This is a genomic window from Kocuria sp. CPCC 205260, assembly GCF_040981045.1.
In the GTDB taxonomy this organism is placed as follows: Bacteria; Actinomycetota; Actinomycetes; order Actinomycetales; family Micrococcaceae; genus Kocuria; species Kocuria palustris.
On sequence record NZ_JAVKPT010000007.1, the window covers coordinates 1 to 115,073 of the forward strand.

At 70.9% G+C, this 115,073-nt stretch carries 102 protein-coding genes, 1 tRNA gene, 3 pseudogenes and 1 riboswitch (1 of these 107 running past the window's edge); of the genes and pseudogenes, 18 read left to right on the top strand and 88 right to left on the bottom strand.

Annotation, left to right across the window (positions count from 1 at the left end; genetic code table 11):
- Positions 1-234: 234 nt before the first annotated feature.
- From tyrS to RF645_RS10660, 6 genes are all read right to left on the bottom strand, one after another.
- Positions 235-1,557 (bottom strand): tyrosine--tRNA ligase, encoded by a 1,323-nt coding sequence (tyrS, locus tag RF645_RS10635; RefSeq protein ID WP_368819077.1) that lies wholly within the window; start codon positions 1,555-1,557, stop codon positions 235-237.
- A gap of 38 nt (positions 1,558-1,595) precedes the next feature.
- Positions 1,596-3,929 carry an AAA family ATPase gene (locus RF645_RS10640; RefSeq protein WP_368819078.1) on the bottom strand — a complete coding sequence of 778 codons (2,334 nt, stop codon included), beginning with the start codon at positions 3,927-3,929 and terminating at the stop codon, positions 1,596-1,598.
- Between the two features lie 146 nt (positions 3,930-4,075).
- Positions 4,076-4,582 carry an adenine phosphoribosyltransferase gene (locus RF645_RS10645; protein ID WP_029643733.1) on the bottom strand — a complete coding sequence of 169 codons (507 nt, stop codon included), beginning with the start codon at positions 4,580-4,582 and terminating at the stop codon, positions 4,076-4,078.
- A gap of 53 nt (positions 4,583-4,635) precedes the next feature.
- Positions 4,636-5,349, bottom strand: coding sequence for a DNA-3-methyladenine glycosylase (locus RF645_RS10650; protein ID WP_368819079.1), 714 nt, complete (start codon positions 5,347-5,349; stop codon positions 4,636-4,638).
- An 8-nt stretch (positions 5,350-5,357) separates the two neighbouring features.
- Positions 5,358-6,806: an argininosuccinate lyase gene (gene argH, locus RF645_RS10655; RefSeq protein ID WP_006214543.1), complete on the bottom strand. Its 1,449-nt coding sequence runs from the start codon at positions 6,804-6,806 to the stop codon at positions 5,358-5,360.
- Between the two features lie 436 nt (positions 6,807-7,242).
- A complete protein-coding gene (locus RF645_RS10660) occupies positions 7,243-8,454 on the bottom strand; it encodes an argininosuccinate synthase (RefSeq protein WP_006214542.1) in 1,212 nt (403 codons plus the stop codon).
- A 189-nt stretch (positions 8,455-8,643) separates the two neighbouring features.
- On the opposite strand from RF645_RS10660, the gene RF645_RS10665 reads away from it, so the two are divergent.
- On the top strand, positions 8,644-9,120 hold the full coding sequence (locus RF645_RS10665; protein ID WP_368819080.1) for an ankyrin repeat domain-containing protein: 477 nt from the start codon (positions 8,644-8,646) through the stop codon (positions 9,118-9,120).
- Between the two features lie 34 nt (positions 9,121-9,154).
- On the opposite strand, the gene RF645_RS10670 is transcribed toward RF645_RS10665, so the two are convergent.
- From RF645_RS10670 to argC, 7 genes and pseudogenes are all read right to left on the bottom strand, one after another.
- Positions 9,155-10,648, bottom strand: coding sequence for a long-chain fatty acid--CoA ligase (locus RF645_RS10670; protein WP_053447588.1), 1,494 nt, complete (start codon positions 10,646-10,648; stop codon positions 9,155-9,157).
- 115 nt (positions 10,649-10,763) lie between these two features.
- Positions 10,764-11,258, bottom strand: coding sequence for an arginine repressor (locus RF645_RS10675; protein WP_368819081.1), 495 nt, complete (start codon positions 11,256-11,258; stop codon positions 10,764-10,766).
- Positions 11,258-12,229 carry an ornithine carbamoyltransferase gene (argF, locus tag RF645_RS10680; protein WP_006214538.1) on the bottom strand — a complete coding sequence of 324 codons (972 nt, stop codon included), beginning with the start codon at positions 12,227-12,229 and terminating at the stop codon, positions 11,258-11,260. Before argF ends, RF645_RS10675 begins: the two co-directional genes overlap by 1 nt.
- A 50-nt stretch (positions 12,230-12,279) precedes the next feature.
- A complete protein-coding gene (locus RF645_RS10685) occupies positions 12,280-13,569 on the bottom strand; it encodes an acetylornithine transaminase (RefSeq protein ID WP_006214537.1) in 1,290 nt (429 codons plus the stop codon).
- Positions 13,570-13,787: 218 nt separating this feature from the next.
- Positions 13,788-14,693 (bottom strand): annotated as a pseudogene (argB, locus tag RF645_RS10690) (acetylglutamate kinase); the annotation flags it as partial.
- A gap of 36 nt (positions 14,694-14,729) precedes the next feature.
- Entirely contained in the window at positions 14,730-15,950 is a 1,221-nt protein-coding gene (gene argJ / locus RF645_RS10695; RefSeq protein WP_082677077.1) for a bifunctional glutamate N-acetyltransferase/amino-acid acetyltransferase ArgJ, read from the bottom strand.
- Entirely contained in the window at positions 15,947-16,999 is a 1,053-nt protein-coding gene (gene argC / locus RF645_RS10700; RefSeq protein WP_024290189.1) for an N-acetyl-gamma-glutamyl-phosphate reductase, read from the bottom strand. Before argC ends, argJ begins: the two co-directional genes overlap by 4 nt.
- 131 nt (positions 17,000-17,130) lie before the next feature.
- Between argC and RF645_RS10705 the strand changes: the two genes are divergently transcribed.
- From RF645_RS10705 to RF645_RS10725, 5 genes are all read left to right on the top strand, one after another.
- Entirely contained in the window at positions 17,131-18,090 is a 960-nt protein-coding gene (locus RF645_RS10705; protein WP_058872315.1) for a quinone oxidoreductase, read from the top strand.
- Between the two features lie 147 nt (positions 18,091-18,237).
- The gene (locus tag RF645_RS10710; RefSeq protein ID WP_058872314.1) at positions 18,238-18,945 is read left to right on the top strand and encodes a FadR/GntR family transcriptional regulator; all 708 of its coding nucleotides are present in this window, start codon (positions 18,238-18,240) and stop codon (positions 18,943-18,945) included.
- Positions 18,942-19,712: a creatininase family protein gene (locus tag RF645_RS10715; protein ID WP_058872313.1), complete on the top strand. Its 771-nt coding sequence runs from the start codon at positions 18,942-18,944 to the stop codon at positions 19,710-19,712. Before RF645_RS10710 ends, RF645_RS10715 begins: the two co-directional genes overlap by 4 nt.
- Positions 19,713-19,914: 202 nt before the next feature.
- Positions 19,915-20,937 (top strand): PHB depolymerase family esterase, encoded by a 1,023-nt coding sequence (locus RF645_RS10720; RefSeq protein WP_058872312.1) that lies wholly within the window; start codon positions 19,915-19,917, stop codon positions 20,935-20,937.
- A 7-nt stretch (positions 20,938-20,944) separates the two neighbouring features.
- A complete protein-coding gene (locus tag RF645_RS10725; protein ID WP_058872311.1) occupies positions 20,945-22,492 on the top strand; it encodes an AbgT family transporter in 1,548 nt (515 codons plus the stop codon).
- Between the two features lie 89 nt (positions 22,493-22,581).
- Here the strand turns inward: RF645_RS10725 and RF645_RS10730 are convergent, their stop codons facing one another.
- The 8 genes from RF645_RS10730 to infC form a co-directional block, all read right to left on the bottom strand.
- Positions 22,582-23,319, bottom strand: a complete 738-nt coding sequence (locus RF645_RS10730; RefSeq protein ID WP_058872310.1) for a hypothetical protein — start codon at positions 23,317-23,319, stop codon at positions 22,582-22,584.
- A 73-nt stretch (positions 23,320-23,392) separates the two neighbouring features.
- Positions 23,393-25,993: a phenylalanine--tRNA ligase subunit beta gene (pheT, locus tag RF645_RS10735; RefSeq protein WP_058872309.1), complete on the bottom strand. Its 2,601-nt coding sequence runs from the start codon at positions 25,991-25,993 to the stop codon at positions 23,393-23,395.
- Position 25,994: 1 nt separating this feature from the next.
- A complete protein-coding gene (pheS, locus tag RF645_RS10740) occupies positions 25,995-27,128 on the bottom strand; it encodes a phenylalanine--tRNA ligase subunit alpha (RefSeq protein ID WP_058872308.1) in 1,134 nt (377 codons plus the stop codon).
- A gap of 143 nt (positions 27,129-27,271) precedes the next feature.
- Positions 27,272-27,781, bottom strand: a complete 510-nt coding sequence (locus RF645_RS10745) for an NUDIX domain-containing protein (RefSeq protein WP_368819082.1) — start codon at positions 27,779-27,781, stop codon at positions 27,272-27,274.
- The gene (locus RF645_RS10750) at positions 27,778-28,722 is read right to left on the bottom strand and encodes an RNA methyltransferase (RefSeq protein ID WP_058872306.1); all 945 of its coding nucleotides are present in this window, start codon (positions 28,720-28,722) and stop codon (positions 27,778-27,780) included. Before RF645_RS10750 ends, RF645_RS10745 begins: the two co-directional genes overlap by 4 nt.
- Positions 28,723-28,735: 13 nt before the next feature.
- Positions 28,736-29,125, bottom strand: coding sequence for a 50S ribosomal protein L20 (gene rplT / locus RF645_RS10755; protein WP_006214523.1), 390 nt, complete (start codon positions 29,123-29,125; stop codon positions 28,736-28,738).
- A gap of 113 nt (positions 29,126-29,238) precedes the next feature.
- Positions 29,239-29,433, bottom strand: a complete 195-nt coding sequence (gene rpmI, locus RF645_RS10760) for a 50S ribosomal protein L35 (protein ID WP_006214522.1) — start codon at positions 29,431-29,433, stop codon at positions 29,239-29,241.
- Positions 29,434-29,596: 163 nt separating this feature from the next.
- Complete coding sequence (gene infC / locus RF645_RS10765; protein WP_368819092.1) at positions 29,597-30,886, bottom strand: translation initiation factor IF-3; 1,290 nt, start codon at positions 30,884-30,886, stop codon at positions 29,597-29,599.
- Between the two features lie 666 nt (positions 30,887-31,552).
- On the opposite strand from infC, the gene RF645_RS10770 reads away from it, so the two are divergent.
- Positions 31,553-32,050, top strand: coding sequence for a DUF1844 domain-containing protein (locus tag RF645_RS10770; protein WP_058872305.1), 498 nt, complete (start codon positions 31,553-31,555; stop codon positions 32,048-32,050).
- Between the two features lie 18 nt (positions 32,051-32,068).
- On the opposite strand, the gene RF645_RS10775 is transcribed toward RF645_RS10770, so the two are convergent.
- From RF645_RS10775 to RF645_RS10805, 7 genes are all read right to left on the bottom strand, one after another.
- The gene (locus RF645_RS10775; RefSeq protein WP_058872304.1) at positions 32,069-32,962 is read right to left on the bottom strand and encodes an SseB family protein; all 894 of its coding nucleotides are present in this window, start codon (positions 32,960-32,962) and stop codon (positions 32,069-32,071) included.
- Positions 32,963-32,966: 4 nt separating this feature from the next.
- Entirely contained in the window at positions 32,967-33,734 is a 768-nt protein-coding gene (gene priA, locus RF645_RS10780; protein ID WP_058872303.1) for a bifunctional 1-(5-phosphoribosyl)-5-((5-phosphoribosylamino)methylideneamino)imidazole-4-carboxamide isomerase/phosphoribosylanthranilate isomerase PriA, read from the bottom strand.
- Between the two features lie 40 nt (positions 33,735-33,774).
- Positions 33,775-33,942: a DUF945 domain-containing protein gene (locus RF645_RS10785; RefSeq protein WP_137803089.1), complete on the bottom strand. Its 168-nt coding sequence runs from the start codon at positions 33,940-33,942 to the stop codon at positions 33,775-33,777.
- Positions 33,939-34,697 (bottom strand): imidazole glycerol phosphate synthase subunit HisH, encoded by a 759-nt coding sequence (gene hisH, locus RF645_RS10790; RefSeq protein WP_171004204.1) that lies wholly within the window; start codon positions 34,695-34,697, stop codon positions 33,939-33,941. The genes RF645_RS10785 and hisH overlap by 4 nt, the downstream gene beginning before the upstream one ends.
- A gap of 41 nt (positions 34,698-34,738) precedes the next feature.
- Positions 34,739-35,371 (bottom strand): imidazoleglycerol-phosphate dehydratase HisB, encoded by a 633-nt coding sequence (gene hisB / locus RF645_RS10795; protein WP_058872302.1) that lies wholly within the window; start codon positions 35,369-35,371, stop codon positions 34,739-34,741.
- A gap of 71 nt (positions 35,372-35,442) precedes the next feature.
- Complete coding sequence (locus RF645_RS10800) at positions 35,443-36,627, bottom strand: histidinol-phosphate transaminase (RefSeq protein ID WP_058872301.1); 1,185 nt, start codon at positions 36,625-36,627, stop codon at positions 35,443-35,445.
- Between the two features lie 69 nt (positions 36,628-36,696).
- On the bottom strand, positions 36,697-37,284 hold the full coding sequence (locus RF645_RS10805) for a LysM peptidoglycan-binding domain-containing protein (protein WP_235586846.1): 588 nt from the start codon (positions 37,282-37,284) through the stop codon (positions 36,697-36,699).
- Between the two features lie 393 nt (positions 37,285-37,677).
- Between RF645_RS10805 and lexA the strand changes: the two genes are divergently transcribed.
- The gene (gene lexA, locus RF645_RS10810; RefSeq protein ID WP_235586845.1) at positions 37,678-38,454 is read left to right on the top strand and encodes a transcriptional repressor LexA; all 777 of its coding nucleotides are present in this window, start codon (positions 37,678-37,680) and stop codon (positions 38,452-38,454) included.
- A 9-nt stretch (positions 38,455-38,463) separates the two neighbouring features.
- Here lexA and RF645_RS10815 read toward each other — a convergent pair whose 3' ends face one another.
- From RF645_RS10815 to hflX, 4 genes are all read right to left on the bottom strand, one after another.
- On the bottom strand, positions 38,464-39,513 hold the full coding sequence (locus RF645_RS10815; protein ID WP_235586844.1) for an SLC13 family permease: 1,050 nt from the start codon (positions 39,511-39,513) through the stop codon (positions 38,464-38,466).
- Positions 39,514-39,583: 70 nt separating this feature from the next.
- Positions 39,584-39,868: a hypothetical protein gene (locus tag RF645_RS10820; RefSeq protein WP_058872299.1), complete on the bottom strand. Its 285-nt coding sequence runs from the start codon at positions 39,866-39,868 to the stop codon at positions 39,584-39,586.
- 102 nt (positions 39,869-39,970) lie between these two features.
- Positions 39,971-42,055: an ATP-dependent DNA helicase gene (locus RF645_RS10825; protein ID WP_280614868.1), complete on the bottom strand. Its 2,085-nt coding sequence runs from the start codon at positions 42,053-42,055 to the stop codon at positions 39,971-39,973.
- Between the two features lie 2 nt (positions 42,056-42,057).
- Positions 42,058-43,797, bottom strand: coding sequence for a GTPase HflX (gene hflX / locus RF645_RS10830; protein ID WP_368819083.1), 1,740 nt, complete (start codon positions 43,795-43,797; stop codon positions 42,058-42,060).
- Between the two features lie 179 nt (positions 43,798-43,976).
- Between hflX and RF645_RS10835 the strand changes: the two genes are divergently transcribed.
- Positions 43,977-44,612: a class I SAM-dependent methyltransferase gene (locus tag RF645_RS10835; protein WP_201023921.1), complete on the top strand. Its 636-nt coding sequence runs from the start codon at positions 43,977-43,979 to the stop codon at positions 44,610-44,612.
- 113 nt (positions 44,613-44,725) lie between these two features.
- Here RF645_RS10835 and dapF read toward each other — a convergent pair whose 3' ends face one another.
- From dapF to rpsO, 18 genes and pseudogenes are all read right to left on the bottom strand, one after another.
- The gene (dapF, locus tag RF645_RS10840; RefSeq protein ID WP_058872325.1) at positions 44,726-45,613 is read right to left on the bottom strand and encodes a diaminopimelate epimerase; all 888 of its coding nucleotides are present in this window, start codon (positions 45,611-45,613) and stop codon (positions 44,726-44,728) included.
- A gap of 117 nt (positions 45,614-45,730) precedes the next feature.
- Positions 45,731-46,624 carry a tRNA (adenosine(37)-N6)-dimethylallyltransferase MiaA gene (miaA, locus tag RF645_RS10845; RefSeq protein WP_058872297.1) on the bottom strand — a complete coding sequence of 298 codons (894 nt, stop codon included), beginning with the start codon at positions 46,622-46,624 and terminating at the stop codon, positions 45,731-45,733.
- 29 nt (positions 46,625-46,653) lie between these two features.
- Positions 46,654-48,147 (bottom strand): tRNA (N6-isopentenyl adenosine(37)-C2)-methylthiotransferase MiaB, encoded by a 1,494-nt coding sequence (gene miaB, locus RF645_RS10850; RefSeq protein ID WP_040560749.1) that lies wholly within the window; start codon positions 48,145-48,147, stop codon positions 46,654-46,656.
- A 126-nt stretch (positions 48,148-48,273) separates the two neighbouring features.
- Positions 48,274-48,993, bottom strand: coding sequence for a regulatory protein RecX (locus RF645_RS10855; protein WP_235586843.1), 720 nt, complete (start codon positions 48,991-48,993; stop codon positions 48,274-48,276).
- Between the two features lie 194 nt (positions 48,994-49,187).
- Entirely contained in the window at positions 49,188-50,315 is a 1,128-nt protein-coding gene (gene recA, locus RF645_RS10860) for a recombinase RecA (RefSeq protein WP_058872323.1), read from the bottom strand.
- A 297-nt stretch (positions 50,316-50,612) separates the two neighbouring features.
- Positions 50,613-50,834 (bottom strand): DUF3046 domain-containing protein, encoded by a 222-nt coding sequence (locus tag RF645_RS10865; RefSeq protein ID WP_006214502.1) that lies wholly within the window; start codon positions 50,832-50,834, stop codon positions 50,613-50,615.
- Between the two features lie 148 nt (positions 50,835-50,982).
- Positions 50,983-51,345 (bottom strand): helix-turn-helix domain-containing protein, encoded by a 363-nt coding sequence (locus RF645_RS10870; protein WP_058872322.1) that lies wholly within the window; start codon positions 51,343-51,345, stop codon positions 50,983-50,985.
- Positions 51,346-51,551: 206 nt separating this feature from the next.
- On the bottom strand, positions 51,552-52,136 hold the full coding sequence (locus RF645_RS10875) for a CinA family protein (protein WP_235586842.1): 585 nt from the start codon (positions 52,134-52,136) through the stop codon (positions 51,552-51,554).
- Complete coding sequence (gene pgsA, locus RF645_RS10880; RefSeq protein WP_058872296.1) at positions 52,136-52,768, bottom strand: CDP-diacylglycerol--glycerol-3-phosphate 3-phosphatidyltransferase; 633 nt, start codon at positions 52,766-52,768, stop codon at positions 52,136-52,138. Before pgsA ends, RF645_RS10875 begins: the two co-directional genes overlap by 1 nt.
- Before the next feature lie 103 nt (positions 52,769-52,871).
- Complete coding sequence (locus RF645_RS10885; protein WP_058872295.1) at positions 52,872-55,886, bottom strand: DNA translocase FtsK; 3,015 nt, start codon at positions 55,884-55,886, stop codon at positions 52,872-52,874.
- Between the two features lie 94 nt (positions 55,887-55,980).
- Positions 55,981-57,678 (bottom strand): ribonuclease J, encoded by a 1,698-nt coding sequence (locus RF645_RS10890; protein WP_006214496.1) that lies wholly within the window; start codon positions 57,676-57,678, stop codon positions 55,981-55,983.
- Positions 57,679-57,842: 164 nt separating this feature from the next.
- Complete coding sequence (gene dapA / locus RF645_RS10895) at positions 57,843-58,757, bottom strand: 4-hydroxy-tetrahydrodipicolinate synthase (RefSeq protein ID WP_058872294.1); 915 nt, start codon at positions 58,755-58,757, stop codon at positions 57,843-57,845.
- Between the two features lie 21 nt (positions 58,758-58,778).
- Positions 58,779-59,417 (bottom strand): tetratricopeptide repeat protein, encoded by a 639-nt coding sequence (locus RF645_RS10900; protein WP_058872293.1) that lies wholly within the window; start codon positions 59,415-59,417, stop codon positions 58,779-58,781.
- The gene (gene dapB, locus RF645_RS10905) at positions 59,414-60,184 is read right to left on the bottom strand and encodes a 4-hydroxy-tetrahydrodipicolinate reductase (protein WP_058872292.1); all 771 of its coding nucleotides are present in this window, start codon (positions 60,182-60,184) and stop codon (positions 59,414-59,416) included. Before dapB ends, RF645_RS10900 begins: the two co-directional genes overlap by 4 nt.
- 85 nt (positions 60,185-60,269) lie before the next feature.
- The gene (locus RF645_RS10910; protein WP_058872291.1) at positions 60,270-61,616 is read right to left on the bottom strand and encodes a pitrilysin family protein; all 1,347 of its coding nucleotides are present in this window, start codon (positions 61,614-61,616) and stop codon (positions 60,270-60,272) included.
- Positions 61,617-61,879: 263 nt separating this feature from the next.
- A pseudogene (locus tag RF645_RS10915) lies at positions 61,880-62,296 on the bottom strand (MFS transporter); the annotation flags it as partial.
- Positions 62,297-62,392: 96 nt separating this feature from the next.
- A complete protein-coding gene (locus RF645_RS10920; RefSeq protein WP_058872290.1) occupies positions 62,393-64,654 on the bottom strand; it encodes a polyribonucleotide nucleotidyltransferase in 2,262 nt (753 codons plus the stop codon).
- Positions 64,655-65,089: 435 nt separating this feature from the next.
- On the bottom strand, positions 65,090-65,359 hold the full coding sequence (gene rpsO, locus RF645_RS10925) for a 30S ribosomal protein S15 (RefSeq protein ID WP_006214488.1): 270 nt from the start codon (positions 65,357-65,359) through the stop codon (positions 65,090-65,092).
- A 269-nt stretch (positions 65,360-65,628) separates the two neighbouring features.
- Between rpsO and RF645_RS10930 the strand changes: the two genes are divergently transcribed.
- Positions 65,629-66,537 carry an aldo/keto reductase gene (locus tag RF645_RS10930; protein WP_006214487.1) on the top strand — a complete coding sequence of 303 codons (909 nt, stop codon included), beginning with the start codon at positions 65,629-65,631 and terminating at the stop codon, positions 66,535-66,537.
- 121 nt (positions 66,538-66,658) lie between these two features.
- On the opposite strand, the gene RF645_RS10935 is transcribed toward RF645_RS10930, so the two are convergent.
- From RF645_RS10935 to rimP, 10 genes are all read right to left on the bottom strand, one after another.
- The gene (locus tag RF645_RS10935; RefSeq protein WP_082677076.1) at positions 66,659-67,723 is read right to left on the bottom strand and encodes a bifunctional riboflavin kinase/FAD synthetase; all 1,065 of its coding nucleotides are present in this window, start codon (positions 67,721-67,723) and stop codon (positions 66,659-66,661) included.
- Between the two features lie 200 nt (positions 67,724-67,923).
- The gene (locus tag RF645_RS10940) at positions 67,924-68,532 is read right to left on the bottom strand and encodes a GNAT family N-acetyltransferase (RefSeq protein WP_058872288.1); all 609 of its coding nucleotides are present in this window, start codon (positions 68,530-68,532) and stop codon (positions 67,924-67,926) included.
- Positions 68,529-69,056: a hypothetical protein gene (locus RF645_RS10945; RefSeq protein WP_006214484.1), complete on the bottom strand. Its 528-nt coding sequence runs from the start codon at positions 69,054-69,056 to the stop codon at positions 68,529-68,531. The genes RF645_RS10940 and RF645_RS10945 overlap by 4 nt, the downstream gene beginning before the upstream one ends.
- 14 nt (positions 69,057-69,070) lie before the next feature.
- Positions 69,071-69,442, bottom strand: a complete 372-nt coding sequence (locus tag RF645_RS10950; RefSeq protein WP_006214471.1) for a hypothetical protein — start codon at positions 69,440-69,442, stop codon at positions 69,071-69,073.
- Positions 69,443-69,494: 52 nt separating this feature from the next.
- On the bottom strand, positions 69,495-70,412 hold the full coding sequence (gene truB, locus RF645_RS10955) for a tRNA pseudouridine(55) synthase TruB (protein ID WP_100244680.1): 918 nt from the start codon (positions 70,410-70,412) through the stop codon (positions 69,495-69,497).
- 61 nt (positions 70,413-70,473) lie between these two features.
- Positions 70,474-70,959: a 30S ribosome-binding factor RbfA gene (gene rbfA / locus RF645_RS10960; protein WP_006214468.1), complete on the bottom strand. Its 486-nt coding sequence runs from the start codon at positions 70,957-70,959 to the stop codon at positions 70,474-70,476.
- A gap of 175 nt (positions 70,960-71,134) precedes the next feature.
- Complete coding sequence (gene infB / locus RF645_RS10965; protein WP_368819084.1) at positions 71,135-74,050, bottom strand: translation initiation factor IF-2; 2,916 nt, start codon at positions 74,048-74,050, stop codon at positions 71,135-71,137.
- Between the two features lie 214 nt (positions 74,051-74,264).
- Entirely contained in the window at positions 74,265-74,675 is a 411-nt protein-coding gene (locus tag RF645_RS10970) for a YlxR family protein (protein ID WP_082330964.1), read from the bottom strand.
- Positions 74,676-74,831: 156 nt separating this feature from the next.
- Positions 74,832-75,818 (bottom strand): transcription termination factor NusA, encoded by a 987-nt coding sequence (gene nusA, locus RF645_RS10975; protein WP_024290153.1) that lies wholly within the window; start codon positions 75,816-75,818, stop codon positions 74,832-74,834.
- Between the two features lie 218 nt (positions 75,819-76,036).
- On the bottom strand, positions 76,037-76,558 hold the full coding sequence (rimP, locus tag RF645_RS10980; RefSeq protein ID WP_006214464.1) for a ribosome maturation factor RimP: 522 nt from the start codon (positions 76,556-76,558) through the stop codon (positions 76,037-76,039).
- Between the two features lie 234 nt (positions 76,559-76,792).
- Here rimP and RF645_RS10985 point away from each other — a divergent pair, with 234 nt between their 5' ends.
- Positions 76,793-77,758, top strand: coding sequence for a hypothetical protein (locus RF645_RS10985; RefSeq protein WP_006214462.1), 966 nt, complete (start codon positions 76,793-76,795; stop codon positions 77,756-77,758).
- Positions 77,759-77,830: 72 nt separating this feature from the next.
- Here RF645_RS10985 and RF645_RS10990 read toward each other — a convergent pair whose 3' ends face one another.
- The 18 genes from RF645_RS10990 to rpsB form a co-directional block, all read right to left on the bottom strand.
- Complete coding sequence (locus RF645_RS10990) at positions 77,831-79,630, bottom strand: proline--tRNA ligase (RefSeq protein ID WP_006214461.1); 1,800 nt, start codon at positions 79,628-79,630, stop codon at positions 77,831-77,833.
- A gap of 300 nt (positions 79,631-79,930) precedes the next feature.
- Complete coding sequence (locus RF645_RS10995; RefSeq protein ID WP_006214460.1) at positions 79,931-80,827, bottom strand: hypothetical protein; 897 nt, start codon at positions 80,825-80,827, stop codon at positions 79,931-79,933.
- Positions 80,828-80,970: 143 nt separating this feature from the next.
- On the bottom strand, positions 80,971-81,852 hold the full coding sequence (locus RF645_RS11000; RefSeq protein WP_006214459.1) for a DUF4081 domain-containing GNAT family N-acetyltransferase: 882 nt from the start codon (positions 81,850-81,852) through the stop codon (positions 80,971-80,973).
- Positions 81,849-83,012: a flavodoxin-dependent (E)-4-hydroxy-3-methylbut-2-enyl-diphosphate synthase gene (gene ispG, locus RF645_RS11005; RefSeq protein WP_006214458.1), complete on the bottom strand. Its 1,164-nt coding sequence runs from the start codon at positions 83,010-83,012 to the stop codon at positions 81,849-81,851. Before ispG ends, RF645_RS11000 begins: the two co-directional genes overlap by 4 nt.
- A 106-nt stretch (positions 83,013-83,118) precedes the next feature.
- A complete protein-coding gene (locus RF645_RS11010; RefSeq protein WP_006214457.1) occupies positions 83,119-84,465 on the bottom strand; it encodes an RIP metalloprotease in 1,347 nt (448 codons plus the stop codon).
- 189 nt (positions 84,466-84,654) lie between these two features.
- Complete coding sequence (locus tag RF645_RS11015; protein ID WP_006214456.1) at positions 84,655-85,314, bottom strand: methionine ABC transporter permease; 660 nt, start codon at positions 85,312-85,314, stop codon at positions 84,655-84,657.
- Entirely contained in the window at positions 85,311-86,336 is a 1,026-nt protein-coding gene (locus RF645_RS11020; protein ID WP_235044739.1) for a methionine ABC transporter ATP-binding protein, read from the bottom strand. The genes RF645_RS11015 and RF645_RS11020 overlap by 4 nt, the downstream gene beginning before the upstream one ends.
- A 92-nt stretch (positions 86,337-86,428) precedes the next feature.
- Positions 86,429-87,307: a MetQ/NlpA family ABC transporter substrate-binding protein gene (locus tag RF645_RS11025; RefSeq protein WP_006214454.1), complete on the bottom strand. Its 879-nt coding sequence runs from the start codon at positions 87,305-87,307 to the stop codon at positions 86,429-86,431.
- Between the two features lie 99 nt (positions 87,308-87,406).
- Positions 87,407-87,519, bottom strand: a riboswitch (SAM riboswitch).
- Positions 87,520-87,621: 102 nt separating this feature from the next.
- Positions 87,622-88,896: a 1-deoxy-D-xylulose-5-phosphate reductoisomerase gene (gene dxr, locus RF645_RS11030; RefSeq protein WP_368819085.1), complete on the bottom strand. Its 1,275-nt coding sequence runs from the start codon at positions 88,894-88,896 to the stop codon at positions 87,622-87,624.
- 151 nt (positions 88,897-89,047) lie between these two features.
- Positions 89,048-89,335, bottom strand: a complete 288-nt coding sequence (locus tag RF645_RS11035) for a GlsB/YeaQ/YmgE family stress response membrane protein (RefSeq protein ID WP_137802173.1) — start codon at positions 89,333-89,335, stop codon at positions 89,048-89,050.
- A 214-nt stretch (positions 89,336-89,549) separates the two neighbouring features.
- A complete protein-coding gene (locus RF645_RS11040) occupies positions 89,550-91,169 on the bottom strand; it encodes a cation acetate symporter (protein WP_137802174.1) in 1,620 nt (539 codons plus the stop codon).
- Positions 91,170-91,173: 4 nt separating this feature from the next.
- Entirely contained in the window at positions 91,174-91,503 is a 330-nt protein-coding gene (locus RF645_RS11045) for a DUF485 domain-containing protein (protein ID WP_053448291.1), read from the bottom strand.
- A 183-nt stretch (positions 91,504-91,686) separates the two neighbouring features.
- The gene (locus RF645_RS11050; RefSeq protein WP_259903487.1) at positions 91,687-92,313 is read right to left on the bottom strand and encodes a DivIVA domain-containing protein; all 627 of its coding nucleotides are present in this window, start codon (positions 92,311-92,313) and stop codon (positions 91,687-91,689) included.
- A gap of 6 nt (positions 92,314-92,319) precedes the next feature.
- Entirely contained in the window at positions 92,320-93,195 is an 876-nt protein-coding gene (locus tag RF645_RS11055) for a phosphatidate cytidylyltransferase (protein ID WP_368819087.1), read from the bottom strand.
- The gene (gene frr, locus RF645_RS11060) at positions 93,195-93,752 is read right to left on the bottom strand and encodes a ribosome recycling factor (RefSeq protein WP_006214447.1); all 558 of its coding nucleotides are present in this window, start codon (positions 93,750-93,752) and stop codon (positions 93,195-93,197) included. Before frr ends, RF645_RS11055 begins: the two co-directional genes overlap by 1 nt.
- A 125-nt stretch (positions 93,753-93,877) precedes the next feature.
- Positions 93,878-94,672: a UMP kinase gene (gene pyrH / locus RF645_RS11065; protein WP_006214446.1), complete on the bottom strand. Its 795-nt coding sequence runs from the start codon at positions 94,670-94,672 to the stop codon at positions 93,878-93,880.
- 272 nt (positions 94,673-94,944) lie between these two features.
- Positions 94,945-95,781: a translation elongation factor Ts gene (tsf, locus tag RF645_RS11070; protein WP_204782004.1), complete on the bottom strand. Its 837-nt coding sequence runs from the start codon at positions 95,779-95,781 to the stop codon at positions 94,945-94,947.
- Between the two features lie 171 nt (positions 95,782-95,952).
- On the bottom strand, positions 95,953-96,855 hold the full coding sequence (rpsB, locus tag RF645_RS11075) for a 30S ribosomal protein S2 (protein ID WP_024290135.1): 903 nt from the start codon (positions 96,853-96,855) through the stop codon (positions 95,953-95,955).
- 455 nt (positions 96,856-97,310) lie between these two features.
- Between rpsB and RF645_RS11080 the strand changes: the two genes are divergently transcribed.
- The gene (locus RF645_RS11080; protein ID WP_368819089.1) at positions 97,311-97,988 is read left to right on the top strand and encodes a M23 family metallopeptidase; all 678 of its coding nucleotides are present in this window, start codon (positions 97,311-97,313) and stop codon (positions 97,986-97,988) included.
- Between the two features lie 61 nt (positions 97,989-98,049).
- On the opposite strand, the gene RF645_RS11085 is transcribed toward RF645_RS11080, so the two are convergent.
- The 4 genes from RF645_RS11085 to RF645_RS11100 form a co-directional block, all read right to left on the bottom strand.
- A tRNA-Ile gene (locus RF645_RS11085) sits at positions 98,050-98,123 on the bottom strand.
- An 84-nt stretch (positions 98,124-98,207) separates the two neighbouring features.
- Positions 98,208-99,557 carry a glycosyltransferase gene (locus tag RF645_RS11090; RefSeq protein ID WP_327033637.1) on the bottom strand — a complete coding sequence of 450 codons (1,350 nt, stop codon included), beginning with the start codon at positions 99,555-99,557 and terminating at the stop codon, positions 98,208-98,210.
- Entirely contained in the window at positions 99,554-100,474 is a 921-nt protein-coding gene (locus RF645_RS11095; protein ID WP_006214439.1) for a DMT family transporter, read from the bottom strand. Before RF645_RS11095 ends, RF645_RS11090 begins: the two co-directional genes overlap by 4 nt.
- 348 nt (positions 100,475-100,822) lie before the next feature.
- The gene (locus RF645_RS11100) at positions 100,823-101,611 is read right to left on the bottom strand and encodes a phage holin family protein (RefSeq protein ID WP_006214438.1); all 789 of its coding nucleotides are present in this window, start codon (positions 101,609-101,611) and stop codon (positions 100,823-100,825) included.
- 478 nt (positions 101,612-102,089) lie between these two features.
- On the opposite strand from RF645_RS11100, the gene RF645_RS11105 reads away from it, so the two are divergent.
- Positions 102,090-103,586, top strand: coding sequence for a transglycosylase family protein (locus RF645_RS11105; protein WP_006214436.1), 1,497 nt, complete (start codon positions 102,090-102,092; stop codon positions 103,584-103,586).
- Positions 103,587-103,805: 219 nt separating this feature from the next.
- Positions 103,806-104,309: a hypothetical protein gene (locus RF645_RS11110; RefSeq protein WP_006214435.1), complete on the top strand. Its 504-nt coding sequence runs from the start codon at positions 103,806-103,808 to the stop codon at positions 104,307-104,309.
- A gap of 12 nt (positions 104,310-104,321) precedes the next feature.
- Here the strand turns inward: RF645_RS11110 and RF645_RS11115 are convergent, their stop codons facing one another.
- On the bottom strand, positions 104,322-105,212 hold the full coding sequence (locus RF645_RS11115) for an aminotransferase class IV (RefSeq protein ID WP_006214433.1): 891 nt from the start codon (positions 105,210-105,212) through the stop codon (positions 104,322-104,324).
- Positions 105,213-105,378: 166 nt separating this feature from the next.
- Here RF645_RS11115 and RF645_RS11120 point away from each other — a divergent pair, with 166 nt between their 5' ends.
- A complete protein-coding gene (locus RF645_RS11120; protein WP_006214432.1) occupies positions 105,379-106,743 on the top strand; it encodes an NAD(P)/FAD-dependent oxidoreductase in 1,365 nt (454 codons plus the stop codon).
- A 32-nt stretch (positions 106,744-106,775) separates the two neighbouring features.
- Here the strand turns inward: RF645_RS11120 and RF645_RS11125 are convergent, their stop codons facing one another.
- Positions 106,776-107,408: a GNAT family N-acetyltransferase gene (locus RF645_RS11125; protein ID WP_006214431.1), complete on the bottom strand. Its 633-nt coding sequence runs from the start codon at positions 107,406-107,408 to the stop codon at positions 106,776-106,778.
- A gap of 51 nt (positions 107,409-107,459) precedes the next feature.
- A complete protein-coding gene (locus RF645_RS11130) occupies positions 107,460-107,957 on the bottom strand; it encodes a hypothetical protein (RefSeq protein ID WP_006214430.1) in 498 nt (165 codons plus the stop codon).
- 55 nt (positions 107,958-108,012) lie between these two features.
- Here RF645_RS11130 and RF645_RS11135 point away from each other — a divergent pair, with 55 nt between their 5' ends.
- A complete protein-coding gene (locus RF645_RS11135) occupies positions 108,013-108,261 on the top strand; it encodes a hypothetical protein (RefSeq protein ID WP_006214428.1) in 249 nt (82 codons plus the stop codon).
- A gap of 31 nt (positions 108,262-108,292) precedes the next feature.
- On the opposite strand, the gene RF645_RS11140 is transcribed toward RF645_RS11135, so the two are convergent.
- Positions 108,293-108,673, bottom strand: coding sequence for a hypothetical protein (locus tag RF645_RS11140; RefSeq protein WP_006214427.1), 381 nt, complete (start codon positions 108,671-108,673; stop codon positions 108,293-108,295).
- 252 nt (positions 108,674-108,925) lie between these two features.
- On the opposite strand from RF645_RS11140, the gene RF645_RS11145 reads away from it, so the two are divergent.
- Positions 108,926-110,797, top strand: coding sequence for an FAD-dependent monooxygenase (locus RF645_RS11145; RefSeq protein ID WP_040560693.1), 1,872 nt, complete (start codon positions 108,926-108,928; stop codon positions 110,795-110,797).
- Positions 110,798-110,892: 95 nt separating this feature from the next.
- On the opposite strand, the gene RF645_RS11150 is transcribed toward RF645_RS11145, so the two are convergent.
- Both RF645_RS11150 and RF645_RS11155 read right to left on the bottom strand, forming a co-directional pair.
- A complete protein-coding gene (locus RF645_RS11150) occupies positions 110,893-111,528 on the bottom strand; it encodes a YdhK family protein (protein WP_006214423.1) in 636 nt (211 codons plus the stop codon).
- A 70-nt stretch (positions 111,529-111,598) separates the two neighbouring features.
- On the bottom strand, positions 111,599-113,716 hold the full coding sequence (locus RF645_RS11155; protein ID WP_051990432.1) for a heavy metal translocating P-type ATPase: 2,118 nt from the start codon (positions 113,714-113,716) through the stop codon (positions 111,599-111,601).
- A gap of 229 nt (positions 113,717-113,945) precedes the next feature.
- Here RF645_RS11155 and RF645_RS11160 point away from each other — a divergent pair.
- Positions 113,946-115,073 (top strand): annotated as a pseudogene (locus tag RF645_RS11160) (FAD-binding protein); it runs 244 nt beyond the window's last position.

Below are 115,073 nucleotides of genomic sequence, written 5' to 3' on the forward strand. Positions count from 1 at the left end.
ATCCTGCCGCTGCGCCGCACCGGTTCGAACCGGCGGGCCGCTCGCGGCGACAGAGAAGAACATTACACACCCCCTGCGCCCCCCGCAAACCATCTGGGCCGTTTGTGCTGCACCCCACAGGAAGCCCTCATCCGCCGGCCGAGGACCACGACGAGGCCCCCGAGCCCCGCGGCTGACAGCCGCGGGCCTCGGGGGCCGAGCCAGGCGCGCACCCGCATGAAGGTGCCTTTCGGGTCACTCCCCCAGCACGACTCCCGCCATGTTCTTCTTGCCGCGCTTGAGCAGGGCGTACCGGCCGTGCAGCAGCTGCTCGTCCTCTAGCTGAGCCTCGATGCCCTGCACCTTCTGGTTGTTCACGGAGACGCCGCCCTCCTGGAGGGTGCGTCGCGCCTCGGAGCGGGTGGTCGACAGCCCCGTGGCCACGAGCAGGTCGATCAGCGCTCGATCCTCAGCACCCACGGTCGCCGAGGGGAGCTCCCCGATCACCGCGGCCAGGGTCTGCTCGTCCAGAGCGCCGAGGTCCCCCTTGCCGAACACGGCCTCGGAGGCCGCGATCGCCTGCTCGGTGGCCTGGGCCCCGTGCACCAGCACGGTGACATCCCACGCGAGCTGCTTCTGCGCCTCTCGGCGGAAGGGCTCCTCGGCGACCTTGCGCTCGAACTCGGCGATCTCCTGGCTGGTGCGGAAGGTGAAGACCTTGAGGCGGTCGACCACATCGGCGTCGGCGGTGTTGAGCCAGAACTGGTAGAAGGCGTACGGCGAGGTCAGCTCGGGGTCCAGCCAGATGGCGTTGCCCTCGGACTTGCCGAACTTGGTGCCGTCCGAGTTGGTGATCAGCGGCGTGCCGATGGCCTGGACCGCGGTCCCCTCGACCTTGCGCACCAGCTCCGTGCCCGAGGTCAGGTTGCCCCACTGATCCGAGCCGCCGGTCTGCAGCATGCAGCCGTACTCGCGGTGCAGGTTCAGGAAGTCCATGCCCTGCAGGATCTGGTAGCTGAACTCGGTGTAGGAGATGCCCTCCTCCGAGTTCAGCCGCTTGGCCACGATCTCCTTCTTGATCATGGTGCCCACGCGGAAGTGCTTGCCGATGTCGCGCAGGAAGTCGATCGCCGACATCCCGCCGGTCCAGTCCATGTTGTTGACCATGCGAGCGGCGCTGTCGCCGTCGAAGGACAGGAAGCGCTCGATCTGCTGGCGCAGCTGCCCGACCCACTGCTCCACGACCTCGCGGGTGTTCAGCACCCGCTCCGAGGTCTGGCGGGGATCGCCGATCAGTCCGGTCGAGCCGCCGACGAGCCCCAGCGGACGGTGCCCAGCCAGCTGCAGCCGGCGCATGGTCAGCAGCTGCACCAGGTGCCCCAGGTGCAGCGAGGCCGCCGTGGGATCGAAGCCGCAGTAGAACGTGATCGGCTCCCCGTCGAGCAGCTCCTGCAGGGCCGCCTGGTCCGTCGACACGTGCACGAGCCCGCGCCAGTTCAGCTCCTCCCAGATGCCCGGGAAGTCGGGGTCGTTGTGCTGGGCGGCCAGATCGATCGCGGTGGTGGGTGTCGGGGTCACGTCGGGGTACCTCTCGGGTTGCGGAAGCGGAAGGTGTTTCAGGCGCGGACGCCGTCGTAGCCGGCTGGCAGCGGGCCGGCCGAGACGGTGCGCAGCCTCTGGGTGGGTCTGGTCATGGCCACATACAGGGAACCGACGCCGTCGTACTCGTCGATGATCTCCTGCGGCTGCACGAGGACCACGGAGTCGAACTCCAGGCCCTTGGCATCCCACGTGGACAGCACGACGACCTGGTGCTCGAGCCGGCGCACACCGGCGCCCACCCTGCCGGGCAGGCGCTCGGCGAGATGCCGGCCGATCTCGCGGACGCGGTCCTCGGGGGCGATGACGGCCACGAGGCCGCCCTGGACGACCTCGAGCTCCTCCTCGAGCTGGTCGTCGATCGCGCGCATGATCGCGGCGTCGTCGGCCTGAGCGGGCAGCTCAGCAATGATCGGGGGCTCCCCCTCTCGCACCGCCCGCGGAGCGGCCACGTCCTGACCGGCGGCGCGGGCGACGGCCGCGGCGACCGAGGCCACCGCCTCAGGCGTGCGGTAGTTGACCGTGAGCTCCTCCAGGCTGAAACGCTCCCCCACGAAGGGCGCCAGGGCCTCGCCCCAGGAGGCGGCGGCCGAGGCCGAGCCGGCCTGGGCGATATCGCCGACCACCGTGAACGACTTCATGGGGCATCGGCGCATGAGCACCCGCCACTGCATGGGCGTCAGCTCCTGCGCCTCATCCACCACGACGTGCCCGTAGGCCCAAGTCCGATCGGAGGTCGCGGCCTCGGCCGCGGTCATCCGGTGCTCCTGCTCCTCGTTGAACTCCGTGAGGTCGCTGGCGCTCACCACGCCGTCGACCCCGACGTCCTCGAGGGCCTGGCTCATGTTGTAGAGCGCCCGCTCGGCCATCTCGGTGGCCTTGGCGCGCTCCGCCTCACCGGTGCGGATCCGCACGCCGGCGTCCTCGAGGGTGCCCAGGCGCTCCGCGGCCTCGTCCAGCAGCGGGACGTCCGAGACGGTCAGCGCAGCGGCGGCCGGGCGCTCGAGCTGGTCCCGCTGGGCGGGGCTCAGGTGGCGGAAGGCCGAGTCGAGGTAGCGCCGCTTGGCGAAGAGCTGGCGCACCAGCGTCTCGGCTGACAGCGGCAGCCACAGCAGGTTCACGGCCCGGCGCACCTCGGGGGCCTGGCGCAGGTCCTCCACCAGGTAGGAGCGATCGATCGCGTTGCCGGAGGAGGCGTCGAGCTCCTCCCCCAGCTTCTCGGCGAGCTCGCGCAGGATGATCTTCACGAAGGTCGCGCGGGCCTCGTTGTGCGGCTTGCCCGTGCCCCTGGCCTTCTCCCGGGCCCGTCGGGCGAGCTGCCGGGTCAGCACCACGCGGTGCGAGTCCACGGTGAGCACGAGGTCGCGCTCGGGCAGCTTCTGCCGGTCCTTGACCGCCTGCTTGATGACGTCGACCATCTCCAGGCCAGCCTTGAGACCGGCGACCTCGCGGTCGCGCTCCGGCGCGCCGTGGATCCCGGGGAACAGATCGGCCAGCGACGACATCACCACGCCCGTCTCGCCCAGAGAGGGCAGCACGCGGTCGATGTACCACAGGAACGACGACGACGGCCCGACGAGCAGCACCCCTGACTTGCGCAGCCGCTCCCGGTGCTCGTAGAGCAGGAACGCCGCGCGGTGCAGGGCGACCGCGGTCTTGCCTGTGCCCGGACCGCCCTGGACCACGCGCACGCCCTGCAGAGGGGCGCGGATGATCCGGTCCTGCTCGGCCTGGATCGTGGCGACGATGTCCGTCATGCGACCCGTGCGCTTGGAGTTCAGCGCCGCCAGCAGAGCGCCTTCCCCCTGCAGGACGGACTCATCGTCGAGCAGCTCGGGGTCCAGGACGTCGTCCTCGATCCCCGAGACATGGCGTCCGTCGAGGATCAGGTGGCGACGGCGGCGCACACCCATGGGGCTGCGGCCCGTGGCCTGGTAGAACGCAGCGGCCTCGCGGGCGCGCCAGTCCACCAGGAGGCGTCGGTGGTCCTCCGTGGCCAGGCCGATGCGCCCGATGTAGCGCGTGGAGGCCTCTCCGGTCTCGGTGGTGTCCAGGCGTCCGAAGGCCAGCCGCTTGTCGACGGCCTCGAGCTGGGCGAGCCGGTCCTCGTAGTGGGTGGCGAAGGCATCGCGCTCCGAGCGGGACTGATGTCCCGTGCCCATGTCCGTGCGGCGCACGCGCGCCAGATCATCGGCCTTCTCGCGTCGCAGCTCGTCCAGGCGGTCGTAGAGCCCCGTGACGTAGCGCTGCTCGATCTCCAGCTGCTCGTCCAGTGCGCTGCTGCCGTGGCCCTGCCCGCGGTCGTCGGGCAGGCTGGTCTCAGCACCGCTGCTCCTGGCGACATCCGTCATGTGCTCGTGCTCCTTGAAACGTCCGCCTCCCCGATCAGCCGCGATCGGGGAACCAGTCATGCTAATCCCCCGGGCATGAACAGGAGGTTGCCCGCAGCGCTTCATGTCGTCCGCCCTCAGCGGATCGCGGCGGGACCTCCCGGCTCTCAGACGCGATACAGGGCCCGGGTGCGGTGCCCGCCCAGCTTGCCGCGGCCGCGCTGATCGGTCAGCTCCATCAGCAGCCCGAAGCCCGCGATGTGCAGCCCCGCGCGGTGCAGCAGCTTGGCACTCGCCTCGAGCGTGCCGCCGGTGGCCAGGATGTCGTCGACCACGAGCACGCGGGAGCCGCGGGCGACGTCGTCGGTGTGGATCTCCAGCACGGCCGAGCCGTACTCGAGCTGGTAGCTCTCCCGGTAGGTCTCCCGGGGCAGCTTGCCCTCCTTGCGGATGGGGATCACGCCGGCGCCCGTGGCGCGCGAGACCGCACCGGCCAGCAGGAAGCCGCGCGCCTCGATGCCCGCCACGTACTCGAACTGCCCCCGGAAGGCCTCACCCAGGGCGTCCACGGCGCGGGCGAAGGCGGCCCCGTCGGCGAACAGCGGCGTCAGATCCCGGAAGAGGACCCCGGGCTCGGGGTAGTCCGGGATCTTTGCGCACAGCCGGTCGATCATCTCCTCGACCGATTCGGGTCGCGGGGCGGGCACGGGAGCAGGGCTGGGCTGAGTCACCCGGCCATGTTAGTGCCACCGCCGCGGGTGCGCCGCTTCTTGGGCGTCGCACGACGGTACGGGGAGACCGTGGGGTCGCCCTGGGCGGCGAAGCGCCATGGGAACCGCTCCGTGCCGCCCTCCCCCGAGACCCCTGTGCGCGGGGTCGTCACGATCGTCTGCGGAGGGCTCCCCGGTGCGAGCACCAGGTGCCGGCCGCCGTCGTCGTGCGCGCGGCCGCGCAGGGGCGCGCCGTCGTCCTGCAGGCCGAGCCCCAGGGCCTGGGCGAGGTTGCCCGGGCCACGGGCCAGGGAGACCGCCGCGGGCTCCGAGGCCCGCCGGGCGCTGCGACGGGCCACGGCCAGGTCCTGGCCCTCGACGACCTCGCCGGAGCGCAGCAGGCAGCCGCCGGGGATGCCCTGCGGGCGGCACACCAGGTTCAGCGCATGATGCAGCCCGTAGGTGAAGTACACGTAGGCGTGACCGGCCGGGCCGAACATGGACGCATTGCGCGCGGTGCGCCCGTTGTAGGTGTGCGCTCCGGGGTCCGGCAGATCCGTGTCCGCGGGCCCGCCGTAGGCCTCGACCTCTGTGAGGCGCACGGTCACGCGGCCCTGCGGGGTGATGGTGGTGAGCAGGCACCCCAGCAGCAGCGGCGCGGCCTCCGGGGCCGGGCGCTGCAGCAGCTCGAGCAGCTGAGGGTCCAGATCAGCTGTTGCGCTCTCGTGCATCCGTCCGCTCAGGCCTGGACGACGGGTGCGCGGTTCTCGAAGGCCTCCAGAGCCGCCAGGCGCTCCTTCAGCGCCGCCAGCTGAGCGGCGACGGCGTCGGGACCGGTGCCGCCCTGCGAGGACCGCGAGCGCAGGGAGCCCTCCAGCGTCAGGACCTCGCGCACCTGCGGGGTGAGGCGCTCGTCGATGGCGGCGAAGTCCTCGTCGGTGAGGTCCCACAGCTCGATGTCGCGCTGCTCGCAGACCCGCACGGCGTCGCCGGAGATCTCGTGGGCGTCGCGGAAGGGCACGCCCTGGCGGACCAGCCACTCGGCGATGTCCGTGGCCAGCGCGAATCCGCGCGGTGCCAGCTCGGCCATGCGCTCGGTGTGGAAGCTCAACGTGGCGACCATGCCGGAGACGGCCGGCAGCAGGACCTCGAGCTGATCGATGGCGTCGAAGACCGGCTCCTTGTCCTCCTGCAGATCGCGGTTGTAGGCCAGCGGCAGGGCCTTGAGCGTGGCCAGCAGACCCGTGAGGTCGCCGATCAGGCGCCCCGCCTTGCCGCGGGCGAGCTCCGCCACGTCCGGGTTCTTCTTCTGCGGCATGATCGACGAGCCCGTGGAGAACGAGTCGTGCAGGGTCACGAAGGAGAACTCCTTGGTGGCCCAGGTGGTGATCTCCTCCGAGATGCGGGAGACGTCGACCGAGAGCATGGCGCAGATCCAGGCGAACTCGGCGTAGACGTCGCGCGAGGCGGTGCCGTCGATCGAGTTGTGGACCGCGGAGTCGAAGCCGAGCTCCTGGGCCACGGCGTTCGGGTCCAGCCCGAGCGTGGACCCGGCGAGAGCGCCGGAGCCGTACGGGGAGACGGCCGCGCGGCGGTCCCAGTCCGCGAAGCGCTCGACGTCGCGGACCATGGCCCAGGCGTGGGCCAGCAGGTGATGCGAGAGCAGGATCGGCTGGGCGTGCTGCAGGTGCGTGCGCCCCGGCATGGGTGCGAACGGGTGCGCCTCAGCCTGCTGGACCAGCGCGCGGACGACGTCCAGCAGCTCCTTGGCAATGATCGAGGCGTGGTCGCGCAGGTACATGCGGCCCTCGGTGGCGATCTGGTCATTGCGCGAGCGGCCCGCGCGCAGCTTGCCGCCCAGCTCCGGGCCGGCGCGCTCGATCAGCCCGCGCTCCAGGGAGCCGTGCACGTCCTCGTCCGACTCGGCAGGCCGATAGGCCCCGGAGCGGACGTCTGCCTCGAGCTGATCGAGCGCCTCGATCATGCCCGCGAGCTCGTCGTCGGTGAGCAGGTCCACGGCGTGCAGCACGCGGGCGTGGGCGCGGGAGCCGGCGATGTCGTACGGAGCCAGGCGCCAGTCGAACTGCGTCGACTTGGACAGCGCCGCCAGGGCCTGATCCGGTCCGCCGGCGAAGCGGCCTCCCCACAGCGCGCCCTCGTTGGTCCCGTGCTTGACGTGCTCTGCCACTGGTGCTGCTCCTCGATCGCTTCCGTCTACTGGTCCCAGCTTAGGGCTGGAGGTGTGTGGGTTCGTCGTTCACTTGGTACGGGATGGCCGGTGGGCCCCTTCCTTGACTGCTTCGCTTGATGTCTGCGGAAGGGGCCCACCGCCCATCCCCCGCGCCGACGCCTCGCAGCCTCACGTCACCGAAGCAGGCCGTCGCAGCCTCCCGAGGGGCCGCGTGTGCAGGGCATCATCCGGTGAAGGTCGGCACACGGGGCTCCTCGCGAGGTCGTCGGGAGGGAGTCGCGTCCGGGTCCGCGAACGACGGACGCCGGCCGACCACGTCGCGGACGGGAGAAGGCGCGGCCGCCCCTCCTCCCGCAGACGTCAAGCGAAGCAGTCAAGGGAGGAGGGGCCGCCGCGCCCTCCGTGACGAGCCAGGATGCTCAGAGCAGAAGCCTCACTTGCCCTCGGCAGCCAGGCGCTGGTCGCGAGCGGAGGCGACCTTCGAGGACATGCCGAACAGCTCGATGAAGCCGCGGGCCTGGGACTGGTCGAAGGAGTCGCCCTCGTCGTAGGTCGCCAGGTTGAAGTCGTACAGCGCGGTCTCCGAGCGACGGCCGGTGACGGTGGCCTTGCCGGCGTGCAGGGTCATGCGGATGTCGCCGTTGACGTAGCGCTGGGTGTCGTCGATGAAGGAGTCCAGGGACTTCTTCAGCGGGGAGAACCACTGGCCGTCGTAGACCAGCTCGGTCCAGCGCTGGCCGACGGTCTTCTTGAACCGGGCCTGCTCGCGCTCGACGGTGACGTTCTCGAGCTCCCGGTGCGCGGCGATCAGGGCCATGGCGCCGGGGGCCTCGTAGATCTCGCGGGACTTGATGCCCACCAGGCGGTCCTCGACGATGTCGATGCGGCCCACACCCTGGGCGCCGGCGCGGCGGTTCATCTCCTGGATGGCCTCGAGCGGGGTCACCGGGCGGCCGTCGATCGAGACGGGGATGCCCTGCTCGAAGCCGATGATGACCTCATCGGGCGCCGGCGGGAAGGCGGGATCGTCGGTGTAGTCGTAGACGTCCTTGGTGGGGCCGTTCCAGATGTCCTCGAGGAAGCCGGTCTCGATGGCGCGGCCCCACACGTTCTGGTCGATCGAGAAGGGGTTCTTCTTGGTCGTCACGATCGGCAGGTCATTGCGCTCGGCGTAGTCGATGGCCTTCTCGCGGGTCAGCGCCAGGTCGCGCACCGGGGCGATGCACTTGAGGTCCGGGCCCAGGGTCTGGATGCCGACCTCGAAGCGGACCTGGTCGTTGCCCTTGCCGGTGCAGCCGTGGGCGACGGTGGTGGCGCCGAACTGCTTGGCCGCATCCACCAGGTGCTTGACGATCACGGGGCGCGAGACGGCCGAGACCAGCGGGTAGGAGTCCATGTACAGGCCGTTGGCCTTCAGCGCCGGCATGCAGTACTGCTCGGCGAACTCGTCGCGGGCATCGGCGACCACGGCCTCCACGGCGCCGCAGTCCAGCGCGCGCTGGCGGATGGCCTCGAGGTCCTCGCCGCCCTGTCCGACGTCCACGGCCACGGCCACGACCTCGGCCCCGGTGGCCTCGCCGATCCAGCCGATGGCGACGGAGGTGTCCAGGCCGCCCGAGTAGGCGAGTACGACGCGCTCGGTCATGAGTGTCTCCTTGAGAGGTTCGATGCTTCAGGTCTTCTGTGCATGACTATACACAGCGTGTTGTATTTATGCATTGCCGGGGTGCGTCGGCAGGCGGGATACTGGGTGGTCGATCCCCGAGCACGACCGCGGGCGGCCTCTGACCGCCATCATCTCGCAGTCGGCGCCCCGACCCCGCCAAGGAGCACCATGTCCGAGCACAGCACGAGCCCATCCTCCCCCGACGCCGAAGGCCAGTCCCCGGCGGGAGCCTCACCTCAGACGGGGCAGGGCGCGCCGCAGCTCAGCGAGGAGGAGCTCGCCCTGCTGAACCAGATGTTCGACCTGGCCCGCGAGGGCAGCACCGATCAGCTGCGGCAGGCCCTGGAGGCGGGGGTGCCGGTGAACCTCACCAACGGCAAGGGCGACACCCTGCTGAACCTGGCCGCCTATCACGAGCACGAGGACACGGTCGCGATGCTGCTCGAGGCCGGCGCCGACACCGAGCGGGTCTCCGACATGGGCTTCACCGCCCTGATCTGCGCCGTGTTCCGCGGCAACGAGTCCATCACCCGACGCCTCCTCGAGGCAGGGGCCGGGCAGGACACCGGCTTCCAGCCGGCTCGGGCCGTGGCCCAGGAGTTCGGTCGCGAGAACGTGATCCCGCTGCTCGACGAGCACGCCTGAGCACGGCGGAACGTGCGCTTCGGCCCGCCCCTGATCAGCTCGGGTCGATCTCCCGCTTGAGGATCTTGCCGGTCGAGCCCTTGGGCAGCGCGTCGACGACCTTGTAGGCCTGCGGGCGCTTGTAGCTGGCCAGCGACTGGCGCATGGTGGCGCGCAGCTGTTCGATCACCTCGGCCTCCTGCGCCCCGTCGCGCAGCACCAGGCAGGCCACGACCTGCTGGTCGGTGGTCGCCCCGCCGCGACCGACGACCGCGGCCTCCTCGACCCCGGGGTGCTCATAGATCAGCTCCTCGATCTCGCGCGGGTACACGTTGTAGCCGTTGCGCAGGATCGTGTCCTTCTTGCGATCGACGATCCAGAGTCGGTCGTCCTCGTCCTGACGCGCCATGTCCCCGGTGCGGAAGTACTCGCCGGCGAAGGCCGCCGCGGTGAGCTCGGGCTGCTTCCAGTACCCGGCCATGACATAGCGACCGGCCACCGCCAGCTCCCCGATCTCGCCGCGCGGCAGCTCACGGCCGTCGTCGTCGAGGATCGCCACGCGGGCCTCCTCCACGGGGGTGCCGATCGAGCCGGGGACGCGCTGGTCGACGGGCTGGTTGAACGCGACGACGGGCGAGGTCTCGGAGAGCCCGTAGCCCTCGTAGAGAGTGATCCCGAACAGCTGCTCGAACCGGCGCAGGACCTCGACCGGCAGGGCCGCTCCGCCGGAGAGCGCCGAATCCAGGCTCGGCAGCTCGAGCGGCTGTCGGGCCTGGACCTGGCACAGCGCCATGTGCATGGACGGCACGCCGATCACGCGGGTCACCCCGTGCTCGCCCAGCTGCTGCAGCACAGCGCGCGGCTGGAACGACGGGACCAGGCTGATGCAGGCCCCGACCGCCACCGGGGCGTTCAGGCACACCGTCTGGCCGAAGACGTGGAAGAACGGCAGCGCCCCCAGGATCACGTCCTCGGGCACGTAGCTGAACATGCGGGTGGTCATCCACGCGTTCGAGGTGACGTTGTCGTGCGTCAGGGCGGCGCCCTTGGGCTCGCCGGTAGTCCCGGAGGTGAACAGCAGCACCGCGAGGTCGTCGGCGGCGCGCTCGACCGGCTCCCGGACCTCGAGGTCTCTCGACGGCGCGGCGAGGGTCTGCTGATCCAGCAGGAGCAGGGGGACCGACGGCTCGAGCTCGGCGCAGGCCTGCTCGGCAGGTGCGCTCACCGCGTCGTGGACGACGACCGCGCTGAGCTCGGCCGTGCGGAACAGAGCGGTCAGCTCGCGAGCGCTGAGCAGCGGGCTGAGCGGGACGACGACGGCGCCCAGGCGCAGGATGGCGTAGTACGCGACCGGCATCTGCGGCGCGTTGGGCGCCACGAGGGCGACACGATCCCCCACGCCCACACCTGCCTCGTGCAGCCGCTGGGCGAACGCCGCGGACAGCGCGTCGAGCTGCCCGTAGCTGAGGCTCAGCTCCCCCAGGCGCAGGGCCGGGGACTCGGGGGCTCGGCGGGCGGAGTCGGTGAGCAGTGTCGCGAGGTTCGTCACGTATGGGGGCCTTCTGGCTCGGTGCGTCCGTCACCGGACGCAGGAGCGGGCCCGACGGCCCGGCTCCGTGCGAAAGGAGGTGCAGGTCCGATCCGGATCCGGGCGCTCGCGCGCGTCAGTCGCCTCCCGCCAGCCGCAGGAAGAACTCCGCCAGCTCGGCGCCCCCGGAGGGGTCGCGGCTGACGACCATGATCGAATCGTCCCCGGCGATGGTACCCAGGACGAGCTGGACAGCGGCCTGATCGATGATCGAGGCGAAGTACTGCGCGGCCCCCGGCGGGGTCTTGAGCATGACGAGGTTGCCGGAGGACTCGGCGGTGACCAGCAGCTCGCGGCACACACCGGCAAGGCGGGCGTCGGGTCCGGCGGAGCCGTCCGGTCCCGCGACCTCGCCGGAGGCCGGCGGCACGGCGTAGACCAGCGAGCCCGACGAGTCCCGCACGCGCACCGCCCCGACCTCGACGAGATCGCGCGAGAGCGTGGCCTGCGTGACCTGCAGGTCGTCGCGGGCCAGCAGCTCGGCGAGCTCGGTCTGCGAGTGCACGGAGCCCGAGCTGACCAGGGCGACGATGCGCGCCTGGCGGGCGATCTTGGTGGCCGGGATGCTCATCAGCCCAGCTCCGGCAGGGTGATCTCGCCCGTCTCGAGGCTGTACTGCCCCGAGGCTGCCAGCAGCCAGACCATCAGCGCCTTCTGGGCGTGCAGCCGATTCTCGGCCTCCTGGAAGACCAGCGAGCGCGGGCCGTCGATGACCTCGGCCGAGACCTCGCTGCCGCGGTAGGCCGGCAGGCAGTGCATGAACACGGCCTCGGGGGCGGCCTGGTCCATGGCCGCGGTATCGATCGAGTACGGGCGGAAGACCTCGGCGCGCGCGTCCTTCTGGTCCTCCTGGCCCATGGAGACCCAGGTGTCGGTGCAGACCACATCGGCCTCGGCGAGCGCGTGGGCGGGATCCTCGGTCACGAGCATCGAGCCGCCCGTGAGCTCGGCGAGCTCGCGCGCCCGGGCCACGATCGACTCCTCGGGCAGGTAGCCGGCAGGGCCCGCGACGCGCACGTGCATGCCGGCGGTGGCCATCCCCAGCAGGTACGAGTTGGCCATGTTGTTCGCGGCATCGCCCAGGTACGCGAAGCTGCGCCCGGCCAGCTCGCCGAAGTGCTCGCGGATCGTGAGCAGGTCGGCCAGGATCTGGCACGGGTGGTACTCGTCCGACAGCGCGTTGATCACCGGGACGTGGGAGTGCTGCGCCATCTCCTCGAGACCGGCCTGGTCGTACGTCCGCCACACGATCAGCCCCACCATCCGGGAGATGACCCGGGCGGTGTCTGAGACCGACTCCTTGACCCCCAGCTGCGCCTCCCCCGGATTCACGACCAGGGGCGATCCCCCGAGATCCGCGATGCCCGTGGCGAACGAGTAGCGCGTGCGGGTGGAGGTCTTGTCGAAGATGACGGTCGCGGTCTGCGGCCCCGCCAGCGCGCGATGGCGCCACCGGTCGGCCTTGAGCTCGAGGGCCAGGTCCAGGACCTCCGCCTGCTCGGCGGGGCTCAGATCCGTGTCGCGAAGGAAGTGGCGTGGCATGAGGCGTCCTCTCGGAAGGAAGGTGGGGCCGACGGGCGGAGGCGGAAGGCTCAGGCGCCCGGAGCGCTGAGCACGGCCTCGCGGGCCGCGTCGAGGATGGAGGGCAGCGCCCCGAGCAGCTCGTCGGCCTGCTCTGCGCTGAGGATCAGCGGCGGGGCCAGGCGCAGCGTGAGCGGCCCCGGGGCATTGACGATGAATCCCGCGCGGCGGGCCGCCGCCACGACGGCCGGGGCCAGAGCGGCGGTCTGCGATGCCGAACGATCGATCGGCTCGAGGTCGATGCCGATCAGCAGCCCGTGGGCGCGGACCTCGGCGACGCCGTCGATCGCGCGCAGTCCGTCGGCCAGATGCTGACCCACCGAACGGACGTTCTGCAGGATCTGCTCGTCCTCGATCGTCGTGAGCGTGGCCAGACCGACCGCGGTGGCCAGCGGGTTGCCGCCGAAGGTCGTACCGTGCTGGCCAGGGCCGAGCAGACCGGAGGCGTGCTCGCCGAAGGTGATCATGGCCCCGATCGGGAAGCCTCCGCCCAGCCCCTTGGCCAGCGTCATGGCATCCGGGGCATCGGCACCCGAGAGCTCCGCCGAGCTGGCGAACCACTGCCCCGTGCGCCCGACGCCCGTCTGGACCTCGTCGACGATCAGCAGCGCCCCGTGCTCGCGGGTGAGCTGCCGAGCCCGGCGCAGCCATCCCTCGGGCAGCGGTCGCACGCCGGCCTCGCCGCGCACGGGCTCCACTATCAGGGCGCTGACGGTGTTGTCGACGGCGGCCTCCAGCGCCTCGAGCGTGGGGGCGAGGAACTCCACGCCGGTCGGCAGCGGCTCGAACGGCTCCCGGTAGGCCTTCTTGGCGGTCATGGCCAGCGAGCCGGCCGTGCGTCCGTGGAAGGAATCCTCCAGGGCCAGGATCCGCGTGCGGGGACCGTCCGGGCCGGGGACCTCGTGGCCCTGGCGGCGGGCCAGCTTGAAGGCGGCCTCATTGGCCTCCGAGCCGGAGTTCGCGAAGAAGACCCGCGAGCCCTCCGGCGCCCCGGTCAGCTCGAGCAGCTTCTTGGCCAGCTCGATCTGCTGCGGCGAGGTGAAGAAGTTGGAGATGTGGCCCAGGGCGGCCGCCTGCTCCGAGAGGGCGCGCACCCAGGCGGGGTGGGCGTGGCCCAGCGCGTTCACGGCGATCCCGCCCAGCAGATCCAGCAGGCGGTTGCCGTCGGCGTCCCACACGACAGCACCTTCACCGCGGGCGAGCACGGCCTGGGGCGGGCCGAAGACGTTCATCAGGTGCTGGGAGTACTGCTCGAGCAGGGCCTCCGCGGAGGCGTCCTGGGCAGAGTGCGTGCGGCTCATTCGGGGTCCTCCGTCGTGGTGGTCTCGGTCGGGGCGGTCTCCGCCGCGCCGACGGTCTGCGCGCTGCGTCCTGCGCCGGAGGAGCCCTGCGCGGCCTCCTCGCCGGTCGGGTGCTTCCCCGCACCGGATCCCAGGACGACGCGATCGATCTCCGCGGTGGCAACGCCGACCGGTTCCGGATGCCGGCGCAGAGGCCGCTCGGCTGCCGGCGCGGTGCCGTCGGGGCGGACCTCGGTGCCGATCCCCTCGTCCGTGAAGATCTCGAGCAGCACCGAGTGCGCCTCGCGCCCGTCGACGATCGTGGCCCGCGGGACCCCGCCCTCCACAGCGGTGAGCGCCGCCTCCATCTTGGGGATCATCCCGGACTGCAGGCTGGGCAGCAGCTCGCGCAGCTCGGAGTCGGTCAGCGACGAGATCAGCGAGCTGCGATCCGGCCAGTCCGAGTACAGGCCCTCGATATCGGTCAGCGCCACGAGCTTCTCCGCGCCCAGCGCCACGGCGACCGCGGCGGCTGCGGTGTCGGCGTTGATGTTGAGCACCTCGCCGGTGAAGCGGCCGTGGGCGTCGACCTCCGGGGAGATCGAGGAGATCACCGGGATGCGCCCGGCCTGGATCAGCTCGCGCAGCGGCTCGGGGTTCACGGAGACGATCTCGCCCACGTGCTCCAGGTCCACCTCCTGGCCGTCGACGACCGTCCCGCGGCGCACCGCGTTGAGCAGGGAGGCGTCCTCCCCCGAGATCCCCACGGCGTACGGGCCGGTGGCATTGAGCAGGGAGACGAGCTCGCGCTGGACCTGGCCGGTGAGGACCATGCGGATGGCGTCGATCGCCTCGGCCGTGGTGACGCGCAGACCCCCGCGGAACTCGGACTCGATCCCCAGCCGCTCGAGCATGCGATTGATCTGCGGCCCTCCGCCGTGCACGACGACGGGGCAGATCCCCACCTCGCGCAGGAAGACCATGTCGGCGGCGAACGCCTGGCGCAGCGGATCCGAGACCATGGCGTTGCCGCCGTACTTGAACACCATGACCGCCCCGGAGAAGCGGCTGATCCACGGCAGCGCCTCCATGAGCACGCCGGCCTTGGCGCGCGCGGCGGTGATGCGGTCGTTCGGTGCGGTCATCGGGTGTCTCCTGGGAGGGGTTCGGCTCGGGCGGCTTCAGGACGAGTACGCCGAGTTCTCCTCGACGTAGTCGTGGGTCAGGTCGTTGGTCCAGATCGTGGCCTCGTGCGCCCCGGCCTTCAGGTCGACGACGACCTCGACCTTTCGCGACGACGCCAGGTCCACGCCCTCCCGGGGGTCGCCGATCATCCCGCCGCGGCAGACCATGACGCCGTTGATGGAGACGTCGAGCTCGTCCGGATCGAACTCGGCATCGGTCGTGCCCACGGCCGAGAGGACCCGGCCCCAGTTGGGGTCGTTGCCGAAGATCGCGGTCTTGAACAGGTTCGAGCGGGCCACCGTGCGCGAGACCGTCTCGGCCTGGACCACGGAGGCGGCGCCCATGGTGGTGATCGCGATGTCGTGGGCGGCGCCCTCGGCATCGGTGATCAGCTGCTGGGCCAGGCTGTGGCACACGGCGCTCAGCGCACGGGTGAGCTCGAGCTCGTCGGGGCTGATGCCGGAGGCCCCCGAGGCCAGCAGGGTCACGGTGTCGTTGGTGGACATGCAGCCGTCGGAGTCGGCGCGGTCGAAGGTCACGGCGCAGGCCTCGCGCAGGCTGCGCTGCAGGACCTCCGGGCGGACCTCGGCGTCGGTGGTGAGCACCACGAGCATGGTGGCCAGTCCCGGGGCGAGCATGCCCGCGCCCTTGGCCATCCCGCCCACGCTCCAGCCCTCGGGGCTCGTGTGCGCGGCCTGCTTGGGCACGGTGTCGGTGGTCATGATCGCCCGGGCCGCGCGCAGCCCGGCCGCCTCATCCGCTGCGGAATCGGCCAGGACCTCGGGGATGCCGGCGCGCATCACGCCCATGGGCAGCTGCACGCCGATCAGTCCGGTGGAGCACACGACCACCTCGCCGGCGCCGACCTGAAGGCCCTCGGCGACCAGCTCGGCCGTTTCGTGCGAGGCCTGGAAGCCCTGCGGGCCCGTGCACGCATTGGCTCCGCCGGAGTTGAGGATCACCGCGCGGGCGGCGCCGTCGGCGACGACCTGGCGCGACCAGTGGACGGGGGCCGCGGCCACGCGGTTCGACGTGAACACGGCGGCGGCGGCCGCACTGGGGCCGTCGTTGATCACGACGGCCAGGTCGTCGCCGCCGGAGGCCTTGAATCCGGCGGTCACGCCGCCGGCGCGGAATCCAGCGGCTGCGGTGACGCCGCGGGAGGTGTCGACGCTCAGCCCGGCCGCCGGGTCCTGTGAGGGGTGGACGGTGCTCACGGTGCGACTCCCTGCTGGGTCAGCCCGGTCTGCTCGGGCAGGCCCAGGGCGATGTTCATGGACTGCACGGCTCCGCCGGCCGTGCCCTTGACGAGGTTGTCCAGCGCGCAGCTGACGATCACGCGCCCCACGCGGGCATCGACGGCCGCCTGGATCTGGACGTGGTTCGAGCCCAGGACGGCCTGGGTGGTGGGCCACTGCCCCTCGGGCAGCAGATGGATGAAGGGCTCGTCGCGATAGGCCTCCTCCAGCGCCTCGCGCACGGACTGCGCACCGGCGCCCTCGGCGATCCGGGCCGTGGCGGTCGTGAGGATGCCGCGGGGCATAGGCGCCAGGGTGGGGGTGAACGAGACCGCGACGTCGCTGCGGCCCGAGGCCCAGCCCAGACCCTGCTCGATCTCCGGGGTGTGCCGGTGCACGCCGCCCACGCCGTAGGGGGACATGCCGCCCATGACTTCCGCGGCCAGCAGGTGCGGCTTCAGCGATCGCCCCGCCCCCGAGGTGCCGGAGGCCGCCACGATCACGATGTCCTGCAGCTCGATCTGCCCGGCCGCGGCCAGCGGCGCCAGGGCCAGCTGGGAGCCGGTGGGATAGCACCCGGGGATCGCGATGCGGCTCGCCTTCGCCAGTCGGGTGCGCTGCCGGGTGCCGTCCGGGGCCACGATCATCTCGGGCAGGCCGTACGGCCAGGTCCCGGCGTGCGCGCTGCCGTAGAACTGCTCCCATGCCTCGGCGGATTCGAGCCGGTGATCGGCCGCGGCGTCGATCACGATGGTCGACTCGGGAAGCTGGGCCGCGATCTCGGCCGAGGCGCCGTGCGGCAGGGCGAGCACGACGATGTCGTGCCCGGCCAGCTGCTCGAGGCTCGAGTCCGTGATGATCCGATCGGCGAGCCCGTGCAGGTGCGGCTGCAGCGAGCCCAGCCGCTGACCGGCGCTGGAGTGCGCCGCGACGGCGCCGATCTCCACCTGGGGATGCTGCATCAGCAGACGAAGCACCTCTCCCCCGGCGTAGCCGCTGGCTCCTGAGACTGCTGCGGTGAAGGTCATGCGGACATCCTACGCAAGATTATGCAGGTATGTCGATATTTATGCACTCGGCGCGGCGGCGAAGACTAGGCTCGGTGGTCAGGAACGCACCGACCGGCGGCTTCCGTCCGCCCCGAAAGAAGGAGACCAGCATGCGCGCCATCACCCTCACGCAGCACGGGGGCCCGGAGGTCCTCACCGTCAGCGAGGTCGAGGATCCGGTCCCGGGACCCGGAGAGGTCCTGGTGCGCACCCGCCGCACCGGGGTCAACTTCATCGAGACCTACCAGCGCGAGGGCGTCTACGACGTCGAGCTGCCCTTCACCCCGGGCACCGAGGGAAGTGGCGAAGTCATCGCCCTGGGCGAGGGCGTCGACTCCCTGCAGGTCGGGCAGCGGATCACGACCTCGCAGGGCCGGGCCACCTACGCCGAGAAGTTCGTGGTCGATGCCGATCGCGTGGTGGTGGTGCCCGAGTCCGTCTCCGACGATGCCGCGGGCGCGCTGCCGCTGCAGGGCTTCACGGCCCACTATCTGACCCGCTCGACCTTCCCGGTCGGCCCGGAGACCACCGCCGTGATCACCGCCGCCGCCGGCGGCGTGGGCGGCGTCGCCATCCAGCTCATGAAGCGCCAGGGCGCCACCGTGATCGGGCTGACCTCGAGCCAGGAGAAGGCCGACACCGCCCGATCGCTGGGCGCCGATCATGTCCTGCCCTACGAGGGCTTCGCCGATGCCGTCGAGGAGATCACCGGCGGCCGCGGCGCCGACGTGGTCTACGACTCGGTGGGCAAGACGACCTTCGACGAGTCCCTGGCCGCCGTGCACCTGCGCGGCATGGTCGTGCTCTTCGGCGGGTCGTCCGGGCAGGTCCCCCCGTTCGACCTGCAGCGCCTCAACGCCATGGGCTCGCTGTACGTGACCCGCCCGTCGCTCAACGCCTACATGCACACCGAGGAGGAGCGGAAGTGGCGGGCCCGCGAGATGTTCGAGGCCATCGAGGACGGCCTGAAGATCCGCGTGGGCGGCACCTATTCCCTCGACGACGCCGCTCAGGCGCACCGCGACCTCGAATCCCGCAGGACCCAGGGGAAGCTGCTGCTGACCTTCTGAGTCGCCTTCGCAGACGACGGGGGGCCGTGGCGATTCCCGATCACCGCGGCCCCCGCCGCTGTCATATGCCGCTGCGACGTTCCGCTGCGGGTCGTCAATGCGAAAGGTGACTTGCCTCACCTCACGGAAAGTGATTTAGTCACTTTCATGCCGCACATCACATCCCTCTCCGAGCGCCTGGCGCAGTCGATCGTGGAGCACATCCATGCCTCGCAGTTGCAGCCCGGCGACTCCCTGGAGCCCTCCCGATCCCTCGCCGAGCGCTTCGAGGTCACCACGCCGACGATCCGGGAGGCCCTCCGGCGCCTGGAGGCCGCCCGCGTGGTCGAGATGCGCCACGGCAGCGGCGTCTACGTCGCCGATGGCCTGACCCGCTCGGTCATGAGCAACCCCCACCAGCCGCCGATCACCCTGCGCAGCATCCTCGAGCTGGACGATGCCCGACTGTCCCTCGAGCCGCCTATCGCCGCCCGCGCGGCCGAGCACCGCACCCGCGAGGGTCTGAGCCTGCTGACCCAGTCAGCCTCCAATGCTCTCGTGGATCCGCCGCGAAGGGCCCGCCCCGCCCTGCACTTCCATACCCAGCTGGCTGCCTGCACGGGCAATCCGCTGCTCGAGCAAACCATCGAAGCCCTGTTGTCGCAGCGCATGGGCGAGCAGATGGAGATCCGCCTGCGCTTCGATGACCGCGAGCGCGACTATGCCGAGCACCTCGAGATCCTCGAGGCCGTGCGCTCGCGCGACGCCGATCGCGCCGCCGAGCTGACGCGCGCTCATCTGCAGGGCATTCGCGATGCCATCGCCACCTCGGCCCCTGCGGATCCCCAGGATGCTGACGGAGGCGAGCAGCGATGAGCCCCGCAGCCACCCGCCTGGCGGAGATGACCTCCGCTGAGGCCGCAGCCAGCGCGCAGGCCGGCCGGATCGTCGTGCTGCCCGTGGGAGCCCTCGAGCAGCACGGTCCGGCCATGCCGCTCGGAACCGATACCTATCGCGCCGACGCCGTGGCCGAGCGTGTGGTCAGCAGGCTTCCGGACGACGCCGTGCTGGGCCCCACGCTGCCGATCGGCGTCTCTCCCCACCATCTCGGGTTCCCCGGCACGGTCAGCCTCACTACGCGGACCTTCACGGCGCTGGTCCGCGAGATCGCAGTGGGTCTGCACCGTCAGGGCTTCCACCGAATCCTGGTCGTGACCGGGCACGGCGGGAACAACGCCAGCCTCACGACGATCGCCCAGGACCTGCTGGCATCCGATCCCGATCTGGAGTTCGCCTGGACCCCGCTGACCTCTGTAGCCGCGGACATCGTGCGCTCCGCCGGAGTGAGCGCGGTGCACGGGCACTGCGGTGAGGCCGAGACCGCCCAGATGCTCGAGGTGGCACCCGACCTGGTGCGCCGCGATCTGCTCGAGCCTGGCCCCACGCGTCCCGAGGATCTCGACCCCCTCAGCGCCCTGGCCCGCAGCGTCTCCCATCCCACCCTGACCCGCTCCTGGGACGACTTGACGCCCAACGGCGTGCTTGGCGACCCCCGGCAGGCTACCGAGCAGCTCGGCGCCGAGCTGATCGAGACCATCACCGAGAGGATCTGCGACTTCCTGGGCCGCTGGGCTCAGCTCTGACGAGCCTCACGCTCCCTTTCCCCTGACCCACAGCAGCATCCGCAGGACCTAAGGACGGGCCGTCGTCGCGGCCCCGTCCGCGATCCTGTGCACCCTCATGCGTTCGAACAGGCCCCTCCAGAGCCTTCCGCCGACCGCGTACGCCGACCTCGCAGCCGTCTGCTTCGTCCTCTCAGCCCCATCAGCGAACAGGAGTTCCCTCATGTCCGGATCCCCCAGGATCGCCGCACGCGCCGCCACCCTCGTGCTGCTGATCGGCATGTCCATGGCTCCCAGCGTCAGCGCGACGGGCTCGATCGACGGGCTCGACCTTCAGGACCTCCGACCCCAGCAGCCCCGCGCTCAGAGCGACATACCCGGATCCTCCGCCGGATGCGCGAAGGATCGGAGGGCCCCCTCCGAGCAGGAGACTGCCGCGGGCTCCCAGCCGGGCTCTGTTCGCAGCGGAGGGCTCGAGCGCACCTACATCCAGCACCTGCCTGAGGGCTACAGCGCCCAGAAGACCTGGCCCGTGGTCCTCGTCTTCCACGGCCGAGGCAGCACTGCCGCCGAGACCCAGGAGTTCTCGGGACTGGACCACCTGCCGGCCGTCGTCGTCTACGCCGACGGCGTCCCCGGGAGCCTCGAGGATCCACGCCAGGCTTGGGAGGGAGCCCCCTATTCGGCCGAAGGAGTCGATGACCTGGCCTTCGTAGACGACCTGCTCGATCAGCTCGAGGGAGATCTGTGTCTGGACACCTCACGGGTCTACGCGACCGGGAAGTCCAACGGCGCGGGCTTCGTCGGAATCCTGGCCTGCGAGCGCTCGCAGCGGATCACGGGAATCGCTCCAGTGGCCGGGGCCTTCTACGCGACCGGCCATCGGGAGTGCTCGCCGTCTCGTCCGGTGCCCGTGGTCGAGATGCACGGCACGGCTGACGCAACCATCCCCTACGACGGCGATCCGGCCCGAGGACTCCCGTCGATCCCCGGTTGGACGGCCGCCTGGGCCGAGCGCAATGGCTGCCGCGGCGCCGTCACGACGAGCTCCCCCGCCGCGGACATCGAGATCGACAGGCACCGAGGCTGCCACCGCGGAGCAGAAGTCACGCACGTGCGGGTGCAGGGAGGCGGCCATACCTGGCCAGGAGCCGACGCCTACTCGGGCGGAGGTGCCACGACCCACAGCGTCGAAGCCACCGACCTGCTCTGGAACACCCTGAATCACTACCGACTGCCGAGGTGAATCCATCATGACCACTGCCAATCTCTCCGAGCGACAGCGCGACGGCGACAAGCTGCCCCGCGTGCTGCGCATCCTGGGCGTCATCGAGCGAATCGGCAACGCCCTGCCCCATCCGTTCTGGCTGTTCTGGATCCTGGCCGCGATCTTGGCTGTCATCAGCGCGATCATGTCCGCGTCGGGCGTCTCGGTGATCTCCCCCAGCGACGGCGAAGAGGTCGTCGTTCGCAATCTGCTGAGCGTCGAAGGCCTGTCCATGGCGCTGTCCACGGCCATCGGCAACTTCGCCGAATTCGGCCCGATGGCGACGATCGTCGTGGTCATGATGGGTGTTGCCGTGGCAGAGGGCACCGGGTTCCTGAACGGCCTGATGCGCGTCACGATATCCCGGGTCCCTGCCTTCCTGGTCGTCTTCGCAGTTGCCTTCACGGGCACGATGTCCCACGTGGCAAGCGCCGCCGCTTACGCCATCCTGGTCCCGCTGGGGGCCGTGGCATTCCGCGCTGTCGGTCGATCCCCAATCCTGGGCATCGTCGTCGCCTACACCTCGATCGCCTCCGGCTACGATGCCAGCCCCATCCCGACTCCGAATGACGTGATCTTCGCAGGGATCACGACCGAGGCAGCCCATATCATCGACCCGGAGGCCTACGTCTCCCCGCTGAGCAACTGGTTCTTCAACATCGCCTCGAGTGTGCTTCTAGCACTTGTGATCACACTCGTGACCAATCTCGTGCTGGCCCGCCGGCCAGACCTCGATCCGGATCCGGAAGCCGACGTGGACGAGACCTCGCTGCGCCTGAGCGGCAGGGAGACCAAGGCCATGATCATCGCAGTCCTGGCAGTGATCGCTGTGCTGATCGTGACGACCATTCTGCTTCTGCCTGCCAGCTCCCCGCTGCGCGGCGAGGGCGGGTCCTTGACGGACTCGCCGTTCCTGGATGGGATCGGCGTTCTGGTTGGTATGCTCTTCGCCCTGGCAGGCATGGTCTACGGCTGGCTCAGCGGCGAGATCACTGCGTGGGAAGACGTGCCGGCGATGATGACCTCGGGCGTGAAACAAATCGCCCCGGTCCTGGTCCTGTTCTTCGCGATCGCGCAGTTCTTGGCCTACTTCGAGTGGTCATACATCGGCGACGTGATCGCGGTGGAGTCCGCTGCTCTGCTCGACTCCACCGGCATCCCCATCCCTGTCGTCTTCCTGCTGGTGCTGGGGCTGCTTTCCGTGGTGAACATCCTGATCACCAGCGGCTCGGCAATGTGGTCCATCACTGCCCCGGTGCTCGTCCCGATGCTCATGCTCGTGGAAGTTCCGGCGGAGACCACGCAAGCTCTGTTCCGAATCGCGGACTCGGGCTCAACGGCCGTGACACCCATGAGTCCCTACTTCGTCCTGGCCCTGGGGTTCCTGCAGCAGTACCGGCGATCAGCCGGGATCGGGACCCTGGCCTCCTACACATTGCCACTGGCGGTGTGCATGACCCTCTCCTGGACGCTGCTGTTCCTCGCCTGGTGGATGCTCGGGCTTCCCCTGGGGCCAGGTGCGCCCGTGCGCTGAGCCGACCTGCTCGCGACTGCGGGGCCGCACCCGACGTCTGTCGTGGGTGCGGCCCCGCAGCTTCATATTCGAAAGGCGCAGACCCTGATTCAGCGCAGGCTGCGCCGCCGCAGGATGACCCCGCCGGCGATGCCCAGACCCAGCACCAGCACCGAGGCCGCAGCCAGCAGCCCGCCCCGGGTCTTCTGGGCGGACACGGTCTGATCCGTGATGCCGCCGTCGAGCGAGCCTGCCTCTGCGGTGGACAGGACCTGCAGCTCGCCGTCCTGCACGCCGAGCAGGACGTCGACCTCCCCGTCGAAGTCGTCCACGGAATCGCCCCGGCCCTCGCCGCGCACCTCCACGGCCTGCCCCGGCTCCGGCGTGAACGGATCCTGCAGCCCGCTGTCGAAGCGCTGGGCCGAGATCTCCTCGTCGTCCGGCAGCGTGATCGCGTACTTGGGGTTGAAGGACTCCGAGTGCAGATCGTGCGTCATGTCGGTGTAGGTGCCGGTCACCGCGTAGGTGGAATTGGCCCAGCCCTGCAGCTGCTCCGCGCGCTGGAACGCCGAGTAGGAGGCGATCGCCAGCACCAGCGCCAGGATGACGCCCAGCACGACTGCGATCACCGGCGGCCAGGTGGCGCCGATGACCTCCGACTCCTCGCGATCGCCCGCACCGAGATCCTCGAGCGGATCTCCTTCGGGGTCGCCGTCCGTGCCTCCGCGCAGGGAGAAGGCGTCGCGGAACGCGCTGGACGCGCCATCGCCGCGACGGCCGTTCTCCTGCAGCCGACGGCTGCCTTCGGCTCCCCCGGCGGAGGGCCCGGGGGTGTTCTCAGTGCTCATGTGCTTCTCCTCCCCCGCAGGCGGGGGCCTGGCGAAGGGTGGTCATCGGTTGCTGGATGGTCTCCCGGGCTGCTCAGCCGCGCAGGACGGCGCCGTGTCTCGACGCGGCGAGTTCGACCGCCGCCGTGCGAGCCTCGGAGGCCTCTTCGGCCGTCAGCGTGCGATCGGGCGCCCGGAACCGCATGGCCAGGGCCACCGACTTCTTCCCGGTCTCGATGTGCTCGCCCTGGTAGACGTCGAAGACGCGGACGTCCTCGACGAGCTCGCCCGCGCCCTCGCGGATCGTGACCATCAGCTCGGCAGCCGGCACAGCGGCATCCACCACGAGCGCGACGTCCTGCGTGGCCGGGGTCTGGACGCTCAACGGCTCGGCGGCGATCGCGCCGTCGCGGGCGGCCAGGATTGCCGACAGCTCCAGCTCCATGGCGCTCGTGCGCTCGGGCAGGCCCTGCTGAGCGACCAGCTGCGGGTGCAGCTCGCCGGCTGTGCCCACGAGGTCCCCGGAGGGAAGGCGCAGCACCGCCGTCCGCCCAGGGTGGAAGGCCTGATGGCGACCCTGCTCCACGCTCAGGCGCACGCCCAGGACGTCGCCGACCAGACGCGCGATCTCAAGGGCGTCCCGCCAGCCCAGCGCTCGCGGGTCGGACCCAGGGGCCGCCGGGGCATCGTCGCCGGCGAAGACGGCTGCGATATGCAGGGGCTGCTCCGGGATCCCGCCTCGCAGATCCGCCAGGACCTGCTCGGACGGGCGCTGACCGACCGGAGGGATGGATCCGGTGCCCAGCTGGGCGCCGGGGCGGAAGACGAGTCCCGACTCGAAGAGCTGCAGATCGCGGAACCCGCGCGAGCGGTTGCGATGCAGGATCTCCAGCAGGCCGGGGATCAGCGAAGCGCGCAGCACGCCGCGGGACTCGGCGATGGGATTGGCCAGGCGCACCGAGTCGACCTCGGACCCGGGCTCGGGCGAGGCCCACAGCTGGTTGTCGGCCGGCGTGGTGAACGGGTAGGCGAGCACCTCGGTCAGGCCGGCGGCGGCCAGGGCGCTCAGCACGCGCCGGCGACCGGCCTGCTCGGCGCTCAGACCCCGTCCCGGAGGCGCGACGGGAAGCCGCGACGGGATCTTGTCGTAGCCGTCCAGGCGCGCGATCTCCTCCGCCAGGTCCTCGGGCTCGCGCAGATCGGGCCGCCACGACGGGGGCGTGACCAGCCAGCCGTCCTGCCCGGCGGCGCTGGGCTCCTCCTCGACCTCGGCGGCCGGGCTCAGCGTCTCGAGCGTGCAGCCGATCTCGGTGAGCAGGGACTCCACGCGCTCGGCCGAGTAGTCCACGCCCACGCGCCGGGCGGGATAGTCCGCATCCAGGCGGATGGTGACGGGCGCCTCCGCCTCCTCGACGCGGACGTCGCCGACCTCGGGTCCGGCGGTGCCGCCGGCGAGCTCGACGAGCAGCTGGACGGCGCGCTCGGCGGCGGCGGCCTGCAGCTGCGGGTCCACGCCGCGCTCGAAGCGTCGGGAGGCCTCGGAGGACAGGCGGTGGCGGCGCGCGGTGCGCGCGATCGACACGGGATCGAAGTGCGCAGCCTCGACCAGGACGTCGGTCGTGGAATCGCCGACCTCGGCGAACTCGCCACCCATGGTCCCGGCCAGCCCGATGGGGCCGGTGGCGTCGGTGATCAGCAGGTCCTCGGGATCCAGCGCGCGCTGCTTGCCATCCAGCGTGGTCAGCTGCTCGCCCTGACGGGCGCGGCGCACGGTGATCTGCTCGGCGACCCGGGACAGGTCGTAGAAGTGCAGCGGCTGGCCGAGCTCGAGCATCACGTAGTTCGAGATGTCCACGGGCAGGCTGATCGAGCGCATGCCCGCCAGGCGCAGACGGGTCGACATCCACACCGGAGTGGGCCGGGACGGGTCGATGCCGCGCACCACGCGGGTCGCGAAGCGCGTGCAGCCCTGCTCGCCGCGGACCGGCGCCTCCTCGGCCAGCACGACGGGGAACGCGTCTTCCGTCGGCGCGGGTGCAGCCTCGGACAGGGCGAGCGCCGGGTCCTCGAACGCAGCGCCGACGGCGTGGCAGTACTCGCGGGCCACACCGCGCATGGACAGGGCGTAGCCGCGGTCCGGGGTGACGTTGATGTCGGCGGCGGACTCGTCGAGCTGCAGCACCTCGCGCACGTCCGTGCCCAGCTCGGGGTCCAGGCCGAGATCGCCGAGCACCAGGATGCCGTCGTGATCCTCGCCGATGCCCAGCTCGCGCGCCGAGGCGATCATCCCCGCCGAGGTGTGGCCGTAGGTCTTGCGCGGGCTGATCCGGAAGTCACCGGGCAGCACGGCACCGGGCAGGGTCACGACGACCTTGTCGCCGACCTCGAAGTTGTGCGCGCCGCAGACGATGCCCTGCACGCCGGAGGGCTCGATGCCCTCGCCGGTCAGGGTCTGCTGCTGGCCCTCCGGGACCACGCGCACGGAGCACCAGTTCACCGTCTTGCCGTTGGAGTGCTCCTCAGGCTCGCGGGACAGGACCTGCCCCACGACGATGGGCCCGGTGAGCTCATCGCCGGGGCGGATGACCTCCTCCTCCTCGAAGCCGACGGAGACCATGGTCTCCAGCAGCTGCTCGGCGGTGGCTTCCTCGGGCAGCGGCGCGAACTCGCGCAGCCAGGACAGCGGAACCCGCATCTCAGACCTCCATTCCGAAGTGCTGGCTGAATCGGATATCGCCCTCGACCATGTCGTGCATGTCGGGGACCCCATTGCGGAACATCAGCGTGCGCTCGATGCCCATGCCGAAGGCGAAGCCCGAGTAGACCTCGGGGTCCACGCCGGCTGCGCGCAGGACGTTGGGGTGGACCATGCCGCAGCCGCCCCACTCGATCCAGCGCGGACCGCCCTGGGCCTGCGGGTGCCACACGTCCATCTCGGCGGAGGGCTCGGTGAACGGGAAGTAGTTGGGCCGCAGCCGGATCCGGGCATCGGGGCCGAAGATCTGGCGCGCGAAGTGCTCGAGCGTGCCCTTGAGATCGGCCATGGTCAGGCCCTTGTCGACGGCGAGGCCCTCGACCTGGTGGAACACGGGCGTGTGGGTCGCATCGAGCTCGTCGGTGCGGAAGACCCGCCCCGGGGCCACAACGTAGACCGGCAGCTCACGGCTCAGCAGGGTGCGCATCTGGACCGGGGACGTGTGGGTGCGCAGGACCAGGTGGGCCTCGGGCGGGTCCACGAAGAACGTGTCCTGCAGCTCGCGGGCGGGGTGGTCCGGCTTGAAGTTCAGGGAGTCGAAGTTGAACCACTCGGACTCGACCTCGGGGCCCTCGGCGACCTCCCAGCCCATGCCCACGAAGATGTCCTGCGCGGTCTCCATCATGGCGCTGATGGGGTGGCGCCCGCCCAGCCGGCGACGGCTGCTCGCGGCGGTGACGTCCACGGACTCCTCGACCAGGATGCGCTCGGCGCGCTCGGCCTCCAGCACCCCGGTGCGCGCTGACAGCGCCTTGTTCACCCGGCCGCGGGCCTGGCCCATGAGCTTGCCCGCGGCGGCCTTCTGGGACTTCTCGAGCGAGCCGATGCGCCGGTTGGCCAGGGCCAGCGGCGAGCGATCGCCGGCGTGGGCCAGGCGCACCGCCTTGAGCTCGTCGAGATCAGCGGCGGCCTGGACAGCGTCCAGGGCCTCCTCCACGGCGCGGCCGACGGCCTGCTCATCCGTGGGATCGAACTCCGCGACGGTCGGGGTCTCGGCCTGACCGGTCGGGGTCTCGGCCTGGGCGGCGGCAGAGGGCGCCTGCTGAGGCCCGCCCTCCGGTGTGCTCTCAGACATGTGCGACAGGTGCCTTCGCTCTCGGGTTCGGTTCATCGGCCCGGCGCCAGAACGCGGGCGGTCCAAGTCTAGTCCCCGCAAGGCCCTCGTCCGGCCCCGGCACAGTGCCTGTGGGCGACTCGCATGGGTCGCCGGCCGCCTGCTCAGCCGGCCAGGTGACGTCGGATGCCGTCCAGGATTGGCAGGTCCGCGGGGATCCACGGCAGGGCCTCGGCCTCCTGGAGGCCCTCGATCGGCTCCGGGCCGATGCGCACCCAGCGCAGCTCGAGATGATCCGCGCCCTCGGCCTGACGGCCCATGCCCAGGGCGTCGGCGTCCGCTTCCTGCTCCTCCGCGGCTGCGACGACGACGGCCGTCCACACGCGCATGGCCGCCGACTCGCTGAGCGGCCATCCCTGCCGATGGGGTCCGGGGACCTCCTCGAGCAGGCGGATCCGCACACCCAGCTCCTCCCGGCACTCCCGGTGCAGCGCCTCCTGGACCGTCTCCCCCGGCTCCTGCTTGCCTCCGGGCAGCTCCCACAGCCCGCGCAGGGACTCCGGATAGGCACGCTGGGCCGCGATCAGCCGCTGGGGCCGGTGCGGGTCGTCCAGCAGCGCGGCGGCCACGACCTGGGTGCGGAACGTGCGCTCATCGTCGTGCCTCAGGCTCATACGGCGCCCTCGGCGGTGCGGCGCTGAGCGCGGGCGGAGGCGTAGAGGCACAGGGTGGCCGCCGTCCCCACGTTGAGCGACTCGGCGGCCCCGTGCAGCGGCACCGCCACGCGGTGGGAGGCCAGGGCCTTCTCCTGCTCGGACAGCCCCTGCGCCTCATTACCGAAGAGCCATGCCGTGGGGCGTGCCAGCTCGACAGCCGCCTCCCGGCCAGCTGCCGAAGCATCCTGCAGCTCATCCAGATCCAGGGCGCCGTAGCCGTCCGCGGCCAGCACCTGCAGCTCACCGCCTGCGGCATCGCTCACGGGGCGGCCGACCAGCTCGGCCGGATCCAGGCCGGTGAGCACGGGCAGATGGAACAGGGAGCCGGCGGTCGAGCGCACCACCTTGGGGTTGTGCAGATCCACCGATCCGGCGGTGAGCACCACGGCATCGGCGCCGGCGGCATCAGCGGCGCGCAGCACGGTCCCGGCATTGCCGGGGTCCTGCACGCGGCACATGACCGCCACCAGGCGGGGCCGACGCTCGGCGACCTGCGCCCAGGTCAGCTCGGGGATCCGGCACACCGCCAGCACGCCCTGCGGGTGCTCGGCATCCGACATGGCCGCAAGGACCTCGTCGGAGACCATGCGCACGAAGACCCGCGGGGAGCCCTCGGCCTGGAGCACGCGCTCGACGAGCTGATCGATGTCCCGGTGGCGCTGCAGCGCGCGCTCGGAGATGTAGAGGGCGTCGATCACCCCGTCCCGAGGTGCAGGCACCAGGGCGTCGAACTCCCCCAGGTGCGCGCGCAGGGCCTCGCGGACGCACTGCGGGCCCTCGGTGAGGAATCGACCGGCCCTGGAACGCGCAGAGCGCCTCGCCAGTCCCGCGACCGATCGCACCCGGTCGGAACCGGGATTGATCAGCGCGGAGTCGGCGAGGCGCTGCGCGATGCTCACGCTCGAAGCGGGATCAGGCCGCGTCGGAGCGCGGAGCGGAGGTGTCCGCGGGCAGGTTCTTCTTGGCGATCTCGACGAGCGCGTTGAACGCGGGGGCGTCGTTGACGGCCAGCTCGGCCAGCATGCGGCGGTCGACTTCGACCTCAGCGGCCTTCAGGCCCTGGATGAAGCGGTTGTAGGTCAGGCCCTGAGCCCGAGCGGCGGCGTTGATGCGCTGGATCCACAGCCGGCGGAAGTCGCCCTTGCGGGTGCGGCGGTGATCGTAGTTGTAGGTGTACGAGTGGAGGACCTGCTCCTTGGCCTTGCGGTACAGGCGCGAGCGCTGTCCGCGGTAGCCGGAGGCCATCTCCAGGGTCGTACGACGCTTCTTGTGGGCGTTGAGCGCCCTCTTCACACGTGCCACGTGTGTGCTCCTTCGGTGCGGGAGCGACTCGTCCCGGTCCTGGCCGGGGGTCGCTCGGTGTTCAGGGGTGCTGCGGCGAGACCGTCAGCGGATGTTCTGCGAGGTGCTTCGGCTCAGCGGCCGAGCATCTTCTTGACGACCTTGGCATCGCCCGGGGCCACGATCTTGTCGCCGGCGAGGCGGCGGGTCAGGCGCGAGGACTTGTGCTCGAGGTAGTGGCGGCGGTTGGCCTGCTGGCGCTTGACCTTGCCCGAACCCGTGATCTTGAAGCGCTTCTTGGCACCCGAGTGGGTCTTCATCTTCGGCATGGTGGGCCGTCTCCTTGCTGTCGGTCTCACCGCTGTCGCGGTGCGCCGCCTCTGGGGCGGCCTGGTCTGGGTCGTCGGCTGGGTGAGCCGACGACTCCTCGGTCACCGACCCGGTCCCGTCCTGCGGGATCCGGGTCGAAGCTTTCATGTCAGGGCAGCGGGGTCACTGCCCCGGCTTGGGTCCGCCCGGCTTGGGCGCTCCACCCGGCTTGGGTCCGCCGCCCGGCTTGGGCGCCGTTCCCGGCTTGGGTGCGGGCCTGGGCGTCGAGCCGGGGGTCGGGGCGCCCGACGGGCGCGGCGCCGAGGGTCGGCCCGGGCCGCCGGCCGGACGGGGCGAACCGCCCTGCCCGGAGCCCTGCGAGCTCGAGGCCGGACGCGGGGTCCCGGAGGTCGAGCGCGGGGGCCTGGACGAATCCGAGCCGGTGCGCGGACCCGACGAGGACGGACGACCGCCGCTGGGGCGCGAGGCGCCACCGGAGTCCGGGCGGCCCGACGAGGGCCGACCCGAGCCGCCGGAGGGACGGCCGCCGCGATCGGATCCGCGATCCGAGCCGCCGCGATCGTTCGAGCGGGGCCCGCCCTGGCGACCGCGACCGCCGCCGCGGGGCTCGCGCTTGTCCTCCTTGGGAAGCACGACGGGCGGCTGATCCTCGGAGACCTTCAGCGGCGGGGCGCCCTCGGGCACCTCGAACTTGGCCGAAGCCAGCGCGCGCAGCTCCTCGGGGATCGACTCCCCGATCGAGCTGCCGCCCACGGGCAGCGGGTTCTCGGCATCGCCGGTGGCCGGAACGCCGGACTCACGAGCATCGCGCTCGCGATCGCGACGGGAGGACTTCACCTTCGAGGGAAGACGGCTCTCCTGATCGGACTCCGCCTCCTTGGCGCGGCGGGCAGCCGACTTGGCCTCGGACTTGGTCTTCAGCGGACCGAGGACCATGACCATGTTGCGGCCGTCCTGGCGCGGGCTGGACTCGACCTGGCCGAACTCCTCCAGGTCCTCGGCCAGCTTGCCGAGCAGGCGCACGCCCATCTCCGGACGCGACTGCTCGCGGCCGCGGAACTGGATCATGGCCTTGACCTTGTCGCCCTCGGTCAGGAAGCGCTTGGCGTGCCCGACCTTGGTCTCGTAGTCGTGGTCATCGATCTTCAGGCGGAACCGAACCTCCTTGAGGCTCGTGTTCGACTGGTTCTTGCGCGACTCGCGCGCCTTCACCGCCGCCTCGTACTTGTACTTGCCGAAGTCCATCAGCTTGGCGACGGGCGGCTTGGCGGTGGGGGCGACCTCAACCAGATCCAAATCGGATTCACGGGCCAGTCGCATGGCGTCCTCGACGCGGACGATGCCGACCTGCTCGCCCGCCGGCCCGACAAGGCGGACCTCGGGGACGCGAATCTTCTCATTGATGCGTGGATCGCTGATGCTCTGCTCCTGAGATAGTCGTGCCGGTCTGATCCGGCGATCTGCGGCGACGGCGCCCGAACTGTGCTCGAGCTCCGCGCCCTGGTGCGGATGGCAACGAAAAAGCCTCCGCTGCCCAGGGCAAGCGGAGGCCGAGGCATCCGGATCGGCAACCACCGATCCCCCGACCGAACGGGGACGCCGTCAGCATCTCTGCTGGCACGGCGCGGACGCTGCTGCGTCGTCTTGACCCGGAGACCCTGTCGATCCTGAGATCGCGGTCAGCGCGGGTGGGAGTCACCTCCGCTTGCACACTGCCGAAAATCATACACGAAAGCTTCTCCCCAAAACAGGATGACGCTGCGGCGGGCAGGATCCGGCCACGCGCGAAACTGGGGATCGCCACGATGCCACTCACCGGGACGGCGCGCACTGCCAGAGCACTCGCGGCCGGGACCACAGGACTCCTCGCCGGGGCATGGAGCATCACGAGGCGGCTCGAGGGCGGCGTCGAGGATGCGGGCGTCCCGTGAGGGGCCGATTGCTCACCCCACCTCGATCCAGTGGCCGAGTCGTCACCGGTTCAGCGCGGAAACAGTGACGATCCGGCCAGTCGATGGCGGAACCGCTCGGACGGGGCTCGTGCGGGCAGGGGCAGGGGCCCGGGCCGGCGGAGCATGCGTCGCCGACGTGATCGCCCGCAGCACCTAGGCTGGGGCCATGACTTCTCAGAGCACCTTCCGCTTCGACGGCGCCTCGGACGACGACGCCCGAGCCGCAGCGCATCAGCCCGCCCAGGATTCCGCGCAGCCCGAGCATGCCGATCACGACCATGCCCAGGAGCCGCACGAGGGCAGCCCGCTGAGCCAGGAGGCCCTGGACGCCGTCACCCAGCAGGTCCGCGACATCGCCGAGGTCCCCGCGATCGAGGTCATCACGACGTCTGCGGTGCACCTCATGTCCGCCGCCGCCGTGAAGTGCGGCCTGGCCGAGGGCCCGGATGCCGAGGCGCTCAAGGACCTCGACGAGGCCCGCAAGCTGATCACGGCGCTGGCCGGCTTCGTCACCGCCGCAGCGCCGGAGATCGGCTCGCAGCACGCGGGCCCGCTGCGCGACGGCCTGCGCACGCTGCAGCTGGCCTTCCGCGAGGCGTCGACCTACCCGGACAAGCCCGGTCAGGGCCCCGGCGAGAAGTTCACGGGCCCCGTCTTCTCCTGAGCTGACCCACCGGCTTCCTCAGATCTCGAGCGCCTCCAGGGCCACCTCGAGGCTGTCGACCTTCTCGGCCACCACGGTGTGCTGGGAGAGCCTGTCCTGGAAGGCCCGGACAAGACCGTCGAGCTGCCCCTGGTCCAGTCCCGGCAGCAGCTCGAGCACGGCGGTCAGCTCCGGGCCCTCGCCCCCGCCGGGCAGCGACCCTCCCCCGCTCAGCGGGGTGTCCGCGCCGCGGCCCCGCCGCACGTGGGCCCCGGCCACACCGGGCAGTCCCAGAGCGGCATCGAGCACCGCCCTGGAGACCTCCGGCGAGTCGTAGCTCGGCGTCCACTCGATCCCCTGCGCGATCGCCCACAGCGCCGGGCGGCGCACCACGAAGGGCGCAGCCGAGCCGGGGTTCAGCACGAGCATCTGGGCGCTGTCCTGAACAGCCGCCAGAGCAGCCCGCCGCGCATCGACGGCCACCGGCCGGGCCTGGCGGTGCCACTGCGTGACCTCGACGTCGGAGCCGAAGACCGGCTGCACGCTGCGACCGCTGCGCGAGCTCAGCCGCACCAGGGCCATGTCCGCTTCCTTGTCGGCCACCAGTCCGTCGTCGGTGAGGGTGCTGGCAGAGACCTCGGCGACGACCGGGACGAAGACCCGGGCGGCTGCGAGCGCGGCGACGACCTCCGCCTCATCGGCTTCTCCCCGCGAGCGCGCCGCCAGGGCCGACTCCAGCGCGGCGTCGACTGCGCCGCTGTCGCCCGGGAAGAGGTGGCCATGACCGCGCTCCAGGTCGCGGCCCTGCCACGGCTGTCCCCCGGTGTCGGTCTGCCCGCCTGCCGAGCGCAGCTGCGCCTGGATGTGCGCGGGAAGCTCGCGCGCGGGCCCTCGCGGAGTCTGAGGGTCGTCGTTCGGCCGGGTGCCGCTCACGGGCTCAGGCCTCCGGGCGTCCCGCGACATCCAGGGCCTGCTCGAGGGTGAAGCGCCCGGCGTAGAGGGCCTTGCCCATGATCGCGCCCTCCACACCCGAGCTCACCAGGCGGCGCAGCGCGGCGATGTCCTCCAAGGAGGCGATGCCGCCAGAGGCCACCACGGGCTTGCCCGTGCGCTGCGCGACCTGCTGCAGCAGCTCGACGTTCGGGCCCTTGAGCGTGCCGTCCTTGGTGACGTCGGTGACGACGTAGCGGGAGCAGCCGTCGGCCTCGAGGCGCTCGAGCACATCCCAGAGGTCCCCGCCCTCCTGGGTCCAGCCGCGGGCGGCCAGCGTGGTGCCGCGCACATCCAGGCCCACGGCGATGACGTCTCCGTGCTCGGCGATGACCCGTCGGGTCCACTCGGGATCCTCGAGCGCGGCGGTGCCCAGATTGATCCGGGCCGGCTCGAGCGACAGTGCGCGCTCGAGGGAGGCGTCGTCGCGGATGCCTCCGGACATCTCGATCTTCAGCGACAGCGACCGGGCCACGCTCGTGAGGACGTCGATGTTGTCCCCGGTGCCGAATGCGGCATCCAGATCGACCAGGTGCAGCCACTCGGCCCCGGCGTCCTGCCAGGCCTGCGCGGCCTCCAGCGGATCGCCGTAGCCGGTCTCGGAGCCGGACTCCCCCTGGACGAGGCGCACGGCCTGGCCGTCGCGGACGTCCACCGCCGGCAGCAGCTCGAGGCGCGGGCCGGTCTGCTCGGCGTGGTTCGTGTACTCGGTCATTGCTCTCCTCGATCGAATGCGGATGTCTCGGGGGCGGCGCTCAGCCGCGGCTGCCCGTGTACCAGGCGAAGGCGCCGTAGATGATCAAAGCGGCGGCGATGACCCCCATGATCACGACGGTGTAGCGCGGGAAGCCCTGCTTGTGGAACGAGTAGGTGCCTCCGGCCATGAAGGCTCCCAGCGCCATGACGATGACGGCCCAGCTCATGCGTCGCTCTCCTCCTGACCAGCGGTCTGCGCGTCCCGCGCGGCGAGGGCGGCGTCCAGTCGGCCCGTGCGCGGCAGCGTCTCGAGCCAGTTGCGCAGCAGCTGGAGTCCCGCCTGGCCCGACTTCTCCGGGTGGAACTGCGTGGCGGACAGTGCCCCGTTCTCCACGGCGGCGATGAAGGGGCTTCCGTGGCGCGACCAGGTGACCTGCGGCGGAAGCATGTGCTCGCTGTTCTGCTCGAACTCCCACTTCAGCACGCCGAAGGAGTGCACGAAGTAGAAGCGCTCCTGCTCGATGCCGCGGAAGAGCACGCTGGACTCGGGCGGCTCGACCGTGTTCCAGCCCATGTGCGGGACGATCGGGGCGTCCAGCCGCTCGACCGTGCCGGGCCACTGGCCCAGGCCCTCGGTCTCCGTGCCGTGCTCCACGCCGCGCTCGAACAGGACCTGCAGCCCGACGCAGATGCCCAGGACCGGGCGCCCGCCCATGAGCCGGCGCTCGATCAGACGCACCGCGCCGATCTTGCGCAGGCCCTCGGCCACCGCCTCGTAGGCGCCCACTCCGGGAACGAGCAGGCCGTCGGCGCCGGAGACCAGCTCCGGGTCGCGCGTGAGCAGGACGCGGGCACCGGCCTCCTCGAGCGCGCGGACGGCCGAGCGGACGTTGCCGGCACCATAGTCGAGCACGACCACGGACGGCGCCGACGAGGCCGGCTCCTGCGGCAGCGGCTCCCCCACGGTGTGCGGCGCGGGGATCGTGCGGCCCTTGTCGTCGACCGCGTCCTCCGGGCGGCGGATCACAGCGCGCCCTTGGTCGAGGGGATGCCGGTGACGCGCGGGTCGGGCTCGACGGCGGCGCGCAGCGCACGGGCCAGGGCCTTGAACTGGGCCTCGACGATGTGATGCGGATCCCGCCCGCGCACCAGCTCCATGTGCAGGCAGATCCCGGCGTGATGAGTCAGCGACTCGAAGACGTGCTGGGTCATGGAGCCGGTGAAGTGCCCGCCGATCAAGTGGTACTGCTGGCCCTCGGGCTCGCCGATGTGCACGCAGTACGGGCGCCCGGAGACATCGACGACGGCGTGGGCCAGCGACTCGTCCAGCGGCACGGAGGCCTCGCCGAAGCGGGCGATCCCGCGCTTGTCGCCGAGGGCGGTGCGCAGGCACTCGCCGATCACGATCGCGGTGTCCTCCACGACGTGGTGGACGTCGATGTGGGTGTCGCCGGTGGCCTGGACCGTCAGGTCGATCAGCGAGTGCTTGGACAGCGCCGTGAGCATGTGGTCGTAGAACGGCACGCTGGTCGAGATCGAGTGCTGGCCGGTGCCGTCAAGGTTCAGCTCGACGCGGATGCTGGATTCCGACGTCACGCGCTCGAGCGAGGCGGTGCGTGCGCCGTCGCTCGCTGCGGTGGTGGGCTGATCGCTCATGATGGGGCCTCCTGCGGCGGGATGGGGATTCTGTGCCGGGCCGACGTTCGAGGGCGTCAGCGACGGGCGGTTCAGCGGTTCGCGGGGTCCTGCCCTGTCTCGGAGTCCTTCGCAGCGGCGGACCGGCCCTCCAGGTGCGCGCGGACGCCGTCGAGGAACGCGGTGGTCTCCTCCTCGGTGCCGGCGGTGACGCGCAGGTGCCCGGGGATGCCGACGTCGCGGATCAGGACGCCTCGATCCAGCAGGTCCTGCCACAGGGCCGGGGCGTCGATGCCGCCGCCGAAGAACACGAAGTTGGAGTCCGATTCCGCCGGGTCCAGCTCCAACCGCTTGAGGTCATCGACGATCCGGTCGCGCTGCATGCGGATGTCGGCGACGTCGGCGAGCAGAGTCGTGCGATGGCGCAGCGCCGCCAGAGCGGTCGCCTGGGTCACCGCGGAGAGGTGATACGGCAGGCGCACCAGACGCACGGCATCGGCGATCTCCGGTGCGGCGGCGAAGTAGCCGATACGCGCACCGGCCAGGGCGAAGGCCTTGGACATGGTGCGGCTGACGACCAGGCGCGGACGGCCTTCGAGCAGGCGCAGCGCGGTGCGCTCCGGGAAGCGGGAGAACTCGGCATAGGCCTCATCGACCACCACCACGGTGTTCGACTCCTCGCCGGCGCGGTAGACGGCATCGACGACGTCGTCCTCCAGCGCGGTGCCCGTGGGGTTGTTGGGCGAGCACAGCAGCACGATGCTCGGGCGGTGCTCGCGGACCTGTGCGGCGGCCGATTCGGCGCTGAGCGTGAAGTCCTCGGCGCGCGCGCCCGGGATGAACTCCGTGTTCGTGCCGGCTGAGAGCAGCGGGTACATGGAGTAGGACGGCACGAAGGCCAGCACACGACGACCGGGGCCGCCGAAGGCCTGCATGAGCTGCTGGAGGATCTCGTTGGAGCCGTTGGCGGCCCAGATGTTGTCCTGGTCCAGGCTGTGGCCCAGGTATTCGGCCAGCTCGCGGCGCAGCTGCGTGAACTCGCGGTCCGGGTAGCGGTTGAGGGTTCCCACGACCCGCGAGACCTCGGCGACGATGGCGTCCTGGACGTCCTGCGGCACCGGATGCGTGTTCTCGTTGGTGTTCAGGGCGATGGGGACGTCGATCTGCGGCGCCCCGTAGGGGGACTTGCCGCGCAGGTCGTGGCGCAGGGGAAGCGACGCGAGCCGTTCGGCTCGCGTGGCGCCCTCGGTGCTGGGTGTCGCGCTCTGAGAAGTCACCAGGACAGTCTACGAGGCGCGGACGGGGCCTCCAGCATCCGACGGCGGCCGAACCCACCGTCCTGCGGCTCAGGCCGCGGGAACCAGCACCTGCTGGCCCGGGGAGACCTGGGCGGAGTCCAGCTCGTTGAGCTCGACGATCTGCAGGACGACGTCCCGGGTGTCGCGCTGCGGCTCGGCCTGCTGAGCGACCTCCCAGAGGCTCTGGCCGGGCTGGACGGTCACGGAGTCGACCCCGGGGCCCTCGGCTGGCTCGGTTCCGGCGGTGACGTGGGAGGGTGCGATCAGCACGACCAGCAGTGCGGCCGCGGCCAGCACGCCGAGCATGGTCGGCAGGCCGATCAGCAGCAGCCGCCCGCGGCGGGTCAGGCGCATGGGCGAGGACGCGGATCGCGCCGGTGCGGAGGCCTCCGGCTCCTTCACGGCGGGCAGGGTCCGAGACTGCGGTGCAGCTGCGCGACCGCCCGGAATGACGCGCAGAGCCGGACGGCGCCCCTCCGACTCCTTGAGCCGCGCAGCGGGGCGTCGGCGCAGGGCGGGCACGGCGGAGGAGAGCTCCTGCGCGAAGGCACGGCCCCCGCTGCGCAGGGCGCTGACGAGGGGGATGCTGCCGGTGGAGGACGAGTGCGACAGGACAGCGGTGCTGATCACGGACATGGGATGCACTCCTTCTTGCCGAGGGACGGACGGTGACAGACGGTGCGGGTGGTGCGGGTGGTGGCCGCTCCCGTGTTCGAACCTGTGTCGGATTCGAGACCCGATCCCGGTTCTCGAATACGTGTTCGAACTGCTTACGACCATTTCTAGCACCTGTGTACGACTCGTGTCGAGACACGATCGAACAGATGTTTGAAGGTGACGTCCGGCTCACGTAGCCTCAGCGAGAGGACTGTGCAGGTCGGAGGCCCTGGCGGGGCCTCGAGGACGAGTCAACGCAACCGCTCAGACAGCACAAGGCGGCCACGGCGCGGCGCGAGCGCGTCGCCGCGGCCCAGCACGCAGCGCACCCGGCGATCCGGAGGCGCCCATCGACGGAAGACGAGGACGGACATGGCAGCCAGCGGCACCGGTCGCACGCAGCGCGGCTCAGGCGGCACGGCCCGGGCGACGGGCTCCGAGTCCTCCCGGCGCAAGGGCCTGACCCCGCGGCAGCGCACGATCCTGGAGGTCATCCAGCGCGCCGTCGCCGCCCACGGCTATCCCCCGTCCATGCGCGAGATCGGCGACCTGGTGGGCCTGAAGTCCCTGTCGAGCGTGACCCACCAGCTCAATCAGCTCGAGCGGCAGGGCTACCTGCGCCGCGACCCCAAGCGCCCGCGCGCCCTCGAGGTCCTGGTGCCCCTGCATCTGCTTGGCGATCCCGAGGCGGAGGCCGCCTCCGCCGTCGCCGAGGCTCCGGCCGCTTCGGAGGCGCCGGAGCTGGACGACGACCTGCCGTCGATCGGCTCCGCGGACGTCTCGTTCGTGCCGCTCGTCGGCCGGATCGCCGCCGGCACCCCGATCACCGCCGAGCAGCAGGTCGAGGACCGCATGGCCCTGCCGCGCCAGCTCACCGGCCACGGCGAGCTGTTCATGCTGCGGGTCTCCGGCGACTCCATGATCGATGCCGCCATCTGCGACGGCGACTGGGTCGTGGTGCGCGCTCAGGCCACCGCCGAGAACGGGGAGATCGTGGCGGCCCTGCTGGACGACGAGGCCACGGTGAAGACCTTCCGCCAGCGCGACGGACACACCTGGCTGCTTCCTCAGAACTCGCAGTACGAGCCGATCCTGGGCGACCACGCCACGGTGATGGGCAAGGTCGTCTCGGTCCTGCGCAGCCTCTGAACACGCAGATCACCGCCATGACGAGCGGCTGAGGACGGATCCGTCCTCAGCCGTTCGTCGCTCATCCCCTGCCGGTCGCAGCAGCCCGATCCACTGCCAGTACGTGGCCGAGAACAGCAGGATGAGCAGGTAGCCGACGATCGTCAGCGGGATGCCGGTGCGCAGGAACAGCTGCGTGGTGAGCGCGCCCGTGCCGTAGGCGAGCATGTTCTGCGGGGCGGAGATCGGCAGCAGGAATCCGAAGCAGATCAGGAACTGCATGATCAGCCCGAAGCCCACGCCCTCGCCGGGCGGGTCCGGGATCGACACGGCCAGGGCGATGAACACCGGGATCAGCGCGCTCGACATGGACGTGGCCGAGGCGAATCCCAGGTGGATCAGGATCGTGAACGCGCCGACGATCGCGATGATCGCGAGCACCGGCAGACCCGTGATCCCGAGCCCGTCGAACACGGCCGCCGACAGCCATGCCGCCGCCCCGGTCTCCAGCAGCACGGATCCCAGCGAGATGATGACCGCGAAGACCACGAGCGTCCCCCAGCTCACGAGCTCCTCCACGGTCTCCCAGGAGTAGACCCCGATGCGCGGCAGCAGCATGACGCCGATGGCGCACAGTGTCACGGTGGTGGCGTCGATGTCGTGCAGCGAGCCCTGGGTGGACCAGAAGGCCAGCAGGATGACGGCCACAGCCGCCAGGCGCTTCTCCGCCCCGGTCATGGGCCCGAGCTCCGTCAGGGACTTCTGGACGATCTCACGGCCGCCCTCCAGACGGTCGATCTCGGGCCTGATGGTGGCCCGCATCACGAAGTGGAGCACCACGGACATCACCGCAGCCCAGGGAGCGCCGGCGGCGAACCACTGCGGCCAGGAGATCGTGGCCCCCATGGACTCCTGGATGAATCCGACGGCCACGAGGTTCTGGGCTGCGGCGGTCCGCACGCCGATGTTCCAGATCGAGATCGACTGCGCCGCGGTGATGACCATGAGCGCGCCCAGCCGGGACTCGGTCGTGGCCTGCATGCCCGCAGCCAGCGCCAGCGCCGCCGCCACGAGCGCCACCGCCGAGGAGCCGAAGCCGGCGAGGGCGCAGCCCAGGGCATCGCTGGTCCCCAGCGCCTCCCCCGAGCCGTCAGGTGCCGGCGACGCTCAGCCCATCAGGGGTCGGCATCAACATGACGACGGCCAGCACGATGATCTCCAGCCCCAGCCACACCGGGCGCATGCTCAGGTGGGCCTTGCGGGAATGCGGTCCGCGGGACTTCTCGGAGCGCAGCCCGGCGGTGGCGCGCTCCTCCGAGCGGGCCTCCTGCCCTGCCTTGGCCCGTCGACGCGCCGCCGTCCGCAGCCGGGACGGATTCCCCCCGTCCCCGCGAGATCTTCCCGTTGCGTCCTCGCCGCTGCGCGCATCGACCATGATGAGCTCCTTCTTCGTCGAAAGAGCGGACTCTTCTGATATCCAGAGTCACATGGATCGAAACGCAGTAGGTATGGATTGCGCGCGGTTGCCCCGGCCGGCTCAGTCCTGGCCGTGCAGCCGCTGCAGCGCCGAGTGGACGGTCTTCCGGTCGGTCGTCGTCCACAGCGGAGGCAGGCTGGCGCGCAGGAACCCGCCGTAGCGCGCCGTGGCGATCCGCGAGTCCAGCACCGCCACCACGCCGCGATCGCTCGTGGAGCGGATCAGTCGACCCGCTCCCTGGGCCAGGCGCACAGCGGCGTGTGTGGCCGAGATCGCCATGAACCCGTTGCCTCCGCTGTCGGCGACCGCGCGGGTGCGCGCCGTGGACAGCGGATCATCCGGGCGCGGGAACGGGATGCGGTCGATCAGCACCAGACGGCAGGAGTCGCCGGGCACGTCGACTCCCTGCCACAGCCCCATGGTCCCGAACAGCGACGTGTCCGGCTCCTCGGCGAACTGGGAGACGAGCGCGCTGAGCGTGGACTCGCCCTGGCACAGGATCGACAGGCCTGTTCGCTCGCGCATCACCTCCGCGGCCTCCTCCGCCGCTCGGCGCGAGGAGAACAGCCCGAGGGCTCCCCCGCCGGAGGCTTCGAGCAGATCCTGGATCTCCTGCAGCATCCCGTCGGAGAGCTGACGCCCGGGCTTGTCCAGGTGCTTCGCCATGTAGAGGATGCCCTGGCGCGGGTAGTCGAAGGGGCTGCCGACGTCGATGCCGTCCCACTTCGGTGCGCCGGAGCCCTTGAGTCCCAGATCGCCGGCCACGGCGTCGAAGGACTCGCCCACCGTCAGGGTAGCCGAGGTCAGCACGACCGTGCGGCCCTCGAACAGGCCCTCGCGCAGGCGCCCGCCCACGTTCAGCGGCGCGATGCTGAGGGTCGCCGGATCGGAGTCATCGGCCGGGACGTAGCCGCGGCCGGGCTCCCAGCCGCCCTGGCGCGACAGCCACATCACCTCGCGCGCCTCGTGCGCGCCGAGCAGCCGCTCCGCGAGCTCGAGGGTCTCGCTCAGCCGCGATCGCGTCATCTGCCGGCCGCCGTCGGTGTCGCGCCCGCCGTCCTTGGACTCGGGCTTGGTCTCCGACAGCGCGGTGCGTGCGGCCTCGCGGATGCGGGCGACGGCCGCCGACATCGGCTCGGTCAGCCCCCTGGCCAGCAGCTCGGCCGGCACGCCTTCGAGGGCCTTCTCGAGATCGTCCGCCCCGGAGGCCAGCTCCTCGTGCTTGGCGGTGGTGTGCTTGCGCACGGAGGCGGCCACCGAGCGCACCGTGGCCGCGGACATGGCTCCAGAGACGGCTCCCGTCACCCGGTCCCGCAACTCGTGGGCCTCGTCGACCACCACGACGTCGTGCTCGGGCAGGACCTGGATGGATTCGAAGGCGTTGATCGCCAGCAGGGCGTGATTGGTGATGATGATGTCGGCCTCGGCCGCCCGGGCCTTGGCGAGCTCGGCGAAGCAGCTCTCCACGAGCGGGCAGCTGCGGCCCAGGCACTCGCGCGCGGAGACGGAGACCTGCCGCCAGGCGGCGTCGGTGACGCCCGGGGTGACGTCGTCCCGGTCGCCGGTATCGGTGACCTCCGCCCATTCGCGCAGGCGCTTGACCTCCAGCCCTAGCCGTCCGGCGCGGGAGCTCGATGCGGCCGGGGGATGCGGGCCGTCGTCGGGCATGGCGAACAGGGCGCCGCCCTCGTCCTCGGGATAGCCGCCCTCGATCTTGTGCAGGCAGGCGTAGTTGCTGCGGCCCTTGAGCAGCGCGACCTCGAGGTCCTCCGGCAGCTCCTCTGACAGGACGTCGAGCAGGCGGGGGACGTCTCGGCCGACCACCTGGGACTGCAGCGCGAGCGTGGCGGTGGCGACCACCACGGGGCGCTCGGCCGTGCGCGCGTGCTGGACCAGCGGGGTCAGGTAGGCCAGCGACTTGCCGGTGCCCGTGCCGGCCTGGACCAGCAGGTGGCGGTTCAGCTCGAGGGCCTCGGCGACCTTGCCCGCCATCAGGCGCTGGCCGTCGCGGCGCTGACCCCCCAGGGCCTCGACAGCCGTGTCCAGAAGGTGCAGCGCGTCGGCTCCGCCGGGCAGCGACTCCGGGCGGACGTCCACGACGGGGCGTCCGGAGGCATCCCGGAATCCCGTGCTGGCCCCCTCCACGCTCAGCGCGCCTCGGCGCCGGAGGCGGCCTGCTCAGCGGAGCCGGCGTCTGCTGCGTCCGAGGCCGCGGCGTCCGTGCCGTCGCCGGGCACGCCCTGCCCGAACTGCTGGGCGTCCTGCCACACATAGCGCTGCAGCTCGCCGGCCAGGTCCTCGCGCACCTTCACGAGCAGGTGCGTGCCCTCGCCCAGGTACTCGGTGCGCAGGATCTCGGCGTCCCAGCCGTGCAGCCGCGAGACGATGTCGCCGTCGGTGAACGGGACCAGCAGGTCCAGCACGTGATCGGGGCGCGGGATCGCCTCGGAGATGCGCTGCTTGAGCTCGTCGATGCCCTCGCCCGTGCGGGCCGAGACGACGACGACGTCGCGGTGGGTGTTGCGCATCCGCTGCACCACGAACGGGTCGGCCGCATCGGCCTTGTTCAGCGCGATGATCTCCGGCAGGTCGAGGGCGTCGATATCCGCGAGGACCTCGTGGACCGCGCGGATCTGCCCCTCGGGATCCGGGTGCGAGGCGTCCACGACGTGGACGATCACATCCGAGTCGGCGACCTCCTCGAGGGTCGAGCGGAAGGCCTCGACGAGCTGCGTGGGCAGCGAGCGCACGAAGCCGACCGTGTCCGAGAGCGTGTAGCCGATGCCGTCCGGAGTCTCGGCCTTGCGGACCGTGGGATCCAGAGTGGCGAACAGGGCGTTCTCCACGAGCGCTCCTGCATCCGTGAGCCGGTTGAGCAGCGAGGACTTGCCCGCGTTCGTGTACCCGGCGATCGCGACCGAGGGCACCGAGTTGCGACGGCGGTTCAGCCTCTTGGCCTCGCGCGAGGGCTTCATGGCGGCGATCTCGCGACGCAGCTTGGCCATGCGTGCGCGGATCCGGCGGCGGTCCATCTCGATCTTGGTCTCACCGGGACCGCGCGAGCCGATGCCCTCGCCGCCCGCGGCGCGACCGCCCGCCTGGCGGGAGAGGCTCTCGCCCCAGCCGCGCAGGCGCGGGAGCATGTACTCGAGCTGGGCCAGCTCGACCTGGGCCTTGCCCTCCTTGGACTTGGCGTGCTGGGCGAAGATGTCAAGGATCAGTCCGGTCCGGTCGATGACCTTGACCTTGACGACGTCCTCCAGGGCGCGGCGCTGCGACGGGGCCAGCTCCTCGTCCACGACGACGGTGTCCGCCCCCGTGGCCGCCACGATGTCCTTGAGCTCCAGGGCCTTGCCCGAGCCCAGATAGGTGGCCGGATCCGGGTTGGTGCGGCGCTGGATGATGCCGTCGAGGACCTCGGAGCCGGCGGTCTCGGCCAGGGCCGCGAGCTCGCGCAGGGAGTTCTCCGCCTCGGAGGCCGGGCCGGTGGTCCACAGCCCGGCGAGCACGACCTTCTCGAGGCGCAGCTCGCGGTACTCGACCTCGGTGATGTCCTCGAGCTCGGTGGACAGGTTGGCCACGCGGCGCAGCGACTGCCGCTCGGACAGCTCCATCTGGGCGCCGTCGACGTCGGTGTGCACGCTCCGGTCCGCGAGCTCGCGGGCGCGTCCGCTCAGGACATCGCGGCGCCCGCCGCCTGCCGGAGCTCCCTCGGCAGCCTCCTGGGAGGTCCCTGCCTCCGAGCCGGAATCGTCGGGGGCGGACCGGTCGTCCCGGTCCCGGCGCTGCTGGGCGCGCGAGAGCACCCGAGCGACGACGTCCTCGAGCTGCTGATCGGTGGGCGTGGCGCCGGTGGGCTCGGCACCGCTGTCGGGGATGTGGGTCATGGATCCTTTTCGGGTGGTCTGACACGCCGTGCGCGGGCTCGGGGAATGAGGCCGCAGAGGCTCGATCAAGGCTACAGCGCAGCACGGACGCGGTTTGTTCCGCGACGGCGCCTGTGCAGCGGATCCGGGGCCGCCGTCGGGAGCGGCCGGGCCGCGAGCCCATCGCCCGGCGACCTACCATGGTCCCCATGTCCGAGACCCCTGGCGCCCACTACTTCACGACTCCGCAGGACGAGGAGCGCCGCTCGCGGATCCGGGTGCAGCTGCGCGGCCGGGAGGTCTCCGTCGAGACCGCCGGCGGGGTGTTCTCCCCCAAGGGCCTGGACAAGGGCACCGCGATCCTGCTCGACGAGGTCCCCGATCCGACGGGCGCCGAGCTGCTGGACCTGGGCTGCGGCTGGGGCCCGGTGGCGATCGCCATGGCTCAGGCTGGACAGCCGGGGGCACGGGTGACGGCCGTGGACGTCAACGACCGTTCCCTGGGTCTGACCCGCGACAACGCGGCGGCCCTGGGTCTGACTGGCGTGGAGGCTCTGCGCCCCGAGGACGTCCCCGACGACCGCCGGTTCGACACGATCTGGTCGAACCCGCCGATCCGCATCGGCAAGCAGGCGCTGCACGAGCTGCTGCTGCTGTGGCTGCCGCGCCTGGCCTCCGGCGGCACCGCCTGGCTGGCGGTGCAGAAGAACCTGGGTGCGGACACCCTGCAGTCCTGGCTCGCCACCGCGCTGCCGGAGGCCGCCGCAGGGGCCTGGGAGGTCCGGCGCACGGCGACCGCCAAGGGCTTCCGTATCCTCGCCGTCACCCGGGGCTGATCACCCCAGCTGGCGGCCGCCGCGCCGGAGGACTCCAGCAATACCCCGGGACGCTGCTCGTCGAGCCGTGTCCAGGGCAGATTCGGCCGCCCGTGCAACCCGCTGAGGGCGCCTCAGGCGAAGACGCCGCGCGCCACGATCTCTGCCGGTCCGGCCAGCACCACATGCTCAGCGCCGTCCGGCCCGGGCACGAAGGTCGCCGAGACGATGCCGCCGGGCACCTGGACCAGGTACTCATCGGGTGCCGAGGCCCCCGCCCAGAACCGCGTCGCGGCCGCGGCGGCGCAGGCCCCGGTGCCGCAGGACTGGGTCTCCCCCACCCCGCGCTCGTGGACGCGCATGCGCAGCCGGCCGATGCCGTCGCCCTCGTCGTCGGCCGGGACCACGAACTCCACATTGGTGCCGTCGGGAGGCGTGGGGCTCACCTCCGGCTGGGTCCACAGCTGCAGGTGATCGAGCTTCTCTCCCTCGGCCAGCGCCACCACGGTGTGCGGGTTGCCCATGGTGATCGAGACCCCCGGACGAGGGACCTTCAGGCCCTGGGCCGTCACGACGGCATCGGAGCCCCGCTCGCGCGCCCGGTCGCCGTCGATGAATCCCCACGGCCCCATGTCCACGGCGAAGCCGTCGGGCGTGGCGGCGACCGTCTTGAGGCCTCCGCGGGTGCCGATGCGCAGCATGGCGCCCTCTGGCAGCTCCACCAGGCCCTGCTGCAGCAGCGCTCGGACGAACACGCGCACGCCGTTGCCGCACATCTCGGCGATCGAGCCGTCGCCGTTGCGGTAGTCCATGAACCACTCGGCCGACGGATCCTGCTCGAGCAGCTCCCGGCCCTCGGGCAGCGCCGAGGAGCGGATGAGGCGGATGAAGCCGTCGCCGCCGATGCCTTGGTGGCGGTCGCAGGCCCGTCGGACCACGTCGTCGTCCAGCAGCAGCTGCCCGTCCGGGTCCACCACGAGCACGAAGTCATTGCCCGTGCCGTGGCCCTTGAGGAACTCCATCCCGCTGAGCTCGCCGAAGACCGACGGGGCCTCCTGCGCGGAAGCGGTCTCGGTGGTGGTCTCGGCAGTCACGGGGTCGTCCTCCTGGGTCGGTGTGCGGGCGTCCACCCCAGCATGCTAGTCCGCGCTGAGGATCCGCTGGACCTGCTCCACGAGGTCCTCGGCACCGGCCTCGAGCCAGTGCACGCGCTGATCGGCGCGGAACCAGGTGAGCTGGCGTCGGGCGAACTGGCGGGTGGCCACGGTCGTGGCCTCGATGGCCTGTGCGCGATCGGTGCGCCCCAGCACGACGTCGGCGAACTGCGGATAGCCCAGCGCACGGCCTGCGGTGGGGCTCTCGAGCAGTCCGAGCGGCAGCAGGCGCGCGACCTCGCCCTCCAGACCGGCCTCGGCCATGGCCTGCACGCGATCGGCCAGGCGCTGATGCAGCACGGCGCGATCGGTGTCCAGACCGATCTGCACGGCAGGCTGGTGATACGTGCGCGTGGGCATGAACGACGTGAACGGCCGCCCGGTCACCTCCAGGACCTCGAGCGCCCGGATGAGGCGGCGGTCGTCGTGCACGCGCTGGGCGGAGGCAGGATCGGCCTCCTGCAGCCGTCGGCGCAGCGGCCCCTCGCCGTGGTCCTGCAGCTCCTGCATCAGGCGAGCGCGGACCTGCGGGTCGGTGCCGGGGAACTCGATCTCATCGAGCGCGGCGCGCACGTAGAGGCCCGAGCCGCCCACCAGGATCGGCACGCGACGGCGCGAGCGGATGTCCTCGAAGCACTCCCGGGCTGCGCGCTGGAAGCGGGCCACCGAGGCCTCCTGGCGCACGTCCAGGATGTCCAGGAGATGGTGCGGGACCCCCCGACGCTGAGCCTCCGTGACCTTGGCGGTGCCGATGTCCATGCCCCGGTAGAACTGCATGGAGTCGGCGTTGACGACCTCCCCGTCCAGCCGCTGGGCCAGGGCGATCGCCAGGTCCGACTTGCCGGTCCCGGTGGGCCCGACGATCCCGACGACCGGCATCTGGCCTGCCCGGACCTGAGGCGCTGCGCTCACGCTCCGCGCACGGGCAGTGACGGCATGCCGAGGCTCACCGCACCGCCCGCGCCGCCGGCGGCACCGCCGCTCGGCGCTGCGCAGGAGGCGGCCTGCTCGCGCTCCCAGGCATCCCCGCCGCGCGAGCGGCGCAGCCGGTACTGGCCGGGCTGCGGATCGGCGATCAGGTGATAGGCGGCCGCCCGGGTCACGGGCACGGTCACGAAGTCACCCGGGCGCGGGGCCTGCTCGCCCTCGGGCACCGAGAAGTGGACCAGGCGCTGGTCGGGTGCGCGCCCCGAGAGGCGATGGGTGGCCTCGGACTTGCGCCCCGTGTCCGCGGTGACCAGCAGCTCGAGGGTGCGACCCACCAGCTGCTCGTTCTCCTCGGCGGCGATCCGGTCCTGCAGGGCCACCAGGCGCTCGTAGCGGTGCTGGACGACCTCCTTGGGCAGCTGGTCCTCGCGCTCGCCTGCCGGAGTGCCCGGGCGCACGGAGTACTGGAAGGTGAAGGCCGAGGAGAACCGGGAGCGCTCGACGACGTCGAGGGTGTCCTGGAAGTCCTCCTCGGTCTCACCAGGGAAGCCCACGATGATGTCGGTGGTGATCGCAGCGTGCGGGATCTGCTCGCGGACCTTCTCCAGGATCCGCAGGAACCTGGCGGAGCGGTAGGACCGACGCATGTCCTTGAGCACCCGATCCGACCCGGACTGCAGCGGCATGTGCAGCTGCGGCATGACATTGGGGGTCTCGGCCATGGCGTCGATGACGTCGTCGGTGAAGGCGGCCGGATGCGGGGAGGTGAAGCGCACGCGCTCCAGCCCCTCGATCTGCCCGCAGGCGCGCAGCAGCTTGGAGAAGGCCTGGCGGTCGCCGAAGGAGACGCCGTAGGAGTTCACGTTCTGCCCCAGCAGGGTGACCTCGACCGCGCCCTGATCCACGAGCGCCTGGACCTCGGCCAGGATGTCGCCGGGCCGACGGTCCTCCTCCTTGCCGCGCAGCGACGGCACGATGCAGAACGTGCACGTGTTGTTGCATCCCACCGAGATCGAGACCCAGCCCGCGTAGGCCTGGTCCCGCTTGGTCGGCAGCGCCGACGGGAAGGTCTCCAGCGACTCGAGGATCTCGATCTGCGCGTCCTCGTTGTGCCGAGCGCGCTCGAGCAGGGTCGGCAGAGAGCCGATGTTGTGGGTTCCGAACACGACGTCGACGACCGGTGAGGTCTCCAGGATCCGATCCTGGTCCTTCTGCGCCAGGCATCCGCCCACAGCCACCTGCATGCGCTCGTTGCGCTTCTTGGGTCCCACGAGCTGGGAGAGGTTGCCGTAGAGCTTGTTGTCGGCGTTCTCGCGCACCGCGCAGGTGTTGAACACGATGAGATCCGGCTCGTCCTCCGGCTGGGCGGGGACGTAGCCGGCGGTCTCGAGCATCCCGGAGATCCGCTCGGAGTCGTGGACGTTCATCTGGCAGCCGAAGGTGCGCACCTCATAGGAGCGCGGGGCCTCGAGCACGGGGACCTCGGGGGCGAGCGTGGAGGGGCCGGTCTGGGCGGTATCGAGGCGGGGAGTCACGCGACAAGGATAGTGAGTCGGTCAAATCTCCCGCTCCCCCGCTGCACCGAGCCGAGGCCATCCTCCTCAGAGGCTCTCCGGCTCCTCGAGCAGGCCGTCATCGCCGGTGCCGTGGTCGTCCAGCACGCCGCGCACGACCTCGAAGGCCAGCCCCGGGGCGTAGCCCTTGCGCGCCAGGGCGGAGACCATGCGGCGGATGAGCTTCTGCTTGGCCTGGCGATCTGCCAGCTGCGCCTGAAGCGCCGGACCCGACGGCAGCTTGCGGCGCGCGAGCTCCACGGCATCCGCCCGCTCGTCGTCATCGGTGCGCTGGGCGAGGGCCTGCTCGACGAGGTCCCGGTCCACGCCCTTGCGCTGCAGCTCCATGCGCAGGGCCGGGCGGGCCAGCTTGCGGGTCTCCGCCCGCTGCCGGACGTAGGACTGCGCGAAGGCCTGATCGTCCACGAGCTCGACCTGCTCGAAGCGATCCAGCACCGCCCGTGCCACGGACTCCGGGATGTCCTTGTCCGCGAGCTTGTCCTCGAGCTGCTGGCGCGACTTGGCCGAGGCGGTGAGCTGGCGCAGCACGATGGCGCGCGCCGTCTCATGCAGCTGCTCCTGCTGCTCAGCGGCCTCCGTGGGATCCGAGGGCATGTCGCGGTCGCTGCGCACGGCACGCCCCATGCGGCGGGCGCGCTGCTGGGCTCTGAGACGGCGGCGGTCGTAGTCCGACTCGCCGAGCTCATCCGCCAGCGTGTCCTGCGGCAGCTGATCGCTGTCCTGCACGGGCAGGTCGTCTGGGTCCACGAGGATCGGCGCTCCTGAGCTGTGTCTCTGGTCTGCAGGGTCTCTGGCCCGTGCGATCTCCGGTCAGCGGGCTGGGGCCTGGCGCAGCACCGTCACCGCGCTGCGAACAGGCACGAGCCCGGATCTGAGGCGAGCAGCCCCCGCTGCCCGAGCGGGCGGCGGGGGCTGGCTCAGCGCATCAGGCCGGCAGCCGCTCAGAAGGCGGCGTCCGCCGGGGCCTTCTCGGAGTCGCCGCCCAGCGGGGCATCGATGCCCGCGGTGGCGATCGCCTCCTGGTCGACCTCCTCGTTCGGGTCCTCGACGATGCCGAGCTTGACCAGCAGGCGCTGCTCGATCTCCTCGGCCAGCTCCGGGTTGTCCTTGAGGAACCGGCGCGAGTTCTCCTTGCCCTGACCGAGCTGGTCGCCCTCGTACGTGTACCAGGCACCGGACTTCTTGACGATGCCCTGCTCCACGCCCAGGTCGATCAGGCCGCCCTCGGTGGAGATGCCCTGGCCGTAGAGGATGTCGAACTCGGCCTGCTTGAACGGCGGGGCCATCTTGTTCTTGACGATCTTGGCGCGGGTGCGGTTGCCCACGGGGTTCGCACCGTCCTTGAGGGTCTCGATGCGGCGCACGTCCACGCGCACGGAGGCGTAGAACTTCAGCGCCTTGCCGCCCGTGGTGGTCTCCGGCGAGCCGAACATGACGCCGATCTTCTCGCGCAGCTGGTTGATGAAGATCGCGGTGGTGTTCGAATGGGACAGGCGACCGGTGATCTTGCGCAGCGCCTGCGACATCAGGCGGGCCTGCAGGCCCACGTGCGAATCGCCCATCTCACCCTCGATCTCCGCCTTGGGCACCAGCGCCGCCACGGAATCCACCACGACGATGTCGATCGAGCCGGAGCCGACCAGCATGTCCATGATCTCGAGCGCCTGCTCGCCGGTGTCCGGCTGGGAGACCAGGAGGTTGTCGATGTCCACGCCGAGCTTCTGGGCGTAGACCGGGTCCAGGGCGTGCTCGGCATCGATGAAGGCCGCGATGCCGCCGGCGCGCTGGACGCTGGCCACCGCGTGCAGGGCCACCGTGGTCTTGCCGGAGGACTCCGGGCCGTAGATCTCCACGACGCGTCCGCGCGGGAAGCCGCCGGTGCCGAGGGCCACGTCCAGGGCGATCGAGCCGGTGGGGATGACCTCCACCTTCTGCGCCGGGCGCTCGCCCAGCTTCATGACCGAGCCCTTGCCGTAGCTCTTGTCGATCTGGGCCAGGACGGTCTCGAGCGCCTGCTCGCGGTCCGAGCCGCCGGAGGCAGCCGAAGCTGCGGACTTCTTGGGAGCCATCATTCACCTCGCGTGGATCGTGGGGGCGGGTCCGCTCGATGAGGGGCCCGACGGTGCTGCTGCGCACCAACGTATGGACGGGGTCCGACAGCACAAGACGGACCGTGGGGGCTGCCGATCAGCCGCCCCGAAGGGGCCTGCGACCAGCAGCTGTGGAGCCTGCGGGGCCCGCCGGCGCCGCCTCAGCACACCGAGATGCGGCCGGAGGCGGCGACCCTGCGGGCGCAGGCCCCACAATAGCCGATTCGAACACCTCTTCGAATGCAGCGGACCTGCGCGTGTCGCGACGGGTCCGCTTCAGGAGCGCGGCTCCTGGTCCGGCCCCCACTGCCGGGACTCGGGGACCTGCTGCTCGCGGCACAGCGCGAACCAGACGAGCTTGGGATCCTCGCCGTCGGCCAGCGCCTGCTCGGCGGTTCGGTGGCCGAGCTCCCCCAGCACGGTGTCGCGCACCAGGATCCGGCCCTGCGCCTGTCCGAACTCGTGGACGACCATCTCGTTGAACCTGCTCACGCGCATGCGGGCGATCGCTCCTCTTCAGATCGGATCCGAGCCGGACAGCCGACGGGCCCGGCACGACGCAGGGCCCGGCGCCGTTGTCGGCACCGGGCCCTGCAGCTGGTCATGGGGCGGCGACCAGTCGGGTCGCCGCGGGAGGCGCTGGGCCTCAGGAGGCCTGGACGGTCCCCGCGAAGCTCGAGCCGAACTCCTCGTGCAGCTCCGCCGGCACCGTGTCCGGGGCGAAGTTGCCCTCGAGCTCGGCGATGCGATCGGCGACCTCGCGCAGCATGGCCGACACGGGGATGTCGAGTGCGGCGCAGATCGAGGCGAGCAGCTCGGAGGACGCCTCCTTCTGCCCGCGCTCCACCTCCGACAGGTAGCCGAGCGATACGCGTGCGGAGTGGGAGACCTCGCGCAGCGTGCGGCCCTGACGCTGGCGGACCGAACGCAGGACCTCACCGATCTCCTGACGCAGCACGACGGGCCGGGACTGCGCGGCCTCCGCCTCCGTCGTCGAAGTCTGGTCCATGTCCTTCCAGCGAATGATTCCGTTGACGGACACAGGGGTCTTGGTGGTGGTGATGATGTGGCTCCTCGGTCGTGCGGAGGACGAGGCCTCCGCGTTGTCCGAACCGGTCGGCGACCGGGCCCGGATGGCCCTCTCTGGGCCGTCGGTGGGTGCAACCGCCGACAGGACTCCATTGTTCCGTGCTCGACGGCCGTTCGGCTAGGAGTTCACTGGGAGGCGCCCAGGACCTCCACGAGCATCTCCAGGGCGGCCCGCACGCTCAGGCGGCGGATCTGCTCCCGATCGCCCTCGAGCCGCAGCAGCCGGGAGCTGAGCCCGCGAGGACCGGCGGCACCGAGCCACACCGTCCCCACGGGCTGCCCGTCGTGCGGCTCCGGCCCGGCCACTCCGGTGGTGGACACGGCGACGTCGATGCCCAGCGCGGTCCGCGCGCCGGAAGCCATCGCCTCGGCCACCTCGGCGCTGACGGCCCCGGTGCGCTCGAGCAGCTCGGCCTCCACGCCCAGCACGCGCTGCTTGACCGCGTGCGAGTACGAGACCACCGAGCCCTCGAAGGCCGCCGAGGCCCCGGGGACGGAGACGATCGCGGCGGCCAGGGCGCCCCCGGTCAGCGACTCGGCGGTGCCCAGGCTCAGCCCGGCCGCCGAGGCCGCGCGCACCGCACGGGAGGCCAGCGGTTCGACGGTCTCCTCGGCCAGAGCCTCATCGGCCCCCGACGGACGCGCGCCGTCCGCGGCGGTGCCGCTCGTCGTGTTCGCCGTGTCCACGGGCGATTCCCTGGGATCGCTCATCAGCTGTTGTCCACGGGCTTGCCGGCCGCCAGGGAATCGCGGCGCAGCTGGTACGCCTTCACCACGTAGTCCACGCCGGTGACCACGGTGACGATCGTGGCCAGGCCCATGAAGAACCAGCCGATCCAGGGCCACCACGGACCCACCACGGGAACGAGCGGGATGAGCAGGAACAGCAGCGCGATGGTCTGCAGGACGGTCTTGAGCTTGCCGCCCTTCGAGGCGGCCATCACGCCGTAGCGGATCACGGCGAAGCGCATGACGGTGATGCCCCACTCGCGGACCAGGATCACGATCGTGACCCACCACCACAGCTCGCCCATGGCCGACAGGACGATGAAGGCGGCCCCCGTGAGCAGCTTGTCCGCGATCGGATCGGCGATCTTGCCGAACGAGGTGATCAGCCCGCGGGCGCGGGCGATGTCGCCGTCGAGCTTGTCGGTGAACATGGCCAGGCCGAACACGCCCACGGCCGCCCAGCGCCACCCCAGCGAGGCCTCGCCGAACGAGCCGCCCAGCACGGCGAACCACACGAAGAACGGGACCATGACGATCCGCAGCGTGGTCAGCGCATTGGGCAGGTTCCAGTTGGACGGAGCGGGGCGTCCGCCCTGATCGGCCGCTGCGGTCATGAAGTGCTCCTGTCCTGCGGCGCGCGATGCGCCGCGTCGGTCTGCGTGCGATGAGGCCTCCGGTGCGTCGTCGTCGCGGACGGCACAGCGCCGGAGGCTCGGCTCAGCGGCCGGTGAGCTGCCAGGCGTCCTGGCTGGACTCCTCGTCCGCGTCGTCGTAGTACTCGGCGGCGGCCTCGACGTCCGAGTCGTCCAGGGCGTCGGCGCCGGAGGACGCGATCTCACCGGAGCCGCCGGTGCCCTGATGCGGATGCGCCGGGGCGGGCTCGGCCGCGGTGGGGGGATCCTCGCCGCGGATGACGGCCAGGGTGGCGGCCAGGTCGTCCGGACCCACCAGGACGTCGCGGGCCTTGGAGCCCTCTGACGGGCCCACCACCCCGCGGGACTCCATCAGGTCCATGAGCCGTCCGGCCTTGGCGAAGCCCACGCGCAGCTTGCGCTGCAGCATGGAGGTCGAGCCGAACTGCGTGGTGACCACGAGCTCGACCGCCTGCAGCAGGACGTCCAGATCGTCCCCGATGTCCTCGTCGATCTGCTTCTTGGGCTGCTCCTGGATGACGTCGTCGCGGTAGTGCGTCTGCATCTGCGACTTCACGTGCTCGACGACGTCGTGGATCTCGGACTCCGCGACCCACGCGCCCTGCACGCGCATGGGCTTGGAGGCGCCCATGGGCAGGAACAGGGCGTCGCCCTGTCCGATCAGCTTCTCCGCACCGGGCTGGTCCAGGACCACGCGGGAATCCGTGACCGAGGAGGTCGCGAACGCCATGCGCGAGGGCACGTTGGCCTTGATCAGGCCCGTGACCACATCCACCGACGGGCGCTGGGTGGCCAGCACCAGGTGGATGCCGGCCGCGCGCGCCAGCTGGGTGATGCGCACGATCGAGTCCTCGACATCGCGAGGGGCGACCATCATCAGGTCCGCGAGCTCGTCCACGATCACCAGCAGGTACGGGTACGGGCGGATGACGCGCTTGGAGCCCGGCTCGGGCTGGACCTTGCCCGCGCGCACGCCCTTGTTGAAGTCGTCGATGTGCTTGTAGCCGTAGCGCGAGAGGTCGTCGTAGCGGGCATCCATCTCCCGCACGACCCACTGCAGCGCCTCGGCGGCCTTCTTGGGGTTCGTGATGATCGGGGTGATCAGGTGCGGCACGCCCTCGTAGGCGGTCAGCTCCACGCGCTTGGGGTCGACCATCACCAGGCGGACCTCATCCGGGGTGGCCCGCATGAGCAGCGAGACGATCATGGAGTTCACGAACGACGACTTGCCCGCGCCGGTGGCACCGGCCACGAGCATGTGCGGCATCTTGGCCAGGTTCGCCACGACGAAGCCGCCCTCGACGTCCTTGCCCACGCCCATGACCATGGGGTGATCGTTCTTGCGCGCGGCCTGCGAGCGCAGGACGTCGCCCAGGGCGACGGTCTCGCGGTCGGTGTTCGGGATCTCGATGCCGATGGCGGACTTGCCGGGGATCGGCGAGAGGATGCGCACGTCCGCCGAGGCGACCGCGTAGGAGATGTTCTTGGACAGCGCCGTGACGCGCTCGACCTTGGTGCCGGCACCCAGCTCGATCTCGTAGCGAGTGACCGTGGGGCCTCGGGAGAACCCGGTGACCTCGGCGTCGACCTTGAACTGCTCCAGGACGCTGGTCAGCGCGGCCACGACGGCGTCGTTGGCCTCCGAGCGCTCCTTGGACGGCGGCCCCAGCACGAGCGAGGACGGGTCCGGCAGCGTGTAGGCGACATCGCCCTCGAGCTGCAGCTGCTCGGTGCGCGCCGGGATGGGCTCGACCGGAGTCTCCGCCCGGCGCACGACCGCTCGGCCCATGACGGGCTCGTGCTCGTCGACGCCCTGGTCGTCCACGAGCGCGGAGGAGCCGGAGCCGGCCGCGGTGTCCGAGGCGGCGGAGGCCGCCGCGCCGCCGGGCTCGAGTCCCTGCTCCGCCAGCAGCCTGCGCGCGGCCTGCTGATCGCGGGTGGGGCGCTTCTGCCCCGGACGCGGGCGCTCCTCCTGGGAAGCGGCAGCCGCGGCCGAGGAATCCTCCTGGGGGCTCGGCGCCTCTCCGGACTCGACGTCGTAGACGAAGCTCTCACCCGTGTCCCGCGCCGCTGGGCGACGGCCCGAGCGGCGGGGCTGCTGCTCGGCCTCCTGCCCCTCGGAACCGTCCGGCAGCACGGCCGTCTCGAAGGCCTCGTCGCCGTGGTAGGAGTCCAGCTCGGCTCGGCGCTGCGCGTCCTGCTTCTCCTGCCGCTTGCGAGCTCGCCGGGCCGCACGGGACTCGGGCTCGGCCTGGCGGTCATCGAGGTAGGAGCGGTCGTGCTCCTGCGCCGAGAGGTCGGTGCCCGCACGCCTGTGGGGCTCCGGCTCCCCCACCAGGGTCCGCCAGGCTGCGCCCAGGCGCGGGCCGATCTGCGACAGCGGGGTCCCGGTGATGATCAGGACGCAGATCGCCAGCAGCAGCGCGCAGACGATCGCGGCGCCCACGGGCGTGATGACCCCGCCCAGCGGGCCGGCCATCAGGTAGCCGATGGCTCCGCCGGCGGTGAGGCGGGCCTGGAAGGAATCTGCGACGCCCGGCGAGCCGCCCAGCACGTGGGCGATCCCGCTGGCCGCCAGCAGCGCCAGGCTCAGGCCCAGCGCGATCCGGTTGTTCGGCGGGGTGGGCACGGGACGGCGGAAGATCCGCAGGGCGAAGCCGCCCAGAGCCAGCGGCAGCACGAGAGCCGCCCAGCCGATCAGCCCGGCGACCACCACGTGGATGCCCGAGGCGGCGGCACCCAGCACGGGCACGCCGGAGTCGTAGAGGCTCCACCACTCGACCACGGCGATCGCCGCGGCCAGGCACAGCAGCACCAGGGCTCCGCCGTCGCGACGGTCCTGGGGCTCCATATCGGTGCGCACGGTGCCGATGCGGCGCACGGCGCCGCCGACCAGGTGGGCGCCCCACAGCCAGAGCCCGAGGAGGGCATCGAGGATGCGCTCGCCGGCGCCGGGGCCTGCTGCGCGGGAGCTGGAGGACGTGGCGCGGGGGGACTTGGAGGATCCGCTCTTGGGCCTGGAGCCAGAGCCGCGCGACGTCGAGGCGCCCTTGCGGGCGGGGGAAGTACGAGTCGCCATGGCCCCCAGGGTAGTCGACGGCCCGCAGACGATGGCTCGTCTGCGGGCCGCGGTGTGGCCTGACCGCCCGGTGATCACGGGGCGGCGGCCGGGATCAGCTTCGGTCGGCCTCCAGCACGACCGGGACGATCATGGGCTTGCGGCGCAGCTTGCGCCCCACCCACGGGCCGATCGTGCGGCGCACCGTCTGCTGCAGCTGGTGCGTGGTGTGCTCGCGCTTGTCCTTGAGCGCGTCCTCGATCGCGGCGGTGATCTTGGGCTTGATCTCGTCGAACACGCGATCGTTCTCGGCCACGCCGCGGGCGTGGACGTCCGGGCCGGTGACGACGGACTTGGACTTGCGGTCGATCACGACGACGATCGAGACGAAGCCCTCCTCGCCGAGCACGATGCGGTCCTGGAGGTCGTCCTCGGTGATCATGCCGACCGACGAGCCGTCGACGTAGACGAACTTGATGTCGCGGCGCCCGGCGATGCGCGCCCGGCCCTGCTTCATATCCACGCTGGTGCCGTTCTCGATCAGCAGCACGCTCTCCGGCGGCACGCCGGTGGCCTCGGCGAGCTCGCCGTTGGCCATGAGATGGCGGACCTCGCCGTGCACCGGCATGACCTGCTCGGGCTCGACGATGTTGTAGCAGTACAGCAGCTCGCCAGCCGAGGCGTGCCCGGAGACGTGGACCTTGGCGTTGGACTTGTGCACCACATGAGCGCCCATGCGCATGAGGCTGTTGATGATGCGGAACACGGAGTTCTCGTTGCCCGGGATCAGCGATGAGGCGAGGATGACGGTGTCGCCCTCCTGCAGCTGCACCCGGTGATCGCCGCGGGCCATGCGCGACAGCGCCGCCATGGGCTCGCCCTGGGAGCCGGTGCACATCACGACGATCTCGTCGTCGCGGTAGTTGTCGATCTTCTTCTGATCGACCAGCACGCCCTTGGGCACGTCCAGGTAGCCGAGCTCCTCGGCGATGCCCATGTTGCGCACCATGGACCGGCCCATCAGCACGACCTTGCGGTTGGCCGCGACGGCGGCGTCGAGCACCTGCTGCACGCGATGGACGTGCGAGGAGAACGACGCGACGACGACCTTCTGGGTCGACTTGGCGATGACGCCGGAGAGCACCGGCCCGATGTCCTTCTCGGTGGGCGTGAAGCCCGGGACCTCGGCGTTGGTCGAGTCGGTCAGGAACAGGTCCACGCCCTCCTCGCCCAGGCGGGCGAAGTGGCGCAGGTCGGTGATGCGACCGTCGAGAGGAAGCTGGTCCATCTTGAAGTCGCCCGTGTGCAGCACCGTGCCGCCCTTGGTCCGCATGAAAACGGCCAGGGCGTCCGGAATGGAGTGGTTCACGGCGACGAACTCGCACTCGAACTCGCCCAGCTTCTCCACCTGGCCCTCGCGGACGGTGAGCATGAACGGCTTGATGCGGTGCTCCTGCAGCTTGGCCTCCACCAGGGCCAGGGTCAGCTGCGAGCCGAGCAGGGGGATGTCCGGGCGGCGCTTGAGCAGGTACGGGATCGCGCCGATGTGGTCCTCGTGGCCGTGCGTCAGCACGACCGCGACGACGTCGTCCAGGCGGTCCTCGATCTGGGAGATGTCCGGCAGGATCAGATCCACGCCGGGCTGGTGCTCCTCGGGGAAGAGCACGCCGCAGTCGACGATCAGCAGCTGGCCGTTGATTTCGAACACGGTCATGTTGCGTCCGACCTCGCCCAGGCCGCCCAGCGGGGTGACTCTCAGGGTGTCCTTGGACAGGGACGGCGGTGCCTTCAGGTCTTCGATCCAGTGGACCATGTGACCCCTTTCATGTGCGGTTGTCAGCGCGATCTCGCGCTGCTGGTCATTCAGTTGTTCATGTCATGGGTCCGCGCTCCGCCGCCCGAGGACGGGGCGGTGCGGAGCGCGGTTCGCCGACAGGCTGCGCCGTCGACTCGCTGCAGCGCAGCGGCAGGCACGGCTCAGGCGCCGATCGTGTCCTGGACGACGCTGCCCTCCAGGTCAGCGCGCATGACGGCGAGCTCGTCCTGGGTGGCCTCGACGTACGGCAGGCGCACGGTGTGCCCGGGCAGCATGCCCTGCCAGTGCAGGATCTGCTTGGCGGCCACCGCGCCGGGCACGTGAGTCATGGTCGCGCGGACCACGGGCTCCAGCTCGTAGGCCAGGCCGCGGGCCGTGGCCAGGTCATCGCTGCGCATGGCATCGATCATCCGGCGGAAGCGCGGGGTGTCCACGTGCGAGGTCACGCCGACCAGGCCCACGGCGCCGATGGCCATCCACGGGACGGTCAGGCCGTCGTCGCCGGAGTAGAACAGCAGATCGGACTCGGCCATGACGCGCGTGGCCTCCGTGAGATCCGCCTTGGCGTCCTTGACCGCGACGATTCTGGGGTGCTCGCCCAGCCGGATCAGCGTGTCCGCCGACAGTGGGATGCCCGTGCGGCCGGGGATGTCGTAGAGCATGATCGGCAGCTCGACGGAGTCGGCGACCTTCTCGAAATGCGCGACGACGCCGGCCTGCGTGGGCTTGTTGTAGTACGGGGTGACGATCAGCAGCCCGTCCATGCCGGCCTTCTGGGCCTGCTCGGACAGGTGCATGGTGTGCGCGGTGTCGTTGGACCCCGCACCGGCCACCAGGGCGGCCCGATCGCCGACGGCCTCGCGCACGGCGCGGAAGACCGCCTCGTGCTCGTCGTCCGTCATGGTCGAGTACTCCCCGGTGGTGCCGCCGACCACCAGGCCGTCACAGCCCTGGTCCACCAGGCGCTGCGCGAGCGCTGCGGTGGAGTCCAGATCCACGGAACCATCGGTGCGGAACGGAGTCACCATGGCGGTGAGCAGGGTTCCGAACAGGGGCTTGTCGTGGTGCGCAGTCATGCGACCAGCCTACCGTCTCCGTCAGTCACCGGTGCTGGCAGGGCCGCGCGGGGCGCGCCCTCGCGACAGGGCCACGGCATCGCGCATGCACCGGCGTGCGCGCGCAGTGTCCCCCGAGGCGCTGTAGGCCAGGCCGAGCCGGTACCAGCTTCGCCAGTCCCCGGGCGCGGCTTCGGCCTCCTGCGCCCAGCGCTCGAAGTCCTTGTCTGCGGCCTCGCGCACGATCCGCCCGCTGGGGCGCCGCGGCAGGTCCTCGGGCAGTCCGCCCTCCGCCTCCAGACGACGGCCGAGGCCCTCTAACCGGGAGCCGAAGACGACCTCGCGGACCAGCGCCCACACGCCGAGCACGGGCAGGAGGATCATCCCGATCGCCAGCAGCTTGGAGACCAGCACGTCCGAGCTCAGCAGGATCCACGCCCGCTGCAGGCTCAGTCCCAGATACAGGGCCAGCAGCGCTGCCATGATCGCGGCCAGCGCCTTGCCCTGGGCGCGAGCCTCGAGCAGCGTGAACACGCCCGCGAAGGCCACGACCACCAGGATCCAGACCTTGGACGCGCTCGGCAGCGGGAGCAGAAGCAGGCTCAGCAGCGCTGCGACGAGCACCACCCAGCCCAGCCGCCGCAGCGGACTCCGCGACTGCCGGACGTCCTCGGCGCTCACGCGTCCAGGTCCAGGTAGCCGTCGAGCCCGTGGGTCAGCCCCGGGCGCTGCCCGACGGTGCGCACGCCCAGCAGCACGCCGGACATGAAGGACACGCGGTCGAACGAGTCGTGGCGGATGCTCAGCTGCTCCCCCACGGAGCCCAGCAGCGTCTCCTGGTGCGCGACCAGTCCGCGCAGGCGCACCGAGTGGACGTGGATGCCGTCCACGACGCCCCCGCGAGCGCCCGTGGGATCGGTCTGGGTGGCATCCGGGGAGACGGGCACACCGGCCTCCTCCCGCTCGGCGGCCATCAGCGCGGCCGTCCGCGCCGCGGTGCCCGACGGGGCGTCGACCTTGTCCGGGTGATGCAGCTCCACGATCTCTGCCGATTCGAAGAACCGAGCCGCCTGAGCCGAGAAGCGCATGGCCAGCACCGCGCCGATCGAGAAGTTCGGGGCGATCAGCACGCCCACCTCCGGGTGCTCGCCCAGCAGCTGCTCCAGGCGGGCCAGCTTCTCGTCGTCCCATCCGGTCGTGCCCACGACGCAGTGGATGCCGTGCTCCACGCCGAAGCGGACGTTGTCCTCCGAGGCCGCGGGCACCGTCAGGTCGATCAGGACATCCGCCTGCGCGTCCACGATCCCCTGCAGGCTGTCGCTGTGATCGATGGCCGCCACGAGGTCCAGTCCCTCGGCGGCCTCGACGGCCTTGACGGCCTCCGAGCCCATGCGCCCGTGGGCGCCCAGGACGGCCACGCGCAGTCCGCTCGCAGTGTTCTCGCTCATGCTGTGCTCCTTCGCTGCGCCGCCGATCGGCGGCTCGGATGGTGATCGTCCCGCATGCCGTGCGGGCGGGCGCCTGGCCGGGGGCTCACTGCCCGTCGGGGGGCTGCACGACCTGCACGACGGCGGGGCCCTCCGCGAGCTCGGCGGCCAGGCGCTGGACGTCCTGCGCGGTCACGGAGCGGACCCGGTTCATGGTCTCCTCGAGATCCACGAACTCGCCGATGCCCAGCTCCGCCGAGCCCAGGCGGCTCATGCGCGAACCGGAGTCCTCCAGCGCCATGACGGTCCCGCCGGCCAGCTGCCCGACGACCTTGGCCAGCTCGCGCTCCCCCGGGCCGTCGGCGGCCAGCTCCTGGAGCTGGGCCTGCATCAGCTCCAGCACCTCGTCGGTGCGCGCGGGCGCGCAGCCGGCGTACATCCCGAAGTATCCCGCATCCGAGTAGGAGCCGGAGAAGGAGAACGTGCTGTAGGCCAGCCCGCGCTTCTCCCGGATCTCCTGGAACAGCCGCGAGGACATGCCCCCGCCCAGCGCGGCGTTGAGCACGGTCATGACGTAACGGCGCTCGTCGCCGGTGACCAGGCCGGGGCGCCCGATCACCACATTGGACTGCTCGACCGGGCGGTGCAGCAGGTGACGGCCCCACTCGGGGCTCAGCTGTGCCAGGCCGTCGGGCTGCCCCGAACGACGGGCCCGCGGACGGCCGGGAGCCTCGGGGTCCCAGCCGGCGCGGGCCAGGCGCTCGCGCACCTCCTCGACCACGCGGTCGTGATCCAGGCCGCCGGCGGCGGTGACCACGAGGTTCTCCGGGCGGTAGTGCTCCTGCCAGTGCTCGAGCACGCGCTGGCGGGCCACCCCGGTGATCTCCTCGGGCGTGCCCCCGATGGGGCGCGAGAGCGGGTTGCCGTGCAGAACGTGCTCGACGAAGTGCTCGAAGGCCACGTCCGTGGGGTCGTCCTGGTCCATGGCCAGCTCCTCGAGGATGACCCCGCGCTCGCGCTCGAGCTCATCGGTCTCCAGCAGCGGCGCGGTGACCATGTCCGCGAGGACGTCGATCGCCATGGGCAGGTCCTCGGAGAGCACCCGCGCGTAGTAGCACGTGGACTCCTTGGCCGTGGCGGCGTTCGACTCGCCGCCGACCTCGTCGAAGGCCTCCGCGATCTGCAGCGCGCTGCGCCGGGCGGTCCCCTTGAACAGCAGGTGCTCGAGGAAGTGCGTGGAGCCCAGGTGACCGGGCCGCTCGTCGCGCGAGCCCACCCCCACCCAGAAGCCCACGGAGGCAGAGAGCAGCCCGGGCATGGACTCGGTGAGGATCCGCACGCCGTTGGGCAGGACGGTGCGGCGCACGGCGGCACCGCCGTCGCCGGACCAGACCAGCTCGGGCGAGTGCGTACCGGCGGGGTCCGGCGGGCGCAGCTCCAGCGCATACGACATGTGGGGGCTCGACTCCTGACGGCGATGAGGGATGGCCCCGGGGGCCGCAGCCGCGGCTCCTCTCGGGAACCCGTCGAGTCTAGGACCAGGCTCTCGGGGCGGCCAACTGCCGGCTCAGCCCTCGATCTCGGTCCGGGACCCCGATCTGGGGGCCCGGATGAACAGGGAGAGCACCACGCAGACCACGTCCAGCGGCAGACGGCGCAGGGCCCCACATTGCGCAGCCTGGCCAGACCCAGCAGGCCCGAGGCGGCCACCAGGGTCATGGTCACCGCCATCATCAGGGGCAGCACCACGGCCGTGCCCGCGGCCTGGAAGTGCCGGTCGAGCAGCAGGACCCCGAACCACGGCGCCAGCGCGGCCAGCAGGGTGCCGAGCAGGAACGCGGCGACGGCGACGATGAAGACCGCCCGGGTCGAGAACCGCTCGAGCCTCCAGCCCGTGGTGGGCATGACGACGGCCATCGTCAGCATGAAGCCGGTGAGCAGCCACTGGGCGGTGGCCGCGGAGACGTGGAACTCGCCCCGTCCTGAGGCGGACGGCTGTCTGAGGTGTGTGCGGACAAGGCATTCGCTTCCATGTGCGGAAGGCGCCGACAAGGGGATACGGTTCGTTGCCTCAGCATCAGGCCCGCCTCGACCGTACCCCGGATCCCGAGTCCGCACGCCGCCCGCAGACATGCCTCCCCCGAGGGGCTCAGACGGGTCGGGCCCCGCATCCACGGCGGATGCGGGGCCCGGGGCCTCGTGCGGCTCAGGTGCGAGCCGGTGGAGGGATCATTCGGCGGCGGAGTCCTCGTCCGCCTCAGCGGCGTCGTCGTCGGCCACGACCGGCGAGAGCGAGAGCTTGCCGCGGTCATCGACCTTGGTGATCTCGACCTGGACCTGCTGGCCCACGCCCACGACGTCCTCGACGTCGTTGACGCGCTTGCCGTCGTTGAGCTTGCGCAGCTCGGTGACGTGCAGGAGGCCGTCGCGGCCCGGGGTCAGCGAGACGAAGGCGCCGAAGGTCGTGGTCTTCACGACCGTGCCCAGGTAGCGCTCCCCCACCTCGGGGACCTGCGGATTGGCGATCGCGTTGATAGCCGAGCGCGCGGCCTCGGCCGAGGGGCCGTCCACGGCGCCGATGAACACGGTGCCGTCGTCCTCGATGGAGATGTCCGCGCCGGTGTCCTCCTGGATCTGGTTGATCATCTTGCCCTTGGGGCCGATGACCTCGCCGATCTTGGAGACGGGCACGTTGACCGTGATGATCCGCGGGGCGTACTCGGACATCTCGTCCGGTGCATCGATCGCGGAGGCGATCACGTTGAGGATGGCCAGGCGGGCATCGCGGGCCTGGGCCAGGGCGGCGCCCAGGACCTCGGCGTCGATGCCGTCGAGCTTGGTGTCCAGCTGGATGGCCGTGACGAACTCGGAGGTGCCGGCGACCTTGAAGTCCATGTCGCCGAGCGCGTCCTCCGCGCCCAGGATGTCGGTCAGCGCGACGCTGGCCGGCTTGCCGTCGACCTCGCCGGTGATCAGGCCCATGGCGATGCCGGCCACCGGGGCGCGCAGCGGCACGCCGGCGTTGAGCATCGACAGGGTCGAGGCGCAGACCGAGCCCATGGAGGTCGAGCCGTTGGAGCCCAGGGCCTCGGAGACCTGGCGGATCGCGTAGGGGAACTCCTCGCGCGACGGGATCACGGGGGCCAGTGCGCGCTCGGCCAGAGCGCCGTGGCCGATCTCGCGGCGCTTGGGCGAGCCCACGCGGCCGGTCTCGCCGGTGGAGTACGGCGGGAAGTTGTAGTGGTGCATGTAGCGCTTGGACTTCACCGGCGACAGCGAGTCGATCTGCTGCTCGAGCTTGAGCATGTTCAGCGTGGTGACGCCCATGATCTGGGTCTCGCCGCGCTGGAAGATCGCCGAGCCATGCACGCGCGGCAGGATCTCCACCATGGCGGTCAGCTCGCGGATGTCGCGGGGGCCGCGGCCGTCGATGCGCACGTTCTCGGAGAGCACGCGCTGGCGCACGGTGTGCTTGGTCAGGGCCTGGTAGGCGTCGTTGACCTCGTCGGCGCGCTCGGCGAAGGGCTTGCCCTCACCGGTCAGCTCCTCCAGGACGGACTGGTGCAGGGCGTCGGTGGCGTCCTCGCGCTCCTGCTTGCCGGCGATCGAGTAGGCCTCCACCAGGCGCTGGCCCACGGCGTCCTTGACGGCCTGGGCGACGTCGTCGCCGTGGCCGCCGAAGCGCGGCAGCTCCATCTCGGGCTTGCCGGCGCGGGCCTTGAGGTCCGACTGGGCCTGGCACAGGGCCTTGATGAAGGGCTTCGCGGCGTCGAGGCCCTCGGCCACGATCTGCTCAGTGGGCGCCACGGCGCCCTGGCCCTTGATGAGCTCCCACGAGCGGTCGGTGGCTTCGGCCTCGACCATCATGATCGCGACGTCCTCGGTGCCATCGGCCTTGGTGACCACGCGGCCGGCCACGGCCATGTCGAACACGGCGTTCTCGAGCTGGGAGTGCTTGGGGAAGCAGACCCACTGGTGGGTGCCGTCGGCCTCGGCCATCAGGGCCAGGCGCACGCCGCCGACCGGGCCGCCGAAGGGCAGGCCGGACAGGGTCGTGGACATCGACGCGGCGTTGATCGCGATGGTGTTGTAGATCTCGTCGGGGTCGATCGCCAGCACAGTCACGACGACCTGGACCTCGTTGCGGATGCCCTTCTGGAAGGCGGGGCGCAGCGGGCGGTCGATCAGGCGGCAGGCCAGCACGGCGTCGGTCGAGGGACGGCCCTCGCGGCGGAAGAACGAGCCGGGGATGCGTCCGTCGGCGTACATGCGCTCTTCCACGTCCACGGTCAGCGGGAAGAAGTCGAAGCCCTCGCGGGGCTTCTTGCCCACCGCGGTGGTGGACAGCAGGGTGGTGTCATCGTCAATGGACACCAGGGTGGAGCCGGCTGCCTGCTGCGCGAGCAGACCGGTCTCGAAGCGCACGACGCGCTGGCCGTAGCGGCCGTTGTCGATGACGGCTTCGGCGGACTGGATCTCGGGACCCTCCAAGGGCCACCTTCCTTTCGTCGCGATCGTCTCCACGATCGGGGTGATCTGGCAGTGTCCGATCCGCCCCGCTCGCACGGCGCACGGTCTTCGATCGAAGTCCACGGCCGCGGCAGCGAGGCTGCGGGGATTCCGTGGACCACTGTCGAGGACCGGGACGCGGGCGGCGTGCGGGCCGGATCGACGCGGACGGCTGGAGCCGTCCATCGCGGATGCCCTGCGGACCCATCCGTGGGCCCCGGGGCTTGTTCGTGCAGACCCAGCCTGACAGGTCCGCGACGCGCGGACCAGCATTGAGGGGCTGCGGGTGTTCGTCCGGACGCTCAGCCGGTGGGCGGGCGTCGGCGGCGGATGTGGCGGGATCCGCGCCCGTAGACCACGAGCGGGACCGCCGCGAGCTGCGTGGCGGCCCCGCCCGAGGCAAGGGTCAGAATGCGATCAGCGGCGCAGGCCGAGACGCTGGATCAGCGAGCGGTAGCGCTCGATGTCCGTGTTCTGCAGGTAGGTCAGCATGCGACGACGGCGACCGACCATGGCCATGAGGCCGCGGCGGGTGTGGTGGTCGTGCTTGTGCGACTTGAGGTGCTCGGTCAGATCCGAGATCCGGCGAGTCAGGACCGCGACCTGGACCTCGGGCGAACCCGTGTCGCCCTCGTGGGTCGCGTACTCCTCGATGATGGACTGCTTGACAGCTGCGTCGAGTGCCATGTGTGAACTCCTTCGGGGTCCAGTGCCGTGCGTCCCGGCTGCGAAGGTGATCGCGCCGGGGCAGGAGCTCGCACGAGCGGATCGTGCGGACTCAGGGGCCCGTCCGCCACGGACTGCAGGCGGACCGCCGATCATGGTAGCAGGCGCGCGCCACACGGGCTGTGAGCCGGACGATGGCCGGGGACAGTGCAAGACTGGAGGGCGAATCCCTCCGGGCCCGTTCCGCTGCGGCCCCGGCGCACCGTCCCCGAGCAGTGAGGAGTGGGCCCATGACCGAGTCCGCAGACAGCCGCGAGTCCGAGACCACGCAGATCGATCCGGCCCTGGCCGACCAGGTGGGCGTCTCCGAGCGCCGCCACACCCTCAACGACGGCCACCAGCTGCCGCAGATCGGCATGGGCACCTACCCCATGGACGACGCCGATGCCGAGGTCGGCGTCTACGAGGGCATCAACCGGGGCTTCCGCCTGATCGACACCGCCGTGAACTACGGCAACGAGATCGGCGTGGGCCGCGGCATCGCTCTGGCCGGGCTGCCCCGCGACGAGGTCTTCGTGACCACCAAGATCCCCGGCCGCGATCAGGGCGACGAGGCCACGGTGCGCGCCAGCGTGGAGGGCTCGCTCGAGCGGCTGGGCCTGGACCGCCTGGACCTGCTGCTGATCCACTGGCCCAATCCCCAGCAGGACAAGTACGTGCAGACCTTCCGGACCATGCTCGCCCTGCGCGAGGAGGGCCTGGTCCGCTCGGTCGGCGTCTCCAACTTCACCCCGGCCCACGTGGATCGCCTGATCGCCGAGACCGGCGAGACCCCGGCGGTCAACCAGGTCGAGCTGCACCCGCAGTACCAGCAGGAGGCTCTGCGCGCCCACCACCACGACAAGCGGATCCTGGTGCAGGCCTGGTCGCCGCTGGGGCGCAAGACCGACATCCTCGACCACGAGTGGCTCGCCGAGATCGCCGGGCAGGTCAACCGCACCCCGGCCCAGGTCATCCTGCGCTGGGAGATCCAGTCCGCGGTGCTTCCGATCCCCAAGTCCTCGAACCCCAAGCGCATGGCCGAGAACCTCGACGTCTTCGGCTGGGAGCTCAGCGATCAGCAGATGGAGCGCATCCGCCTGCTGCACACCGGTCTCTCCGGCTCGGGCTTCGACCCGGACGAGCACGAGGAGATGTGAGTCGGGCGCGCTGACCGCGCGCTTTGCCTGATGGACTGAGGGCCGCCCGGGGACTCCCCCGGGCGGCCCTCAGTCCGTCTCTGCCTCTGGTCGTTCAGGCGGCGGCGCCTGCAGCGCGCCGTCAGGGGGCGACGTCGGCCATGCCCTCCGGGTGCTGGGCCAGGATCTTGCGGGTGTTCTCCACGTCCAGGCTCATCTGCTGCACGAGCTTCTCCACGCCCTCGTAGGCCACCATGCCGCGCAGGCGGGCGATGAACTCCACGATGACCTCCTGGCCGTAGAGGTCGAAGTCCTCCACCCGCTCGCGGGGCCGGTCGATCACGTGCGCCTCGACCACCCGGGAGACGCCCTCGAATGTGGGGTTGGAGCCCACCGAGACCGCCACCGGCCAGCGCTGTCCGGAGGCGTCGGTGAGCCAGCCGGCGTAGACGCCGTCGGCGGGGATGTAGCCGTCGGCGTCCGGGGCGAGGTTGGCCGTGGGGAAGCCGAGCTCGCGACCGCGCGCGGCGCCGTGGACCACGGTGCCGCGCATGCGGTGCGGACGACCCAGCAGGCGTGCGGCGTCCTCGACGTCGCCGGCGATGAGGCGCTCGCGGATCCAGGTCGAGGAGATCCGCCGGTCCTCAGGATCGTGGTCGGTGTCCTCCTGCGAGGACACGGGGCCGTCGACCCCGACCAGCGGGAGGTTCGTGGTGCGCAGCTGGGCCGGCACAGTGCCGCAGCACTCGAGATCCTCGACCACGACGACGTCGAAGCCGTGCTCGGCGCCGAAGCGGCGCAGGGCGGAGACATCGCCCTGATTGCCGCGCCCGAACCGGGCGTCGGCGCCCACGACCACGCAGCAGGCGCGCAGCCCGCGCAGCAGGTACCGCCTCATGAACTCGAGCGGGTCCTGCGAGGCGAAGGCGAGGTCGTAGTGCTGCACGAGCACAGCGTCCACGCCGAGCTGCTCCATGGCATCGAGCTTGTCCGAGGTGCCCATGATCTGGCCCCTGTACTGATCCGGGCGGTGCACCAGGGCCGGGTGCGGGTCGAAGGTCAGCACGACCGAGCTGGCGCCCTCGCGATGTGCGCGCTCGACGGCCATCCCCAGGACCTCCTGGTGCCCGCGATGGACGCCGTCGAAGTTCCCGACGGTGACCACGCAGGGCCCGAGGTCCTCGGGAAGCTCGGACAGGTCGTGCAAGCGATGCAACGGGTCTCCTCGGCAGGCGCGGCGTCGTCCGTCAGGACGACGTCCGCGATGCGGATCTGGGCGGTCGGACGGTGGTGGGCTCAGCGGATCGCGGGCTGCGGATGGGGCCGGCGGGCCTCATCCGGACGGGCACCGCTCGGCACTCGCTCCAGGGTAGTCGCTGACACCGACTCCCCGGCGGGTCGGATGCCTCAGGCCGGTGCCGGGCCGCCCCAGGGCTCGGACGGGCTGCGGTCATCGGCATCGGTCAAGGTCGCGATCCAGGTGTCGCGCAGCTGGCCCCGCTGCTCCATGTAACCGCGGACCAGAACGGGCGTGGAGAAACCGAGCTTCCAGGCGAGCTTGCGCGAGGCCCAGTTGCCATCGAAGGCCAGCCAGTGCAGGTGCGTGAGCCCCATGGTGCCGAACGCGTGCTCGATCACCAGGCGGCAGGCCGCCTCGGCGGAACCCGTGCCGCGGGCATGCGGGCCGAAGTTCAGGCCGATGTCCGCTGCACCGGCGCGCAGCCGGCACAGCTCGATCGTCCCGAGGAAGCGGCCCTGGGGATCCTCGGCAGCCCAGTTGATCGCCGATCCGGCCTTCAGCGCGCCCGGCACGTACTCCCGGATGTACCACAGCGCCGACTCCACGCCGTAGGGCTCGGGAACGGTCGTCCAGCGCACAGCCACCGGGTCCTGGCAGTTCGCGGTCAGAGCCTCGGCGTCGGCGGGGGTCAGCTCCCGCAGGGTGAGGGCCCCGTCGGTGAGCCGCGGGACGCTGAGCCCCTGGCTGGTGCTGGCGGCGGTGTCGTCGGTGCTCATGCGCGGTCTCCTGCGGTCTCGGTGGAGCGGTCGGTGAGGGGGCGGGTGCGGCGCAGCCAGATCAGCCCCACGATCGGCAGCAGCAGCGGGATATAGCCGTAGCCCTGGCCGAAGTGCGACCAGACGGTCTCATCGGCGAACAGCTCCGGGGCGGCGAAGGTCATCGCGCCGATGCCGAGCACGCCGATGAGCTCCACCAGCACGGCACCCGTGGCGATCCGATGCCAGCCAGGCCCGGTCTTCGCCAGCGCCACTGCGGCCACCACGTAGACGGTCGCGGAGAACAGCGAGAGCAGGTAGGCCAGCGGAGCGACGTCGAACTGGGTGAGGATCTGATACAGCGAGCGCACTCCGGCCGACAACGAGAAGATCCCGTAGACCACGATGATCACCCGGCCCAAGCCCGAGGACTTCGGGTCGGTGCGCCGTGCGCCCTCCCGCGGCCCGAAGCGCGACTGCAGTCGCCCGGGAGGCTCCGGCTCGGAGCCGGCGGAGCGCGGGCTCTCAGGGTCGGTGTGCTGCATGGCGTCCTCTCGACTCACTGGTAGTACCAGATGAAGTTCATCCGGTACACCATCACGATGATCGTGGGGCCCGTGGCCGCCAGGATCCAGTTGGACCAGCTCGAGCGCTCCACGAGCGACCAGATGAAGGTGCCCGCCGGGATCAGCAGCGCCGTCAGCAGGTAGCCCCAGTACTCGAGCGCCGAGCCCGAGGCCGCCGGACCGAGGATCCCCAGGAAGATCGAGCCGATCAGGTAGACGAGCAGGAAGGCCTCCAGCACGAGCACGGAGCCCTGCGTGGCATCTCCCGGGGGCCGCTTGCGCAGCGCCTCCACGGCGCAGATCAGCGTCGAGAGGCCGCCCAGGACCACCGAGGCCCAGAACCACCCGTCATATCCCCACAGCATCCGTGTCTTCTCTGCTTCCTGTCCTGCGGCCGCCGTGGCGACCGGTCCGTTCTCAGCCCTGCGCCTGGAAGACCAGGACCGACTTGGCGGTGCGCTCCTCGGCGTGTCCGCGGTCCTCGAGCAGGGCCACCACGTGGCCCTGCGGATCGAAGCCTGCGGTGAGCTCCCCCGGTCCGGTGCCGGTGGGTCCGATGCGCTTGCCCTGCCCGATCTCCACCGATTGCTGCGCGGTGAGCTCACGGGCCGGGAACATGGCCCGGGCCGCCTGGTCGAGCGAGGTGGACGGCACCGTTGCTCCCCCGGCGACGATCCCGGTGAGCGCCTCCAGCTCCCGGGCCTGCTCGAGGCCCAGGGCGCCCACGCGGGTGCGGCGCAGCGCGCTGAGGTGACCGCCGATCCCCAGGGCCTCGCCGAGATCGCGGGCGATCGCCCGGATGTAGGTCCCCGACGAGACGTCCAGGACGGCGTCGAGCTCCAGGGCATCGCGGTCCCGGCGGATCTCCGTCACGTCGAAGCGCGAGACCGTGATCGGCCGCGCCTCGAGGGCGACCTCTTCCCCCGCGCGCACGCGGGCGTAGGAGCGCTTGCCGTCCACCTTGATCGCCGAGACCGCGGACGGGACCTGCTCCAGGTCTCCGGTCAGCTCGGCGACGGCCGCGCGGATCTGCTCGTCCGTGACGGCCGCGACGGCGCTCGGATCCGCGGTGCCGGTGAGCTCGCCCTCGGCGTCCTCGGTGACGGTGGTGGCGCCCAGGCGAATGGTGGCCTCGTAGGTCTTGTCCGCGCCCACCAGGTGGGTCAGCAGCTTGGTCCCGCGCCCGACGCCCACGATCAGCACACCGGTGGCCATGGGGTCCAGAGTCCCGGCGTGGCCGACCTTGCGCGTCCCGCACAGCCGGCGCATCCGCCCGACGACGTCGTGGCTGGTCCAGCCCTTCGGCTTGTCCACGACCACGAGTCCCTCGGGCACGGTCAGCGAGGGATCGGGGCGCGGCGTCTGCGCGCTGCGCCCCGATCCGCCCGCCTGCGGCTCAGCGCTCACGAGTGCCGCTGGGATCCTCGTCGTCGGCCTCAGCGGCCGCGGACTGGGCGTCGTCGGCCTCGTCCGTGCGGTAGGAGTTCTCGCCGTTGGCGTAGGTGGCCCCGGCCGCGGAGGCGGCGACAGCCGCGTCCTTCTCCTTGGCCCGGCGCAGGACGTCCTCCAGGTTGGAGGCCGCCTCCGGGATCTCATCGGCCACGAACTCGAGCGTGGGCGTGAGCCGGGCGGTGATGTTCTTGCCGACCTCGGCACGCAGGATGCCCTTGGCGGACTCGAGGGCACGGGCCGAATCGGCCTTCTCCTCGGCGCTGCCGTAGACCGTGTAGTAGACGGTCGCGTGCTGCAGGTCGTTGGTCACGCGGGCGTCGGTGACGGTCACGAAGCCCAGGCGCGGGTCCTTGACCCGGCGCTCCAGAGCCTTCGCCACGATCACCTTGACGCGGTCGGCCATGCGGGAAGCCCGCTGTGCATCGGCCATGATCTCTCCCGTTCTCGCGCGCGGACCCGCGGGTCCGTGCGCTGCAGTGCAGTGTCAGGGGCGGCACCGAGGCGGTGCCGGAGCGTGCGGCCCGCACCGCGGGTCCGACCCGTCCGCCCGAGGGCGGCTGCGGAACGGACCCAGCGATGCGGGCCGCACGAGGGATCGACGACGATCAGGCGCGGGGCTTCTCCTGCATCTCCCACGTCTCGATGACGTCGCCTTCCTTGATGTCGTTGAACGACCCCAGGCCGATGCCGCACTCGTAGCCGTCGCGGACCTCGGTCGCGTCGTCCTTGAAGCGGCGCAGCGACTCGATGGTCAGGCCCTCCTTGACGACGTTGCCGTCGCGCACCAGGCGGGCCTTCGCGTTGCGGCGGATGAGCCCCTCGGTGACGTACGAGCCGGCGATCGAGCCCCACTTGGAGGACTTGAACACCTCGCGGACCTCGGCCTTGCCGAGATCCACCTCCTCGTACTCCGGCTTGAGCATGCCCTTCAGGGCCGCCTCGACGTCGTCGATGGCGTTGTAGATCACCGAGTAGAACTTCATCTCGACGCCCTCGCGGTCGGCGAGCTCGGTGACGCGCTCGGCCGGCCGGACGTTGAAGCCGATGATCACGGCGTTGTCGACCGTGGCCAGGTTGACGTCGTTCTGCGTGATCGCACCCACACCGCGGTGGATGACGCGCAGCTGGACCTCGTCCGGAGCCACCTCGATCTTCAGCAGCGAGTCCTCGAGCGCCTCGACGGCACCGGAGACATCGCCCTTGATGATGAGGTTGAGCGTGTCGATCTTGCCCTCGGCCACGACCTGGTCGAACGACTCGAGCGTGACGCGCTTGCGGCGCTTGGCCAGCAGGGCGTTGCGATCGGCCGCCTGGCGCTTCTCCGCGATCTGGCGAGCGGTGCGCTCATCCTCGGTCGCGATGAAGGTGTCGCCGGCGCGCGGCACCGTGGACAGGCCGAGCACCTGCACCGGACGGGAGGGACCTGCCTCCTCGACCGCGGCGCCGGTCTCGTCGAACATGGCCCGGACGCGGCCGTGAGCCCCGCCGGCGACGATCGAGTCGCCCACGCGCAGGGTGCCCGACTGGACCAGGACGGTGCAGACCGCGCCGCGGCCCTTGTCCAGGTTGGCCTCGATGGCCACGCCGCGGGCGTCCTTGTTCGGGTTCGCCTGCAGCTCCAGGGCGCCGTCGGCCGTCAGCACGATCGACTCGAGCAGCTCGTCGATGTTCTGGGACTGGCGGGCGGAGACGTCGACGAACATGGTGTCGCCGCCGTACTCCTCCGGCACCAGGCCGTACTCGGCCAGCTGACCGCGGATCTTCTCCGGGTTCGCCTCGGGCTTGTCGATCTTGTTGACCGCGACCACGATCGGCACGTTCGCCGCCTGGGCGTGGTTCAGGGCCTCGACCGTCTGCGGCATGACGCCGTCGTCGGCGGCCACCACGAGCAGGGCGATGTCCGTGACCTGCGCACCGCGGGCACGCATGGCGGTGAACGCCTCGTGACCCGGGGTGTCGATGAAGGTCAGCGCGCGATCCTCGCCGTCGACCTCCTGGGACACCTGGTAGGCGCCGATGTGCTGGGTGATGCCGCCGGCCTCGCCCTCGATCACGCGGGTGTTGCGGATGGCATCCAGCAGTCGGGTCTTGCCGTGGTCGACGTGGCCCATGACGGTCACGACAGGAGGACGCTTCTCGAGCTGCTCCTCGCCCTCGGCGGCCTGCTCGGCCTCGAGGTCGATGTCGAAGGACTCGAAGAGCTCGCGCTCCTCGTCCTCCGGGGAGACGATCTGGATGACGTAGCCCAGCTCGGCGCCCAGCGCCTCGAAGGTCTCCTCATCCAGCGACTGGGTCTGCGTGGCCATCTCACCGAGGTGGATGAGCACGGTGACCAGCGAGGCCGGGTTCGCGTCGATCTTCTCCGCGAAGTCCATCAGCGAGGCACCGCGGCGCAGGCGCACCACAGTATTGCCGTCGCCGTGCGGCACCGAGACGCCGCCGACCTTGGGAGCATTCATCTGCTCCAGCTCCTGGCGCTTGGCGCGCTTCGACTTGCGGCCCTTGCGCGAAGGCCCGCCGCGGCCGAAGGCGCCCTGCGTGGCGCCGCGACCGCCGCGACCGGGGCCGCCGCCGGGACGGAAGCCGCCGCCCGGACCGCCGCCGGGTCCACCGGGACCGCCGCGTCGACCGCCGCCGGCACCACCGCCGCGGGCCGGACGGGTGCCGACCGGAGCCACGTTGCTGGTGTGGCCCGGCATCATGTTCGGGCTGGGGCGCGGACCGCCCGGACGGGGGCCGCCTGCACCGGCACCCTGGCCGGGGCGCGGGGCGCCCGGACGAGGTGCACCGGGGCGAGGACCGCCCTGACCCGGACGCGGGGCGCCAGGACGGGGACCGCCCTGAGCGGCCTGGCTGGGGCGCTGCGTGCCCATGCCCTGCTGGGCGGCGAACGGGTTGTTGCCCGGACGCGGGCCGCCCTGCGAGCGGGCGGGGCGCTGCGCCCCGCCGGCCTGCTTGGGCGTGAACGGGTTGTTGCCCGGGCGGGGACCGCCCGGCTTGGGAGCCGCGCTGCCCGGCTTGGGGGCGGGCTTGCTCGGGGCCTCCGGTGCGGGAGCCTGCTCGGCCGAGGGCTTCTCGGCGGCGGGCTTCTCCGGCTGGGCCGCGGCCGGCTCGGACTCGGCGGCAGGCGCCGACGGCGCCTGCTCAGCAGGCTTGGCCTGCTCCTCGGTCTTCTGCTCGGGCTGCGCGGTCTGACCGGCGGTCGCCGGCGTGGGAACCGACTGTCCGGGCTTCGGTGCGGAGGACGCGCCGGGCTTGGCGCCGCCTGCCGGCTTGGCACCGGTCGAGGACGGCTTGGCGGCGGGCTTGGAGGTCTCGGCCTTGGCCGAGCCCTCCTTCTCGCCCTTCTTCGCCAGCGCGGCCTTGGCCTGCGGCGACTCCTTCAGCTTCTTGGCGACCGGGGGCTCCACGGTCGAGGACGCGCCCCGGACGAACTCGCCCAGCTCCTGCAGGGTCGAGATCGCCTCCTTGGACGTCATCCCGAGCTCCTTGGCGAGCTCGTGAACTCTCTGCTTAGCCACTTCTCTCCTGTCCCGGCCCGCGCTCGTGACAGGAGGCGGACCGACTAACGGTCTGTCGGAGACCCTCCGAGTCGCTCGGACCGTAGGAGGGCATCCATTGCCGAGTGCGCTGGGGCACTCATCGTTCGGCACTCATCGGATGTCCATCAGCTTCTTGCTCGCTTCCCCATCAAGTGCATCCTGTGTCCTCAGTCCCATGCCGTGCGGGATGAGGTCATCTTCCGGCCGCAGTCCGGACTGCGACGGTCGTGCTGGTGCTGCCGTCCCGATCGCCCTGGAGGATCTGCTCGATCAGCAGCGCCTCGTCCTGGATCGGAACGGATCGCCGGAAGGCCCGATTGAAGGCTCTCCGTCGAAGGGCCCTGTCCGCGCATTCGCGCGAAGGGTGCAGCCACGCTCCGCGACCTCCGAGCCGACGCGCGGGATCAGGAACCACGACGGGCTCCTGCTCTCCTGCGACGAGGCTCAGACGCACGAGCCGGTCCTGGCCGACGACCTCGCGGCAGCCGATGCAGGTGCGCTGCGGAACGTGTCCCACGTGTGTACGCACCTCTTCCTGCCGGATCCGCGAGGGCCGAGCGCTCCTGCTGGAGGCGGGCACGGCTGCGGCTGGACCGACGACCATCCTACTCCTCCCGGGACGCCCACGCAGTATCGCCGCGCACAGCGCACTCCGGGCCGGCCCGGACGGCCGGAGGGATCGGGACCATCCGATGCCCGGAGGCTGTCCTCTCCCGTGCCGTCGAGCCGGGCGCAGCGGAGGCCGGGCCTCGCGATCCGCTCAGGCCTCGCGGCGCTGGCGGTCGTCCGACTCCGAGAGGATGTCGATCCGCCATCCGGTCAGCTTGGCTGCGAGGCGGGCGTTCTGCCCCTCCTTGCCGATGGCCAGCGACAGCTTGCTGTCGGGGACCACAGCGCGGGCCGAGCGGCCGCGCTCGTCGAGCACGTCCACACGCACCACGCTCGCCGGCGACAGCGCGGCGGCGATGAAGCGGGCGGGGTCGCCCGACCAGTCGACGATGTCGATGTTCTCGCCGCCGAGCTCGTTCATCACCGCGCGCACGCGGGTGCCCATCTCGCCGATGCACGCGCCCTTGGCGTTGATCCCCTGAGTGTTGGCCACGACCGCCATCTTCGTGCGGTGGCCGGCCTCGCGGGCGATCGCCATGATCTCGACGTCGCCCTGGGCGATCTCCGGGACCTCGAACTCGAAGAGGCGGCGCACCAGGTCCGGGTGGGAGCGCGACAGGGTGATCGACGGCCCCTTGGGACCGCGCTTGGCCTCCACGACGAAGGCGCGGATCCGGCTGCCGTGGGTGTACTTCTCGCCGGGAACCTGCTCGTGCGGGGGCAGGACGCCCTCCACGGTGCCCAGATCGATCTGGATCATCTGGGGGTTGCGGCCCTGCTGGATCTGCCCGGAGACGATCTCGCCCTCACGGCCCTTGAAGTGGCCCAGCACGGTGTCGTCCTCGACGTCGCGCAGCTTCTGCACGATCACGCTGCGAGCCGTGGAGGCGGCGATGCGCCCGAAGCCGGAGGGGGTGTCGTCGAACTCGCCCACCCGGTTGCCGTCCTCGTCGACCTCGGCGGCCCAGATGGTCACGCGGCCGGTCTTGGTGTCCAGCTCCGCGCGGGCGTCCTTGATGGCCCCGGGCGAGCGCTGGTAGGCGAGCACGAGCGCCTGCTCGATGGTGGGGATCAGCAGATCCAGCGGGATGTCGCTCTCGCGCTCCAGCATGCGCAGGGCGCTCATATCGATGTCCATCGAGGGGCCTTTCCGGATCGAGCCGATCGGGCTCCCCGCCGCGCGAGGACCCCGAGTGCGACGACAGCGCACCGTCCGGTGGGACGGAACGCTGTTCGCGGGTCTATGACGGCGCTGCGCGGGTGCCTGCGAAGGGTGCTCGAGGCCCTCGGCGCCGCCGGTGTCAGCCAGGCAGTCTACACCGGTGCGCTCACCACCGCCCCGGCGGGACGAGCAGCTCAGTCCTCGACGCGGACCCGGGCCTGCTTGATCTGCGACAGGTCCCAGGTCTCCGGGTCCTGCAGCTTGATGGGCATGCCCTTCTTGACCTGGGTGCTGCGCTGCAGGGTGACCTGCTCGCCCTGGACCTCCAGCACGCGGGCCTCGAAGCTGCGCCCGTGCGTGGTGCGATCCACCGGCTGCACGTCCACGAGCCGACCGACCGAGCGCCGCCAGTGCCGCGGGCGCTCCAGCGCGCGAGCGGCCCCGGGCGAGGAGACCTGGAGCTCGTAGGCGGGACCGTCGACCGGATCCGTGCGGTCGAGCTCCTCCGAGACGGCCTGCGATGCGCGGGCGATGTCCTCCATGTCGACGCCGTCGGTGCGGTCCTCCGGCAGATCGACCAGGACCTGCACGATCCGCTGGGAGCCCGAGCCCTCCACCTCGACGTCCTCCAGGAACAGGCCCTGAGCCTCGACCACGGGGCTCAGCAGCTCCTGCAGCTTGGCCGCCAGCGGGTCCTGGGCGGGGTGCTCGCTCACGATGTCCTCCTGCGTCTTCGGGTAGTCGGTGCGGGACCGGCTGCGTTCGGGCAGCTTCTCCGCATCCCGCTCCCGGCACGCGGGCCGAGTCCGAGCCGCCGAGAGCGCTTGTGCGCACGAGCGTAGCGGCTGGCTGGGACAGCCCGACCCACCGCCGTCCCCGGGTGCGACCTACCATGGGCGCACATGAGCCCGAGCGGGATGCCCCGCCTGAGCAGCAAGGAGCCTCCCGGCATGAAGCTGACCTCCCGCGGCCGAGCCGCCGCGATCGTCGCGGCGGCTCTGGTCGTGATCCTTCTGGCGGTGCTGATCTGGCGGCTGGGCCCGGGGCGTCCTGCCGACGACGGGGAGATCGCCGTGGCACAGGTCTACCGGGACACCGAGCAGCTGCTGGACTCGGAGGGCCTCGACGAGCTTCCCCAGGCGCAGCAGGACGAGCTGCGAGCGGAGCTGCAGGACCAGCTCGACGCGCTGCAGCCCTCCGAGCGCGCGCTCGAGGCCGCCGACGAGCAGGGTGCGCCCGTGGGCGTGAGCCAGGCCGACTACGTCCCCGGCCTGCCAGGCGCCTTCCTGTCCAGTGCTCGGATGATCGTCCACGGCCCGTCCGCACCGCCCGAGCAGCAGGTCGTCCTCAGCTCGATCGCCGCCCATCGCGCCGCCACGGCCCTGGAGCTCGGCGCCGATGCGAAGAAGGTCGAGCGCGCCGTCCCCGAGCTCACCGGTGACGACGCCCTGCCGGCCGCGCAGGACGGCCAGGACCCGGCGCCGACGGCCGCGGGAGAGTCGCCGCATCCCGAGCTGGCCCTGGCCCGCCAGCTCGGACAGGCCAGGGACGCAGCCCGGACCTGGTCGCACCTGCCGTCCCACCAGAGGCCGGACTCCTCAGCTTGGGCAGAGGCCCTGCTGCCGGTCCAGGACAGCGACTGGCTCGCCGCCCTCGAGCAGCGCCACCCGTCCGTGATCGACGGCTCCCCCGGCATGCCCGAGGGCTTCCGCGACGATCCGGATGCCGCCCGCGACCGGCTCATGGACCAGCTCCAGGACACCGCCCTGGCCCAGATCGCCGCGGCATCCGATCCCCAGGCCCAGGAGCTCGACTCCCCCTCCCCCGACCCCGGCACTGCGGTGCTCATGCGCCTGGCCATCGCCCGGGCGCAGGACGATCAGCCCGTGGGGCCGCTGCCCGGTCTTCAGGACTGAGGCCGCACCGCAGCAGATCGCGAGGGGGCCCGAGCCGTGCGGCTCGGGCCCCTCGTCATGGATGCGACGGACTCAGCGGCCGATCTCGGCCAGGACCTCCGCGACGACGTCCTCGCGGCGGATCTCGCGGGAATCGCTCGTGGCCCGATCCTTGATCTCGAGCAGGCCATCGGCCAGCCCGCGGCCGATCACGAGCATGCTCGGCACGCCGAGCAGCTCGAAGTCGCCGAAGCGCACGCCCGGGGAGACCTTCTTCCGGTCGTCGAACAGCACCCTGACGCCGGCCTCCTCGAGCTGGGCGACGATCTGCTCGGCCGCCTCGGCGGCCTCCTCGCCCTTGCCCGTGGGGACCACGTGGATGTCCGCCGGGGCCAGGTGGCGCGGCCAGATGATGCCCTTGTCGTCGTGGTTCGACTCCACGAGCGCGGCCACCGCGCGGGTGACGCCGAAGCCGTAGGAGCCCATGGTCACCACGACCTGCTTGCCGTTCTGGTCCAGGACCTTCAGCCCCAGGGACTCGGCGTACTTGCGCCCGAGCTGGAACACATGGCCCATCTCGATGCCCCGAGCGGCCTCCAGCGGCCCGGAGCCGTCCGGGGCCGGGTCGCCGGGCAGCACCTCGGCGCACTCGACCGTGCCGTCCCAGGTGAAGTCGCGGCCGGCCACGAGGTCGTAGACGTGTCGGTCGGCGATGTTCGCACCGGTGAGCCAGCGCGAGCCCGGGACCACGCGGGGATCCACGTAGTAGGGCAGCCCGGTGGTCGACTTCACGCCCAGCAGCGGCTCCTCCAGGCTCAGGCCCGGACCCAGGTAGCCCTTGACGATCTGCGGGTGCTTGGCCAGATCGGCCTCCGTGGCCTGCTCGACCTCGACCTCTCCCCCGACGCCGATCAGGGCGCCGATCCCGGCCTCGACGCGCTTGAGATCCACGCCGCGATCGCCCGGCAGCCCGATGACCACGAGGCGCCGCTCGCCCTCCGGGGTGGTGACGGCGAGCACGACGTTCTTCAGCGTCTCAGCGGCCGACCAGGGGCCGTCGTCCTTGGGGTGCATCTCGTCGGAGCGCTGCACAAGGGTCTCGATGGTGGCGGAGTCCGGCGTGTGCTCCACATGCGCCTCCGGCTGGCCCTCGAGCGGCAGGGAGTCCGGCACCACGGTGGTCACGGCCTCGACGTTGGCCGCGTAGCCGCCCGGCGAGCGCACGAAGGTGTCCTCGCCGATGGGCGTGGGGTGCAGGAACTCCTCCGAGCGCGAGCCGCCCATGGCCCCGGAGGTGGCGGCGACGGCCACGACGGGCAGCCCGAGCCGGTCGAAGAGCCGGACATAGGCCTCGCGGTGCAGGCGGTAGGACTCCTCCAGGCCGGCGTCGTCGATGTCGAAGGAGTACGAGTCCTTCATGATGAACTCGCGCGAGCGGATGAGCCCGGCCCGGGGGCGGGCCTCATCGCGGTACTTGGTCTGGATCTGGTAGAGCCGCACCGGCAGGTCCTTGTACGACGAGTACAGGTCCTTGACCAGGAGGGTGAACATCTCCTCGTGCGTGGGCGCCAGCAGGTAGTCCGCGTCCTTGCGGTCCTTGAGGCGGAAGAGGTTGTCGCCGTAGTCCTCCCAGCGGCCGGTCGCCTCGTAGGGCTCGCGCGGCAGCAGGGCCGGGAAGTGGACCTCCTGGGCCCCGATCCCGGCCATCTCCTCGCGGACGATCTCCTCGACCTTCCGCAGAACGCTCAGCCCCAGCGGAAGCCATGTGTAGATCCCCGGCGCGGCTCGGCGGATCAGCCCGGCGCGGACCATCAGACGATGGCTGGCGACCTCGGCATCGACCGGGTCTTCGCGCAGGGTGCGCAGGAACAGGGAGGAGAGGCGCAGTGCCACAGGCGCTCCGTTTCACAGGTCGTCACGTTCGGCACCGCCGATGAGCGGCGCCCTTCCGGCGGTGCGCGGTGCCGTCAGCATTGACGTCCGGGTCCGGATCCCGCCCATCCTAGCCCCGACGGCCCGCTTCCGCGGGCGTCCGGACAGCGCGCTGTGAGGCCCCGCAGCACCACGATCCGGGACAGGGCGGGAACGACGACGGCCCGAGGAGCACCTGGCGCTGCAGGTGCTCCTCGGGCCGTCGAGGCGGTGCGGCTCCCGTCAGGGGCCGGACGCTGCGGAGGCTGCGGAGGCTGCGACTCAGCCCTCGGAGAGGGCGGTCGCGACCTCCTCGAGCAGCGCGGCATTGTCCGGGGCGGGATCGCCCTCGTACTGCCCCGTGTCGACCACCATGATCACGGTGTTGCCATAGGCCATTCCGGCGGTGGAGTAGGACTCGCCCTCGTTCTCCACGGTGGCCTCGTAGGCGCTGTCGGCACCCTCGACCTCGAGATCCGAGGTGGACAGCTCAGCGGATCCGGAGGTGCCGTCCGCAGTGACCTCGACCTCGCCGCAGCCATCGGCGGCGTCGCGGTCGGCCTGCAGGGCGTCCTCTGCGGCGGCGGCGTCATCGAAGGTCTCGGCCGAGACCATCAGGGAGCCCTCCTGATCCACAGCCAGGACGCCGTCCGTGTCATGGACTCCGCCCAGCAGGGCGTTCAGGAACGGGTCCTGGCAGCTGGCGGGCGAGACGGCGAAGTCCTCCCCGAAAGCCTCCAGCAGATCTTCCTCCGGATCGGTGCCGGTGGAGGCGAGCTGGTCGGCGGTGATCGCCATGAGCTGGGCGCCGTTGATCTGCGTGGACAGGCTGCTGAGCAGGTCGGAGTCCGAGAGGTCCTCCGGGGCCTCGCCGGAAGCGGCAGAGCTGGAGGAGGAGTCCGAGGACTCGTCCTCGGAGGCCGATGCGTCGTCCGAGGCGGACTCGTCCTCCGAAGCCGACTCGTCGTCCGACGACTCCTCGTCGGTGGACTCCGCACTCTCCTCCGAGGCCTCGGTGGTCTCCTCGGGGGCGCTCGACTCGGGGGCCGAGCTCTCCTCGGAGGACGACGAGCTGTCGTCCCCGCCCTCGTCGTCGGTGGACTGGACGCAGCCGGTCAGCGCGAGCGCCGCGATGGCGGTGCCGGCGAAGAGGGTGCGGAAGCGCAGCTGCTGGGCCATGGCGTGAGGGCCTTTCGCAGGCTCGCCGTTCGGCGGGTGCGCTCGGGAAGGCAGACGAGCGAGTCGGGACGAGCTGCCCGGCATCGAATGCCGGGAGCAACAAAAACTATTGTGAACCTGCCGCGCGAACCGGCACTCCGGCCTCAGAAGAGCACGGTCGCGAAGGTCCCGTGCCGCTGAAATCCCACCCGCTCGTACGTCCGCAGCGCGGCGGTGTTGTAGTCGTTGACGTAGAGGCTCACGGCCTGGAAGCGCTGCAGCGCCTGCTCCACGACGGCGGCCATGCAGGGAGCCGCCAGCCCCCTGCCCCGCAGCTCGGGGCGCACCCACACGCCCTGGATCTGGCAGACATCGCCCGCCGCGGCGCCGAGATCCGCCTTGAAGTCCACCCGACCGTCGCGCATCAGCACGAAGGTGCGCTGCCGGGCCAGCAGCTGCTGGACGCGGCGGACATAGGACTCCCTGCCCTCCACGTACGGGGAGAAGCCGACCTCCTCCTCGAACATGGCCGCACTGGCCGGCTGCACGGCTTCGATCTCGCCGGGACGCCCCAGGCGCACCTCGGGGTGCCCTTCGAGCGCAGGGGCCTGATCGATGCTCAGCAGCGGCTGGCACTGCCGGATGGCGAACGGCTCGCGCCAGCGGCGCTGCACCGCTGCCCATAGCGCCAGGACGTCGTCGCGGGGGCCGAAGAAGGAGGCTCGGGCCTGGCGCGCGCCGACCAGGTGCGCGCCGACGGCCTCCGCCCCTCCCTCCCCCAGATGGACGGGGACCACGTTGGAGCCGACCCAGCAGGCGCCCGAGAGCTCGAGCGAGCGCCCCGCTGCGCCGGGGCGGGGACGATGACCGCGTGCGAGTCCGACGACCGGCTGCCTCGCGCGGGAGGGCACGTCGCGCAGCTGCGCCACGTGCTCGGCGACGAACACCGAGGAGATCGGATCCTGTCCGAGGAGCCGGTCGAGCTCCGAGCGCGGAACGGCGTGGGGCGGGACCAGCCGCGTCTGCGCGTTCGAGAAGAGCTTCACCCGACGGTGACGGTGGGCGAGGCGCCGGACTCCTCGTCCTCCTCCAGGCCCATCTCCTCTGCGACGCGGTTGGCCTCGGTGATCAGGGTCTCCACGATCTGATCCTCCGGGACGGTGCGGATGACCTCGCCCTTCACGAAGATCTGGCCCTTGCCGTTGCCGGAGGCCACGCCCAGATCGGCCTCGCGCGCCTCACCGGGACCGTTGACGACGCAGCCCATGACGGCCACCCGCAGCGGCACCGTCAGGTCCTTGAGCCCCTCGGTGACGTCGTCGGCCAGCTTGTAGACATCCACCTGGGCCCGCCCGCACGACGGGCAGGAGACGATCTCGAGCTTCTTGGGACGCAGGCCCAGCGACTGCAGGATCTGGGCGCCGACCTTGACCTCCTCGACCGGAGGAGCCGACAGCGAGACACGGATCGTGTCGCCGATGCCCTGGGAGAGCAGGGCGCCGAAAGCCGTGGCGGACTTGATGGTGCCCTGGAACGCGGGACCGGCCTCCGTCACGCCCAGGTGGAGGGGCCAGTCGCCGCGCTCGGCCAGCAGCTGGTAGGCGCGCACCATGGTCACGGGGTCGTTGTGCTTGACCGAGATCTTGAAGTCGTGGAAGTCGTGCTCCTCGAACAGCGAGGCCTCCCACTGCGCGGACTCGGCCAGCGCTTCCGGGGTGGCCTTGCCGTACTTCTCCATGAGGCGCCTGTCGAGCGAGCCCGCGTTCACGCCGATGCGGATCGAGACGCCGGCGTCCTTGGCTGCACGGGCGATCTCGCCGACCTGGTCGTCGAACTTGCGGATGTTGCCCGGATTCACACGCACTCCGGCGCAGCCTGCGTCGATCGCGGCGAAGACGTACTTGGGCTGGAAGTGGATGTCCGCGATCACCGGGATCGGGGACTTCATGGCGATGATCGGCAGCGCGTCGGCGTCGTCCTGGGAAGGGCAGGCCACGCGCACGATGTCACAGCCGGCGGCGTTGAGCTCGGCGATCTGCTGCAGCGTGCCGTTGATGTCGGTGGTGGGCGTGGTGGTCATGGACTGCACGCTCACCGGGGAGTCCGAGCCCACACCCACCGAGCCCACGCGGATCTGCCGGGTCTTGCGGCGAGGCGAGAGGACGGGAAGGGGTGCGGCGGGCATGCCCAGGCTGACCGGACTCACAGTTGGCTCCTGATTGCGTCGAGGATGGATCGGCCTCCATTGTGCCCCAGCGGTCAACCCGGTTCGTCCGCGGAGTGAGCCACGGCTCATGCCTGACTGCGGCGCCTCAGAGCAGCTGCACCGGCTCAATCAGATCTGCCAGCACCAGCACCGCGGTCATTGCGAGCATGGTCAGCGAGACGGCGTAGGTCATCGGCAGCAGCCGCAGCGGATCGAACGGCCCGGGGTCCCTGCGGCCCAGCACGCGCGCGGCGGTGCGGCGGATCCGCTCCCACAGCGCACCGGCGATGTGCCCGCCGTCCAAGGGCAGCAGCGGGATGAGGTTGAAGGCGAACAGGGCCAGGTTCACCGACCCCACGAGCCCCACCAGGGTGGCGGTCTTCTCCCGCAGCTCGAGCTGATCCGTGCTGGCGACCTCACCGGAGATCCGCCCCACGCCCACGACGGACATGGGCCCCTCCGGGTCGCGCGGGGCGTCCGTGAAGGTCGACACGGCCACGTTCCACACGTTGACCGGCAGCCGAATGAGCCCGCCGGCCACGCGCTCCAGACCGTTCAGCACCTCCCCCGGCACCGCGCTGATCGGCTGCGGGGTCAGCTCGGTGAACGATGAGGCGCCGATGAATCCCACGTCCTGCATGACGTAGCGCCCGTCCTCCACGATCGGGGCACCGGTGGAGTCGACGGCCGGACGCGAGGTCTCCACCGGAGTGATCGTGGTCGAAGCGCGCTCGCCGTCGCGGTCGTAGACGACCTCGATCGGCTGGCCGGCCCCCTCCCGGACGATCTCGGTGAGCTCGTCCCAGGACTCGACCCGGCTGCCGCCCAGGGACACGACGACATCTCCGGGGCGCAGCCCCGCCGCGTGCGCCGGAGCCGCGGGGTCGTCCTGCGCGCACTCCCCCTCGGAGGCCGGTGCGGACTGGGAGGCGGCGGCCGGGTCCACGGCCTGCACGCAGCGGCTCACCGTGGCCAGCGTGGTGGTGGGCTGCTGGGAGCCGAAGCCCGTGACGAGCACCGTGATGCACACGATCGCGATCAGCAGGTTCATGATCGGCCCGCCGAGCATGATCACGATGCGCTTCCACACCGGCAGGCGATAGAAGGCCCGGTCCTCGTCCCCCGGCAGGAGCTGGGCCGCTGCCACGGATCGGGTCTGCGACGTCATCTGCTGCATGACCCCGGTGGAGTCCACGCCGGCTCGGTGGCCGGCCGCCGGCGGATACATGCCGACCATGGCCACGTAGCCGCCCAGGGGGACGGCCTTGATCCCGTACTCCGTCTCCCCGCGCACCCGCGAGAACAGCGTGGGCCCGAAGCCCACCATGTACTGCATCACTCGCACCCGGAACAGCTTGGCGGGCAGCAGGTGTCCCACCTCGTGCAGGGCGATCGAGGCGATGAGGGCCAGGGCTGCCAGCAGGACGCCGAGGACGAAGATCAGGACGCTCACGCGCATATCCCACCACACCGGCAGGACGGCACAGCGGTTGCCTCGCCCGTGGGCTTCCGTGGGCTTCGCCCGTCGTCGTGGTCCCTCAGGACGGGGCCCGGGGAAAGATGAGGATCACGACGACGGGCGCGGGTCCGGCTCCCCTGGAGGAAGCCGGGCCCGCGCCCGTGAGGCGGTGCCGCTGACGGGTCAGCGGCGCATGATCCTGCGCGCCATGGCGTTGCCGACGAACTGCACGGTCTGCACCAGGACGATGATGACCGCGACCGCAGCCCAGGTGACCTCGTCGTTGAAGCGCTGGTAGCCCAGCCGCAGCGCGAAGTCGCCCAGACCGCCAGCGCCGATGGCACCGGCCATGGCGGACATGTCGGTCACACCGATGACCAGGAACGTGTAGCCGAGCACCAGAGGGCCCAGGGCCTCCGGCAGGATCACCGTGGTGATGATCCGGAACCGCGAGACGCCCATGGAGCGAGCCGCCTCGATCACACCGGGATCCACCGACATGAGGTTCTGCTCGACGATGCGCGCGACCGCGAACAGCGCGGCGATCGTCATGGCGAAGATCGCGGCGTTCTGCCCGAGCCTGGTCCCGATCACCGTCTCCGTCAGCGGGCCGAGGGCCGCCAGCAGGATGATGAACGGGATCGGCCGCACGAAGTTCACGATCAGGTTGATCGCGGTGTTCAGCGGGCGGTTCGCATAGATGCCGCCCGGACGCGTGACGTACAGCGCGACGCCGAAGACGAGACCCAGGAAGCCCGCGATGATCATGGTCACCACGACCATGTAGAGGGTCTCGCCGATGGACGTCAGCAGCTGAGGGCCGAGAACGGACCAGTTGGTCATGCCGACACCTCCTTCACGGTCGTGGCCTCTGCAAGCCGGGCGATCGTGTCCTCCACGGCCTGGGGATCACCCAGCAGCTCGACGGTCAGGGAGCCGAAGGACTGCTCCTGCAGCACCGACACCCCGCCGAACACGATCCTGAAGCCCACGCCGCGCTCAGCGGCGGCGCGGCTGAGCACCGTGCCGACATCGACGCCCTCGCGGATCTCCATGACCACCAGGCGGCCGTCGTGGCGCGCGCGCAGGTGCGCGAGCTCCTCGGCGTCCGGCTCGGCGTGGACGACGGTGGAGACGAAGCGACGGGTCGTGGGCGACTGCCCGGCCGAGAAGATCTGGGCCGTGGGGCCCATCTCGACCACGCGTCCGCTGTCCATGACCGCGACGCGATCGGCGATCGAGCGCACCACGTCCATCTCGTGGGTGATCAGCACGACCGTGATCCCGAACTCCCGGTTGGCCCGGCGCAGCAGCGCCAGCACCTCCTGGGTGGTCTCCGGGTCCAGTGCGGAGGTGGACTCGTCGGCCAGCAGGATCTTGGGGTTGGCAGCCAGCGCCCGGGCGATGCCCACGCGCTGCTTCTGCCCGCCCGAGAGCTGCTCGGGGTAGTTGCCCGCCCGCTCAGAGAGCCCGACGAACTCGAGCAGCTCCTTCACGCGCGCCCTGCGATCGGCCGCCGACCAGCCCGCCTGCTTCAGCGGGTACTCGACGTTGCCGGCCACGGAGCGCGACGTGAACAGGTTGAACTGCTGGAAGATCATGCCGATGTCGCGACGGATCGGGGCCAGCTGATTCTCGGTGCGGCCGTCGACCCGGCGGCCGTCGACCTCGACGACGCCGGAGGTCACCGGCTCCAGGCCGTTGATCAGGCGCACGAGCGTGGACTTGCCGGCACCCGAGTAGCCGATCACGCCGAAGATCTCGCCTCGGCGGATGTCGAGGGTGACATCGTCGACTGCGGTCACGTCCCGCTTGGTCCTGCCCTTGCCCGTGGTGAAGGACTTGGTGACGCCGTCGAAGCGCACGATCGCCTCGGTCTCGGGCCCGGGCCGACGCCGCTGCGTGTCAGCGGCGTCGGCCACCGGCTCGCTGCCGGGGTGGAACTGCTCGGCCGGGGTCACTTCTGGAGGTCCTCCTCGTAATCGGAGAGGACCTGCTCCAGCTCCTCCTGCGAGAGGTCCATGGTCACCGCGGTGCCCTTGCTGTCCTCCTTCTCGGCCTCCTCGACCTCCGGGGTGTGGAAGAGATCGGCGACCTTGTGGAGGGTCTCGTCGTCCTTGTTGGCCTCGGTGGTGGCGAACAGGTTCACGTACGGACGGGCGTTCTCGTTCTCGGCGCCGTCGGAGGCCAGGGCCGAATCGGGATCGATGTCGCCGCGGGCCAGGAAGTCGTTGTTGATGACGGAGCCGGCCACGGAGTCCAGAGACAGCACGGTCTGCTCGGCCGAGACCGGGGTGACGGAGACCTTCGAGGCCTCGGTGTCGATGTCCGACTCGGTCGGGGCGGTGGTGTCCGAGGTGAACTCGACCAGGCCGTTGGCCTGCAGCAGCAGCAGCGCGCGCGACTGGTTGATCGAGTCGTTGGGGATGGCGATCTCGTCGCCGTCCTGGATGTCCTCGAGCGACTCGTACTTGTTGGAGTACAGGCCCAGCGGGTAGATCGAGGTCGAGGCGATCGGGGTGATGCTCTCCCCGGAGCTGTTGTTGTAGTCCGCCAGGTACGCGATGTGCTGGAACCAGTTCATGTCGACGTCGCCGGAGACGGTCGCCGGGTTGACCTGGCTGTACTCGGAGAGCTCGACCAGCTCGACGGTGATGCCCTCCTCCTCGGCCTTCTCCACGAGGGCCTCGTTCACGGGGGTGGTGCCGACGACGCCGATCTTGATGACCCCGTCGTCGTAGGGGGCCTCATCGGAGTCGCCGCCGCCGCCGCAGCCGGCGAGGGTCAGGCCGAGGACTGTGGTCACGGCCAGGGCGGAGAGACGGTGTGCGCGCATGGGAGGGGTTGCCTTTCGTTCAGCGAGCTGTCCGATCCCATCGGGGTGACCGGCGGCGCTGAACGTCAGGCGTGCGCATCGATGCTGCGCACGAACCCAAATCCGTGCTTGCCGCGGTGCGGAACCGGAGCCGGATGGTCATCTGGGGCACCCCACCACGGTGAGAGGGTTGCCGTCCGGCCAGCCAGAGCTTCGCGCCGGATCTCGTCATCCGGCGCAGATCCTAGCATCTGAGTCCGGTGCGGGCGAGCCCCCCACGAGGCCTGGCACGGGCTCTGGCTCAGGCACCGACTGCACGTCGGCCGCGTCCCGGCTCATCGACGCCTCTGCCTCACCAGCTCATCAGCGCGGGAGCGAGCCCAGGCCTCGGCTGCCAGCACCGATTCGAGGCTCAGCTCGTCGACGGGCTCATGCTCCCGCACGACTTCGGCCACGAGCTCGACGATCTCCAGGAAGCGCAGGCGCCCGGCGTGGAAGGCCAGGACCGCCTGCTCGTTCGCGGCGTTGAACACGGCAGGGCCGGTGGGCCCTGAAGCCGCCGCCTCCTTGAGCAGACGCACCGCTGGGAAGGCCTCCTCATCCAGCGGCTCGAAGCTCCAGGTCGCCGCCTGAGTCCAGTCGCACGGCGAGGCGGCGCCCGGGACCCGATGCGGCCAGCCGAGGCCCAGCGCGATCGGCAGGCGCATGTCCGGCGGGGAGGCCTGAGCCATGGTGGAGCCGTCCACGAACTGCACCATCGAGTGCACGACGGACTGCGGGTGCACCACCACGTCGATGCGCTCCAAGGGGATGTCGAAGAGCAGGTGGGCCTCGAGGACCTCGAGGGCCTTGTTGACCATGGTCGAGGAGTTCGTGGTCACCATCAGCCCCATGTCCCAGGTGGGATGGGCCAGGGCGTCCTGCGGGCGCACGTCCCGCAGGGAATCGCGCGAGCGCCCGCGGAAGGGTCCGCCGGAGGCCGTCAGCACGAGCCGGTCGACCTCTGCCGACGCGCCGCTGCGCAGCGCCTGGGCCAGGGCTGAGTGCTCGGAGTCCACGGGGATCAGCGGGTCGTCGTGCGGGGAGGCCTGCGCGGCCCGGCGCACCAGCTCACCGCCGGCGATCAGCGACTCCTTGTTGGCCAGGGCCAGCAGCTTGCCGGCCTCCAGGGCGGCAAGGGTGGGGGCCAGCCCGATCGAGCCGGTGATGCCGTTGAGGACGAGATCGGCCCCCGGCGCTCGCGCCGCCTGCACGGCGGCCTCCGATCCCGCGAGGATCTGCGGGGAATAGTCCTCCCCCAGCGCCAGGACCCGCGAGGCGATCATGCGCTCGAGCAGCGCCGCGTCCTGGACATCGCCGGACGTCGCCACGAGCGGGGCCCGGGTCTCGACGGCCTGCTCCGCGAGCAGCTCGAGGTTCGACGAGCCGGCCGCCAGGGCCACCACCCGGAATGGGGCCTGCTGATCGGCCGACGCCGCGGCGGTGCGCACGACGTCGAGCGCCTGCGTGCCGATGGAGCCGGTCGAGCCCAGGATGCAGATGCGGCGCTGGGACTCGGCCCACAGGGGAGCCTGGGGGGCGGGACGCTGTTCGCTGGAGATCTCGGACATGGCTCCAGTATGCCGACCTGCCTCCAGCGCTGCCGGAGCGCGTTGGACGCGCCCCCCCTTCCGCGCACGCCCCCTGGCCCGGAGGAGACGAAGCGCCCCGCCCCTCTCGACGAGGGACGGGGCGCTTGCAGGTGCTGCGGAACGCGTCGGCTCAGCGCTCGACGGCACCGCCGCGGCTGCCCTTGGTGAGGGCGCCGTAGATGAACAGCACGACGAGCGCGCCGATGATGGCGAGCACGATCGAGCCGATGGACAGGGTGCTGCCGGCCGGGTGCAGGCCCGGGATGACCATGGCGATCAGGCCGCCGACGAAGGCGCCGACGATGCCCAGGATGATGGTCATCACGATGCCGCCGCCCTGCTTGCCGGGCATGATGAGCTTGGCGATGGCGCCGGCGATGATGCCGAGAACCAGCCAGGCGATGATGGATCCGATCATGGTGCTTCTCCTCTTCCGGGACGCAAGTGCGACGTCCCTGAACTGGGGGTCGAGTGCTCAGACTGCTGAGCATCTCCTCGAGAGTAGACCCTGAGCGGCTCGGGGGGAGCATCCTAGCCCCGAGCCGCTGAGGCGTCTCTCACACTTCTCTCAGATGCACTTGTGCATCGAATCGCCCCAGGTCAGCCCCGAGATGATCCGAGAGCCGCGCAGCTCAGTGATCGACCGGGGGCTCGGCCCCGACTCCCGTCATGGAGCGGACCTCCATCTCGGCCTGCTTCTCGCGGTTCTCGCGGCGGCTCTCCGTGAGCGAGCCGATGATGGCCAGCAGGAAGCCGACCGGGATCGAGACGATGCCCGGGTTGGTCAGCGGGAACCAGGCGAAGTCGGCGCTGGCGATCATTGAGGTCTCCGCCCCGGACATCACCGGGGAGAAGATGATCAGCACGACCGCGGTGATCAGGCCGCCGTACATGGACCACACCGCGCCGCGGGTGGTGAAGCGCTTCCAGTACAGCGAGAACAGGATCGTGGGCAGGTTCGCCGAGGCTGCGACCGCGAAGGCCAGGGCCACCAGGAAGGCGACGTTCTGCCCCTGCGCACCGATCCCGCCCAGGACGGCCACGACGCCGATCACGACCACGGTGATCTTGCCGACCCGCAGCTCCTCCTTGCCGGTGGCCTTGCCCTTCTTGAGCACGTTGCCGTAGATGTCGTGGGCGAACGACGCCGATGCCGTGATGGCCAGACCCGCCACGACCGCCAGGATCGTGGCGAAGGCGACGGCTGCGATGAACCCGAGCAGCAGGGATCCGCCGAGCTCGTAGGCCAGCAGCGGCGCCGCCGAGTTCACTCCGCCCGGAGCCGCCGCGATGCGGTCGGCGCCGATCAGGGCCGCGGCCGCATAGCCGAGCACCAGGGTGAAGAGGTAGAAGGTGCCGATCAGCACGATGGCCCAGACCACCGACTTGCGGGCCTCCTTGGCCGTGGGGACCGTGTAGAAGCGCATCAGCACGTGGGGCAGGCCCGCCGCGCCGAGCACCAGGGCCAGGCCGAGGGAGACGAAGTCGAGCTTGGTGACCTCGCTGAGCCCGTAGCGCAGCCCGGGCTCCAGGATCGCGTGGTCGCCTGCGGTGTCCACGGCTCCCCCGAGCAGGCCGGAGAAGCTGAAGCCGAACATTGCTAGTGCCCACACCGTCATGACCGCCACGCCGGCGACCAGCAGGCAGGCCTTGATGATCTGCACCCACGTGGTGCCCTTCATGCCGCCGATCAGCACGTAGGCGATCATCAGGACGCCCACGGCCAGGATCACCACGGACTGCCCGGTGCTGGAGGTCACCCCCAGCAGCAGGGACACGAGCGCACCCGCGCCTGCCATCTGCGCCAGGAGGTAGAAGAGCGTGACGCTGAGAGTGGAGATCGACGCCGCCATGCGCACGGGGGTCTGGCGCAGGCGGAAGGACAGGACGTCCGCCATCGTGAACTTGCCCGTGTTGCGCAGCGGCTCGGCGATCAGCAGCAGAGCCACGAGCCAGGCCACGAAGAACCCGATCGAGTACAGGAAGCCGTCGTAGCCCTGCACGGCGATCGCGCCCACGATGCCGAGGAACGACGCCGCCGAGAGGTAATCGCCGGCGATCGCCAGGCCGTTCTGGGTGCCGGTGAAGGAGCGGCCTCCGGCGAAGTAGTCGGCCGCGCTCTGCGTGGACTTCGAGGCGCGGATGACGACGACCAGGGTCACCGCCACGAAGGCCAGGAAGATCGACATGTTGATCCAGGGCGATCCGACCGTGCTCGAGGATGTCTCCGCCAGGGAGATCTGGGGGCTCATGGGTTCAGGCCTCCTGTCCGGTGCTGCGGGAGCGGGAGGCGAAGTCGCCGGCCTCGAGATCGGCGCGGATGTCCTGCGCCTGGCTGTCGAGGTTCTTGTTCGCGAAGACCACGTAGGCCGCGGTGATGCCGAAGGTCGTCACGAACTGCAACAGGCCCAGGATCACTCCGAGGTTCACGTTGCCGAGCACCTCGCGGCCCATGAAGGACGGCGCGTAGATGGACAGCAGGACGTAGAGGAAGAACCAGACGAGGAAGAACACGGTCATGGGGAACACGAAGCGGCGGTGCGTGCTGCGCAGGGACTGGAACTGAGGCGAAGCCTGGGCCGCCATGAAGTCCTCTGCCGTCGGCTCCGCGATGCGGGGCTGGTCGGTCACGGGGATCCTCTCGATGAAGAGTCGACGTGAGCTCTGTTACTCACAGGTGTGACACACACCATAATCAGCGATCTTCAAGGTTGAGGGCGCCACTCCGAGACACGGCATCGAGTTGCCAAGACATCCCCCGGCCGGCGCTCAGTCCAGGATCAGCACCAGGTCCACGAGGGCATCCAGGAAGGCATCGACCTGGTTCTCCTCGTACACGTCCTGGCCGTAGGCGGGGTCGAACACCGCGCGGCGGATCATGTCGGCATCCGGGGCCTGCTGGCGATCGATCTCGGTGAGCACCGTCTCGCACAGCTCATCGACCTGTCGGGCGCTGTAGCCACGGGTCGAGGCCGACGACGGGGCGCGGAAGCGGTGTCCGCTCGGACGGCGGAGCCGGCCGTAGATCTGCTCGAGCCGGCGGTCCATGCGGTCGTCCCAGGCCTGGGGGCCGTCCTCCGCCTGACGGCGCCGGGCATGGGCTGCGGCCGCACGGTCCTCGAGCCGGTCGATCGCCGCGTCGACCTCGACGGGGATGTAGCCGCCGCGCTGACGCCGGAAGGTCGCGGTGCGCAGCGTCTCGGGCTCGGGAAGCACGCTGTCGTCAGGCTCATCATCCCCGGGGCCCGAGCCGAGCAGCGGCAGCAGCAGGGCGTCGACGTCGGCGACGCGGTAGCCCCACGAGCGCGAGGCGACCCGTCCCAGGCCCAGGCCGTCCTGCGGCGCCTGTGCGCCTGCGGTCCCCTCGGCGTCAGGGGTGTCGGCTGCGGTGCTCATGACGGATCAGCCTCCTTGGCCAAGCCTGCCGACCGCGACCAGCAGCTCGAAGACCACGTAGCCCACCGGGATCGCGAAGAGGATCGAGTCGATGCGGTCCATGACCCCGCCGTGGCCGGGAAGGAGATCGCCCATGTCCTTCACCCCGAGCTCGCGCTTGACCATGGACTCGGAGAAGTCGCCGAGTGCGGAGACGATGACGAGGAAGAAGGCCAGGACGGTGCTGTGCCACCAGGGGACGTCGAGCATGAGCGCGCCCAGCACCGTGCCGAGGATGAGGGAGCCCAGCATGGACCCGGCGAAGCCCTCCCAGGTCTTCTTGGGGCTGATCCGCGGTGCCATGGGGTGCTTGCCCCACAGTACGCCGGCGATGTATCCGAAGGTGTCGTTGCCGACCGCCATGAGGATCACGAGCAGGACCTTGGCGGGGCCCTCCGGGGTGTGGAACAGCAGGACCGCCAGCGAGATCAGCAGGCCCACCCAGGTCACCGCGAACAGCGACGACATCACGGACAGGACCATGCCGTCGGTCCGCCCGAAGACGCGGCAGAGGATCACGACGGTGCAGACCAGGATCAGCGCGATGATCAGCGCCTCGGACCCGCCGACGAAGGCGGCCAGCGGCAGCACGGCCGCGCCCACGGCGGCGGGAGCGCGAGGCACCTTGATGCCGCCGCGGGCCAGGGCGCCGCAGACCTCCCACACGCCCAGGCCCGCGGCCGCGGCGGCCAGGAGGGCGACCACCGGCGGCACCAGGAACAGGCCGACGAGGAGCACGACGATCAGCCCCGCGCCCACTCCGATCGCGGCAGGCAGATTGCGGCCTGCGCGGGAGGTCCTCTGGGCGGGGGCGGACGACGGCTCTTCGACGACGGTGGGCATCAGACCTTCAGCAGCTCTGCTTCCTTGTTCTTGGCCGCGGTGTCGATCTGCTCCGAGGCCTTCTTGGTCAGGGCGTCGAGCTCCTTCTCGGCGCGCTTGCCCTCGTCCTCTCCGATCTCCCCGTCCTTGACGAGCTTCTCGATGGCCTCCTTGGCCGTGCGGCGGATGCTGCGCACCGAGATGCGGCCGTCCTCGGCCTTCGAGTGCACGATCTTGACGTAGTCGCGGCGGCGCTCCTCCGTCAGCTCCGGCATGACCACGCGGATCACGTTGCCGTCGTTGGCCGGGTTGGCGCCGACGTCCGAGTTGCGCAGCGCCTTCTCGATCTCCCCCAGGGCGGAGCGGTCGTAGGGCGTGATGAGCAGCGTGCGGGCCTCCGGGTTCTGGAAGGACGCCAGCTGGTTCAGCGGCGTGGGGGCGCCGTAGTACTCGACCGTCACGTTGGCGAACAGGGAGGGGTTCGCGCGTCCGGTGCGGATGGCGGCGAACTCGTCGGCGGCGTGCGCGACGGCCTTGTCCATGCCGGTCTTGGCTTCGTTGTGGATCTCGTCGATCACTTCAAGCTCCTTGCGTGGTCTGCGGGATCGGTGCGAGGTCCGGACCGATCAGGTGGGCAGCGCGGCTGTGGGCACTGAGGCCCAGTCTAGCGAGGCGAGTGCACACGCCGCGGGACGACGGCGGCTCAGACGGTGATGAGGGTGCCCATGTCCTCACCCAGGATCGCGCGCGTGACGCTGCCCTCGCCCTGCATGCCGAACACGCGCATGGACACGTTGTTGTCCCGGCACAGCGAGAACGCGGTCTGATCCATCACGCGGATGTTGCGAGTGATGGCCTCGTCGTAGGTCAGCGACTCCAGGCGCACCGCCGAGGGGTCCACGTTGGGGTCGGCGGTGTAGACGCCGTCCACGCCGTTCTTGCCCATCAGGACCTCGTCGGCCTCGATCTCCAGGGCGCGCTGGGCGGCGACGGTGTCCGTGGAGAAGTAGGGCAGGCCGGCTCCGGCGCCGAAGATCACCACGCGGTCCTTCTCCATGTGCCGGATCGCCCGCCGCGGGATGTAGGCCTCTGCGACCTGCTCCATGGAGATGGCCGACTGGACGCGGGTGTCCACGCCGCACTGCTCCAGGAAGTCCTGCAGCGCCAGGCAGTTCATCACGGTGCCGAGCATGCCCATGTAGTCGGCGCGCGAGCGGTCCATGCCTGCCTGGGAGAGCTCTGCCCCGCGGAAGAAGTTGCCTCCGCCGACGACGATCGAGGTCTCGACCTGTCCGACCGTGGCGGCGATCTGCTCGGCGATGTTGCGCACCACCGAGGTGTCCACGCCCACGCGGCCGCCGCCGAACACCTCGCCGGAGAGCTTCAGCAGGATGCGGCGACGCTGCCCTCGCTCCCCCGGGCTCGTGGCCGAGCGATCGGTCTCGCGACCTGCGCGCAGCGCTCCGTCGCGGATCTCCGAGGGGGTGGTGGTGGGCATGGTGCCTCCTGGCAGTCGCTGACGTGCCCCGCGGCGATGGGCGAGGCCGCGGGCGCCGCGGCCGTGTCACGGCCGCTGGGCACGGACCAGCATAGCGGCCAGCTAGGACCTGCTCTGCGGCACGCACCGGGCTCTCCCCGCACGGCGAGCTCGGTCGACGGGAAGCAACGGCGCAGACCAGGCCGGAGGCAGGCTCCGCAGACGACGAAGCGCCCCCGCCCGGTCCCGTGAGGGGCGCGAACGGGGGCGCTTGTGCGCTGAAGCGCTGCGGATCAGGCGCCGACGCGGAAGCGGGCGAACGCCTTGGGGGTCGCACCGGCGGCCTTCAGGACGGCGCCGACGGACTGCTTGGCGTCCTTGGCGAAGTCCTGGTCGACCAGCACGTTCTCCTTGTAGAAGCCGTTGAGGCGACCCTCGACGATCTTGGGGAGGATCTGCTCCGGCTTGCCCTCGGCCTTGGCGGTCTCCTCGGCCACGCGGCGCTCGTTCTCGACGGTCTCCGCCGGGACGTCCTCGCGGGTGAGGAAGTTCGGGGACAGCGCAGCGATGTGCACGGCGACGTCGTGAGCGGCCGTCTCGGCCTCGGCGCCCTGGCCGTCCACGGCCAGCAGCACGCCGACCTGGGCCGGGAGGTCCTTGGAGGTGCGGTGCAGGTACAGCTCCACCAGCGGGGCCTCGACGCGGGCGATGCGGCGCACGACGACCTTCTCGCCGAGCAGCGCGCCGGTCTCGGTCACCAGGTCGGAGACCTTCTGACCGTCGACCTCGGCGGCCAGCAGGGTGTCCAGATCCTGGGCGTCGACGGCCACGGCGGCGTCCATGACCTTCTCGCCGAAGGCCACGAACGGCTCGGCCTTGGCCACGAAGTCGGTCTCCGAGTTGACCTCGACGAGGTAGCCCTTCTGGCCCTCGACGCGGCCGACGACGATGCCCTCGGCGGTCGCGCGGCCCTCGCGCTTGGAGACGCCCTTGAGGCCCTTCACGCGGATGATCTCGAGGGCCTTCTGCTGATCGCCGTCAGCCTCGTCGAGGGCCTTCTTGACGTCCAGCATGCCGGCGCCGGTGCGCTCGCGCAGTTCCTTGATGTCCTTGGCGGTGTAGTTCGCCATGTGAGCTCCTTGATCGATCGTCGCCCTGTGCAGACCGTCGACGGTCCGCTCCGAGCGTGCTCCGCTCCCGATGATGCGGGATCGGAGCGAATGTCAGGTGAACAGCGGGTGGGATCGTCTCCGCCCGCGGGCTCCGTCCGGCGCCGGCGAGGGCACCGGACGGAGAGAGGATCAGCTCTCGGTGGACTCGGCGGCCGGGGCCTCGGCGGTCTCCGCCTCAGCGGCCGGAGCCTCGGTCTGCTCGCCGGCGGCGGCGACCTTGGCGGACTCGGCGGCCGACTCGGCGGACTTCTCAGCCTCGGCGGCGGCGTTGTGCTGCTCGAGCAGCTCGCGCTCCCACTCGGCCATGGGCTCCTCGGGAGCCTCCGAGCCGCCCTTGGCACCGCCGCGGGCCAGCAGGCCCTCGGCGACGGCGTCGGCGACCACGCGGGTCAGCAGGTTCACGGAGCGGATGGCGTCGTCGTTGCCCGGGATCGGGAACGTGACCTCATCCGGATCGCAGTTGGTGTCCAGGATCGCGACGACCGGGATGCCGAGCTTCTGCGCCTCGTCGATGGCGAGGTGCTCCTTCTTGGTGTCCACGACCCAGACCATGGAGGGGGTCTTGGACAGGTTGCGGATGCCGCCCAGGGTGCGCTCCAGCTTCTCCGCCTCGCGGCGCATGAGCAGGAGCTCCTTCTTGGTGTACTGCGAGCCGGCGACGTCGTCGAAGTCGATCTGCTCGAGCTCCTTCATGCGGTCGATCCGCTTGGAGACCGTGGAGAAGTTGGTGAGCATGCCGCCGAGCCAGCGGTGGTTCACGTAGGGCATGTTCACGCGGGTCGCCTGCTCGGCGATGGTCTCCTGCGCCTGCTTCTTGGTGCCGACGAACAGGATGGTGCCGCCGTGGGCGACCGTGGACTTGACGGCCTCGAACGCGCGGTCGATGTAGGCCAGCGAGCCCTGGAGGTCGATGATGTAGATGCCGTTGCGCTCGGTGAGGATGAAGCGCTTCATCTTCGGGTTCCAGCGACGGGTCTGGTGGCCGAAGTGGACGCCGTTGTCGAGCAGCTGGCGCATGGTGACGACAGACATGTCGTGCTCCTTCATTTCTGCGCTCGCGCACCCCTGGTCCGGGCATGCGGAGCGCGGTCTGCGGTTGGTCGACGGGTCCGCCGGGTCGGCGGATCGTCCCTGGCGCACCGCGTGGAGCGGCCCCGGGAACCGGGGATGGCTCTCCGTCCGCCGCCTGCGACCGGGAGGCCGAGGACCGTGGCGGGCGGGTCGGGTCTGCGAGAGGACGGAGCCTGACGGATCCCGACGACGATGCGCGCGAAGTCAGTGCCCAGCGCCGCCGCCGGTACCTGAATCAGGCATGCGGACGGCGCAGGTGGTGACACTGCGGGAGCAAGGGTACTACATGAACCGCGTCATGACGGGCCAGGCGCGGGGACTCCACAAGCGCCTGTCCGGGCCGTGACACGGGGCTCGAGGCTCCGCTGCATCCACAATCGGAGCCGCGCTGCCGCGATCCACCGCATCCTGCCCGCATGAACGCACTCGCCTCCCACGCCACCGCTTCCGCCGGCCCCGAGCAGCCGTCGCCGTCCCCCATGGCCCGACGATCGCGCAGCACGCTGCTGGTCGCGGCTGCGGTGCTGGTCAGCTGGGCGCTGTCCGCTCCGGAGACTCCCCCATCGGCACATGCCGCCTCCGGCCAGCCTGTCCGAGCTGCGGCGATCTCCACCGCGCTGCCGCTGGTCCCGGGCTCCCTCGATGCCGCCGATCAGCAGCTGCTGGCCGCCGTGCACGGGACCTGGCAGTGGCCCGTGACCATCCAGCCCAGGGTGGTCCGCGACTTCGATCCGCCGTCCGAGCGCTGGCTGGCTGGGCACCGAGGCGCGGATCTGACCGTCGGCCTCAACGGCGAGATCCTGGCTCCGGCGGACGGGCGCGTCAGCCACGTGGGCACGGTCGTGGACCGGGCGACCATCACCATCGATCACGGCGACGGCCTGCGCTCGAGCTTCGAGCCGGTCGAATCGGATCTGAAGAAGGGCGATCGCGTGCGCAAGGGACAGGTCATCGGCGTGCTCTCCGGCCGCAATCACTGTCTCGCCACAGTGCGGGCCTGCGTGCACTGGGGCGTGCGCCTGGACGATGACTACGTCCATCCCCTGCCGTTCGTGGGGGCCCAGCGACCGTCGGTCCTGCTGCCCGTGCCATAGGCCGCGCCTGCCGCGCGAAGCGCCCCGAGCCAGGGTGCTCGGGGCGCTGAGGTTCGCTGCGTAGGGCGGGCGGGGCTTGAACCCGCGACCCAAGGATTATGAGTCCTCTGCTCTGACCAGCTGAGCTACCGCCCCTCGTCCGCCCCGGGCGCCTGCACTGCGGTGCGGGCGCGAGGACGACGATTCGACAGTCTAGTCGAGCCGTCGGGTTGGCCCTGATCAGTCGCCCGCTCCCGGGCCCGAAGCCGGCGGGACGATCGGGAGGGGTCCGGTCTGCGGCCAGGACCCCAGCAGCAGATCCGGGTCCACGCCGCGGTAGAGCTGCTCGAAGACATCGATCGTGGCCGAGAAGCTGTGCTCGGCGACCATCCTCCTGCTCGCCGCTCCCATCTCGCGACGCTGGTCCTCCGGCAGCTCGAGGAGCCGCAGCAGGAGCCTGCCCAGCTGCTCGTGATCGCCGGGCAGGAACAGCCAGCCGTTGACGCCCTCGTCCACCAGGTGCGGAAGGGCGCGCGCATCGGCGAGCAGCACCGGAGAGGAGGCCGCCATGGCCTCGAGGGACACGAGGGACTGCAGCTCGGCGGTGCCGGGCTGACAGAAGGCATCGGCGCGCAGGTAGGCCACCCGCAGCTCCTCATCGGAGACGAATCCCCGGAACGCTGTTCGATCCGCGATGCCCAGCTGCTGCGCCAGCTCGGCCAGCCGGTCGTACTCACCGCCCTGGCCCACGATCTCCACGCCGACGTCGCTGCGATCCGCGATGCTCGCCACGGCCCGCAGCAGGACGTCGATGTGCTTCTCCGGGTCCAGCCGCCCGACGAACAAGACGGTCGGGCGGTCCCGCGGAGGCAGGACCTCCCCGGGCTTGAGGTCGTACTGGGCGGCATCGATCCCGTTGGACAGCGCATGCATGGGGAAGTCGAAGCCGTTGGCTCGCATGGACTCCACCGCCAGCGGGGTGGGTGCCGTGACGACGTCGCAGCGGCGGAACACCGAGGCCATATCCCGCCACGAGAACCTGCGGTACAGGCGTCGGAGCGGGTCCGGCAGCGGGAGGTACTGCTCGATGTTCTGCGGGATGAAGTGGTTGGTGCCTATCAGGCGGATGCCGCGCGACTGAGCCTCCTTGGCGAAGTACCTGCCCAGGATGTAGTGGCACTCGATATGCACCACGTCAGGGCGCAGCTCGTCCATCAGCCGGGAGATCTCGCCCCGCACCTCCCACGGGAAGCACAGGTGGAACGTGTCGTAGGTGAAGGCGGTGTGCGAGCGGAAGCGGTGCTCGGTGACCGCGCCGTCCATCCTGGTCATGGTCCGTCCCTTGCCGGGACGCGGTGCGGCGATGTGGACGTCGTGGCCCCTGCCCGCCATGGCCTGCGCCAGGCGGTGGGAGAACTGCGACGAGCCGTTGATGTCCGGCGGGTAGGTCTCCGCCACCACCAGGACCCGAAGGCGCCCGTCGACAGGCTCCGGCACGCCGTCCAGCGGGAGCTCCGGGAGCATGTAGTCATCCCGGATCACCCCGCGGGGGTCCTGGGGCGGCTGCGGATCTGCCGGGGAAGGGCTCACGGAGAATCGACTCCCGAAGGGTTGAGGGTCAGGGCGGGGTCCGCGGTCCGTCGGGCCAGGACCTCGGGGTGGAACTGGGACATCACGAAGACGCCGCTGATCGAGGCTGCGGCGCACACCATCAGCAGCACCGCGGGACCGGGACCGAAGTCGGGCCCGGCCTCGCCGAGCACCGACAGGCCGATCAGCACGCCCACCATGGGGTCGACGACCGTCAGTCCAGCCATCACGAGCTCCGGCGGTCCACTGGCGTAGGCGGACTGCACGAGCCAGCCTCCCACAGCGGCGGCCACCAGCAGGCCTGCGACGTTCACCGGGTCGATGCTCTGCCACCACGGGCCGTCGCCGATGCGCAGCTGCGCGGTGATGATCTTCATCTCCAGAGCCACGAAGCCGTAGAGCGTGCCGGCCGAGACGAGCAGCATCAGCGCGCGCCCTCTGTGCCGCAGGAGGAGCAGGGCCAGCGCGACGACGAGCAGCACCACCGCCAGGATCACCGTCACGGCGGTGCCGGCGCGGTGAGTGATGCGAAGGGCCGGATCCGTGAAGCGGACGGCGCTGAGCACGAACAGCGCCGCTCCCCCGGCGCACAGACCGAGCGCGCGCCAGGTCGCGGCATTGATCGTCAGGCCCGCGTGACGGCAGTGCAGCAGGGTGACCAGGGCCAGGCCCAGCACGCCCACGGGCTGGACGACGCTCACCGGAGCCAGGCTCAGCGCGGTCACGTTGAGGGCTGTTCCGAGGCCCAGGCAGATCAGGCCGGTCGCCCAGCGAGGGGAGCGCAGCAGGCCGAGCACGATCGGAAGCGTGAGCTTCCCATCAGCGGCGCCGGCCACGACCGCGATCGACTGCAGATGCGTCCCGAGGGCCATGAAGACCGCCGACAGCACGGCGAGTGCCAGGGCGCACCAGACCATGCGGGGACCTCCAGCCCTCTGCTTGCGGCTTCCGTGCGACGAGCCGTGAAGGCGCGTCGCAGCCCCGGACCGGTGGGTGCGGGACGAACACTGCCCGCCAGTGTAGGGACGATGCACGCTGGTGCGTCGGATCCGCACCGCTCGCCCAGTACCGCATGAGCAGACTCACAGTCGGCTCACCGCCGTGTGCGGATCGGCCGCCGCCCGGGCGTCGACCTCGGGCGAGCCCCTCGAGGCATCCTCGCATGACGTGCCCGACTCAGACCCGGACAGTCCGAAGGCCCGGCCCCCTTGCGGGAGCCGGGCCTTCGGACGGGGACCTGGCGCCTTGCGACGGCAGGAAACGGATCAGCGGCGGATGAGCCGGATGAGCAGGACCAGGAACGCAGTGCCGGCTGCGGCGGCGACGCCCATCGGCGCCGCACGGCCGCCGAGGGCCTCCTCCTTGGCCGCCTTCTTGAGGTCGACGCCCGAGGCGGAGCTGCGGGTGCGGTCCACGAAGCCCTTGGTGGTGGACTGGACCTTGTTCTTGCGGCCCTCGACGTCGTCGCGCAGCTCCTTGAGCCGGTCGCGACGGACCTTCAGGCGCTGACGCAGCTGAGCCTCGGTGGGCGCGGGCGGCGCGGTGGCGGCCTCGTCGGCCTTCTTGCGCTTCTCCTCGGCCTTGCGCTCCTTGGCCTCGGCCTCCTCGCGGCGCACACGGGCCTCGGTGTAGGCCGAGCCCTCCTTGACGACGCCGAGGTCGTACTTCAGGCCGCGGATGGTCTGGACCGGGTTGATCGGCATGGCCTTCTTGATCTGCAGGAAGCCGATCAGGCCCAGGATCGCGAGGACCACCAGGAAGAAGGCGGCCACGATCAGCGCCGAGAGCCACAGGGGCATGACGGTCGCCAGGCCGGCGATCGCCGCGGCGACCAGCGCGATGACGAGCAGAGCACCGAAGGCCAGCGCGGCGCCGAGCAGCGCGGCACCCTTGCCGAGGCTGACGCCCTTGTCCTTGAGCTCGAGCTTGAGAAGTGCCAGCTCATCCTGGAGCTGACGGGGAAGAAGCTTGCCGAAGACCTTCACGACATCCGCTATGGGTGCCGAACCCGTCTCGGCCGAACGGCCCTGATCAGAGCCCGCCGCGTGGGACATTCCCGCCTCCGTGGGGGTATCGATGGTTCATGGGCAGTGGCCACTCGGACACCGCAGTGCGCGAACAAAGTATCACTGCTGACAAGCCGATCCGATGCGCCGCGCGCGAGACCCGCCCGAGCGGCAGATCCACAGTGACGAACGCCCCGCATATGTTTAGATGCAAAGTAATATACACTTGCGACCAAGCGATTCGCGTCCGAAGCCAGGGAAAATCACCCCAAATTAACGCGGCGGCAACCGAGCCTTCTTCCCCCTCCCCGGAGCACACCCTAGAGTCATCCGCGTTACTCAACCGTGATCTTCAGTCGCCCGCGACGCTGAGCATCGGACGAGGTGACACGGAACCCGTCAGCACCACAGCGAACTGGCCTGCGGGCAGGTTCCCGACCGCTTCCCCACGGTCCTCGGACCAGTTCATAAGAGCCCCGGCTCGGATACCGATGCACACCCCCCCTTCAGGAAGTTGCAGCACCACATGAGATCTCCCCGCGCCCTCAGCGTCGCAACCACCGTCGCAGTCACCGGCGGCACCCTCGCAACCCTCGGCGCGGTTCCCGCGCAGGCCGCGCCCGAATCCGACTGGGACAAGCTCGCGCAGTGCGAGTCGAGCGGCAACTGGGCCATCGACTCGGGCAACGGCTTCTACGGCGGCCTGCAGTTCACCCAGTCGACCTGGTCCTCGTTCGGCGGCACGGGCCAGCCGCAGGACGCCAGCCGCGAGCAGCAGATCGCCGTGGCCGAGAACGTCCTGGCAGGGCAGGGCTGGGGCGCCTGGCCCGCCTGCTCCTCCCGTCTGGGCCTGAGCAGCGCAGCCGAGCCCGTCGCCAACCCGATGGCGGCCGGCCCCGCCTCGACCTCCTCGTCCTCGGCCGAGGCCGCGACCGACTCCGCAGCCGCCGGCACGGCGGTCTCCACGCAGTCCGTGGGCCCCCGCCCCACCGGTCCCATCGACTTCCGCGACGTCACCGACGCCTACTGGGCCTCCGCCGACATCGACTGGGCGTCCTCGACCGGAGTCATCGTCGGCCACCACGACGGCACCTACCGCCCCGACGCCGATGTCACCCGCGCCGACTTCCTGACCATGCTCTACCGGCTCGCCGGTCAGCCCGAGGCCGATCTCAGCGTCCTCGAGGGCTACACCGACAGCTCCGACCACCACCAGAAGCGTGCACTGGCCTGGGCCGTCGAGGAGGGCCTGATCAACGGCTGGGGCGACGGCACCCTGCGTCCGGACGCCCCGGTGGACTCCACCGCCCTGGGCCTGATCCTGCACCGCTCGGCCGGCGCACCGGCCCACACCGCCCCGGAGACCAGCCGCTTCCAGGACGTCTCCGCCTCGCAGGCCGGATACACCGAGCTGGACTGGCTGCACGACGAGGACGTCCTGCCGGACACCGACGGCCGACTGGGCGTCGGGGACGGCATCACCCGCGCAGAGGCCGTCTCCGTGCTCAACGCGGCGGTCGCCGCCGGTGTCGTCGCCGACGACACGGAGCAGACTCCCTGGGGCTCCGTCGGCGCAGCTTCGGGCTCCGGCTACGAGACCTCGGCCCAGGCCCAGGCTCAGGCGGCCTCGAACGACGACACCACGGCCATCGACGTGCAGTCGATCACCGACGGTGCCTCCAGCGCCGACGGCAAGGCCATCGTCGAGACCGCCATGCGCGGTCTTGGCGGCAACTACGTCTGGGGCGGCACCGCGTACAAGAACTGGGACTGCTCCGGCTTCACGCAGTGGGTGTACGCCCAGAACGGGGTCTCCATCCCCCGCGTGACCTGGCAGCAGTTCGGCGCCGCGCAGAAGACCTCGACCCCGCAGGTCGGCGACCTGGTCTCCCAGAACAACGGCTCCCACGTGGGCATCTACCTGGGCGACGGTCTCATGATCTCAGCCCTGAACCCGGACCAGGGCACCCTGGTCCACCCGGTGAACGCCATGAAGGTGGACGGCTTCTACACCTTCCTCTGACCCGCCTGCTCGAAGGGCCCGGCCTCTCGCTGAACTGGTGAGGGACCGGGCCCTTCGTCCTGTGCCGAGGGCTCTCTCCGCACTTCCCCTCCGTCCAGACGGCTCGCGATCCGCCCGACGACTCCCCGCCATGAGCGTCGGCGCACGCGCAGGGGCCCTCGGGGACGTATTCTGTGCAGGACACTCGCAGCACCCCCTAGACCCGCAGGAACGCCCACCGTGCCTCAGCCCCAAGACCACGCCGGCTCGACCGACGATCAGCCTCGCGTCCCCTGGGCGCGCCGCAGCGCCGCAGCGCTCGGCTGGGTGATCGGCTTCGCCGTCGCCATCGGACTGGTAGTCGCCGCCGTCATGATCCCCACGGCGTTCGTGGTCAACACCGCCTCGGCTGACGACGGCGCCTCGGACGATGCCTCGGCCATGACCGAGGAGACCGAGCTGCCGGACGAGGCCATGCAGAAGGTCACGCTTGAGGCCGCCGCCAGCTCCGGCGGGTCGGTCGAGTGGGAGGTCGACGGCCAGGTCGAGACCGAGGAATTCAGCGACAGCTGGTCCAAGAAGATCGAGATCCCGTCGGGCAGCTGGCCCCGCCTGGTGGTCACGGGCGACACGAAGGACAGCGACCTGTCCCTCGAGTGCTCGATCAAGCTCGACGACGAGATCGTGTTCGAGCACAAGGGCACCGATTCCTCGAAGACCGCGTCCTGCAGCGTCTTCGTCTGATCACTCCCGGCATCAGTCCTGCGGGCGGCCCAGCCCCCGCTCCAGCGCCGCGGTGACCTCGCGGTCCAGCGGCACCGGGCGGCCGTCGAGCTCGATCACCGGCACCGCGCGCCGCCCGCTCGACAGCAGCCACAGGGCATCGCAGTCCGAGAGCTCGGCAGCCGGAAGCGCACGAGACTCCAGCGGCATCCCCAGCTCCGACAGAACCGCGGCAGCGCGGGTCACCGTGGTACCCCGCAGAATCCCGTGCTCCTGCGGCGGCGTGATCATCCGCCGCCCTCGACGCACCAGCACGGAGGCCGTGGTGGCCTCGAGCACGAATCCGTCGGTGCTCACGAACACGGCGTCATCCGCCCCGCGGCGCCGCGCCTCCCGAGCTGCCGCCGCGTGGATCGCATAGGACAACGTCTTCACGCCGGTGAGCAGCCAGGGGGCCTCTCGTCCAGCATCCGAGCGCATGCCGCGATCGAGCAGGACCACTCGCACTCCGTCGCGGCGCTGGTCGGACAGATCCGCAGCAGGGGCGGCAGTGACCCAGGCCGTGGGCTCGGAGGCGCCCTCCGGGCCGCGGGTCACCACGATCCGCACGGTCGTCTCCCCCGCTCCGGCCGTTTCGAGGGCGCGGCGCACGCCTGCCTCCACGACGGCGCCCGAGATCTCCGGCAGCTCCAGGCGGTCGGCAGAGCGGGCCAGTCGCTGCAGATGCGCCGGCAGATCCACGGGGTCTGCGTCGTAGGCCGTGAGGGATTCGAACACGCCGTCGCCGCGGGAGACGCCGCGGTCCTCGACCCGCAGGGCCGGTGCCTCAGCGGGCAGCGGATGGAGGCACTCGCTCACGGGACGCCCTGCCGCCGCGCGGGCGCTCACGGGGTGCAGGACGACCAGCGCCTCGATCGGGCTCATGCTCCGCCTCTCGACTGCGGGACTGACGGGGTGATCCGCCCCACGCTACCGCGCGGCGTCCGAGTCAGGTCGCATACTGGGGAGCCGACGGCGATGTCCGGTCCACGGGCCCGAACACCCTGCCGAGCCATCAGATCTCACCGACCGCCTTCTGCGAAGGAGTGCCATGTCCCCGCTGTCCGCCTTCCGCCGCCGCATCCCGGCGCCCGACGGGATGTCCTGGCCGCACGTCGTGATCATCGGCGGCGGGTTCGCCGGAGCCAATGCCGCGCTCGAGCTGCGGGATGCGCGCGTTCGCGTGACCCTGATCGATCGCAACATCTACAAGACCTTTCAGCCCCTGCTGTACCAGGTGGCCACCGGCGGCCTGAACCCCGGCGACGTCACCATGGTGCTGCGCGGGCTGTCACGGAAGGCCCCCAACCTCCGCGTGCGCCAGGGCGACGTGGTGGGCGTGGATCCGCAGCGCCGCATCGTGTCCGTCGAGGACGGCGGTGCGCAGACGCAGCAGATCTCCTTCGACCACCTGATCATTGCCAACGGCATCTCGGCCAACTACTTCGGCACCACGGGGGCACGACGCCACGCCATGCCCATGTACACCCGCCAGGACGCCACGGCCATCCGCGATCGGATCTTCGCAGAGCTCGAGCGCTCGACCCGCTCCGATCCCGATGACTTCCTGCACGTCTCGATCGTCGGCGGCGGAGCCACGGGCGTGGAGGTCGCCGGTGCTCTGGCCGACTTCCGCCGCGACGAGCTGATGACCATGTACCCGGAGCTCGACGAGCGCGTCCTGCAGATCCGGATCCTGCAGCGCGGCAAGGACATCCTCAAGCAGTTCGAGGACCAGAAGCTGCGCGACTACGCGGCCGACGAGCTGCGCGAGCGCGGCGTGGAGCTCAGCACCGGCCAGGGGGTCAAGGCCGTCGGCTATGACTTCGTGGTGCTGGCCGATGACACCGTGCTGGAATCGGACATCACGATCTGGGCCGCCGGCACCGGCCCGGAGAAGCGGGTCTCCGAATGGGGCCTGCCCGTCACGGGCCGCGGTGCGCTCGCCGTCGAGGAGACCCTGCAGGTCAAGGGCCATCCGGGCATCTACGCCGCAGGAGACATCGCTTCGCTCGACGAGCCCCTGGCCCAGCTCGCACAGCCGGCCATCCAGACCGGCGTCCATGCTGCGCGCATGGTCCGCGCCGAGGTCGAGGGCCAGCCGCTGCGGCCGTTCCACTACACCAACCTGGGCGAGGCGGCCACGATCGGACGACGCGCTGCGATCGTGGTCGCCCCCGGCGAGGTCGCGATCACCGGCACCGCCGGATGGTTCGCCTGGCTGGGGATCCACGTCATGAAGCTCATGGGCGGACGCAATCGCCGCGCCGTGACCATGAACCTGATCTCCCTCTACGCCGCCCGCAGCCGGCACCAGCCGAATCCGGTCACCGGCAACGTCGATTCCATGCGCGCCGCCGCGGAGTTCACCGAGCACTCGAACAGGCGGAGGTTCGGGCCCGGACACCAGGGCTGAGCCCCGGCCGGCGGGCCCGTCCGCTCGGACGCTCAGGGCTCGCCGAGGGCCTCGGCGGGCTCGATCCCATGCCGCGAGCGCAGCCGCTCGAGCAGCCCGCGGCGCACGATCGGCCATTCCGCGGCGGTGATCGAGAAGACCACGGTGTCGCGCAGCGAGCCGTCGTCCATGAGCTGGTGGCTGCGCAGCACCCCGTCCTGCTTGGCCCCCAGCGCGGCGATCGCGGCCCGGGACTGGCGGTTGTGCCAGTGGGTGCGGAACTCGACGGCGATGCAGTCCAGGTCCTCGAAGGCCCGGGCCAGCATCAGCAGCTTGATCTGCGGGTTGACCCCTGTCCCCTGCACGCTGCGGGCCAGCCAGGTGGAGCCGATCTCCAGGCGCCGATGCTCGGACTCGATGTGCATGAACGTGGTCATCCCGACCGCACGGCCGTCGGCATCGAGCACGGCCCACGGGACCATGGAGCCCTCGGCGTGCTGGCGGTGGCGCAGCGCGATCTCCTCGGCCACGGACGCTGGTTCGGCAGCCGGGATGCGGGTGTACCACAGCGACTGCATGCCCTTCTGGCCGGCGGCGGCCGCCAGGTCCTCGGCATGCCTGTCGGACAGCGGGACGAGGGAGGCCAGCGGGCCTCGCAGCGCCGGGATGCTCAGGAAGTCGTCCATGGGCGTCAGCTTAGGCCCGGGTGTCGACTCCGCTACGGGGCTATGGGGACCTCACCGCTGGAGGTGCTTGGCCCGGGGCTGCTCCGCGCGGTGGCGCACCACCGGCTCGCCGGTCAGCGGGGAGATCCGCACCGGCTTGAATCCGAGCAGCAGCAGTCCTGCCAGCGTGGCAGCGGCCAGCGCGATGGCACCGGCCGCGATCGCGGGAACGGCGCCGTCGCTGAAGCCGTCCGGGGTCAGCTCGCCGCCTGCGGTCGTGAACACAGCCGACAGCGCCGCGATGCCCAGGGCCACGCCGATCTCACGGGCCGTCGAATTCGTCCCGGAGGCCACGGCCTGGTCCTCCGGGACGATCCCCTCCAGCACGAGCGCGATCCAGACCAGGCTGGCCGTCATGCGGGCCAGCCCGGCCACGATCACAGGGCGCACGCCGATCCTGGGCGTGATGAGCCCAGTCAACGGCGCCATGGTCCACGGCATGGTCCTCACACCGGCCTCCAGCGCCGTGGCCCCCTGGGCCACCGGCAGGAGCTGGATGAGGATGAACACCGCCCGAAGATGCCCAGCGAGAACAGCACCCCTACGACGTTCGCCACACGGCTTCTTGAGCATCTACCGCCTGCTGCGCGTCGAGATCGGGCTCTCAGCGCAGCGCACGGAGACGCTGTTGGCACGCGGGATGCTGATCAACACCCTGCTCAGCCTGCGGCTGCCGGACCTGGTGGAGACCGACGAGGACGCGAGCACGCTGCTGCGCTGCATCTTCCGCGACACGTTCGACGACGTCGTGGCCACGGCCTCGCAGCGCGCTCCGCTGCCGGAGGCCCACCGCTCCGCGGAGACCTCCGACTGAACCCAGCGACGCCGGTGAGCGCTGGCGGGGGTCAGCCCGAATGGGCGGCCAGGGCCCAGATCCGCTCACCGACCAGCCACAGGCCCATGGCGACCATGGCGATGCCCGTGATGCGGCTGATGATGCCGGCGGCCGAGGGCTGGCCGGTGAGCAGTCGTCGGGAGGCCAGGCACAGGAAGACGTTGAAGACCGCCGCCATCGCGGCCCAGGTGAGCCCGAGCGCCGCCAACTGCATCCACAGCGGCAGGGGCGCCGCCGCGGTGACGAACTGCGGGAGGAAGGCCGCAAAGAACACGAGCGACCTGGCGTTCAGGGCGCTCGGCACGGCGGCGATCAGCGGGCCGATCCCCGCGGCCACCACGAAGGCCACCACGACGTAGCCGATGCTGAGCCCGAGGACCGGAGCGGCCACCCCGCCGCCGCGCCCCGTTCCGCCTGGAGCACGCCGGTCGCCTCCGCCGCAGGAATGCTGCTCATCACACCGTCCGTTAGCAGACCCTGCCCCTCCCCGCTGCCGATCATTCAGTTCCAGATATTGGACCCCAGTGTGTGATCTACGTAACGTTCAAGATGTCCCGATACCTACCGCGTCGTCAGGACCGCAGATCGATCCGATCCGTCCGACGACCGCAGCATCACCCGGCGAAAAAGACAGAGGTGCACTGTGCAGTACCACCATCACGGATACGTCGCCCATGATCCGCTCGTGAAGGAGCCGGCCGGCAAAGGAGTCGATCGGCCGACGGACCTGCCGGACACCATGGACGTGCTCATCGTGGGCGCGGGGCCGGCCGGGATCATCCAGGCCGCCCAGCTCTCGCGCTACCCCGGCATCAGCACGCGGATCATCGACTCCCGCCCGGGCCGCCTGGAGGTAGGCCGCGCCGACGGACTCTGGGCCCGAAGCAGCGAGACCTTCCAGGCCTACGGCTTCTTCGATCGCATCAACGCCGAGGCGCACCGGCTGGTCGATGTGCACTTCTGGGGGCCCGATCCCGAGGATCCCAGCCGGATCATGCGCGGCGTGCGAGCCGAGGACCCGCCCTCGGGCGTGAGCGAGTTTCCGTTCCTGATCGTCAACCAGGCACGGGTCATCGACTACTTCGCCGAGTACGCCGAGCGCGGCCCGGCCAGGATCACGCCCGACTATGGCTATGAGTTCCTGGAGCTGGAGGTGGACGAGTCCCAGGAGCATCCGGTCAAGGTGCTGCTGCGCGATCCCCAGGGCCGCGAGCGCACGGTGCGCGCCAAGTACGTCATCGGCAACGACGGAGCCCGCAGCCGGGTGCGCGACTGCACGGACATCGAGGTCGAGAAGGACCCGTCCGCTCACGCCTGGGCGGTGATGGACGTGCTGGCCGAGACCGACTTCCCGGACATCCGCCAGAAGTGCGGGATCCTCTCGGACAAGCACGGCTCGATCCTGCTGATCCCCCGTGAGGGCGGCTTCCTGTTCCGGTTCTACGTGTCCCTGGGCGATATCGACGACAGCAACCGCGAGCAGCTGCGCGCCACGACCGTCGAGGAGGCCGCCGAGCGCGCCAATCAGATCCTGCACCCGTACTCGATCGACGTGAAGGAGGTGACCTGGTTCAGCGTCTACGAGGTGCGCCACACGGTGGCCAAGAAGTTCGACGACGTCCCCGTGGATCGGGTCGGCAGCCAGGACCCGCGCGTCTTCATCGCCGGCGACGCCTGCCACACCCACAGCGCCAAGGCCGGCCAGGGCATGAACGTCTCCATGCAGGACGGCTGGAACCTGGCCTGGAAGCTGGGGCAGGTGCTCGAGGGCCGCAGCGATCCCTCGCTGCTGGCCACGTACTCGGCCGAGCGGCAGCAGATCGCCGAGAACCTCATCGCGTTCGACAAGGAATGGTCGTCCATGATGTCCAAGCGCCCGGAGGAGCTCGACGACCCCCAGGACGTCGGGCGCTTCTACGCCGACAACGCCGAGTTCCCCAACGGGTTCGCCACTCAGTACCCGGCGTCGTCGATCGTCGGCCAGGACACCCATCAGCATCTGGCCGCCGGCTTCCCGATCGGCAAGCGCTTCCACTCCGCGCCCGTGCGACGGGTGGCCGACACCTCCCCGCGAGAGCTGGGGCATCTGTTCGAGGCCGACGGCCGCTGGCGCCTGTACGCGTTCGCGGACCAGGACGGCTCGGCCGTCCGGGAGCTGTCCGAATGGCTGGAGGGCTCCGAGGACTCGCCCGTGCGCCGCTTCACGCCGCAGGGCACCGATCTGAACAGCGTGTTCGACGCCAAGGTGATCTACCAGCAGCCGTACACGGAGATCGAGCTGGCCGATGTCCCGTCGCTGTTCCTGCCGAAGGTGGGGCCGTACGCGCTCACCGATCGTGAAGAGGTCTTCGCCGCCGATCAGGACGCCGACATCTTCGACCTGCGCCAGGTGGACCGCTCAGGCGCACTGGTGATCCAGCGTCCGGACATGTACGTGGCCCACGTCCTGCCGCTGAGCGCCCGGGAGGAGATCACCGAGTTCTTCGCGCAGAACATGGTGGTTCCGGCGACCTGATCCGTCGCCGAGCACGACAGCGCCCCGGCCGCCGTGCGGCGGTCGGGGCGCCGTCCTTCAGGCTCGGGGATGCTCCACGGCACCGAGGCGGGCGCTCACTCCACCGGCTCGAGCTCGCTCTCCACGACCCACTTGTGGTTCGTCATCTCCATGCCGTCCATCGTCATGTCGACCATGTAGACGGTCTCGTCGGTGGAGCTGTCGATGGTGGCCTCGGCACCCTCCATGCCCTCCATGTGATCGGCCTGGAGCACGACCTCGGTGCCGTCGGCCAGCGGTGCCTCGCCCGGGTCCTGCAGCTCCTCGTGCACGACCCACTTGTGGTCCTCCACGGGCTCGCCGCCATCGATCGGAGTGTAGGACACGGCATAGGTGGTCGTGTCGAAGGCCCCGGAGACGGTGGCCTCCGCACCCTCCATGCCGGGCATGTGATCGGCCGTGACCCGGACCGTGTCCCCCACGGCGAAAGTCGGGTCCGACGCCTCCTCGATGCCCTCGGGCGCAGGCCCGCCGTCAGGATTGTGGGCGTGCCCGCCCTCCTCGGAGTGGCCCTCGTGCGCGTTCTCGGAGGCTGCGCCCGAGGACTCCGAGGTCGACGACGCAGCGGCCGAGTGGCCCTCGTGGCCGCCTCCGACGCTCTGGTCCTCTTCACCGGTGCCGCACGCGCTCAGCAGCAGCAGCCCTGCCGCTGCTGCAGTGGCCGCGCCGGTGGTCCTGAAGGTCCTGTTCATGTGATCGATCTCCTCTGATTCTTCAGTTGCCGTGCTGGATAGCGGGCCTTGCGGCCCGGTGGGGAGGGCGTCAGCCCTGGCGTGAGGCCCACTGCACGGACGCCTCCGGCGAGAGGTCCAGCCCGCGCAGCGTCTGGGCGTTGAGCGCGACCACCACGGTCGAGGCGCCCATGAGCAGCGCGCCCACGGCCATCGGCATCACGAAGCCGATGGGGGCGAGCACGCCGGCGGCCAGCGGCACCGAGATGAGGTTGTAGCCGGCGGCCCACCACAGGTTCTGCAGCATCTTCCGGTAGGACGCCTTGGACAGCCGCACCACGGAAACAACGGAGCGGGGGTCGTCCGAGGCCAGCACGATGCCGGCCGAGGCCATCGCCACGTCCGTGCCCGCACCGATCGCCAGGCCGACGTCGGCCTGGGCCAGGGCGGGCGCGTCGTTCACGCCGTCGCCCACCATGGCGACCTTGCGGCCCTTCGACTGCAGATCGCTGACGCGCTCGTTCTTGTCCTCGGGACGCACCTGCGCCTCGATGCGATCGATCCCGAGCTCGCGACCCACGGCCTCGGCCACGTTCTGGGCGTCGCCGGTGAGCATGGCGGTCTCAATGCCCAGATCGTGCAGGGCCTGGATCGCCTCGCGGGCGGCCGGGCGCACCTCATCGGCCAGGGCGAGCGCGCCGATCGTGCGGCCGTCGCTGAGCACATAGAGCACGGTGCGTCCGTCGCGGTCCCACTGCTCGCTCGGCAGGGCCTGCGCACCGGTCTGCTCGAGCAGCCCGGGCCCGCCCACGCGGATCTGCGCGCCGTCGACGACGGCGGACACGCCGATCGCCGTGGAGCTGTCGTGCCCCGTGGCCTGCGGGATATCCAGACCGCGATCCTGCGCAGCCTGGTCGATGGCACGGGCCAGCGGGTGCTGGCTGCGAGCCTCCGCCGCAGCCGCCAGGGCGATCAGCCGGTCCTCGTCGAGGCCCTCGGGGGCATCGTCGGCCAGCTGGACGCCCAGCAGGGCCGGCTCGCCGCGGGTCAGGGTGCCGGTCTTGTCGAAGACGACGGTGTCGATCCCGCGCATGGTCTCCAGCGCGCTGCGGTCGGTGACCAGCACGCCCTGACGGGCGGCCCGACCGGTCGAGATGGACACGACCAGCGGGATCGCCAGGCCCAGGGCGTGCGGGCAGGCGATGACCAGCACCGTGACGACGCGGGTCAGGGCCATGTCCGGGGTGCCGACGATCGTCCAGACCACCGCGGTGATCACCGCGGCCCCCAGGGCGAACCAGAACAGCAGCGCCGCGGCACGGTCGGCCAGGCGCTGCGCGCGGGTCGACGACGACTGCGCCTGCTCGACCAGACGGCGGATGCCGGCCAGAGCGGTGTCCTCGCCGATCTCGGTGACCTCGAGGGTCAGGGGCCGGTCGGTGGCCACGGTCCCGGCCACGACCCGCTCGCCCTCACCACGGGACACCGGGGTGGACTCGCCGGTGACCATGGACTCGTCGACGTCTGCCTGGCCGTCGATGACGCGGCCGTCGGCCGGGATGCGTCCACCCGGGCGAACGACCACGCGGTCCCCCACGCTGAGCTCCGAGGGCGCGACGGTGCGCGTGGAGCCGTCGTCCTGGAGCAGCTCGGCCTCGTCGGGCAGCAGTGCGGCCAGCTCATCGAGAGCGCTGGAGGTCCGCGCCAGGGAGGCCATCTCGACCCAGTGGCCCAGCAGCATGATGACCACCAGCATGGCCAGCTCCCACCAGAACTCGAGCTGCGGGTCCAGCAGGCCCAGATGGCTTCCCCACGAGGCCAGGAAGGCCACGGTAATGCCCAGGGCGATCAGGGTCATCATGCCGGGGCTGCGCTGCTTGATCTCGTCGACCGCGCCCGTCAGGAACGGGCGGCCGGTCCAGAGGTACAGCACGGTGCCCAGGATCGCGGGGATCCAGGCGATGACAAGGCTGTCCGGCAGGTCGTAGCCCACCAGATGCGCGAAGGCCCCGCTGAGCAGGACCGTGGGGATCGCCAGGACCACCGAGATCCAGAACAGGCGGCGGAACATGGCCACATGGTCGTGATGACCGCCGTGACCTCCATGTCCCCCGTGGCCTTCATGGCCGCCATGGTCCTGGTGGTCATGCTTCTCGTGCGCGGCCGGATGACCGTGCTGCTGATGCTGTGAGTGCGTCGTTTCCACCATTCCTCCTATACATGACTATACCCCCATGGGGTATTAGATCCAATCGACCGGCGCACCCGCCCCCAGCGGCACCGGCTCCGCCGAGCCGCCCCGTCGGCCGCCTGTCGATGAGCAGATTGCATACACTCACGAATGGGGTGCGGTGCCCTTCGTGCTGCGGCCCCGTCATGAGAACCCGTGCGCTTCATCGCGTGATGAAGGCACTGCACCTCACGGGAGAGGCCGGAGCATGAATGCAGACGTGATCGTCATCGGAGGCGGACTGGCAGGTCTGGTCGCCAGCGATGAGATCGCCCGCGCCGGCAAGCGGGTGCTGATCGTCGAGCAGGAGAACGAGGCCAACCTCGGCGGCCAGGCGCACTGGCCCTTCGGCGGCATGTTCCTGGTGGACTCCCCCATGCAGCGCAGTCTGGGGGTCCGCGACTCCTTCGATCTCGCCTGGCAGGACTGGCAGGGCTCGGCAGCCTGGGACCGCCTGGACGGCGAGCACCCCGAGGACGAATGGGCCCAGCAGTGGGGCCGTGCCTACGTCGAGTTCGCGGCCACGGCAACTCCGTGCCCAGGTTCCACATCCCCTGGGGCGCCGGCACCGGCATCTCCGAGCCGTTCGTCGAGAAGGCTCGCGCCGCAGCCGAGTCAGGTCTGGTGCGCTTCGCCTTCCGGCACCAGGTCGACGGCCTGATCTTCGACGGCGACCAGGTGAGCGGCGTGCATGGGACCGTGCTCGAGCCGGACACCGCTCGTCGCGGAGCGCCCTCGAACCGGAATGCCGTCGGCAGCTTCGAGTTCCGGGCCCAGGCCGTCGTCATCGCCACCGGGGACATCGGCGGCAATCACGAGCAGGTGCGCCGGTGGTGGCCGTCTCGCCTGGGCACGCCGCCGCAGAAGATGCTCACAGGGTCCCGTAGTACGTCGACGGGCGCATGCTCGACGTCGCGACCGAGCAGGGCGTCCGGCTCGTGAACCGGGATCGGATGTGGCACTCGACGGAGGGCCTGCAGAACTGGGATCCCGTCTGGCCCGATCACGCGATCCGGATCCTCCCCGGTCCGTCGTCGGTCTGGCTTGATGCGCGCGGGCGCCAGCTGCCCGCCCCGGGCCTGCCCGGCTACGACACGCTGGGCACCCTCGAGCTGCTGCTCAAGAGCCGTCTGGGCTCGGGCGCCCCCGGGCCGGTGCAGGACTTCATGGATCACGGCGACGCCTTCGTCATCGCGGACACCCCGCCCGAGCTCGTCGATGGGATGAACGCCCTCACCGGAGACGACCTCCTGGACCGCAGCGCGGTCGAGAGCATCATCCGGGCTCGGGACAACGAGATGACCAACCTCTACTCCAAGGACGCTCAGGCCATGGG

Coding starts and splice junctions, on each gene's coding strand:
- RF645_RS11155 (WP_051990432.1), bottom strand. CDS start 113,716: ATGGTGGAAACGACGCACTCACAGCATCAGCAGCACGGTCATCCGGCC.
- RF645_RS10770 (WP_058872305.1), top strand. CDS start 31,553: ATGACTTCTCAGAGCACCTTCCGCTTCGACGGCGCCTCGGACGACGAC.
- RF645_RS10985 (WP_006214462.1), top strand. CDS start 76,793: ATGAAGCTGACCTCCCGCGGCCGAGCCGCCGCGATCGTCGCGGCGGCT.
- rbfA (WP_006214468.1), bottom strand. CDS start 70,959: ATGGCCGATGCACAGCGGGCTTCCCGCATGGCCGACCGCGTCAAGGTG.
- RF645_RS10995 (WP_006214460.1), bottom strand. CDS start 80,827: ATGGCCCAGCAGCTGCGCTTCCGCACCCTCTTCGCCGGCACCGCCATC.
- argC (WP_024290189.1), bottom strand. CDS start 16,999: ATGACCTTCACCGCAGCAGTCTCAGGAGCCAGCGGCTACGCCGGGGGA.
- RF645_RS11095 (WP_006214439.1), bottom strand. CDS start 100,474: ATGGTCTGGTGCGCCCTGGCACTCGCCGTGCTGTCGGCGGTCTTCATG.
- RF645_RS10930 (WP_006214487.1), top strand. CDS start 65,629: ATGACCGAGTCCGCAGACAGCCGCGAGTCCGAGACCACGCAGATCGAT.
- RF645_RS10660 (WP_006214542.1), bottom strand. CDS start 8,454: ATGACCGAGCGCGTCGTACTCGCCTACTCGGGCGGCCTGGACACCTCC.
- RF645_RS10865 (WP_006214502.1), bottom strand. CDS start 50,834: ATGCGCGTGAGCAGGTTCAACGAGATGGTCGTCCACGAGTTCGGACAG.
- RF645_RS11150 (WP_006214423.1), bottom strand. CDS start 111,528: ATGAACAGGACCTTCAGGACCACCGGCGCGGCCACTGCAGCAGCGGCA.
- dapB (WP_058872292.1), bottom strand. CDS start 60,184: ATGAGCGAGAACACTGCGAGCGGACTGCGCGTGGCCGTCCTGGGCGCC.
- RF645_RS10725 (WP_058872311.1), top strand. CDS start 20,945: ATGACCACTGCCAATCTCTCCGAGCGACAGCGCGACGGCGACAAGCTG.
- RF645_RS10890 (WP_006214496.1), bottom strand. CDS start 57,678: ATGGTCCACTGGATCGAAGACCTGAAGGCACCGCCGTCCCTGTCCAAG.
- RF645_RS10870 (WP_058872322.1), bottom strand. CDS start 51,345: ATGGACCAGACTTCGACGACGGAGGCGGAGGCCGCGCAGTCCCGGCCC.
- RF645_RS10675 (WP_368819081.1), bottom strand. CDS start 11,258: ATGAGCATCCCGGCCACCAAGATCGCCCGCCAGGCGCGCATCGTCGCC.
- RF645_RS10715 (WP_058872313.1), top strand. CDS start 18,942: ATGAGCCCCGCAGCCACCCGCCTGGCGGAGATGACCTCCGCTGAGGCC.
- lexA (WP_235586845.1), top strand. CDS start 37,678: ATGGCAGCCAGCGGCACCGGTCGCACGCAGCGCGGCTCAGGCGGCACG.
- RF645_RS10940 (WP_058872288.1), bottom strand. CDS start 68,532: ATGAGCACCGACGACACCGCCGCCAGCACCAGCCAGGGGCTCAGCGTC.
- pheT (WP_058872309.1), bottom strand. CDS start 25,993: ATGCGGGTTCCGCTGTCCTGGCTGCGCGAGTTCGCGCCGCTGCCCGAG.
- RF645_RS11040 (WP_137802174.1), bottom strand. CDS start 91,169: ATGAGCCCCCAGATCTCCCTGGCGGAGACATCCTCGAGCACGGTCGGA.
- pyrH (WP_006214446.1), bottom strand. CDS start 94,672: ATGCCCACCACCACCCCCTCGGAGATCCGCGACGGAGCGCTGCGCGCA.
- RF645_RS10805 (WP_235586846.1), bottom strand. CDS start 37,284: ATGTCCGTGATCAGCACCGCTGTCCTGTCGCACTCGTCCTCCACCGGC.
- rpsO (WP_006214488.1), bottom strand. CDS start 65,359: ATGGCACTCGACGCAGCTGTCAAGCAGTCCATCATCGAGGAGTACGCG.
- RF645_RS10705 (WP_058872315.1), top strand. CDS start 17,131: ATGCGCGCCATCACCCTCACGCAGCACGGGGGCCCGGAGGTCCTCACC.
- nusA (WP_024290153.1), bottom strand. CDS start 75,818: ATGGACATCGATATGAGCGCCCTGCGCATGCTGGAGCGCGAGAGCGAC.
- RF645_RS11035 (WP_137802173.1), bottom strand. CDS start 89,335: ATGATCGGATCCATCATCGCCTGGCTGGTTCTCGGCATCATCGCCGGC.
- priA (WP_058872303.1), bottom strand. CDS start 33,734: ATGACCGAGTACACGAACCACGCCGAGCAGACCGGCCCGCGCCTCGAG.
- pgsA (WP_058872296.1), bottom strand. CDS start 52,768: ATGACCGCAGCGGCCGATCAGGGCGGACGCCCCGCTCCGTCCAACTGG.
- RF645_RS10640 (WP_368819078.1), bottom strand. CDS start 3,929: ATGACGGATGTCGCCAGGAGCAGCGGTGCTGAGACCAGCCTGCCCGAC.
- RF645_RS10950 (WP_006214471.1), bottom strand. CDS start 69,442: ATGCTGTGGGGATATGACGGGTGGTTCTGGGCCTCGGTGGTCCTGGGC.
- argF (WP_006214538.1), bottom strand. CDS start 12,229: ATGCCACGCCACTTCCTTCGCGACACGGATCTGAGCCCCGCCGAGCAG.
- RF645_RS11120 (WP_006214432.1), top strand. CDS start 105,379: ATGTCCCCGCTGTCCGCCTTCCGCCGCCGCATCCCGGCGCCCGACGGG.
- RF645_RS11055 (WP_368819087.1), bottom strand. CDS start 93,195: ATGCCCACCGTCGTCGAAGAGCCGTCGTCCGCCCCCGCCCAGAGGACC.
- RF645_RS10835 (WP_201023921.1), top strand. CDS start 43,977: ATGGTCCCCATGTCCGAGACCCCTGGCGCCCACTACTTCACGACTCCG.
- RF645_RS10665 (WP_368819080.1), top strand. CDS start 8,644: ATGTCCGAGCACAGCACGAGCCCATCCTCCCCCGACGCCGAAGGCCAG.
- RF645_RS11015 (WP_006214456.1), bottom strand. CDS start 85,314: ATGACCAACTGGTCCGTTCTCGGCCCTCAGCTGCTGACGTCCATCGGC.
- hflX (WP_368819083.1), bottom strand. CDS start 43,797: ATGACCCACATCCCCGACAGCGGTGCCGAGCCCACCGGCGCCACGCCC.
- RF645_RS10730 (WP_058872310.1), bottom strand. CDS start 23,319: ATGAGCACTGAGAACACCCCCGGGCCCTCCGCCGGGGGAGCCGAAGGC.
- RF645_RS11080 (WP_368819089.1), top strand. CDS start 97,311: ATGAACGCACTCGCCTCCCACGCCACCGCTTCCGCCGGCCCCGAGCAG.
- RF645_RS11025 (WP_006214454.1), bottom strand. CDS start 87,307: ATGCGCGCACACCGTCTCTCCGCCCTGGCCGTGACCACAGTCCTCGGC.
- RF645_RS11115 (WP_006214433.1), bottom strand. CDS start 105,212: ATGAGCCCGATCGAGGCGCTGGTCGTCCTGCACCCCGTGAGCGCCCGC.
- RF645_RS10685 (WP_006214537.1), bottom strand. CDS start 13,569: ATGAGCCGCACGCACTCTGCCCAGGACGCCTCCGCGGAGGCCCTGCTC.
- RF645_RS11125 (WP_006214431.1), bottom strand. CDS start 107,408: ATGGACGACTTCCTGAGCATCCCGGCGCTGCGAGGCCCGCTGGCCTCC.
- RF645_RS11100 (WP_006214438.1), bottom strand. CDS start 101,611: ATGTCCCACGCGGCGGGCTCTGATCAGGGCCGTTCGGCCGAGACGGGT.
- dxr (WP_368819085.1), bottom strand. CDS start 88,896: ATGTCCGAGATCTCCAGCGAACAGCGTCCCGCCCCCCAGGCTCCCCTG.
- miaA (WP_058872297.1), bottom strand. CDS start 46,624: ATGCCGGTCGTCGGGATCGTCGGGCCCACCGGGACCGGCAAGTCGGAC.
- tsf (WP_204782004.1), bottom strand. CDS start 95,781: ATGGCGAACTACACCGCCAAGGACATCAAGGAACTGCGCGAGCGCACC.
- hisB (WP_058872302.1), bottom strand. CDS start 35,371: ATGAGCGATCAGCCCACCACCGCAGCGAGCGACGGCGCACGCACCGCC.
- RF645_RS11105 (WP_006214436.1), top strand. CDS start 102,090: ATGAGATCTCCCCGCGCCCTCAGCGTCGCAACCACCGTCGCAGTCACC.
- RF645_RS10910 (WP_058872291.1), bottom strand. CDS start 61,616: ATGTCGTATGCGCTGGAGCTGCGCCCGCCGGACCCCGCCGGTACGCAC.
- RF645_RS10720 (WP_058872312.1), top strand. CDS start 19,915: ATGTCCGGATCCCCCAGGATCGCCGCACGCGCCGCCACCCTCGTGCTG.
- dapA (WP_058872294.1), bottom strand. CDS start 58,757: ATGACTGCGCACCACGACAAGCCCCTGTTCGGAACCCTGCTCACCGCC.
- RF645_RS11045 (WP_053448291.1), bottom strand. CDS start 91,503: ATGGCGGCCCAGGCTTCGCCTCAGTTCCAGTCCCTGCGCAGCACGCAC.
- RF645_RS10970 (WP_082330964.1), bottom strand. CDS start 74,675: ATGGTCGTCGGTCCAGCCGCAGCCGTGCCCGCCTCCAGCAGGAGCGCT.
- RF645_RS10645 (WP_029643733.1), bottom strand. CDS start 4,582: ATGATCGACCGGCTGTGCGCAAAGATCCCGGACTACCCCGAGCCCGGG.
- RF645_RS10650 (WP_368819079.1), bottom strand. CDS start 5,349: ATGCACGAGAGCGCAACAGCTGATCTGGACCCTCAGCTGCTCGAGCTG.
- rpmI (WP_006214522.1), bottom strand. CDS start 29,433: ATGCCGAAGATGAAGACCCACTCGGGTGCCAAGAAGCGCTTCAAGATC.
- RF645_RS10885 (WP_058872295.1), bottom strand. CDS start 55,886: ATGGCGACTCGTACTTCCCCCGCCCGCAAGGGCGCCTCGACGTCGCGC.
- RF645_RS10710 (WP_058872314.1), top strand. CDS start 18,238: ATGCCGCACATCACATCCCTCTCCGAGCGCCTGGCGCAGTCGATCGTG.
- recA (WP_058872323.1), bottom strand. CDS start 50,315: ATGGCTCCCAAGAAGTCCGCAGCTTCGGCTGCCTCCGGCGGCTCGGAC.
- RF645_RS10875 (WP_235586842.1), bottom strand. CDS start 52,136: ATGAGCGATCCCAGGGAATCGCCCGTGGACACGGCGAACACGACGAGC.
- RF645_RS10745 (WP_368819082.1), bottom strand. CDS start 27,781: ATGAGCCTGAGGCACGACGATGAGCGCACGTTCCGCACCCAGGTCGTG.
- dapF (WP_058872325.1), bottom strand. CDS start 45,613: ATGGAGTTCCTCAAGGGCCACGGCACGGGCAATGACTTCGTGCTCGTG.
- pheS (WP_058872308.1), bottom strand. CDS start 27,128: ATGTCTGAGAGCACACCGGAGGGCGGGCCTCAGCAGGCGCCCTCTGCC.
- rpsB (WP_024290135.1), bottom strand. CDS start 96,855: ATGTCTGTCGTCACCATGCGCCAGCTGCTCGACAACGGCGTCCACTTC.
- RF645_RS10785 (WP_137803089.1), bottom strand. CDS start 33,942: ATGAGCTGGGCCGTCATCGTCATGGCGCTGGGAGCCTTCATGGCCGGA.
- RF645_RS10820 (WP_058872299.1), bottom strand. CDS start 39,868: ATGGTCGATGCGCGCAGCGGCGAGGACGCAACGGGAAGATCTCGCGGG.
- RF645_RS11050 (WP_259903487.1), bottom strand. CDS start 92,313: ATGAGCACCGCAGCCGACACCCCTGACGCCGAGGGGACCGCAGGCGCA.
- RF645_RS10945 (WP_006214484.1), bottom strand. CDS start 69,056: ATGCAGCACACCGACCCTGAGAGCCCGCGCTCCGCCGGCTCCGAGCCG.